Source organism: Zoogloea sp. 1C4 (assembly GCF_009469605.1).
Taxonomy (GTDB): Bacteria; Pseudomonadota; Gammaproteobacteria; order Burkholderiales; family Rhodocyclaceae; genus Zoogloea; species Zoogloea oryzae.
Genome location: NZ_SSXU01000010.1, coordinates 54,980 through 149,369, shown reverse-complemented (window position 1 = coordinate 149,369; position 94,390 = coordinate 54,980). Strand labels below are relative to the sequence as shown.

The window sequence follows — 94,390 nt, the reverse complement described above, 5'->3', positions numbered from 1 at the left end:
AAAGAACCGCTGCGCGCTGCAGCGAAGAGGTGCGCATTATACAGAGCCTTTCAGCTCCGTCAAGCATTTCGCGAAATCTTTTTAAACTTCGCTGCAAACACCTGACTGCGCCAGAACAACCCAACACTTCCGGGCCATTCCCCTCAACACCGCGCTGAACAACTGCGCTGCGAAGAGGGCCGAATTATAAAGAACTATCAGAACACGTCAAGAGGTTTGGGGAAATTAATTCAAAACAGACCTCAGTAGTCATCCCCACCACCGCTCATCCTCATCCCCGCAAAGTTCTCGAAACGGGTGAACTCTCCGATGAAAGTCATGGGGATGGTGCCGGTAGAGCCGTTCCGGTGCTTGGAGATGATCAGCTCAGCCATGCCCTTATCCGGGGAGTCGGGGTTATAGATCTCGTCCCGGTAGATGAACATGATGATGTCCGCGTCCTGCTCGATGGCGCCGGACTCCCGCAGATCCGATGCGACCGGGCGTTTGTTGGGGCGCTGCTCCAGGCTTCGGTTGAGCTGCGAGAGCGCAATGATCGGCACATGCAGCTCCTTTGCCAGCGACTTCACCGACCGCGAGATCTCCGACAGCTCGGCTGAGCGGTTGTCGCTCTCCTTCAGCGAAGTCATCAGCTGAAGGTAGTCGATCACGATCAGGCCCAAGCGGCCGCACTGGCGATGCAGACGCCGGCAGCGTGCGCGCAAGTCGGTCGGGTTGAGGCCCGGCGTTTCGTCGATGAAGATCGGCGCCTCATGGAGCTTGCCCAGCGCGTAAGTAAGCCGCTGCCACTCCTCGTCGTTGAGCTTGCCCGAACGGATCTTGTGCTGATCAATGCGCCCCACGGACGACAGGAAACGGGTCGCCAGCTGAGTCCCCGGCATTTCCATCGAGAACACCGCCACCGGCAGACCACCCTCGATCGCCACATGCTCGGCGATGTTCAGCGCCAGCGAGGTCTTGCCCATACCGGGGCGCGCAGCCAGCACGATCATGTCCGAGGGCTGCAGGCCGGACGTCTTGTCGTCGAGATCCGCCAGGCCGGTGGCGACACCGGTAATACCCGCCGGAGAATCGCGGTCGTAGAGCTCCTGGATGCGATCCACCACCTGACCAAGAATCGGCTGGATCGGCACGAAGCCGCTGACCGTGCGCGCGCCCGCCTCGGCAATCTCGAACACCTTGGCCTCCGCCTCATCGAGGAGCGTCTTGGCGTCCTTGCCGGAAGGCGTCAGCGCACTGGCGGCAATATCGTCCCCCACCGACACCAGCTTCCGCAGGATCGCGCGCTCACGGATGATTTCGCCGTAGCGCCGGACGTTGGCCGCCGACGGCGTGCTGTTGGCAATCTCACCCAGATACGACAGGCCACCGACGTGCTCGGCCTCGCCATTCTTCTCGAGCGCCTCGAAGACAGTGACCACATCGGCCGGCTTGCCCAGTTCGATCAGGCGGGCGATCTGGCGAAAGATCCGCCGGTGATCGTCCCGGTAGAAATCCGCCTCATTGACGACGTCGCCCACCCGGTCCCACACGGTGTTGTCGATCAGCAGACCGCCCAGCAGGGACTGCTCCGCCTCCAGCGAATGGGGAGGCAGGCGCAGATTCGACATCACGGGATCATCGGAATGATTTTGAGATTTGCGCATAGACCATCAGTAGAACGAAACACCCGGAACAATCCGGACAAAAAACAAAAAGGGCTGCACTAGGCAGCCCTTTTTGATCGAAGCGAGTACTCGCCAACCGATCAGTTCTCGCCGACCACCGTGACGGTGATGGTAGCAGTCACGTCGGTATGCAGGGCGACGACGAGTTGCGACTCGCCGACAACCTTCAGCGGGCCTTCCGGCATGCGGACGGCAGACTTCTCGACGGCAAAGCCTTGAGCCTTGAGGGCGTCGGCGATGTCGGCGTTGGTGACGGAGCCGAACAGGCGACCATCGACACCGGCCTTGCGGCTGACGGTGATGGCCAGACCTTCGAGCTTCTCACCCTGAGCCTGAGCGGCAGCCAGCTGCTCGGCGGCGATGCGCTCGAGCTCGGCACGACGGGCTTCGAACTCAGCCAGGTTGGCGGCGTTGGCACGCTTGGCCTTGCCTTGGGGGATCAGGAAGTTACGGGCATAGCCGTCCTTGACCTTGACCACATCGCCCAGACCACCCAGGTTGACAACCTTGTCCAAAAGAATGATTTGCATGCTGTCTCTCCGGGATTACTGGTGCAGGTCGGTGTAAGGCAGGAGCGCGAGGAAGCGGGCACGCTTGATCGCGGTGGACAGCTGACGCTGGTAGCCAGACTTGGTACCGGTGATGCGAGCCGGCATGATCTTGGCGTTTTCGGTGATGAAGTCCTTCAGGATGTCCACATCCTTGTAGTCGATCTCTTCGATCTTCTCTGCGCTGAAACGGCAGAACTTGCGACGCTTGAAGAGGCTGCGACCGCCACGGTCGTCCTTACGCTTCATTGCTGGCTTGAATGCCATGATTCGTTCCTTCCAAAAATTCGATCGTATCGATGTGCAATACAGGCATCCTGCTCCGCAGACTTTTTGCTGCGAGGAAACCGGTGAGCCGGGCGGTACTGCCGAGACGGGCGACGGCTAGCATTTTTGCCTTGTCACCCACGGCCACCACCTGCAACTCGAGCTCCACATTCCGGGGGAGCCCGGCTTCCGCCTGCCGCGACCGGTGCTCGATGCGTCCTGCCAGCACCGGCACACCGCCGGGGGAGTAACGCATCTGACCAATCTCGGCCAGGACGCCTTCTATCTCAAAACTGTTGCGGCCCTGCTCCTGCAACTCAGGCGGCGGGCTGCTGCTCGGCGGCCGGCTTGGCCTCGTCGGCGGAGGTCAGGGAGCGGGACTTCTCTTCCTTCATCATCGGCGACGGAGTGGTGACAGCCTTCTTGGTGCGGATAGACAGGTGACGCAGGACGGCATCGTTGAACTTGAAGCCGTGCTCCAGTTCGGCGATGGTCGGCTGATCGCACTCGATGTTCATCAGCACGTAGTGGGCCTTGTGGATCTTCTGGATCGGGTAGGCCAGCTGACGACGGCCCCAGTCTTCCAGGCGATGGATCTGGCCGCCCTGGGAGGTGACGAGGCTGCGGTAGCGCTCGATCATGGCGGGCACCTGCTCGCTCTGATCGGGGTGAACGATGAAAACGACTTCGTAATGTCGCATGAGATCTCCTTCTGGATTAAAGCCCTCCGTCATGCGAACGGTAGGACAAGGTAAAACATGGCCAGATCGGCTGCCACGAACGTGGCAAAGCGCGCGCCTTACAAGCAAGGCACACGCTAACCATCCGGGGGAATTCTTGGCGGAGAGGGCGGGATTCGAACCCGCGTCAGGGTATTACCCTGAACACGCTTTCCAGGCGTGCGACTTAAACCACTCATCCACCTCTCCAAGTGGAGGCGGCACTATACATGAAGAATTCAGGATGTCAAAGCCTGTTTTCGTTTTTTCGCTGGATCGGGCAGCCGGACGTCGTCGACAAGGGCCTGAACCTCGGCACTCGGCGGGGGCGTGAGCAGGCTGACGACAGCAATCACCACGAAGCCTGCGGGCACGCCGAAGACGCCGCAGGAGATCGGATGGATGTCCAGCCAGGCCTCGGCCATGCTGCCGCCGAAGAAGGGATGGGTGCGCACGATGTAGTAGAGCGTCATCCCAAGGCCGGCGATCATGCCGGTCACCGCGCCCCACTTGTTGGCGCGCTTCCAGAAGATGCCCAGCACCAGCGCAGGAAAGAAGGCCGACGCAGCGATCGAGAAGGCCAGCCCGACCATGAAGAGGATGCTGTCCGGACGCAGCGACGCCACCCAGGCGGCCACCACCGCCACCACGAGCAGCTGGGACTTGGTGATCACCAGCCGGCGCTGGGTGGAGGCTTCCGGGTTGATGATCTTGTAGTAGAGATCATGGGACAGGGCGTGGGAGATCGTCAGCAGCAGGCCATCCGCGGTCGACAGTGCCGCTGCCAGGCCACCCGCGGCCACCAGCCCGGAAACCACGTAGGGCAATCCGGCCAGTTCCGGCACCAGCAGCAGGATCGCGTCGCTGTTGATGGTGAGTTCGGCCAGCTGGAGGATGCCGTCGCCGTTGATGTCCTCGATCTTGACGAGGCCGACCTTGCCCCACGAGGCCACCCAGTGGGGCAAGGTGGCAATGTTGGAGCCCACCAGACTGCTATAGACCTCCCACTTGGCGAAGACCGCATAAGCCGGCGCCGTGACATACAGCAGAAAGATGAAGAACAGCGACCAGAACACCGAACGTCGCGCTTCCCGCACCGTCGGCGTCGTGTAGTAGCGCATCAGGATGTGGGGCAGTGCGGCGGTGCCGACCATCAACACGAAGGTGAGCGCCAGGAAGTTGCGCCGGGCGCTATCCCGGGCAGCCTGATCGGCCCCCGGGTGAGCTTCGGCGTGGGGCGGCGGCGGCACGGTGCGGGAGAGACTGTCCTGACGGGCCCGCTCCCACTTCACGCGGGCTTCATCGGCGGTACGGGGCAGGTCACGCAGTTGCCGTTCAGCGACAGAGATGTCCCGGGCTGCCGCGCCCTGGGTGCGCAGCTCGTTGACCCGCTGGACCTGAGCCATCCGCTCCGCGGCAAGGGAGTCGGGCAGGTCGGCGATCTTGCGGGCGTACTCCTCGGCGCGATGCCGGTACTGCACGCGGACAGCGTTCTCCCGCGGCTCGGAGAACAGCTCCAGCTCCTTCACACCCAGATCCTGCAGCACCTTGCCGTAGGTCAGCTGGGGCAGCGGAACGCCGGTCACCTTGTACGACAGGATGCCCACCGGCACCAGATAGGCGACGATGAGGATCAGGTACTGGGCGACCTGCGTCCAGGTCACCGCCCGCATGCCACCCAGAAACGAACACACCAGGATGCCCGCGAGGCCCACGAACACGCCGATCTCGAACTCGATGCCGATGAAGCGGCTGGTGATGAGCCCCACGCCGTAGATCTGCGCCACCACGTAAACGAAGCTCGCCAGCACGCCAGCAAACACGCCGACCACCCGGGCGAAGTGCCCCTCGTATCGCGCGCCGAGGAAATCCGGGATCGTGAACTGCCCGAACTTGCGCAGGAAGGGCGCCAGCAGCAGCGCCACCAGCACATATCCGCCCGTCCAGCCGGTGACGAAGGCGAGCCCCTCGAAGCCGGCGTAGTACAGCGTGCCCGCCAGCCCGATGAAGGACGCGGCGCTCATCCAGTCGGCGGCGGTGGCCATGCCGTTGAACAGCGCCGGCACCCGCCGCCCCGCCACGTAGTACTCGGAGACGTCGGAAGTCCGGCTCATCACGCCGATGGCGGCGTAGATGGCGATCGTGGCGAACAGGAAGATCTGGCCGATCCAGCGGGGCGCGAGGCCAAGCTGCTCGGCGATGGCAAGCATCGCCACCAGGCTGAAGAAACCCGCTGCGTAGAAAAGGTAATAGCGCCAGACGCGCCGGGACAGGCTGGCCAGAGAGCTCATCGTTGCGCGGCCTCAGTCATCGGGATCAAGGCCGTGGCGCCGCTCGAGGCGCGTCATGCAGAAATCGTAGAGCCAGACGATCAACAGGAACACGATCAGCGCACCCTGCGCCGCCATGTAAAAGCCGAAAGGCCAGCCGAAGAAGACCATCGAATTGAGCTCGTCCGCGAACCATCCGGGCAGGAAGCTCACCGCGGCCCAGACGAGCAGCAGCCCCACGGTCAGCCGCAGGGTCGTCTTCCAGTATCGCTCGGCGGCGGCGCGCGTTTCCGCGCTGTTGTCGTTGTCCCGGCTCACAAGCCTCTTTCTCCCGCTCCTGGCCGTACGGCCACGGCGCGAGTATAGCCCCCGTCCGCGGCACTACAACTGATACCGGACCTGGAGCTTCTGCTGCAGGCGCCGCGCCTGGCGAAAAGACTCCTTCAGGAACGCCCGCTCGAGCTCGTTCAGGGACGCCGGGGCGATCTGGTTGGCTCCACCGCCAGGCTCCCGCGGGCTGGCGAGGCGAAGCTGCTGGATGAAGCCAAAGGCATCGACCAGCGCCCTCACCTCCCGCCGCGGCCAGTTCAGCGCCTCACCGGCCGCCTGCAGGCGCGCCGTGGTGGCGGTTTCGGCAACGCCGAGCGCCAGCGCGTAGATCCGCGCCGCGTCGACGAACACCCGGCTGCCGTCGCGCTTCAGGTCGATGAGCCCAGTTTCCCGATCCACCGAGAAATCCCGGAGCACCCCGAGCGGCGGCCCGCCGCGCAGGGCGTTTGCCGCCATGAAGCGCAGGAACAGCGGGGTATCGCCGGCGATGCCGAGCAGCCAGCGCTGCAGCGCCGCCGCCAGCTGCCAGTCGCCCGCGAGGGGACGGAAATCGAAGAAGATCGTGGCGTTGAGGAGATCGTCGGCCGTACCGCTGTGCATCCAGCCGGCAAAGCACGCCCGCCACTCGCCCAGCGACAGGCACCAGCGGGGATTGCCGGCCATCACCTCGCCCTTGCAGAGTGGAAAGCCGCAGGCGTCGAGGATCTCATTGACCCGCCGGGCGAAGGGCAGGAAGCCTGCCCGCAGCGCCTCCGGATCGTCATCTGCGCCGCAGGCAAAGATCAGCCCATTGTCCTGATCGGTGGCAAGCGTCTGCTCCAGACGGCCTTCCGAGCCGAAGGCGAGCCAGCACCAGGGCACCAACGGCACTTCAATCTCGGCTTCGGCCAGGTCGACGGCCGCCTGCACCACGAGATCGTTGAGCATGGCGATCCACTCGCCCAGCGCACCGCTGCCCTCGCCGAGCTCGACCATTGCCTCGGCGGCCTTCCGCACCCGGGCCGCGGCCTGGGCGAGGCTGTCCACGCCGCGCGCAGACTGGATCGCCTCGACAAGATCATCAGAGCCGGCAAACCGGCTGGCGTAGAGATCGCTCCGGGAGAGCACGCCGACGAGCTGGCCCGCCCCGTCGGTAACCACCAGATGGCGCAGGCCGTGCCGCGCAAGCAGCAGCCGGGCCAGATGGGGGCTGGCGTCGCCGGGCAGGGCGACCACGCCGCCGGTCATGACGCCGGCCACCGGTGCGCCGAGATCGCCACCAGGCAGCACGACCCGGTCGATGACGTCGCGGAGGGTCAGCATTCCGAGTGGGCGCCGGGCCGGATCGACGATGACCACCGTGCCGACCCGCGCCGCATCCATCCGTTGCAGCGCTTCCCGGATACTCGCCTCGGGGAGCGCATGCACCGGCGGGCGACGCAGCAGCGCCGTCAGGCCACCACCGCGCTGGGCTGAGGACATGAGCGGCGGCCGCTCAGTACTTCACGCGGGCGTAGTAGGTCTTCTCGGAGGCCTTGCGCGCATCCCCAAGGGTCCGAATGCCCATCTCCGCCAGCAGCGGAATCATCCGCAGGAAGACCTCGCCGGTGACGATCGCATCGCCGATCGCCGTGTGGCGCCCCATCACGCTCACGCCCATGCGCTCGCTGATCGCCTCGAGACGGTGGGACTCCTGCGAGGGATGCAGCACCGCCGACAGCAGCAGGGTGTCGAGCACGGGCTGAGTGAAACGGATGCCGGTGCTCTCCTCCTTGAGCTGCAGGAAGCGCATGTCGAAGGCCGCGTTGTGGGCCACCAGCACGGTATCTTCGGCAAAGGCATGGAAGGCCGGCAGCACCTTGGCCATGGACGGCTGGCCGACCAGCATCTCCGGCGTGATGCCGTGGATCTTGGTGGAGGCCTCCGGCAGCTCGCGGAGCGGGTCCACCAGCTGGTCGAAGGATTCGGACTTGAGCAGCTTGCCGTTCACGATGCGGGTTGCACCGATCTGGATGATCTCGTCGCCTTCGGACGGGTTGAGGCCGGTGGTCTCGGTGTCGAACACCGTGAAGGCGAGCTCGGAGAGCGGGCGGTCGTCCAGGGCGTGGCTGGCCTCGGTCTGCTTGAAGAGGTCGAAATCGTAGTACTCGGGCCGGCTGTCGCCCTTGAGGTAGGTGGTTGCCTCGACTTCGTTCTGGGGCGCGGCCGAGGGCAGCAGCAGGCGAAAGAAGGCGCGGTGCTGGGTCTTCTCGCGCTGCAGCCAGATCTCGCCGTCGTGGCGGGCCACCACGTCGCGCACCGTGAGGGGGGAGCTTTCGCCGGCGAAGGTCATGGGCTCGAGTTCCCAAGCCATCACGGTCTCGGTGCTCATCGCCTGCCCGGACCAGATCAGGTCCAGATGCGCCAGCCGCCCGGCGGAGGTGAGCCGGAAGCGCACTTCGCGCACCTCGAACTCATCGGACAGCCGGCTGACGAGATAGCTGATGGCCTGCAGCAGCGAGAAACTATCCACCTTCACCCACACGTCCGGATCGATGCCTTCCAGCTTGGTGGGCAGGCCGAGCTTCTTCTCGACCCGGCGCTGGGCTGCGGCCACCAGATCGGCGCCCAGCATCTCGTCCAGGGGCCAGCGGGTCTTGAGGGAGTCGGCGAAGGCGTTGGCGGTCTCGTCGAGGCGGCGGCTCATGCCCTCCACCTCGTCACGGACCACCTTCAGGAAGCGCTCCTTCAGATCGGCGTCGAGATCGGGGTACTCGAGCATCTCGGCCGCGGCCCGCAGGTTGGCCAGGGACGAGCGGCTGCCCTCGGTGAGGGTGTGGAGCATCTGGTCACGCTTGGTCTCGGCCTCGAAATTGCGCGTGATGTTGTCGAGCATCAGCACGAAGCCCGTGACGCTCGGCTCGGCGTCGGGCTCGCCCCCCGTGGCCAGCACCGGCGCCATCTGCACCCGCAGCAGCTGCCCGGCGCGGGTGGTGGTGACGAAGTTGGCCATTGGCTGGGCGCTCTGGCGGCGGATGCGCTCCTGGATGCTCTCGAGGGCATGGACGATCAGGCTGCGCTCGAAGACGAGGTAGATCGAGCGCCCGAGGCCGATGATCTCGCCACCACCAGCGGCGGTTGGCGCATCCGACAGCGCCTTGAACTGCAGCCGCGCCCGGTTGTTGTAAAGCAGGATGCGGCCGTCGAGATTGCACACCACCACGCTCTGGTTGAGCTCGGACATCAGCGCGGCGAGGCGGTTGCGCTCTTCCTCGACCGACAGCCGGGCCTCGCGGATGCGCGCCTCCACGTCTTCCTGCAGGCTGCGCCGCTGATCGGCGAGGTTGTTCACCGCCTCGGCAATGCGCTGCAGTTCGGGCGAGCCTGCCGGCTTGACCCGGCGGGATGGATCGGTGCCGACGATCAGCCCGACTTCGTCCGCCAGCAGCGCCGGCTCGGCGATGGCCGACTGGGCGAAGGACTTCATCAGCACCGCCGCCGCCCCGGCGCCCACCATCGAGATCATGATGAGCAGCCCCAGCCGCGGGTTGAGAACGGGCTCGATCACCGCCTTTTCTTCAGGCGTCAGATCGCGCCACACGGCAAAGCCCGCCGCCGCCAGCACACCGGCGACGAGAGCGCAGGCCGCGGCAATCGCCAGCGCCTGCCGGGCTTTCGGGCTCATGCCGGGATATCCAGGAGGGATTTGACCTTGGCGACCAGCTCGCGGGTCGAGAAGGGCTTGGTCATGTAGGCATCGGCGCCCATCGCGAGACCCTTGGTGACTTCGGTCTCGCGCCCCTTGGCGGTGAGCATCAGGATGCGGGTGTCTTGCAGCCCGGCGTCGGCACGGATCTCCTGGCACACCTCGTAGCCGTTCTTGCGCGGCATCATCACGTCGAGGAGCACCAGATCGGGCGACTCGCTGCGCACCTTGTCGAGGGCTTCCTGACCGTCGTTGGCGATGCACACGGCAAAGCCCTCGCGCTTCATCAGGAACTCCAGGGAAATGACGATGTTCTGCTCATCGTCGGCGATCAGTATTTTTTTGGTCATTTTGTCTTCCTCCCCTCCGCCGTCTGAAACAGGGACGCACATCCCGCCCCCATCCGCGGCGCATGAAATTGTAGTTTATCCTGCTTGAGCGTTCGCTTCTGTTGATTTGCCGCAAGGCATCAGAAACGAGAATGTCGCGCCCTCCCCCGCCCGGCTCTCGACCCACAGCCGGCCGCCATAGTGTTCGACGATCTGGCGGCTGATCGGCAGGCCGAGGCCCGTCCCCTGAGGCTTGTCGGTCATGGTGTTGCCGCCCTGCCGAAACTTCTCGAAAACAACCAGCTGCTCCTCGGCGGTGAGGCCAGGCCCGTTGTCCCGCACGTCCACACGCAGGCCGTCGGCAACCTGGCTGAGCGTCACCCACACCGCACCGGTGTCCCGCGCGACGAACTTCACCGCATTTGAGAGCAGGTTGAGCACCACCTGCACCAGCCGATCCCGGTCGGCCAGCAGCGTCGGCACCTGGGCCGGCAGGGCCAGCTCCAGCGCCACGCCCTTGTCCTTGAAGAGCTGGCTGGTGGACGCCGCAGCCTGCTCGACCACCTGGATCAGGTCCACCTCGCCGGTCTGCCACTCCGCATGGCCCGAGTCGATCTTGGCCATGTCGAGCACCTGATTGACGAGCCGCGTCAGCCGCTCGGTCTCGCTGACGATGATACCCAGAAAGCGTTTCCGCTCTTCGAGGTCGATCTTGGGATCCTCAAGCAGCATCTCGGAGAACGCGCGGATCGAGGTGAGCGGCGTGCGCAGTTCGTGGGTGACCGACGACATGAAGTCGTCCTTCAGGCGGTCGAGCTCCTTCAGGCGATCATTGGCACTGCGCAGTTCGCGGGTGGCCGCTTCGAGTTCCAGGGATTTCTGCTCGACCTGCTTCGAGTAGGCCCGCACCTGGGATGCTTCGTCGAGAATGTTCATCACCTCATCGAGCCCAAGCGGCTCCTCCTTCACCACCGAAGCCACCATCACCCGCGCCGACGCCGCACCGATGGCGCCGGCCAGCGTGGTCTCTGCAAAATGCACCAGCCCGGCATCCGCCTGGAGGGCCTCGACCCCGGCCACGCCGCGCATCCGCGCGTAATCCGCAAAGGCGTGACGGGCCCGGTCGCGTCCAATGAACCGGCCGATCAGCGGAAGCAGATCGCCCACCCGGGCGCTACCGCGCCAGAAATCGCCGCCGCCGGGCCGACTCTGCCGGAAGACATCCACGAACAGCATCGCCTGGCCGGCCTCGACAGCATTCGGCCGCCGCCACAGGGACACGCACAGGTAGGCGCAGATGTTCACTGACAGGCTCCAGAACAGGCTGTGGGCGATCGGGTCGAGGCCGACAACCCCGAACAGCTCCTGGGGCCGCAGCACCTCCAGCCCGAACAGCCCATCCTGCAGGAAAGCCTCCGGCAGCCAGCCCGACTTTGCAAAGGACGGCAGCAGCAGCGTGTAAAGCCACACCCCGAAACCACCGGCGAGCCCCGCAAGTGCCCCGGGCCGGGTGCCGCCACGCCAGTAGATCCCGCCGATCATCGCCGGGGCAAACTGGGCCACCGCGGCAAAACTGATGAGGCCGATGCTCACCAGCGCGTGGGCCTCGCCGGCCACGCGGAAGTACAGGTAGCCCAGCAGCAGGATCAGGATGATCGCCCCGCGGCGGATGCCCAGCAGCACGCCCGAGAGGTCCTCCCGCCCCAGCAGCGAGCGCCCCCGGAAGCGCAACAGGACGGGCATCACCAGATCGTTGCAGACCATCGTCGACAGGGCGATCGTCTCGACGATGACCATCCCCGTTGCCGCCGACAGCCCGCCAATGAACACCAGCAGCGCCAGCCAGCCCTGCCCCTGCGCCATCGGGAGGGTAAGCACGAAGGTGTCGGCATCCACATCCTGGCCGGCAAAGGTCATCAGCCCCCCCAGGGCGATGGGCAGCACGAAGATATTGATCAGCAGGAGATACAACGGAAACTGCCAGATCGCCCGGCGCAGGTGGTTCTCATTGACGTTCTCGACCACCGCCACCTGAAACTGGCGGGGCAGGAACATCACCGCCAGCATCGACAGCAGCGTCATCGAGAACCAGCTGCCGTAGCCATTGCCGCCGGCGCCCATTTCCATCAACCGGCGCAGGTCGTCCCGCTCGGCCGCCTGGGAGAAGATGTCGGCAAATCCGTCGTACAGCCCGAAGGTAACGTAGATGCCGACCGCCAGCACGATCAGCAGCTTGACCAGCGACTCGAACGCCACGGCCGCCACCATCCCCTCGTGGCGCTCGGTAGCGTCCAGGTGGCGGGTGCCGAACAGGATGGTGAAGGCCGCCATGATGAGCGCCACGTACAGCGCCGTGTCGGTCAGCCAAGAACCCGCGCCCACCTTGGCCGGCATCACGATGGCCGGGTAGTTCGAGAGGATCGTGAAACTGTTGGAGACTGCCTTGAGCTGCAGCGCGATGTAGGGCAGCACGCCGAGCACCGCGATCACGGTGACCAGCCCGCCCAGCAGGTGGCTCTTGCCGTAGCGCGAGGCGATGAAGTCGGCGATCGAGGTGATGCGATGGGTCTTGGCGATGCGGACCATCTTCAACATCACGAACCACCACAGGGCCACCGCCAGGGTCGGCCCGAGGAAGATCGGCACGAAGCCCAGCCCCGACGACGCGGCGCGCCCCACGCTGCCGTAGTAGGTCCAGGTCGTGCAGTAAACCGCCAGCGAGAGGGCGTAGATCGTCGGGTTGGCGATGAGGGAACGCCCTGCATCCGCCCGCTTGTCGCCCAGGTAGGCGACGCCGAACAGCAGCAGCAGATACAGGAAGGAGACGGCGACGATGGTGGTTCCGGTCATCACGCCTGCGCTCCTAGCGCTCGATGACCAGGGCCATCATCACGATGAGGGCCGCCCACACGCCGAAAACATAGAGGTACAGGACGGGAATGCCGAACCACATCCGGTCCGAATCGAACGCAGACAGGATCGGATAGTTCACCAACAGCCCGCCGAGCAGAAACAAAGCCACGAGACGCTGGCCGGTTAGTGTCGCCTTGATCATGTCATCCTCCCGTCGCGCAATGTCACCCTGCGCTTATAACCCGTACAGGCAGACTTGGCGAGAGTTGCGACGCACCTGCGCGCCCGCCGCCGTCACGCGGACGACGGACGAGAAAAAGGCGCGGAGTCCGCGCCTGTTTCTCCCCCTCACACTCCCGGCCATACCGCGCCGGGCTCCTCCCTTGTTTATTCTGTTGTGCGGCACGCGCTGTTGTTTTTGACGGCACTTCGGGGGAAGCACCGGGGCGCTGGCCGCCCCCGGCCACAGGGCCGGGGCGGGTGATGCAGTTGATTACTTGAGCTGTTCCAGGATCGCCGGGTTTTCCAGCGTCGAGGTGTCCTGGGTGATCTCCTCGCCCTTGGCCAGCTGACGGAGCAGACGGCGCATGATCTTGCCGGAGCGGGTCTTCGGCAGGTTCTCACCGAAGCGGATGTCCTTCGGCTTGGCGATGGGGCCGATTTCCTGGCCAACCCAGTTCTGCAGTTCCTTGATGACCTTGACGGCTTCGTCGCCGGTCGGGCGGGCGCCCTTCAGCACCACGAAGGCCACGATCGCTTCGCCGGTCAGATCGTCCGGACGGCCAACCACGGCAGCCTCGGCAACCTTCTCGTGAGCCACCAGGGCGGATTCGATTTCCATCGTGCCCATGCGGTGACCGGAGACGTTCAGCACGTCATCGATACGGCCGGTGATGGTGAAGTAGCCGGTGTCCTTGTCGCGGATCGCGCCGTCGCCAGCCAGGTACAGCTTGCCCTGGAAGTCAGCCGGGTAGTAGGACTTCACGAAACGGTCGGGATCGCCCCAGATGGTGCGGATCATCGACGGCCACGGACGCTGGACGACCAGGATGCCGCCCTGGCCCCACGGCACTTCGGTACCGGTCTCGTCGACCACCGCAGCCTGGATGCCCGGGAAGGGCAGGGTGCAGGAGCCGGGGACCAGCGGGGTCGCGCCGGGCAGCGGGGTGATCATGTGACCACCGGTTTCGGTCTGCCAGAAGGTATCGACGATCGGGCAGCGGCTGCCGCCGACGTTCTCGTAGTACCACTCCCAGGCGGCGGGGTTGATCGGCTCGCCGACGGAACCCAGGATGCGCAGGGAAGACAGGTCGTAGTTCTTCGGATGCACGGCCGGGGTGTTGTCCGCAGCCTTGATCAGGGAGCGGATGGCGGTCGGGGCGGTGTAGAAGATGTTGACCTTGTGATCCTGGATCATCTTCCAGAAACGGCCGGCGTCCGGGTAGGTCGGCACGCCTTCGAAGACGATCTCGGTGGCGCCGCAGGCGAGCGGGCCGTAGGTGATGTAGGTGTGGCCCGTGACCCAGCCGATGTCGGCCGTGCACCAGAAGACGTCGTCCGGCTTGATGTCGAACGTGTACTTCATGGTGAGGATGGCGTGCAGCAGGTAGCCGCCGGTGGAGTGCTGGACGCCCTTCGGCTTGCCGGTGGAGCCGGAGGTGTAGAGCAGGAACAGCGGATGTTCGGCTTCAACCCATTCCGGTTCGCAGACGTCGGACTGGGTGGCGAGCAGGTCGTCAGCCCAGATGTCGCGGCCGGCGACCATGGCGGTTTCGCCACCGGTGCGCTTGACGACCAGGACGCTCTTGATGGACGGGCAGCCGCTGGCCAGCGCTTCGTCGGCGATGGACTTGAGCGGCAGGGCCTTGCCACCGCGGTTCTGGCCGTCGGAGGTGATCAGGGCCACGGCGCCGGCGTCATTGATCCGGTCGGCCAGAGACTGGGCGGAGAAGCCGCCGAACACGATGGAGTGGGTGGCGCCGATACGGGCGCAGGCCTGCATGGCCACGACACCTTCGATGGACATCGGCAGGTAGATGACGACGCGGTCGCCCTTCTTCACGCCGAGGCTCTTGAGCGCGTTGGCAAACTTGCTGACGCGGCCGAGCAGATCCTTGTAGGTAACCTTGGAGACGTCGCCCTTGTCGCCTTCGAAGATCAGCGCGACCTTGTCGCCCAGACCGTTGTTGACCTGACGGTCAAGGCAGTTGTAGGAGACGTTCAGCTTGCCGTCGGCAAACCACTTGAAGAACGGGGCGTTGCTCTCGTCGAGCACCTGGGTAAACGGGGTTTGCCAGTCGATCAGTTCCTTGGCGCGCTTGCCCCAGAAGCCTTCGTAATCCTGCGCAGCTTCCGCGCAAAGAGCCCGGTACGCTTCCATGCCCGACACGGCAGCGTTCTTCACCACCTCTTCAGACGGATAGTAGAGCTTCTGGGTGGTTTCGTTCGTCATTTTTCACCTCTCCTCGTGTTTATATGAGTGTGCAACGTTGGATGCTCTGAAACCTTGCTGGCGGGGGACAAAGGCCGTACGACTGGGTATCACCGCTGTTGTTTTTCTGTACGGTGTTTCGGTCCTTGATCCGGCCGAGATTAGAGTCGTTCAATCTTACACATGACTTACACCCGTGTAAGGCTTTTTCCTGCAAAAAACTGCCGGGACAGCCGCCAGCCCCCAATCCACGACACCGTACCAGGACACTTGCAGACACAAGCCTCCCACAGGAAAATAAATTCGGCATAAAATCAGGAGCTGTAAAAAAAGACATACACGTAAGACGATGAATTTATTCACCTGGCTTTCAGGCGCACTGGCGCTGGCCACAGCGGGATGCGCATCCATGCCATCCAACCCGCCGTCGTCGGGCCACATCGGCGCGCAGGGGATTCCGGCGGAGAGTGCAAAAAGCATACCCCCCGTCGTCGCCGACCTCATCCCCCTGCCCCGCCCCACGCCCGCTCCGGTGGCAGAAACCTACTCGGTTGTCGTCACCAACCTGCGCATCCAGGATCTGCTTTTCGCGCTGGCCCGCGACGCCCGAATCAACATCGACATCCACCCCGGCCTCAGCGGCACAGTCACCCTCAACGCCATCAACCAGACCCTGCCCCAGATTCTCGCGCGCATCGCCCGGCAGGTAGACATGCGCTACGAGTTCGATGGCTCCAATCTGGCGGTGATGCCCGACAGCCCCTTCCTGCGCACCTACCGCATCGACTACGTCAACCTGAGCCGCAGCGTGTCGGGCACTGTTTCCACCAACACCCAGATCGCCACCAGCGGCACCGGCAACCTGCACGCAGCCGGCACCGGCCTACCCGCCGGCACGCCGATCACCGGCGGCAACGTCTCCGCCACCCGCATCGAGAACGCCTCCCGCAACCAGTTCTGGGAATCCATCGAAAAGAACCTCCGCGATCTGCTGCGCGAGACCGACAAGCTCCTCCCCGAGGGCTCCAGCGAAACCGTCGTCGAGAACGTCGAAACCACCACGACCACCGGCACCGGCATCAGCACTGGCGCCGCGCCCGCCGGATCTGCCGGGCGCAACCGCAACGCCCGCCCGGTCCAGGGCCAGCCCGCCGGCTTCGCCGCCAGCCCCAATCCGGCCGCCATGCAGAACGCCACCACCACGGTGGTGCACAAATCCACCTTCCGCGAGGCCGCCTCGATCATCGCCAACCGCGAGACCGGCGTCGTCACCGTGCGCGCCACCGGCCGCCAGCACGAAAAGGTGCGCGAGTTCATCGACCAGGTGATGTCCGCGGCCCGTCGCCAGGTGCTCATCGAGGCCACCATCCTCGAAGTCGGCCTGTCCGACACCTACCGCCAGGGCATCGAATGGAGCCGCATCCTCGCCAACGGCACCCGCTTCGGCCTCACCGGCCCCACCCTGGGCACCAGCACCGGCAACGCCATCCTGCCCTTCAGCGCCAGCTACCAGAGCGCCAACGGCATCGACTCGACGATCCGCCTCCTCGAAGGCTTCGGCACCGTCAAGGTGCTGTCCAGCCCCAAGCTGTCGGTGCTCAACAACCAGACAGCGGTCATCAAGGTGGTCGAGGAATTCGTCTACTTCGCCGTCCGGGCCGACACCACCCAGACCACCAACGCTGGCGCGCTCACCACCGTCACCACCACGCCCCAGGCGGTGTCCGTCGGCCTCGTGATGACCGTCACACCCCAGGTCAGCGACGCCGACGAGGTCATCCTCAACGTCCGCCCCACGATCTCCAGCATCGCCGACTTCCGCCGCGACCCGAACCCCAACATCCCCGCCAACATCGCCAACCTCGTTCCCCAGATCCGCACCCGCGAGATCGAATCCGTACTGCGCCTGGGCGACGGCGAAACCGCCATCCTCGGCGGGCTGATGGAAGACCGCATCGACTACAAGACCGGCCGGGTGCCGCTCGCCGGAGCGATCCCGCTCTTCGGCGAACTCTTCACCAACCGCGACAACGCCATCCAGAAGACCGAGCTGGTGATCTTCCTGCGCCCGGTGGTGGTGCGCGAACCCAACCTCGTCGCCGCCACGCCGCACCTACGCGGCCAGCTGCCCGGCCCCGGCTTCTTCACCGACACGCCCCGTCCGGGCAGCCGGAACTTCCCACCTCTGCAGCCCGATGCACCGTCAGCTCGGGGCATCACGCCATGAGCCTGCTGCTCAACGCCCTGCGCAAAGCTGACGAAAGCCGCCGTCCGACCGATCCCGCCCCCACGCGGCCGATGGGCGGCGCCCTCGAACTCGAACCCTTGCCCCTGCCCGCCAGCCCCGGCGAGCCCGCCCGGCCAGCCATCGCTCCGCCTCCAACGCCCCCGGCGGGCACGCCGGCACGGCCACCGCTCCCCGACTGGCGGCTTGCGACCCTGTTCGCCTGCCTTGGCGCCCTCGTCACCGGCCTCTGGCTGGCCCTGACACCCGCCACCCTGCCGATCAGCCCCGCCCATGCAGCGCCATCGCCGCGCTTCGTGATGGACGACGCCACCGTCGAGGAAGAGCCCGTCCCGGCCCCGGCTCAGGCAGCCAACATCTCAAAACCATCCTCGGCCCCGACACCTTCAATACCCGCCGCCGCGGTACAGCAACGGCCGCAGCCCCCACGCCCGACACCGCTCGCGCCCCCCGCCGACAGCCCTCGCTTCCGCCCCAGCCCGGCGGCGCCTGCCAGCCCGTCTGCCGTCACCCTCGCCCACGACGCCTACACGGCGGGCAATCTCGCCCACGCCGACGCCCTGTACCGACAGGCCCTCGCCGCCGACCCGAACAATGCCGACGCCCTCAACGGACTCGGCGCGATCGCGCTCATCCAGCGCCGCCCGGCCGAAGCCGACACCCTGTTCCGGCGCGCCCTGCTGGCCCGCCCGCTCGACCCAACCGCCCTTTCCGGCCTCGCCCGCATTCAGTCCAGCAGTCAGACATCCGCCGAAAGCCCGCTCCGAGATGCCATCGCAGCCCTCGCCGACACCCCCGACAGCCTTGCCCCGCGGCTCGCCCTGGCCGACCTCCTGGCCCGCCAGCAGCGCTGGGCGGAGGCCCAGCAAGCCTACTTCGACGCCCACCGTCTCGCCCCGCTAGATGCCGACATCGCCTACAACCTCGCGATCAGCCTCGATCATCTGGGCCAGCACCGCCTGGCGGCGAGCCACTACCGCAAGGCGCTGAGCCTCGCCGCCCGGCTGCCTGATGCCGCCACCCGCTTCTCGCGGGCCCGCTGCGCCGAGCGTCTCGCCACCCTCCAGCCGTTCGACTCCACCCCATGAACGCCCCCGCCCCCATCGGACAGACCCTCCTCCAGCTCGGCCTCATCAGCTCCGACCAGCTCCACATCGCCCTGCGTGAACAGCACCGCAGCGGCGACGCCCTCGGCCGCCAGCTGGTGCGCCTCGGCTTCCTCTCCGAAGCCACCCTGCGCGACGCCCTCGCCCAGACACTCTCCCGCGAGAGCATCGACCTCACCCACGTGCTGCCGGATCCGGCCGCCCTGGCCCTCGTGCCCCAGCCCGTCGCCAAGCGCCTCAAGCTCATCCCGCTCAGCTACGACGCCGCCCGCCATACACTGGTGATCGCCTCCGCCGAGATCGACAACCTCATCGCCCTCGACCAGTTGCGCAGCCTGCTCCCGGCCGGCTGCACCATCGACACCCTGCTCGCCGGCGACTCCGAGATCGCCCGCGCCATCGACCAGCTATATGGCCACGAACTCTCCATCGACGGCATCCTCCACGAGATCGAGACCGGCGAGCCCGAGCGGCTGGGCACGGCCAGCGCCGGCAACGAATACGCCCAGCCCGTCGTGCGCCTCATCGACGCCCTGCTGGCCGACGCCGTCCGGCGCGACGCCTCCGACCTCCACTTCGAGCCCGAAGCCGGCTTCCTGCGCATCCGCTACCGGATCGACGGCATGCTGCGCCAGATCCGCGCCCTGCACCGGGCCTGCTGGCCGGCCATGGCCGTGCGCCTCAAGGTGATGGCCGGCCTCAACATCGCCGAAACCCGCGCCCCACAGGATGGGCGGATATCCCTTCACGTGAGCGGCCGCCCGGTGGATTTCCGCGTTTCCACCCTGCCCACGCTCCACGGCGAGAACATCGTCCTGCGCATCCTCGACCGCCAGAAGGGCCTCGTCCGCCTGGATCAGCTCGGCCTCCCCGACGCCCAGCTCGACCTGCTCAAGCTGATGATCGCCCGCCCCGAAGGCCTGATCCTCGTCACCGGCCCCACCGGCAGCGGCAAGACGACCACCCTCTACTCCATCCTCGGCCACCTCAACGCCGAGGGCGTCAACATCATGACGCTGGAAGATCCGGTCGAATACCCGATGTCCCAGATCCGCCAGACCGCCGTCTCCGAGGCCACCCGCCTCGATTTCGCCAACGGTGTGCGGGCCATGCTGCGCCAGGATCCGGACGTGATCCTGGTGGGCGAGATCCGCGACGAGGACACCGCCCGCATGGCCTTCCAGGCCGCCATGACCGGCCACCAGGTCTTCTCCACGCTCCACACCAGCTCGGCCATCGGCGCCATCCCGCGGCTCCTCGACATCGGCATCCAGCCCGACATCCTCGCCGGCAACATCATCGGCGTCGTCGCCCAGCGCCTCGTCCGCCGCCTTTGCCCCGCCTGCCGCGACCCGCACCCGGCCGACGACATTGAGATGCGCCTGCTCGCCCTCGGCGGCAGCACCGGGCGGCCAGTCATCCACCGCCCCAAGGGCTGCCCGCGCTGCGATTTCCAGGGCTATCTCGGGCGCCTCGCCATCATGGAAGTCCTGCGCCTCGACGGCGATCTCGACGAGCTCGTCGCCCGCCGCGCCACCACCCGTGAAATCCGCCAGGCCGCCCTGCACAAGGGCTTCCGCACGCTCGCCGACGACGGCTGCCGGCGCGTCCTGGAAGGCGAAACCTCCCTCGAAGAACTCTCCCGCGTGGTGGACCTCACCGACCGACTGTCCCCATGACGCCCTTCGCCTACCGGGCCGTCGATCCCCACGGGCAGATCGTCCGGGGCCGGCTCGACGCCGACAATCTGGCCGATCTCGAACTCCGCCTCGCCCGGCAGGATCTCGAACTCATCCACGGCAAGCCCGCGGCACGGCTGCCCGGGCGCCCCCACGCTCCCCGGCGGGAGCTCATCAACTTCTGCTTTCACCTCGAACAGTTCCTGCGCGCCGGCGTCCCCATCCTCGAAAGCCTCGCCGACCTCCACGACGCCACCGATCACCCGCGCTTCCGCGCCACCATTGCCGCCGTGCGCAGCGCCATCGAAGGTGGCGACACCCTGTCCCAGGCCCTGGAGCGCCACCCGCAGACCTTCGACGCCGTCTTCTGCAAGCTGGTGCGCGCCGGCGAACGGGCCGGCGAGCTGCCCACCGTCCTGCAGGCCATCTCCGCCAACCTCAAACGCGACGACGAACTCGCCAGCTACACCCGGCGCATCGCGATCTACCCAGCCATCGTCGCCGTCGTCATCCTCGCCGCCATCGCCGTCGCGCTGATCCACGTGGTGCCCGAGCTCGCCCGCCTCTTCCAGAGCACCGGCCAGCCCCTCCCGCTGCAGACCCGGCTGCTCATCGGCCTGTCGGATTTCGTCCGCCGCTTTGGCGGCCCGCTCCTTGTCCTGGGCACGGCGGGCATCCTCGCCTACCGCCACGGGCTCGCCACCCGGTCGCACCTGCGCCAGCGCCACGACGCACGCCTGCTGCACATCCCGCTCCTCGGCGACGTCCGCCGCAAGCTCATCCTCGCCCGCTTCACCGGCCTGTTCGCGCTGATGTACCGCTCCGGCATCCCCATCGTCGAAGCCCTCCAGGTGGCCGGCGAGGCGGTCGGCAATCTGGCCGTCCAGCAAGGCATCGCCCAGGCCGCCGGCAACATCGAACGCGGCCTCAGCCTGTCCGACGCCTTCCGCGATGTGGCCATGTTCCCCGCCCTCGTCACCCGCATGCTCCGGGTCGGCGAGACCACCGGCGCCCTGGACAACGCCCTCGCCAACGTCAGCTATTTCTATGAGCGCGACGTCCGCGAAGCCATCGCCCGGCTCCAGGCCGGCCTCGAACCCGCCCTCACCCTCATCCTCGGCGCCCTCCTGCTCGCCGTGATGAGCGCCGTCATGCTGCCGATCTACGACATCGTCACCCAGCTGAAGCTCTGACCCATGGCCGACCGTCGCACCCTCCACGTCTCCGCCGCCGGACTCGCCAGCCACGCCCCCGGCGCATCCGCCGCCGACAGCCACTTCACGCCCGACGCCGATGGTCTCGCCCGCTTCGCCGCCTATCTGGCCGCGCACGCCCGAACCCGCTTCACGCTCCTCATCGATCTTCCCGACGAGATCTTCTCGACCGAAACCATCCCGCCCCTGCGCGGCAGCGACCGCCGTCGCCTGCTGGCCCGCCGCCAGGAACGCCTCGGCGCCGGCGTGCCGCACGTCACCCGGCTCTCCCTCGGCACACGCAATGCGTCGAAACCGGAAGAGACCGTCCTGCTCGCCGCGCTCACGCGCCCCGAAAGCCTCCGCCCTTGGTTCGACGCCCTGACCCGCGCCGGATCAATTGTCAGCGGCGTTCACTCGATACCGTTCGTCGGCATGGCCCTGCTCGCGCACCTGCCGCCAGCCAGATCCGCCCCCGACGCACCGCAACTGCTCGCCAGCCTCGGCCCAGCCGGGCTGCGGGTCTCGTGCTACGCCGACGGCAAGCTCCGGTTCAGCCGCCTCACCCCCGCCGGCGCCGATCCGTGGGCAAGCTGTCACCCCGAGATCCAGCGCACCCGCCAGTACTTGCACGCCCAGCGCATCCTCGGCCATGACATGCCCCCGCAGATCCGGGTGCTCGCCCACCCCGACCATCACACCGCCATCCGCAACAGCGCGCCCGACGGCATCGACTGCGTCGATCTCGTGGCGCTCGCCCACAACTGCGGCGCCCCGCCGCCCATCGGATCAGACAGCCTGCCGCTGCTCATCCATCTGCTGGCCCGCGCCCCTCGCCTGCCGGCCATCCATGTCCCGGCGCTGGGGCGCGCGCGACGCATCGCGCGCATCGGTCAGACCGCCATCCTCGGCACCGCCCTCGTCGTCGGCGCCAGCCTCGCGCTGGGCGCCGCCAACTACATGGCAAGCCAGGAAAGCGACGCCCAGAGCACCCAGCTCCGCGCCCGCATCACCGACGCCCAGCTCCGCCTCGACCAGGCCCGTGCCGCCATCCCGCCAACGCCGCACCCGCCCGCCGCAATCCACGCCACCCACGCCCGGGCCGTCCGGCTTCACGCCGCCGCCGACATCGACACCCGGCTGAACGCCGTGTCCCGCGCCTTCGACCACCATCCGCAGATCGATCTGGATCGCCTGGAATGGACGCTCAACCCGACCGATCCCGACCCGGCCCTCACGATTCGGCTGCACATCAACCTGCCCATCCAGGGCGCCAACACCCTGGCCGAGACCTTCGCAGCCACCCTGCAGACAACCACCCAGGCCACCACAACCATCGAACCCACCGGCATCCCGGCAGCAGACGCCCAGCAGCGCCAGCCCGTCGTAGTGCGGATCGACTTCCCCCCCAGCGCGCCATGACAGCCCACCGACCGACGCCAATCCCCGCCGCCCTGCGCAAGCCCCTGCTCGCCTGCCTCGTCGCACTGGCCGTCTCGATGGGGCTGGCCGCTGCCACCAATCAGCTCCGCCGCAACGCCGACGCCACACTTAACGACCTCACCCTCCGGCTGAACGGCATCCACCGCCAGCACGAAGAAACCCTCAAGGAAGCGGCCGACGCCCGCCTCGCCCTCCGGCAACAGGCCGAACTCGATCGGCTGGGCTTGAAGTCATCGGTGCCGCGTCTACAGTTGATGGGCGGGATCGACGCAGCCCTGGCCGAAACAGGCCTTTCCGATCTTCACTACACCCTGTCCCCGCTCCAGCCCCTCGACGACACCCCGCTGCTTGTCCTCTCGACGGTCCGGCTGGACGGCAGTGTTCCTCACGAGGCTCGCCTCCTGGCATTGCTCAAGCGACTGGAGGCCACCAATAACGGCCTGTTTCTTCCGCTCCGCTGCGCGCTCGCTCGCACCACGACGGATGCCCATACCATAGTCAAAGCCGACTGCGAAGCGACTTGGCTAGGGCTGCAACCACCCGCTTGAGACATATTTCACACTACCCAATTTGCGCACTTTTCCAGAAAAATCAACAACTCAACGTCATCGCCCACCCGATCGCCAGAAAATGTGTCGACAATTTTTACACCTGTTTCAGCGAGACTCTGACGAAGTTCCCCAACTGAAAAAAACCTACACAAAATCATAACTTTAAAAAATCGCAAAAAACTGGCACACCGATTGCTTATGAAAAGAAAGGGCTACAGTGGCCCCGATTACTCAGGAGATTAAATAAGTGAAAACCTTCAAGCAGACCCTCACCGCCCTGGCCACCGTTGCCGCCCTGTCCGCTGCTGGCAGCGCCAACGCCGGCCTGACCAACTGGTACATGGATGCCAACGGCGCCGTCGGCGGCACCGCTGACGCCACCCTGGTTGCCGAATACCTTGACCTGGCGGGCAAGGCCTACGTCAAGAACACCATCAGCGGCACCACCTTCACCTTCAACGAAGCCGGCAACTTTAACACTACCGCCGCCGACGGCGGTTCCACCATCCTGACCACCGCTCTGCGCAGCGAGTTCGTTGGCGTTGGTGGCGGCTCTACCACCACTGGCGTACTGGGTTTCACCTCCGGTTCGCTGAATGTTTACAGTGGCGCAACTAACATTGCTTCATTTAAACTGATCACCGGTGAGGGGGCGGTGATTCCGGGTGGCGTTCTTCCTAATGGTTTCTTCAGCTTGGTTTTCCAGGCCACCAGCATGGCCTCTGGCTACTTCTTCGATGGCGCCATGAACGATCTGTCGCTGAAGGTTGGTGATGGTCTGACCTTCGGTTTCGCCACCACCAATGCCAGCGTCACCGACACCTGGTCCGCCGCCGAAAACGCGACCCTGACCGGCATCTACAACACCGCCTTCAACCCGGACATCGCCGGCATCTCCATGAACGGCTCCACCGACCTGGTGATCCGTAACGGCGGCCAGTTCGGCCTGGAAGTTCCGGAGCCCACCTCCATGGCTCTGGCTGGCCTCGGCCTGACCGGCCTGGCCGCTCTGCGCCGTCGCAAGTCGGCCTAAGACTCGCCCAGGTTGATCACCTTCGGGTGATCGACTGAAAGCAGTCTTGCGGCACTCAAGCCCGTCACTCCCAGAGTGGCGGGCTTTTCTTTTGCATCTTTTCCCCTTGTTCCGGCACACCCGGCGCAGCAGCCCGCCAACTGTCACCTGGAATAATCAAACACTTGCCCCTGCTGGCTTTCCAAGCGACCATACGTTTCTTCCCGCAAGCATTTCCGAGCAACTCCCCGCGTGCGCCTCATGTCGATCGATCTCTATTTCCGCGACGTCACCCAGGCCTTCCGAAACATCGTCCGCCAGCGGCGTCGGGCGCTGTTCGCCCTCGTCACCATCGTCGGCGGGGTGATGGCCTTTCTGCTGGCGGGCGGTTTCATCCAGTGGATCCTGAAAGACATGCGCGAGGCGACGATCCGCTCCCAGCTGGGGCATGTGCAGATCGTCCGCCCGGGGTTCTTCGACAAGGGGCTCGCCGACCCCTACGCCTACCTGCTGTCGGGCGCCGACGCCGTCTATAACGAGCTCGCCAAGACCCCCGGCGTCCGCGTGATCACGCCGCGGCTGGTATTCACCGGGCTGGCCAGCCACGACGATTCCACCATCTCCTTCTCCGGCGAAGGCGTCGATCCGGACAAGGAAGGCGACCTCAGCCGGGCGCTGCAGATCATCTCCGGCGAGGCGCTCTCTTCAACCGAGCCCAACGGCATCATTCTCGGCGAAGGCCTCGCCGCCAACATGGGCGTGAAGGTGGGCGACACGGTAGTGCTCCTCGCCACCACCTCCAAGGGCACCCTCAACGCCGTCGAGTGCCGGGTTCGCGGGATCTTCGCCACCATCACCAAGGCCTACGACGACACCTTCCTGCGGGTGCCGCTGCCGGTCGCGCAAACCTTGTCCCGCGCCAAGGGGCCAACGAGCTGGGTCGTCCTGCTCGACAAGACCGACGACACCGACGCCTTCGTCGCCCAGGCCCGCGCCCAGACATCCGCCAAGGATTTCGAATTCATTCCCTGGCACGAGCTGGCCGATTTCTACAAGAAGACCGTCGTGCTCTTCACCCGCCAGGTGGGCGTGGTCAAGATCCTGATCGCGCTGATCATCGTGCTGTCGATCTCAAACACCCTGTCGATGGCAGTCATCGAGCGCACCGGCGAGATCGGCACGATCATGGCGCTGGGCATCCGGCGCTCAGGCGTGCTGCGCATGTTCATCATCGAAGGCGTGATGCTCGGCCTCATCGGCGGGCTGCTCGGGGTGCTGCTGGGCGTCATCGTGGCGGGCGGGATCTCGGCCGTCGGCATTCCGATGCCGCCGCCGCCCGGCATGGCCCGCGGTTACATCGGGCAGATCCTGATCACCCCCGGGCTGGTCGCCGAAGGCCTCGCCCTCGCCCTGCTGACCACCCTGGTCGCCAGCATCCTGCCGGCCTGGAAGGCTTCCCGCATGAACATCGTCGACGCCCTGCGTCACCAGCGCTGAGAAAATCCCATGCTCCTGAAGCTCGCCCTCCGGAACACGCTCCGCCAGAAAGTCCGCAGCGGCATGACCCTCGCCGCGATCATCTTCGGCGTCACCGGCCTCATCCTCGCCGGCGGCTTCGTGCAGGACATCTTCATCCAGCTCGGCGAGGCCATCATCCACTCCCAGACCGGCCACCTGCAGGTCTTCAAAAAGGATTTCCTCGAAAAGGGCACCCGCTCGCCCGAGCGCTTCCTGATCGACCAGCCCGAAAAACTCGCCGCCGGTATCGCGAAGCACCCCGAGGTGGACGCGGTGATGAGCCGCCTGTATTTCTCGGGCCTGCTCAACAACGGCAAGCGGGATCTGGCGATCATCGGTGAGGGCGTCGAACCCGACAAGGAAGCCAAGCTCGGCAGCTTCATCACCATCGCCGCGGGCCGCCAGCTGGCCAAGGCCGATCGGGACGGCATCCTCCTCGGCCAGGGCGTGGCCAAGACCCTTGGCCTCGTGCCCGGCGACCGGGTGACGCTGGTGCTCAACGCCGCCGAGGGCGCAATGAACACCATGGATTTCGAAGTGGTCGGCGTGTTCCAGAGCTTCTCGAAGGATTTCGACGCCCGCGCGGTACGCATCCCCCTCGACGCCGCCCAGGAGCTCCTCCAGACCAAAGGCGCCAACCTGCTGGTAGTCGCGCTCCACAAGACGGAAGACACCGACGCCGTCCACGCCAGGCTGGTGAGCGAGCTCGGCAGCCAGCTCGACGTGCGCACCTGGAATTCCCTGTCCGACTTCTACGACAAGGCCGTGCAACTCTACGACCGCCAGTTTGGCGTGCTGCAGTTCATCATCCTGCTGATGGTGCTGCTGTCGGTGGCCAACAGCGTCAACATGAGCGTCTTCGAGCGCCAGGGCGAGTTCGGCACCATGCAGGCGCTGGGCAACCAGTCCCGCGACATCGTCAAGATGGTGATCCTCGAGAGCGCCTTCCTCGGTCTCACCGGCGCGGTGCTCGGCGTGCTGCTGGGCATCACCGCGGCGCTGACGATCTCCGCCATCGGCATTCCGATGCCGCCGCCGCCCAACGCCAACCTGGGCTACACCGCCTACATCCGGATCGTGCCGCTCACCCTCGTCACCTCGGCGCTGGTGGGTTTCGTGGCCACCGTGCTGGCGTCCATCGTGCCGGCCTACAAGGTGACGCGGATGCAGGTGGTCGACGCGCTGCGCCAGAACATCTGAACACCGGGCCTGGCCATGAAAAACGGGGCGTGATCTTTCGATCCGCCCCGTTTTTCATTGGCAGCCCAAGCTAGGCCGCCGTGCCGACTTACGACCGATAGTCGGCGTTGATCTTCACGTAGTCGTAGGAGAAATCGCAGCTCCACAGGGTGGCCGCCGCGTCACCGCGGGCAAGATCCACGCGCACGGTGATCTCCGCCGCTGCCATCACCCGGGCGCCAGCTTCCTCGCGATAGCTCTCGGCGCGGCCACCCTTCTCGGCCACCAGCACTTCCTCGCCGTTGCTGCCGAGCCACACGCGCAGCTGCGACACATCCAGATCGTCGATGCCGGCGTAGCCGATGGCGGCCAGGATGCGGCCCAAGTTGGGGTCGGAGGCGAAGAACGCGGTCTTCACCAGCGGCGAGTGGCCGATGGCGTAGCCAACCTTGCGGCATTCCTCGCGGGTCTTGCCGCCTTCGATCTGCAGGGTGATGAACTTGGTCGCGCCCTCGCCGTCGCGCACGATGGCCTGGGCCAGCAGAATCGACACGTCCAGCACGGCCTGGCGGAAGGCGGCGTAATCGGCCGACGCCGTATCGGCGATGGTCGCGTTGCCGGCCTGACCGGTAGCGATGAGGATGTAGCTGTCGTTGGTGGAGGTGTCGCCATCGACGGTGATGCTGTTGAAGCTCAGATCGGCCACTTCCTTCAGCAGCGCGTCGAGCACCGGCTGGGCCACGTCGGCGTCGGTGGCGAGGAAGCCGAGCATGGTCGCCATGTTCGGCTTGATCATCCCGGCGCCCTTGGAGATGCCGGTAAGGGTGATGGTCTTGCCGCCAATCTGCACCTGGCGCGACACGGCCTTGGGAATGGTGTCGGTGGTCATGATGCCGTGGGCGGCGTCGAACCAGCCGTCGGCCTTGAGGGCGGCCTTGGCGGCCGGCAGGCCGGCGACGATGCGCTCCACCGGCAGCGGTTCGAGGATCACCCCGGTGGAGAACGGCAGCACCTGGCTGGCGGCGATGCCCAGCTGGCCGGCGACGGCCTCACAGGTGGCGCGGGCAGCAGCCAGACCGGGCTCGCCGGTGCCGGCGTTGGCGACACCGGTGTTGATCACCAGCGCGCGGATCTCGCCGGCCGGCAGATGGGCCTTGCACATCTGCACCGGCGCCGCGCAGAAGCGGTTCTGGGTGAACACCCCGGCCACGCGGGCGCCCGGCGCCAGTTCGATCAGCGTGAGATCCTTGCGATTGACCTTGCGCACCCCCGCCTCGGTGACGCCAAGGCGGACACCGGGCACGGGAAACAGGGCAGCGGCTTCAGGGGGGGAAAGCAGGACGGGCATGAAAGACTCCAGGAACAGGCGCCAATTGGCAAAAGAACGCCATGATAATCCGGGAGTCGTTACCGGGACACCAGCACGTCAGCTCGGCACACCGTCGGCGGCACTCAAGGCCACCGCCAGGCTGGCCTGCAGAGCGAAATGCTGGACGGCCCGCCAGCTCTCCTCATCCAGCGGACGGCCATTGCGGTCGGCATAGAGCACGCCGATTCGCCGTGTCGCCGATCCAAAAGGCACCACGAAGCCGGACTCGCTGGCCGTGACCGCCTGCAGCCGCTCAGTGCCGCCGCGCTCGACGCGGGCCGGATTGACCCAGCACGCCTTGCCGCTGTCGATGGCATCGTCGACCACGTCGTCCGGATCGCCATCCATCGGGAAGATGAAACGCGCGCACAGGGCTTCGCCACCACTACCCAGCCCCATCTTGCCCTGAAGATGCAGGCGGTCTGGCGTGAGCAGCGCCACGACAACCCGTTCGCAGCCGACGCCACGCAGCACGCCTTCAGCGACCAACTGCAGGATGTCGGCGATGGCGGCCCGCTCCAGGCTCATGGCCGCCAGATCCTGCAGGATGCGCAGCTGCAGGCTGGCGTCCGGCGCGGCTGGCGGTGCCGGTGGCTCGGGTTCAGGCAGGGGTACTTCGGCCCGCGGGATCGCGCGACCGGCTTCGGGGGCGCCGAAGAAGGCGGCCACCCGCGCCGCCTCGCCGGCGTTGGCGATGATCTCGGCGCTCACCACCGAAACCGGCAGCCCGAGATAATCCGCCGCCTCGCGGATGGCCCGCCGCGCGGCGACCGAATCCCAGCCATCCTCGGCCGCACGGGCCAGACGGTCGCCGATCGCCACGGCCCGTTCGGGGCCGCGGCTCCGGGCGTCACCCTCGATGGCCGCAGCCGCAAGGGAACCGAGCTTCCATTCACGCACCAACCCGGCCGAGAGATGTCGCAGCGAGAAGCCCAGCACCACCTGCTGGGCCTCTTCCTCGCGCACGCCGCCCTGGCTCATGCAGCGCTCCAGCGCCTGGGCCTGATCGCCGCCAAAACACCAGAAGGCCATCTCGCCCACCCGGGACAGCAGCGCGGCGATGAACACTTCCTCGCCCTGCTGCTCGCCCTTGCGCTGGATCGCCCAGCGGGCCTGGACCGCCGCGTGAAAGCTGCGCGCCATCTCGAGATTGACCCGGCTGCGCACGCTCCCGCGCAGCAGCGCGTCGATCAACGCAACCGACAGGGCCAGCTGGGCCACGGGGTCGAAGCCGAGCACAACGATCGCCCGCGAGACGGTGTTGATGCCCTGGTTGGAGTGATTGAAATAGGCACTGTTGGCAAGCCGCAGCACCTTGGTGGTCATCGGCGCGTCCTTCAGGATGACCTGCGCCAGCGCCGACGCGGATGCCCGGTCGTCAACGATGATCCGCCGCAGCGCATCCACCGTGCGGGCAAACACCGGCATGTCGCGCCCCCGGATGCGGGCGATCCATTCGGTCAGATCAGAAGGGCCAGGGTTCGTGAAAGCCATGTCGCCGATAACGGCAGGCGACGTTGCAGCTTGAGGCGCCGTCAACGCACAAGGCCCGCTCGAAAGCGGGCCTTGTCAACGAACGACTACCCCGTTGAAAAGGGGCGAGAAACCGTAGCGAGCGGCCCGAGGCTGCGGGGAGGCGCGCAGCTGTACTGGAGTACAGCGAGCACCGCAGTCGCAGGATCGGGTCGCGCAGTAGGTTTATCGCTCCTTTTCAGGAGAGCTTGCCGTGGCAGTGCTTGTACTTCTTGCCGGAGCCGCAGGGGCACGGATCGTTGCGGCCGACCTTCGGTGCCAGATTGGTTTCCGGCTGATTGACGTCGCGATCCGGGTTGGCGGTGGCCAGGGCTTCGTCGTAGTCGGCGTGGTGATACTGGACGTTTTCCAGCGCCGGCGTCATTTCGGCTTCCTCGATCTGCGCTTCGGAGCGGATCTGGACGGTCATCAGCAGCTTGGTGACTTCGGTGCGCACCACCTGCAGGAGGTTCTCGAAGAGCTCGAAGGCTTCGCGCTTGTATTCCTGCTTGGGGTTCTTCTGGGCGTAGCCGCGCAGGTGGATGCCCTGGCGCAGGTGATCCAGCGCCGACAAGTGCTCGCGCCAATGGGTGTCGAGGCTCTGCAGCATCACGTTGCGCTCGAAGCCATGCCAGGCGGTGGGGTCCACCAGGGCGACCTTGTCGGCGTAGGCCTGGGCGGCGGCGTCCAGCAGGCGCGACAGGATGTCGTCGTCGCTGATGGACGGATCGGCCTTGATCCATTCGCCCACCGGCAACTTGAGCTGGTAGTCGGATTCGAGGGCCAGCTCGAGGCCCGGGATGTCCCACTGCTCTTCGACGGAATCCACCGGCACGTAGATGCGGAACACATCGTGGAGCACGCCTTCGCGCATGGCGGTGATGGTTTCGGTGATGTCGGTGGTTTCGAGCAGCTCGTTGCGCTGCTGGTAGATCACCTTGCGCTGGTCGTTGGAGACATCGTCGTATTCGAGCAGCTGCTTGCGGATGTCGAAGTTGCGCTGCTCGACCTTGCGCTGGGCGGTTTCGAGGGAGCGGGTCACCATGCCGGCTTCGATGGCCTCGCCTTCGGGCATCTTGAGGCGGACCATGATGGCGTTGAGACGCTCGCCGGCGAAGATCTTCATCAGCGGATCTTCGAGGGAGAGGTAGAAACGGCTCTCGCCCGGGTCGCCCTGACGGCCGGAACGGCCACGCAGCTGGTTGTCGATACGGCGGGATTCGTGGCGCTCGGTGCCGATGATCTTGAGGCCGCCGGCCTGCAGCACCTGCTCGTGGCGGACCTTCCACTCCTCGCGCAGCTTGGTGATCCGGGCGTCCTTCTCGGCGTCTGACAGGCTTTCGTCCTCGCGGATCAGGGAGACAGGCTTCTCGACGTTGCCGCCCAGCACGATATCGGTACCGCGACCGGCCATGTTGGTGGCAATGGTGATGACGCCCGGACGGCCGGCTTCGGCGACGATCTCGGCCTCACGGGCGTGCTGCTTGGCATTGAGCACGTTGTGGGGCAGCTTGGCGGCCGTCAGCATGTCGGACAGCAGCTCGGAGTTCTCGATGGACGTGGTGCCCACCAGCACCGGCTGGCCGCGCTGCACGCAATCCTTGATGTCGGCGGTGATGGCGTCGTGCTTTTCCTTCATCGTGCGGTACACCTTGTCGTTCTGGTCCTTGCGGATCATCGGACGGGTGGTGGGCACGACGACGGTTTCGAGGCCGTAGATCTGGTGGAATTCGTAGGCTTCGGTGTCGGCGGTACCGGTCATGCCGGCGAGCTTGCCGTACATGCGGAAGTAGTTCTGGAAGGTGATCGAGGCGAGGGTCTGGTTCTCGGCCTGGATCTTCACGCCTTCCTTGGCCTCGACAGCCTGGTGCAGGCCTTCGGACCAGCGACGGCCGGCCATCAGGCGGCCGGTGAACTCATCGACGATCACCACTTCGCCGTTCTGCACCACGTAGTGCTGATCCTTGTGATACAGCGCGTGGGCCCGCAGGGCGGCGTAGAGGTGGTGGATCAGCAGGATATTGCCCGGGTCGTACAGGCTGGCCCCTTCGGGCAGCAGGCCCAGGTTGCCGAGGATCTCTTCGGCGTGCTCGTGGCCTTGTTCGGTGAGCAGCACCGAGTGGGCCTTGAGGTCGACGGTGTAGTCGCCCGGCGTGGTGATGTTCTCGCCCTCGCCTTCCTGACGGGTCAGCAGCGTCGGCACGGCGTTCATGCGGACGTAGAGTTCGGTGTGATCCTCGGCCTGGCCGGAGATGATCAGCGGCGTGCGGGCCTCGTCGATGAGGATGGAGTCCACTTCATCGACGATGGCGTAGTTGAGGCCGCGCTGAACCCGCTCGGCCACGTCGTACACCATGTTGTCGCGCAGGTAGTCGAAGCCGAACTCGTTGTTGGTGCCGTAGGTGATGTCCGCTTCGTAGGCCGCCTTTTTCTGGTCGTGGGGCATCTGCGACAGGTTGCAACCCACCGTGAGGCCCAGGAAGCGGTAGATGCGCCCCATCCAGTCCGAGTCGCGGCTGGCGAGGTAATCATTGACGGTGATGACATGCACGCCCTTGCCGGACAGCGCATTGAGATACACCGGCAGCGTGGCGGTGAGGGTCTTGCCTTCGCCGGTGCGCATTTCGGCGATCTTGCCGGCGTGCAGCACCATGCCGCCCACCATCTGCATGTCGAAGTGGCGCATGCCGTGCACCCGCTTGCCGGCCTCGCGGACCACCGCAAAGGCTTCGGGAAGCAGGTCGTCGAGGCTTTCGCCCTTGGCGACGCGCTGACGGAACTCATCCGTCTTGCCGCGCAGTTCCTCGTCGGTCAGGGCCTGGATCTTCGGCTCGAGGGCGTTGATGGTGCGCACCGTCTGGCTGTACTGGCGGATCAGGCGGTCGTTGCGGCTGCCGAAAATTTTCTTGAGAAGGCCTGCGATCATTTGATTTGGAAGGGAAAACGCGGCAAAGGGCGGATTCTATCATGTCGTCCGGACACGACCGTGACACAGGACAAGACGCCGCTCACTCTTGTCCGCGGAAAGGGTTCCCCCTAGGATGGGGGCGCTTCTCAGAATTCCAAGCCCCGATGGCCAAGACCAACCCGATCGACACCTATCTCGGCAGCGGCGACAGCCTTGCCCGCCTGCAGGCCCACGCGGCCCGACTGTTGCGCCTGCAGCGCCAGCTGGCCGACCTTCTCCCCGACTACATGGCCGCCGCCTGCAAGGTCGCCAACCTGAAGGGCGAGGATCTGGTGATCCACGTGGAAAGCGCCGGTCTGGCCGTCAAGCTGCGCCAGGCAGTGCCGAGCCTGCTGGCCGACTTCGCACGCTCGGGCGTGATCCTTCGGGACATCAAGGTGAAGGTGTCGGTGCCGGAATATCGCCCCCCCGCCCCGCCGCCGCCGGATCGTCACGTGAGCGAATCGACCCGCAGCGGGCTCGGCGATCTTGCCGCGACGCTGCCCGCGGATTCTCCGCTGGCTAAGGCGCTCAGGCGCTTCGTGAAGAGCGCCGGCTAAACGAGCGGCACCAGAACCCGCTCGAGGATCAGCAGCGCAAAGAACACCAGCGCCATGATGATCGCCCAGCGGAAGAGCTTCCACGCCAGCGCCAGATAGCGCGGTTCGCGAGTGAAGAAATAGGCGAAGACCGAGGCTCCGATGCCGATCCCGACCAGCACGGCGAGAACGCGCAGGAGCAGCACGGCCTGGCCTCAGCCGAGGGCCAGATCGAAGAGCTGGGCGACCGCCGGCGGGGTGGTCGCGTCTTCTTCGAAGGTGACGATGTCCCAGGCGGTCTTGTCTTCCAGCAGCACCCGTAGGATCTGGTTGTTGAGGGCGTGCCCGGCCTTGTAGGCGCTGTAGGACGCCAGCAGCGGATGGCCGGCGAGGTAGAGGTCGCCTATGGCGTCGAGCACCTTGTGCTTCACGAACTCGTCGGCATAGCGCAGGCCGTCGGCGTTGAGCACCCGGTATTCATCCATCACGATGGCATTGTCCAGACTGCCGCCCAGACCAAGGCCGTTGGCGCGCATGAACTCCACGTCCTGCATGAAGCCGAAAGTGCGCGCCCGCGAGACTTCGCGCACATAGGAGTGATCGGCGAAATCGACGGTGACCGAGGTGCCGGTGTTGTCGATGGCCGGATGATTGAAGACGATGGAGAAGCTCAGCTTGAAGCCGTCGTGGGGCTCAAGGCGAACCCACTTGTCGCCCTCGACGTACTCGACGGCTTTTTTGACGCGCAGGAAACGCTTGGGCGCCTTTTGCTCCTCGATGCCGGCGGACTGGATCAGGAACACGAAGGGGCCGGCGCTGCCGTCGAGAATCGGAATCTCCGCCGCGTCCACGTCGATGTGGGCGTTGTCGACGCCGAGCCCGGCAAGGGCCGACATGAGGTGCTCGACGGTATTGACCTTGGCGCCCTCGCGCTGCAGGCCGGAGCACATACGGGTGTCGCAGACGGCGTAGGGATCGGCCGGCAGATCGACCACCGGATCGAGATCGACGCGATGAAAGACGATGCCGGTATCGGGCGCCGCGGGGCGCAGGGTGAGCGTGACCTTGTTGCCGCTGTGCAGGCCGACGCCGGTGGCGGTGACGACTGTTTTAAGGGTGCGCTGCTTCAACATGGCCGGGATCCTGATTCAAGTAATTGAATTTTAACATAAGTCCCTGCTGCACCGCAGCAAGGCGTATCCCGTGTTGCCTGCAAACGACAAACGCGCAGCGAACGGAGGCGACGTCCGGCTGCGCGTTTGTTCGAGCCACCGAAGCGGCCCCTGGGCGATCAGTCCGCCTGCTTGCGCAGGAAGGCCGGAATGTCCAGGGTCGACATGCCGTTGGCGCTCATGGCTTCAACGGTGGTGCGGGAGGTGCGACGGATCACCGCCGGCAGCTCCAGATTGCCGTAATCCACTTCCATACCGATGTTGTCGGTACCGGTACGGATCACTTCCATCTTGCGCGGCATGGCGGCTGCACGGACAGCGCCCAGGCCGGTGGCGACCACGGTCACGCGGATGCGGTCTTCCATGCTCTCGTCGAAGACGGTGCCGTACTTGACGAAGGCTTCCTTGGCGGCGAAGGCCTGGACGGTGCGCACGGCATCGCGGACTTCGGCCATCTTCAGCGAACGGCTGGCAGTGATGTTCACCAGCACGCAGCGGGCGCCGGAGAGTTCGGTGCCTTCGAGCAGCGGAGACACGGCGGCCTGTTCGGCGGCGATCCGGGCGCGGTCGAGACCGGAAGCCTGGGCGGAGCCCATCATCGCGCGGCCCATCTCGGCCATCGCGGTGCGCACGTCCTGGAAGTCGACGTTGACGAGGCCCGGCACGTTGATGATTTCGGCGATGCCACCAACGGCGCTGGTCAGCACGTTGTCGGCAGAGCGGAAGCAGTCTTCGAAGCCGGCGTCGTCGCCATAGACTTCGAGCAGCTTGTCGTTGAGCACGACGATCAGGGAGTCCACCTGCTTGGAGAGCTCTTCGACGCCGCTCTCGGCAACGCGGATGCGGTTCTCGAAGTCGAAAGGCTTGGTGACCACAGCGACGGTCAGGATGCCCATTTCCTTGGCGATCTCGGCCACCACGGGGGCAGCGCCGGTGCCCGTGCCACCGCCCATGCCGGCGGTGATGAAGCACATGTGGGCGCCGTCGAGGGCGGCCGCGATGGCGTCACGGGATTCCTGGGCGGCTGCGCGGCCGGCTTCCGGCTTGGAGCCGGCGCCGAGGCCGGTCTTGCCGAGCTGCACCTTGGTGGGCGACAGGCAGCGGGACAGCGCCTGCGCATCGGTGTTGGCGGTGATGAAGTCGACGCCTTGCACGCCCTCGCGGATCATGTGATCCACGGCGTTGCCGCCGGCGCCGCCGACGCCGATCACCTTGATATTGGTGCCGCCGGATGCCTTTTCAACAATTTCAAACATTTAACTCGCCTCCAAGAGAAACCGCACTTGATATTGCCGACGTGCAACCAATCCGTATTTAGTATTAACCGTAAATTTTACAACTAAATAAGGGGGCGCTGCACATCAAAGTTCATTCAGATTCAGCCCACCGAAGGGGCTGTCTCCACCATCAGAAATTACGCTCGAACCACGAACGCATCCTCGAAAAAACCTGGCCCACATTGCGCGTCTGGCGGGCCTGGATGCCGCGCCGCTTCTGGGCTGCACCTTCCATCACGAGGCCCATCGCGTTGGCGTAGCGGGGCTCGCAGACCACATCGGCGAGGGGGCCCTCGTACTTCGGATAACCGATGCGCACCGGCATGTGGAAGACGTCCTCACCCAGCTCGACCATCCCCTGCATCACGGCGGCGCCGCCGGACAGCACGATGCCGGACGACAGCAGCTCTTCGTAACCGCTGCGGCGCAGTTCGGCCTGAACCAGTTCGTACAGCTCGCACACCCGCGGCTCGATCACATCGGCCAGCGCCTGACGGGAGAGCTTGCGCGGCGGACGGTCGCCCACGCCGGGCACTTCGATCATCTCGGAGGCGTCGGCCAGGGTGTGCATGGCCACGCCGTGGCGGATCTTGATTTCTTCGGCGTCGGCGGTCGGGGTACGCAGGGCGACGGCGATGTCGTTGGTCACCTGATCGCCGGCGATGGGGATCACCGCGGTGTGACGGATCGCGCCCTGGGTGAACACGGCGAGGTCGGTGGTGCCACCGCCCACATCCACCAGGCACACGCCCAGTTCCTTCTCGTCCTCGGAGAGGGTGGCGTAGCTGGAGGCCAGCGGCTGGAGGACCAGATCGAGCACCTCGAGGCCACAGCGACGCACGCACTTGACGATGTTCTGGGCGGCCGACACGGCGCCGGTGACGATGTGCACCTTAACCTCGAGGCGTACGCCGCTCATGCCGATGGGCTCGCGCACGCCGTCCTGGCCGTCGATCACGAATTCCTGGGTGAGGATGTGCAGGATCTGCTGGTCGGCCGGCAGCGGCATGGCGCGGGCGGTCTCGATGACTCGCTCCACATCCAGCGGCGAGACTTCCTTGTCCTTGATCGCCACCATGCCGTTGGAGTTGAAGCTGCGGATGTGGCTGCCGGCGATGCCGGTGTACACGTCGCGGATCTTGCACTCGGCCATCAGCTCGACTTCCTGGATGACCTTGGAGATCGCGTCCACGGTGGCCTCGATGTTGACCACGACGCCCTTCTTCAGGCCCGACGACGGCTGCGAGCCCAGCCCGATCACCTCCATGCGGCCGTCCGACTTCAACTCGGCCACCACGCAGGTGATCTTCGAGGTGCCGATGTCGAGGCCGACGATCAGTTCCTTGTATTCTTTGCTCATCACTTCCCTTTTTTGCTGTCTTGCTTGCCCGTCGGCTCGGCGGAGGCGATCGGCCGGAGGGCAAAACCACTGGGGTAGCGGAGATCCACCACCGCAACATTCATGTTCAGTCGGCTCTTGGCCTGGGGGTAATAACCCACGAAGCGCGCCAGACGTTCGTCGATGGGCGCCTTGGCCTGGTCGTGACCGAGTTCGATGGTGAGGCCGTCTTCCATCTTCAGCTGCCAGGCCTCACGGGCGGATAGCGAGACGCCCACCAGCTGCTTGCCGATGGGGCCGAGCTTGCTCGAGAACTCGTCGAACTTGGCGAGGAGCACGCCCGACGAACCTTCCGGCCCGCTGAAGACCGGCATCCTGGCGTTGCTGGCGGCGGTGAAGACCTCGCCGTAGCGATTGACGAGGCGCATGTCGCCGGTCTCGCCGACACGCCAGTAGGCCGAGGCCACGTGTTCTTCCAGGCGCACCTCGATGCCGCCGGGCCACTTGCGGCGCACGTCGGCGCGACGCACCCACGGCAGCTTCTCGAAGGCGCCACGCACGTCGTCCAGATCGACGGTGAAGAAGTTGCCGCGCAGGGACGACCGGGCTGCGTATTCGAGCTGGGCGGTGGTCACCTGGGCCAGCGGCGTGGTGACGACGACTTCCTTCAGCGGGTAGATCGGCAGGCGCGACACCGACGCCACGGCGGCGTAGCCGAGCCCGGCCGCGCCCACCACCAGCAGGACGTCCGAAATCAGGTTGAGGAGCTGGGGACGATCCCACAGCCCGTTGCCACCGCCTTCCCGCTGCGGGCGCGCAGCCGCGCGCGCACGCTTGCCGGCCGTCGGCTTGGCGCCGGGCTCGGGCGGGACGTTGGAGGTGGTGCGCTCGTCAGCCAAGGCGGGCTCCGGAAAGGATCTCGAGGCACAGGGCCTCGAACGACAAGCCAGCCACCCGTGCCGACATGGGCACCAGCGAGTGGTTGGTCATGCCCGGCGCGGTGTTGATCTCGAGCAAAGTGAAGCTGCCGTCGTCCCGCAGGATCAGATCCGCGCGGCCCCAGCCGCGGCAGCCCAGCACCTTGGCGCAGCGCACGATGGCCGCCTGGATCTCTTTTTCCTGGGCTTCCGGCAGGCCGCTCGGGCAGAAATACTGGGTGTCGTCGGTAAAGTACTTGTTCTGGTAATCGTAGTTGCCACCCGGCGCGACGATGCGCACCAGCGGAAGAGCCCGGTCGCCCAGGAAGGGCGCGGTGAGCTCCTGGCCAGTGACGAACTCTTCGGCCAGCACCAGCGAATCGAACTTGGCGGCCAGCTCCCAGGCGGCCTTCAGCTGGCCGGCCTCGGTGACCTTGGTGGCGCCCATGCTGGAGCCTTCATGCACGGGCTTGACGAAAATCGGCAGGCCCAGATCGGCGACGACGGCGTCCCAGTCGGTGTTGGCGTCGAGGATCGCGAAACGCGGCGTGGGCAGGCCGGACGACAGCCACACCAGCTTGGTACGCCATTTGTCCATGCCGATGGCCGAGGCCATCACGCCGCTGCCGGTGTAGGGAATGCCCATCAGCTCGAGGGCGCCCTGGACGGTGCCGTCCTCACCACCGCGGCCATGCAGCGCGATGAAGGCGCGGTCATAGCCTTGTTCCTTGAGGATGTGCAGATCGGTCTCGGCCGGATCGAAGGCGTGGGCATCGACGCCCGCCGCCTGCAGCGCGGCCAGCACGGCGCCGCCCGACATCAGGGAAATCTCCCGCTCGGCGGACGTCCCGCCCAGCAACACCGCGACCTTGCCAAATCGATTCTTCACATCCGTCACCACATCCGCATTCATTGATTCAAATCTCGCCACTGACCAGCTTGCCCGGCACCGCACCGATGCTGCCGGCTCCCATCGTGATCACCACGTCGCCATCCTTTGCCGCGGCCAGGATCGCCGCCGGCATCTCCTCGATGTGCTCGACGAAGACCGGCTCGATCTTGCCTGCCACACGCAGCGCCCGGGCCAGCGAACGGCCGTCGGCGGCCACGATCGGTGCTTCGCCGGCGGCATAGACCTCGCCCAGCAGCAGCGCATCGACGGTGGACAGCACCTTCACGAAGTCCTCGAAGCAATCCCGCGTGCGGGTGAAGCGGTGCGGCTGAAAGGCCAGCACCAGGCGCTTGTCGGGGAAGGCGCCACGGGCGGCGGCGATGGTCGCCGCCATCTCGACCGGGTGATGACCGTAGTCGTCGATGATGGTGGCGGTGCCGCCAGCGGGCAGCGCCACCTCGCCGTAGCGCTGGAAGCGGCGCCCGACGCCCTTGAATTCGGCCAGCGCCTTGACGATGGCTTCGTCGGAGACGCCCACCTCGGTGGCCACGGCGATCGCCGCGAGGGCGTTCAGCACGTTGTGGCGGCCGGGCAGGTTGAGCACGACGGACAGGCGGCTGGTGGTGCCATTGACGCGCACCACGTCGAAAACCATCCGGCCTTCTTCGGCGTGGATGTTCTCGGCGCGCACGTTGGCGGATTCGGAGAAGCCGTAGCGGACGATCTGCTTGGACACCAGCGGCATGATCGAGCGCACGTGCTTGTCGTCGTCGCACAGCACGGCCACGCCATAGAAAGGCAGGTGCTGCAGGAAATCGACGAAGGACTGCTTGAGCCGGGCGAAATCGTGCCCGTAGGTTTCCATGTGGTCGGCGTCGATGTTGGTGACAACCGAGATCACCGGCGTGAGGAGCAGGAAGGAGGCGTCGGATTCGTCCGCCTCGGCCACCAGGAAATCACCCTTGCCCAGGCGCGCGTTGGCACCGGCGGCGTTGAGCTTGCCGCCGATCACGAAGGTGGGGTCGAGCCCGCCTTCGGCCAGGATGCTGGCGACCAGCGAGGTGGTGGTGGTCTTGCCGTGGGTGCCGGCGATGGCGATGCCCTGCTTGAGGCGCATCAGCTCGGCCAGCATCTGGGCGCGGGGCACCACCGGGATCTGGCGCGCGCGGGCGGCGATCACTTCCGGGTTGTCGCCCTTGACGGCGGTGGAGGTCACGACCGCATCGGCGTCGTCCACGTTTTCGGCAGCGTGGCCCTGGATCACCCGGGCGCCGAGCGCCTTCAGGCGACGGGTGGCGGCGTTGTCGCCCAGATCCGACCCGCTGACCTTGTAGCCCAGGTTGACCAGCACCTCGGCGATCCCGCTCATGCCGGCGCCACCGATGCCGACGAAGTGGATGCTCTTGACTTTGTGTTTCACGTCGATTCCTTTAAGCAGCGAGCCCGGCGCAGACATCCGCTACGCGGGCCGTGGCATCCGGCTTGGCGCATTCACGGGCCTTGACCGCCATGGCCAGCAGGCGCTCGCGATTCATTTTCTGCAGCAGCGCGGCGAGGCGCTGCGGCGTGAGTTCGGTTTGCGGCATCAGCACCGCCGCGCCGGCTTCGGCGAGGAAACGGGCGTTGCCGGTCTGGTGGTCGTCCACTGCGTGGGGATAGGGCACCAGCACGCTGGCCACGCCGGCAGCGGCGAGTTCGGCCACCGTGAGCGCGCCAGCCCGGCAGATCACCAGATCGGCGTCGGCGTAGCGGTCGGCCATATCGTCGATGAAGGGCAGCAGTTCGCCGTCCACATGGGCGGCCTGATAGCCCGCGCGCAGGGCGTCGATCTGTTTGGTGCCAGCCTGGTGGGTGACCTGCGGCCGCTCGGCCGGGTCGAGCAGCGCCAGCGCCTGGGGCACGGTTTCGTTGAGGGCCGTGGCGCCGAGGCTGCCGCCCACCACCAGCACCCGCAGCGGGCCGCTGCGTCCGGCGAAGCGCTCGGCCGGCGGCGCCACCGCGGTGATGTCGGCGCGCACCGGGTTGCCCAGCCACTCGCCTTTTTTGAGCACATCGGGGAAGCCGGTGACGACCCGATCGGCCACGCCGGCGAGCACCTTGTTGGCGAGGCCGGCGACGGAATTCTGTTCGTGCACCACGACCGGCCGACCCAGCAGGGACGCCATCATCCCGCCCGGAAAGGTGACGTAGCCGCCCATCCCGAGCACAACATCGGGCTTCACGCGGCGGATCTGGCCGAAGGCCTGGGCAAAGCCCCGCAGCAGGTTGAGCGGCAGCAGCAGCTTGCGCAGCAGGCCCTTGCCGCGCAGGGCGGCAAAGCGCACCCAGGCGACTTCATAGCCGCTGGCCGGCACGATGCGGGCTTCCATCCCTTCCGGATTGCCCATCCACACCACCTTCCAGCCGCGATCGCGCAGGGCGTCCGCTACGGCCAGACCAGGGTAGATGTGGCCGCCAGTGCCGCCGGCCATGACCATCAGCGTGGGCATCAGGCGCTGCCTCCGCGCATGATTTGCCTGTTCTCCCAATCGATCCGCAGCAGGATGGCCAGCGCGACGCAGTTGGCCAGGATGCCGGAACCGCCAAAGCTCATCAGCGGCAGGGTCAGGCCCTTGGTGGGCAGCAGGCCCATGTTCACGCCCATGTTGATGAAGGACTGCACGCCCAGCCAGATGCCGATGCCCTGGGCGACCAGCGCGGCGTAGGTGCGCTCCAGCGTGACGGCCTGCTTGCCGATGGCGAAGGCACGCTGGATCAGGATCGCGAACATCACCACCACCGCCACGACGCCGGCAAAGCCGAGCTCCTCGGCGATCACCGCCAGCAGGAAGTCGGTATGGGCTTCGGGCAGGTAGAACAGCTTTTCGATGCTGCCACCCAGGCCCACCCCGAACCACTCGCCCCGCCCGAAGGCGATGAGCGCGTGGGACAGCTGGTAGCCCTTGCCGTAGGCGTCCTGCCACGGGTCCATGAAGCCCAGGATGCGTTGGCGACGGTATTCGGAGAAGGTGATCAGGAGCACGAAGCCGATCGCCGCGACGATCGCCAGCAGCACGAACAGGCGCACGTTGATGCCGCCCAGGAACAGCACACCGAAAGCGATGGCGGTGATCACCACGAAGGCGCCGAAGTCGGGCTCCTTGAGGAGCAGGAAGCCGACGAAGAGGATCACCCCGGCCATCGGCATGAAGCCCTGCTTGAAGCTGCCCATCAGCGGCAGCTTGCGGGTGGTGTAGTCGGCGGCGTATAGGGCGGCGAACAGCTTCATCAGCTCGGACGGCTGGAGATTCACCACCCCCAGCGGCAGCCAGCGGCGGGCGCCGTTCACGTCACGGCCCACGTGGGGGATCAGCACGATGAGCAGCAGCACCACGCCGGCGATGAACAGCCAGGGCGCCATCTCCTGCCACGCACGCATGGGAATCTGGAAGGCCACCACCCCCGCGATCACGCCGATGGCCAGGAAGACCGCGTGCCGCACCAGAAAGTAGGCCGGCTGGTGGCCGAACATGCGGCTGCCTTCGGCGGTGGCGATCGATGCGGAGAAGACCATCACCAGCCCCAGCAGGAGCAGCGCGGCCGCCGACCAGATCAGCCACGGATCGAGCTCGCGGGGCTGGCCGAGGGGCTGCATCAGACGGCCGACGGCGCGGCTCGTCACCGGCGCGGCGCTGTCTTCCGCGTGGCGGGCGAGAAAACCGGAGATGGCGGCGGCGAGCTTCATACGGGGCGGACGTCAGGCAGGCGCTTGACCGCGTCGATGAAGACCTGGGCGCGGTGGGCGTAATTGCGGAACATATCGAGGCTGGCGCAGGCCGGAGAGAGGAGCACAACGTCGCCAGCCTGGGCGCGGGCATTGGCTTCGAGCACGGCGGCGTCCATGTCGGCGGAGTGGATCAGGGACACGCCACAGCCATCCACCGCGGCCTGGATGGCGGCGGCGTCGCGGCCGATCAGCACCACGGCGCGGGCGTAGCGGGCGAAGGCATCCTTGAGGGGTGAGAAGTCCTGGCCCTTGCCGTCACCGCCGGCGATCAGCACCACCTTGCGGCGCAGGCCTTCGAGGGCGGCCACGGTGGCGCCCACGTTGGTGCCCTTGGAGTCGTCGTAGTAGATGACGCCGTCGGCGCGCTCGGCCACCGGTTCGACCCGGTGCGGCAGGCCGCGGAAGGCCTTGAGGGCGGCGATCAGCGATGCGCGGGGCAGGCCCGCGGCTTCGCACAGGGCCAGCGCAGCCAGCGCGTTGGCGACGTTGTGGCTGCCGGCGAGTTGCATGTCGGCGCGGCGCAGGAGCTTTTCAGGGCCGCGCACGAGCCATTCGCCGTCGTCTGCATGAACGGTGCCGAAATCGTCGGCGCCGGCCGGCGCATCGATGCCGAAAGTAAACACCCGGCGGCCCGGCAGCGCCATGGCCTTGACGCGGGCGTCCTCGCGGTTGAGCACCTGCACGCCCGCGCCGTGAAAAACGGCGGCCTTGGCGGCGGCGTATTCATCGAGCCCGGCGTAGCGGTCGAGGTGGTCGTCGGTGACATTGAGCACCGTGGCCGACGCGGCAGCCAGCGGCGGCAGGGTTTCGAGCTGGAAGCTGGAGAGTTCGAGCACCCACATCTGCGGCAGCGCCTGGCCGGCGTCGAGCCGGGCGAGCAGCACGTCCAGCGCAGCCGGGCTGATGTTGCCGGCGACCACGCCATCGACACCCGCCGCCTTGACCATCTCGCCGGCCAGGGTGGTGGTGGTGGTCTTGCCGTTGGTGCCGGTGATGGCGATGACGCGGGTCTGATCCCACGCGCCAAGGCTCTGCAGGGCTTCGACGAACAGGGTCATCTCGCCGATGACCGGGATGCCGCGCTTGTGGGCGGCGTCGATGAGCGGCTGACGCGGATCGAGCCCCGGGCTGATGGCCACACGGCTCACCCCATCCAGCAACGCCTCGGAGAAGGCGCCGGTCACGATCTCGGCCGCCGGCGCATCGGCGCTTAGGCGATCCACGCCCGGCGGCGTCTCGCGGGAATCAGCTACACGCAGCGCCACGCCCTGGCGGGCCAGCCAGCGGGCCATGGCCAGGCCGGATTCGCCGAGGCCGAGGACGAGGGTGAGATCAGCGTTTGCCATCGTCGCTCACCGCAGCTTGAGGGTGGACAGGCCGAACAGCACGAGCATGATCGTGATGATCCAGAAGCGGACCACGACCTGCGTTTCCTTCCAGCCGCCGAGCTCGTAGTGGTGGTGCAGCGGCGCCATCCGGAAGATGCGCTTGCCGCCGGTGTACTTGAAGTACAGCACCTGGACCATCACCGACATGGCCTCGGCCACGAACAGGCCGCCCATGATGAAGAGCACGATTTCCTGACGCACGACCACCGCGATGGTGCCCATCGCCGCGCCCAGCGCCAGCGCGCCCACGTCGCCCATGAAGACTTCCGCCGGGTAGGCGTTGAACCACAGGAAGCCCAGACCCGCGCCCGCGATCGCGCCGCAGATCACCGCCAGCTCGCCGGCCCCCGGGATATAGGGAACGCCGAGGTACTTCGAGAAACCCATGTGGCCGGCCACGTAGGCGAAGATCGCCAGCGCTGCGCTGACCATCACCGTCGGCATGATCGCCAGGCCGTCGAGACCGTCGGTGAGGTTGACCGAGTGGCTGGTTCCGTTGATCACGAAGTAGGTCAGCACGATGAAGCCGAACACGCCCAGCGGGTAGGACACCGCCTTGAAGAAGGGCACGATCAGTTCGAGCTGGGCCGGCAGCGTGGCGGTGAGACCAAGGAAACTGGCTGCCGCCAGGGCGATGGCGGAGGTCCAGAAGTACTTCCAGCGGCTCGCCAGCCCCTTCGGATCGCGATAGACCACCTTGCGCCAGTCATCGACCCAGCCGACAGCACCGAATCCGAGGGTGACGAACAGCACGACCCACACGTATTTGTTGCGCAGATCGCCCCACAGAAGCGTGGTGAGAACGATGCAGATCAGGATCAACGCGCCCCCCATGGTGGGCGTGCCGGCCTTGGTGAGGTGGGACTTGGGGCCGTCGTCGCGGACCGCCTGCCCGATCTTCTTGGCGGCCAGCCAGCGGATCACCGGCGGGCCGAAGACCAGCGACAGCACCAGTGCGGTGCCGGCAGCCAGCACCGTGCGCAGCGTGATGTAGCCGAACACATTGAAAAAACGCGCATCCTTGCCGAGCCACAGGGCCAGTTCAAGCAGCATGGTGTTCCCCCGAGTTCATTGCGGAAGAAACTGCAGCCAAGCCGGTACAACACAAACTCATTTCAAACCTTTTCCGCGATGGCGTCCACGACCCGTTCCATCTTCATGAAACGCGAGCCCTTGACGAGCACCACCGTGTCTTCGTTCAGTTCCGCCTTCACCGCTGCGACGAGATCGTCGAGCTTGCTGAAATGGCGGCCACCCTCTCCGAAGTTGCGCGCCGCAACCTCGCTCATCTCACCCAGCCCGAACAGGAAATCGACGCCTTCGCTCTTCGCGTAGCCGCCGATCTCGTCGTGGTACTGGAAACTCTGTTCACCAATCTCGCCCATGTCGCCGATCACCAGGATCTTGCGGCCGGGGGTGGCGGCCAGCACCGCGATGCCAGCGCGCATCGAATCGGGGTTGGCGTTGTAGCTGTCGTCGATCACCACCGCGCCGCCGAGGCCCTTGCGCAGGTGCAGCCGACCCGGCGTGCCGGTGTAGCCGCCCAGGCCTTCGGCCACCGCCGCCAGCGAGACACCCGCAGCCAGACAGGCAGCCGCTGCCGCCAAAGCGTTGCGGACGTTGTGCTTGCCGGGCACGTTGAGGCGGAACTTCGCTTCGCCCTGGGGCGAGGCCAGCACGATGTCGCTGGCAAAGCCGTGACCAGTGCAGCGGGCCGTCACGTCGGCATCGGCCGAGAGGCCGAAGGTGAGCGTGCGGCGCCCGGCGTTGAGGGCCTTCCAGTAGCCGGCGAAGGCGTCGTCGGCATTGACCACCGCCACGCCGTCGGACGACAGACCTTCGTAGATCGCGCCCTTCTCGCGGGCCACTTCGTTCACGCTGCCCATGCCCTGCAGGTGGGCGCGCTGGGCGTTATTCACCAGCGCCACGGTGGGCCGGGCCAGGTGCGTGAGATAGCCGATCTCGCCGGGGTGGTTCATGCCCATCTCGATCACCGCCGCGCGGTGGTTGCCGGACAGACGCAGCAGCATCAGCGGCAGGCCGATGTCGTTGTTCAGGTTGCCCTTGGTGGCGAGGACTGCGAGCTCCGGATCGAAGCCGTCGATGCGGGCCTGGGCGCGCAGGATGGCGGCGCACATTTCCTTCACCGAGGTCTTGCCATTGCTGCCGGTCACGCCGATCAGCGGCAGGCTGAAGCCGGCACGCCAGCTGGCGGCGAGACGGCCGAGGCCGAGGCGGGTGTCGTCCACCACCAGCAGCGGCAGCGGAACCGGATTGGCCGCCGCCCACGCCCGGTCGACCATCGCCGCCACGGCGCCCTGGGCGGCCACGGCGGAGAGGAATTCGTGGCCGTCGAAGCGGTCGCCGCGCAGGGCGATGAACAGCTGACCGGGCTGGATGGCCCGCGAATCGGTGCTGACCGACATGAACGCAACGTTGCCGCCAACGGCGGTGCCGTCCGTGGCCAGCGCGGCTTCCTGGAGATCCATCATGAGAGTTCTCCCTGGGCGTCGTTCCAGGCTTCGAGGGCGTCGCGGGTCTGATCCACGTCCGAAAACGGGTGACGCACGCCGTTGATCTCCTGATAGGGTTCGTGGCCCTTGCCGGCGATGACGATCACGTCGTCGGGCGCGGCGGCGAGGATCGCGCCGCGGATCGCGTCAGCGCGGTCGGCGATGATCTCGACGTCGGCACGGGCGCCAGCGGCGACTTCACGCAGGATTGCCAGCGGGTCTTCGCCGCGGGGGTTGTCGCTGGTGAGCACGACCTTGTCGGCCAGGCGGCTGGCCACTTCGCCCATCAGCGGGCGCTTGCCGGGATCGCGGTCGCCACCGCAGCCGAACACGCAGGTCAGGCTGCCGCCACGGGCCTCGACGGTGGCGCGGATGGCGGTGAGCACCTGCTCGAGCGCGTCGGGCGAATGGGCGTAATCAACCACCACCAGCGGATCGCCGATGCCGCCGAGGGTCTGCATCCGGCCCACCGGCGGGGTGAGGTCTTCGGCCACCGTAGCGGCTTCCTCGAGGCTGAAGCCCGAGGCCATCAGGGTGCCGATCACCGCCAGCAGGTTGGAGACGTTGAACTGCCCCACCAGATTGGGGCTCAGGTCGGCCGACTCGTTTCCGCTGCGGGCCGTGAAGCGCACGCCGGCCGCAGTGGTGGTGAGACGGTCGGCGAGGACCAGCCGATTGACCGGGGCGGCGTCGGCATTGCTGGCGATCAGGGTGTAGCCGACCACCTGGATGCCGCTGCCGGCCAGGCGCCGGGCCTGTTCCATGCCGAAGCGGTCGTCAAGGTTGAGCACCGCGGCCTTGAGCCCCGGCATGTCGAACAGGCGGGCCTTGGCTGCGCCGTAGTTCTCCATGTTACCGTGGTAGTCGAGGTGGTCGCGGGTGAGGTTGGTGTGCACCGCCACGTCGAAGTGCAGCCCGTTGAGGCGCCCTTGGTCAAGCCCGATGGACGAGACTTCCATCGCCACCACATCGGCCTTTGCGGCGCGGAATTCGGCGAGGGTCTGGTGCAGGGTCAGGCTGTCCGGCGTGGTGTTGACGCTGGCCTTCAGCGCGCCCGGAAAACCGATGCCGAGGGTGCCGATCACACCACACTTGCGCCCCAGCGCGGCAAAAGCGCGGGACAGCCACTGGGTGACCGACGTCTTGCCGTTGGTGCCGGTCACACCGACAAGCCACAGGGCTTCGGACGGACGGCCGCAGACTTCGTTGGCCAGATGTCCGGCCAGCGAAGCGAGACCATCGACAGCGATATTGGGAACCTGCAGGGCATCGTCCCACACGTGGCCGTCGCGCTCCCACAGCACTGCGGCAGCGCCCGCATGGACGGCATCGACGATGAAGCGGCGACCATCGACCCGATGCCCCGGACAGGCCAGGAAGACATCGCCGGCGCACACCTTGCGGGAATCGAGGCACAGCTGGGTGACTTCCACCCCGGCGGCAGCCAGGTGGGCGAGCAGGTCCTGGGCCTGCTGGCGGGCACTCACGCTCACATGGCCTCCCGGACGGGGGTGACGCCCTGACGGGCAACCTGCAGCGGCTTGAGCGGCGCATCCGGCACTACGCCGAGGGTGCGCAGTGCGCCGCCCGTCACCTGGGCGAACACCGGCGCGGCCACGTCGCCGCCGTAGTGCTTGCCGTTGGTGGGCTCGTCGATCATCACGGCGACGATCAGGCGCGGATCGGAAATCGGGGCTATGCCCACGAAGGAGGCCACGTAACGGTTGGCGTAACGGCCGCCGACGAGCTTCATCGCGGTGCCGGTCTTGCCGCCGACGCGGTAGCCCGGCACGTTGGCCTGCCGGGCGGTCCCACCAGGCTGAACGACCATCTCGAGCATCTGGCGCACCTCGCGGGCGGTCTGCGGGGCGAACACGCGGGAGCCATGCACCGGCGGCGTATCCAGACGCGACAGGGACAAGGGCACGATGTCACCGTCGCGGGCAAACACCTGATAGGCGTTGGCGATCTGCATCAGGCTGACCGACATGCCGTGGCCGTAGGACATGGTGGCCTGCTCGATCGGGCGCCAGCTTTTGGCGGGACGCAAGCGGCCGCCGACTTCACCAGGAAAGCCCAGCTTGAGCGGCGAGCCGAAGCCGAGATCGTCGAACATCTTCCACATGGTTTCCGGCGGGAAGCTCAGGGCCATCTTGGCCGCGCCGATGTTGGACGATTTCTGGATCACCTGGGCAACGGTGAGGGCCCCGTGGGGGTGAGCGTCGGAGATCGTCGCGGAACCGATGGTCATCCGGCCCGGCGCGCAGTTGATGATGGTGTTGGCGGTGACCTTGCCCTTTTCAAGCGCCAGCGCGGCGGTGAAGGGCTTCATCGTCGAGCCCGGCTCAAAGGTGTCAGTCAGGGCGCGGTTGCGCAGCTGGTCGCCGGTGAGCTTGACGCGGTTGTTCGGGTTGTAGGTGGGCGCGTTGGCCAGGGCGAGGATCTCGCCGGTCTTGGCGTCGATCACCACCACGCCACCGGCCTTGGCCTTGTGGTCGGTCATCGCCTGCTTGAGGGCGGCGTGGGCGAGGTACTGGATCTTGTTGTCGATGGACAGGGCGACCTCCCTGCCGTCCTGGGGCATGCGGATCGACTGGACGTCCTCGACCACGTTGCCGCGGCGGTCCTTGACGACCCGGCGGGAGCCCGGCTTGCCGGCCAGCGAAGGCTCGAAGGCGAGCTCGATGCCCTCCTGCCCCTTGTCGTCCACGCCGGTGAAGCCCAGCACGTGGGCCATCACCTCGCCACCCGGGTAGAAGCGGCGGTATTCGCGCTGGTCGTGGACGCCCGGCAGCTTGAGGGCGGCGATGCGATCGGCAAGCTCGGGCGAGACCTGCCGCTTGAGATAGACGAAGTCCTTCTCGACACCCAGCTTCTGGTTCAGATCCTGCACCGGCATCTCGAGCAGAGCAGCCAGCTGACGGGTCTGGGACGGATTCAGGCGGGCGTCTTCGGGGATCGCCCAGATCGACTTGACCGGCGACGACACGGCGAGCACGTCGCCCTGGCGGTCGGTGATCTTGCCGCGGGTGGCGGGCACCTCAAGCACGCGGGCGTAGCGGGATTCACCCTTGGCCTGCAGGAACTGCTCGTTCACGCCCTGAAGGTAAGCCGCGCGGCCCACCAGCGCCACCGAGCCGCCCAGCAGGCACAGCAGAACGAAACGCGGCCGCCACGCCGGAAGCTCCGAGCGCAGCAGCGGATTGTGATTGAAGGTGACGCCCTTCTTGGCCTTTTTCATGGCCGCTCCTCGATGGCGATGATCTGCCCGGGCAGAGGCGGGCGCATCGCGAGTTTTTCGCGAGCGAGTTTTTCGATACGGGCGTGAGCCGCCCAGGTGCTTTGTTCCAGCTGCAGCTGGCCCCACTCGACCTCCAGCTGCTGGGAGCGCTGCTGCTCACGCTCGACGGCGGCATAGAGCTTGCGTGCCTGGTGCTGGGATGCCACCACGCCGAGGCTGCTCGCCACCACCAGCATCACGAGGAATCCGGTCAGACGCGCCATGTCAGTCCGCCTGCCTTTCGGCGATGCGCATCACGGCGCTGCGGGAACGCGGGTTGACGGCTATCTCCTCGTCGGACGGGCGCACCTGCTTGCCGACCAGCCCGAGCTTGGGCTTGGGCATGTCGGCGGCACGCACCGGCAGCCGCGCCGGAAGCTGTGGTGGCCGCGACTCGTCGCGCATGAAGCGCTTGACGATGCGGTCCTCAAGGGAGTGAAAGCTGATCACCACCAGACGGCCTCCGGCCGCCAGTGCTGCCACAACCTGCGGCAGGACTAGCGACAGCTCCTCAAGCTCTTGATTGACGAAAATCCGAAGAGCCTGGAAGGTGCGCGTCGCAGGGTGCTGGCCCGGCTCGCGCTTCCAGACCGTCGCTTCCACGATCGCGGCAAGCTGTCCAGTGGTTGCGACATGCCCCCCTGCCCGAGCAGCAACAATCGCCTTTGCAATCTCATAAGCAAACCGTTCTTCACCGTATTCCCTCAGTACCCGGGTTATGTCGGCGACCGGCGCTTCTGCCAGCCACTCCGCCGCGGTCATCCCGCGGGTCGTATCCATTCGCATGTCGAGCGGCGCATCAAAGCGAAAACTCATGCCCCGCCCGGCTTCATCCAGTTGAGGAGACGACACCCCCAGATCCAGCAGGACGCCGTCCACCTTCTCCACACCCCGCTCGGCCAGCGCCTCGGCAAAATCCGAGAACGGCGCATGGACGAGTTCAAAACGCCCGTCACCGATCGCCTCGCCCGCGGCAATCGCCTGCGGATCGCGATCAAAGGCGATGAGCCGGCCCTCCGGCCCCAACTGGGCCAGGATCGCCCGGCTATGCCCGCCGCGACCAAAAGTGCCGTCCACGTAAACGCCGTCCGGCTTGATCGCCAGCGCTTCCACCGCCTCTTTCAGCAGCACCGTGATGTGCGGTGCGGTACTCACAGCGGCAGGTTTTCCCAACCGGCGGGCATGAGATCCGTGCCCAGGGCGAAGATCGCCTCCTGCTGTTTCTGCCAGCCCGCATCCGACCACAACTCGAAGTGATCGCCCTGCCCCACCAGATGCACCTGCTTTTCCAGCTGCGCAAAGCCGCGCAGCTCGGGCGCGATCAGCACGCGGCCAGCCGAATCCATCTGTTCATCGCGGGCGAAACCCACGAGCAGACGCTTGAGCAGGGCGGAACGCTGATCGAGGCTCGAGCCGGCAAGCACCTTGTCGCGGATCGGCCCCCAGGCGGGAGCGGGATAGATCAGGAGGCAGCGGTGGGGATGCGCGGTGAGGATCAACTCGTTTCCGGCCAGCTCGGCGAGCGCGTCCCGATGCCGCGCCGGAATCGCCAGGCGACCCTTCGCATCGAGACTGAGCGCCGCTGCGCCTTGAAACATTGAAGACCCCACTTTCCAACCCTGACGAACCGGAAAAACTCACTTTTTCCCACTTTCGTCCACTTCGTCCCACTTTAGAGCAAAAAAAATACCCGGTCAAGTTGGGTCCAGAGCAAATCTCTTTTCGCCACAAGCACTTAGGAATTGGACAAGGCCGCGTAGGAAATCCGCTTACAAATCAACGTCAGTAGCGGAGATTGCAAAAGTTGAGGATGAATTCACAGGTCGCGCAGCCGGCCAAAAGGCAGCCGAAAGGCTTTCAGGCGCCAGAGCGCAAAAGAGTGTTTCGCACCAAGGCCTGGCGCGAAAAAAGTCTCAGTCGTGGAGAAAAGTGGAGGAAACGAAAAAAACGTGTGGCGAAGTGGGGAAGTCCGCCGATAAGCCGGGTTCTGTCGAGCGGACCGGTCCGAAAACCAGCCCGCCGGGCAATCATTCCTCTGGTCGACGCGTTACCGCGCCGCTCAAGCAGCCTACCCGGGGACTCAGCGAGCAGCCTCAACGTCCCCCTATTTGGCCTTGCCCCGGATGGGGTTTACCGTGCCGTCCGTGTCACCACGTCCGCGGTGGGCTCTTACCCCACCGTTTCACCCTTGCCTGATCCGCCCGGAGGCGGCCATCGGCGGTCTGCTCTCTGTTGCACTTTCCGTCGCTTTGGCCCGAAGGCGTATGGCGCCCGGCCGTTAGCCGGCATCCTGCTCTGCGGGGCCCGGACTTTCCTCGATGCGCGAACGCACCGCGACTGCCTGGCGAACTTCCCGGCGCGGAGTATAGCCGCTTCAGCAGGCAAAAGCCCGTCGCGTCACTCCGGGTCGCGCAGCTCGGCGGCACGGGAGACCACCTCGTCGATCACGCAGTCGAGGCGCGAATAGAACGAAGGGCCGCTGGAATCTCCCCAGGCAGTAAGGGAATCGCCCACCGAGATGCCAACATCGAGCTCGCCGCAGCCGTCCGCACTGGCAAGCCCGGGCAGGCGGCCGGCGACCCGCCGGCCAAGACGCCCGCCCCCCTTGAAGACCACCACCACGTCGCTGGTCTTGGGATCGACCCCCAGGCTGCGGACGCCCATCGCACGAAGCGCAGGGCCGTGCTGAACCTCGACCTTCGCGGCCATGACGGGGTCGCTGCGACGCCGATCGACCGGCTGATCCACCTGCATGTAGAGCACAATGCCCACTGCAAGAAGGATCAACGCCCCGAGGGCGATGACGAGTTTACGGACGTCCATAAAATACCAAAAACATCAAAAACGATATTGTCTCGCACTTTGCATCTCAATTCATCCGAGCAAGGAAAGGCTGCGTGACGAAAACTGCCCTGTAAGCAATTCTTGCTGCAGCCAGGTTCCGTCGCATCCCGTTACGAGTTGCGCAGACAGGTACTTACACGGCACCGAAGGCGGTGCTGCAATGATGCATGTAAACAACAGGAGTTCCGTGCGATGAAAAGTCCGTTTTGCCGATCGACGCCGCTCGCCCGACGGGCACTGCTCGCGGCGCTCCTCACGGCGGGTACGGCCGTCGCCATTCCGGCTCACGCCGACCGTGGCGGGCGCTTCCGTGGCGGCCCGGGCTGGGGTCCGGCACCACGAGTATGGGTCAGCCCGCACCATCACGGCGGCTTCAACGGGTGGTGGATCGTCGGCGCCCCGTGGGTGTTCTACCCTCCCTATTACAGCCCACCGCCCGTCGTTGTCCAGCAGGAAGCCCCCATCGTGCTGCCGGATCTGCCTCCAGCGCCGCAGAGCTGGTACTTCTGCGAGAGCGCCCGCGCCTACTACCCCTACACCCAGACCTGCCCCGAAGGCTGGCGCAGCGTCCCGGCCACGCCGGCCGGCGAAAGCCAGGCGGCGCCACCCGCAGACGTCCAGAACTGGTACTACTGCGAGAGCGCCAAAGGCTATTACCCCTACGTCCAGCGCTGCCCCGAAAAGTGGCGCCCGGTCGCCGCCCAGCCCCGGACACCGCCCCAGGGCACCACGCCGCCGGCCCCCGCAACCGGCCCGGAAGGAGCTTCCAAGCCATGAGCACACCCGAACGCCCGTCCCGTCTGCCCCGCAGCGCCCGGCTGCTGTTGATTCCTCTCGCCCTGCTCGCCGGCTGTGCCAGCCTGCCCAGCGGCCCGCGGGTGGCGGTGATGCCCGCTCCCGGCAAGCCCCTTGATCTTTTCTCGATGGAAGACCGCCAGTGCCGCAATTACGCCGATCAGGCTATCGGCATCGCGCCACGGGATTCCGCCGCCCAGAACATGGTCGGCAGCGCCATCGTCGGCACGGCCATCGGTGCCGCGGTGGGCGGCCTTGCCGGCGGCAACCACGGCGCGGCCACCGGAGCGGCGGTCGGCATGGTGGCCGGCTCCGCCAGCGGCACCAGCCAGGCCGCCTATGCCGGCGCCGACGCCCAGCGCCGCTACGACATCGCCTACCAGCAATGCATGTACGCCAAGGGCAACCAGCTGCCGGGATACGGCTATCGCGCCCCCGCGCCCGCCGCAGCCGGCGGCGTGCCGCACTACTACCCGCCCCCGCCGCCGGCCCCGGCCCTTCCGCCCCGGTAATCCGCTCCAGCCCGGCGGCATCCCGTCGCGGGTGACTTCCCCTGCGCCGTCCGGCACAATCCGGGGCGCAGGAGATCAGCCATGAAATTCGATGTACTCATCGTAGGCGCCGGACTTGCCGGCGCCGCCCTCGCCGCCGCACTTCGCGGCAGCACCCTGAAGGTCGGCATCGTCGAAACCCGCCCCCCGGCCCGCCCGGAGGGCTGGGATGCGCGCATCTACGCGATCAGCCCGACCAACGTGGATTTCCTCTCCGAGATCGGCATCTGGCAGCACCTCGACCCGGCCCGCATGGCGCCGGTGTACGACATGGAGATCCACGGCGACGCCGGTGGCCGGCTCGATTTCTCGGCCTACGACAGCGGCCTGCGCGAGCTCGCCTGGATCCTCGAATCCAGCCTGATGCAGCTCGAGCTGTGGGAAACCGTCAAGCGCCAGCACAACGTCACCCTGATCTGCCCGGCCTCGCCGGCGGCGCTGGCCATTGACGACAGCGCCGCGCGCCTCACCCTCACCGACGGTCGGCGGATCGAGGCGAAGCTGGTGGTGGCCGCCGACGGCCGCGACTCGTGGGTGCGCCAGGCTGCCGGCATCGGCGCCCGCAACACTCCTTACGACGAGAAAGGCGTGGTCGCCAACTTCCGCTGCGAGAAGCCCCACCGCAACGCCGCCTTTCAGTGGTTCCGCCCGGACGGCGTGCTGGCCTATCTCCCGCTGCCCGACCAGCAGATGTCGATGGTGTGGTCGGCCCCGGATGCTCTCGCCGACGAACTCGTCGCCCTGCCCCCCGAAGCCCTGTGCGCCCGGGTGGCCGAGGCCGGCGGTTACCGGCTCGGCAAGCTCGAACTCATCACCCCCGCCGCGGCCTTTCCGCTGCGCCTGATGCGCGTCGAGACCGCGGTGCGCCCGCGCCTCGCGCTCATCGGCGACGCCGCCCACGCGATCCATCCGCTGTCGGGCCACGGCATCAACCTGGGCTACCAGGACGCCCGCGTGCTGGCCGAGCAGATCAAGGATCTACCCGCCTGGCGCGATCCGGGCGAGTTGCCGGTGCTGCGCGCCTACGCCCGCGCCCGCGCCGAGGAAACCGCCCTGCTGCAATACACCACCCACGGCCTCAACCGCCTGTTCAAGCCGGCCGACCCGATCCTGTCGGGCCTGCGCAACATTGGTCTGAACCTCACCAACAGCGTGCCTGTCTTACGTAACGCGCTGGTCCGCTACGCCATTGCCGGCCGCTTCTGAACCCCACTACACGCCGCCCCTGGAGATTCCCGGATGAAATTCCCCTTCGTACGCTCGCTGCTCGCGACCCTCTTCCTCGCAGCCGGCGTCGCCCATGCAGCCACCGACGAAGCCTCGGTCAAGAAGAACCTCGAAACCTTCGTGGGCGGCCCGGCCGTCGACAGCGTCAAGAAGACCCCCTACGGCGGGCTCTACGAAGTGGTGCTCAAGTCTGGCGAACTGATCTACACCGATGCCACCGTGAGCTTCATCATCGACGGCAGCCTGATCGACGCCAAGACCCGCAAGAACGTCACCCAGGCGCGGATGGCCCAGCTCCTCAAGATCGACTTCGCCACCCTGCCCCTCGATCAGGCCATCAAGCAGGTGCGCGGCAACGGCAAGCGCGTCATCGCCAGCTTTGAAGACCCGAACTGCGGCTACTGCAAGCGCCTCGCCAAGGACATGCAGGGCCTCAAGGACGCCACCATCTACACCTTTCTGTACCCCATCCTGAGCCCGGACTCCACCGAGAAGTCGAAGAACATCTGGTGCGCCAGGGACCGGGCCACCGCCTGGAACGACTGGATGACCGCCGGCAAGGTGCCCGCCGCCGCCGCTGCCAGCTGCGACACCAGCGCCATCGACAAGAACGTGGCCCTCGGCCAGAAGATGAAGGTCTCGGGCACACCCACCATCTTCACCGCCGACGGCAACCGCCTGCCCGGCGCCGTGCCCCTGGCGCAGCTAGACCAGGCCATGAACCAGGCCGCCGGCAAGTAAGCTCGGACGCCCCACGCAACAAGGGCTGCCCACGGGCAGCCCTTTTGTTTGTGCCGACCCGGCCGGATCAGGCCGCCGCCCGGGGCCGGCGGGGCCTCGGCACCGGCAGGCAATGGGCCGCCGGCCGGCCCAGCAGATGGCCCTGCAGCCAATCCACACCAGCCTCCCGCGCCACGTCGAGCTGCAGCGGGTTCTCGATGCACTGGCACACCACGCTCATGCCGAGGCGCCGGACCTCGGCGGAGAGCTCGGTCATCACCCGCTTGGCGAGGCTCAGGTGGCCGGCGTGGCCGATCAGGCTGCGGTCGAGCTTCACCACGTCGGGGGCCAGTTGCTCCAGCCTTTCCAGATCGGACGTATGCCGACCGAAGTTGTCGATGGCCACCCGATAGCCCCGCTCCCGGTATTCGGCGATCGCCGTGGCCAGCGGCGCGACGGGCTCGAAGCCGTCGTCGGAGAGCTCCAGCATCACCCGGTCGGAGGTCAGCCCGCAGCGGGCCAGCACCGTCTCGAAAACATGACCGTGGTGGTCGCGCACCGCGCGGATCAGCTGCGGATGCACATTGAGGGCCAGGAAGCCCCCGTGCTGCTCCCGCTCCAGCAAAAAGTTGAGGGCATGCAGGGTGCGCGCCATGCGATCCAGGTGCACCAGCTCGGCATCGTCCCGGGCTTCCAGGAACACCGTCTGGGCCGGCGTGGCAGAAGCGCCCAGCACGTGCAGATGCGCCTCGTGCCCGGCCGGCTGGCTGCCAGCACGCTCGACGATGGGCTGGAAGCGCGTCCCGAAGACCCGCCCGCCAAAGTGCATGCGCACCTGCCCGTCGACGAACCGGAAGCCCTCGTCCTCGCCACCGCGGACGAGCCGGTTGCGCTTGTTGAAGTAATGGACGAGTTCGGTAAGGGGCACGATGGTCTCCAGGATGCAGATTGGATGGCGACTGGGGTAAGGCGCCAGCTTCGCACGGTAGCGCGGGGCTCCGTGCGGGCAAACCATGAATTTACGAAAAACTTATTACAAATCTACGATCTACGCTCAGCCCCGCGCAAAAGAAACGCCCGCCGTGGGCTCGCTGGCGCCCGCCGACCAAAGCCTGGGTGCTGCGCGCGCAAGCCAGAGATCAAATCGCGCAAGTCTCGCTTGCGATCTTCAAAGAAAAGCTTGCGGCCTCCCAAGTCGGACTTGCAGTTTTTCAAAGTCAGACTTCGGATGGCCCAAGTCTGACTTACACGCGCCCAGGTAAAACTTGCAAAGCCCCAAGTCCGATTTGGAACCGTTCAAGTGTTTGCCAAGCGATTTCAAGTCGGCGCCTGACGCGCCGACCCTGGGCTTCGACCTCAGCGCGGCACCTGATCGCGCGGATAGAGCACCCACATCTCGCCCTTCTGACGCATCCGCCCGGCCTGGGCGCCGGCTTCGGCGCCGAAGCCCCAGTAGAAGTCGCCGCGCACGCCGCCCTTGATGGCGCTGCCGGTGTCCTGGGCCAGCATCAGGCGGCGCAGGGGCTGGCTGCTATTGGGCTGGGTGGTGGAGAGGAACACCGGCGCCCCCAGCGGAATGCTGCGCGGGTCCACCGCCAGGCTGCGCCCGTCGGTGAGGGGCTGGCCCAGGGCGCCCACCGGGCCGCCATTGGTGTTCGGCACTTCCCGGAAGAACACATAGCTCGGGTTGGCGTTGAGCATCTCCTGCAGGCGGCCGGGGTTGGCTCGCGCCCAGTTCTTGATGCCGTCCATCGAGGCTTGATCGATGCGCAGTTCGCCCTTGTCGGCCAGCCAGCGGCCGATGGACTGGTAGGGATGGCCGTTGGTGTCGGCGTAGGCGATGCGCACGATGCTGCCGTCGGGCAGCTTCACCCGGCCGGAGCCCTGCACCTGCAGGAAGAACAGATCCACCGCGTCGTCCGCGTAGAGAATGGCCTTGGCCGCGAACTTGTCGGCCATCCGCGCCACCTCGGCGCGGGAGTAATACGGCACCACCTTCTTGCCCACCAGCCGGCCGCGCAGGCGCTGCCCCTTGAGATCCGGCAGCACCTCGCTCAGGTCGATGGACAGCAGATCGTCCGGCACACCCAGCACCGGCCAATTGTAGGCCCCGCCCTTGTGGCGGCTGCCGTTGATGAGGGGCTCGTAATAGCCGGTGATGAGGCCTTCCTTGGTGCCGTCCGGGTTGCTCACCCGCCACGGGGTGAAGCGCGACTCGAAGAAATTGCGCACCGCCGACGCGCCCGGGCGCTCGCCCAGCCCGCGGGCCGCCTCGCAACTGGCGGCCCACACCGCCTGCCGGCCGATGGCCCGGCACGACGCCAGGAAGGCCGGCCAGGCCTCGTCGATGGCGTCACCGCTCCAGCCCGGCAGATCGGCCCACGCCGCCGGCTGCAGCGGACGCGCCAGGGGCTGGGGCGCCGGTGCACCGCCGGTAGCGGCCGGCGGCGTGACCGCGGGTGCCGGGGTCGGGTGCGCCGGCTGGACGACCGGCGCGGACGGGCCGCTCACCGGGCGCGGCGCGCCGGCGCAGGCCGCCAGCAGCAGCGCGGCGCAGGTGACGGAAAGACGGGACAGGGCAGGAGAAGCAGAGACGGAGCGGAAGGGGTGGAACATGGATGGGGTACACTCGCGGCTGGCAATCATTACCCGCCCGAGTATAACCACCGGCCCGCCTGGCCGGGCCTGCAAAGGATGCGCCATGTGGCTCGTCGGCCTCGAACTCGGCCTTGTCGCCGTGCTGCTTCTCATCGTCGCCCTCGCCCTGCGCAGCCCGAAGAAGGACGACACGGAAGACCGCCCCGATGACTGACCTCAACCAGTTCCTCTCCCGCGCCGAGCGCCTGCTCGAACGCCTCGAACGCTTCCTCCCGGCCGACGCCGCGCCGCCCGACTGGAACGCCTCCACCGCCTTCCGCTGGCGCAACCGCAACAACGCCAAGGCCCTGCTGCCGGTGCCGCGCCCCCACCAGATCCGCCTCGACGACCTGCAGGACATCGAGGAGAAGAAGGAGCGCATCGTCGCCAACACCCGCCAGTTCCTGGCCGGCAAGCGCGCCAACAACGTGCTCCTCACCGGCGCCCGGGGCACCGGCAAATCGTCGCTGGTGAAGGCCCTGCTCAACGAATTCGCCGGCGCCGGGCTGCGCCTCATCGAGGTGGACAAGGACGACCTGATCGACCTGCCCGATATCGTCGAGCTGGTGCAGGACCGCCCGGAGCGATTCATCCTGTTCACCGACGACCTCTCCTTCGAGGACGGCGAGCCCGCCTACAAGGCCCTGAAGAGCGTGCTCGACGGCTCCCTGGCCGCGGTGCCCGACAACGTGCTGATCTACGCCACCTCCAACCGCCGCCACCTGATGCCCGAATACTTTTCGGAGAACGCCGCCACCAAGCACGTGGACGGCGAAGTGCATCCGGCCGAGGCGGTGGAAGAGAAGATATCCCTCTCCGAGCGCTTCGGGCTGTGGATCTCCTTCTACCCCTTCAGCCAGGACGAATACCTGGCGGTGGTGAATCACTGGCTGGGCGAGTTTGGCGTGCCGACGGATGCGATCCCCGCTGCCCGCGGCGACGCGCTGCAATGGGCGCTGCTGCGCGGCTCCCGCAGCGGTCGCGTGGCCTGGCAGTTCGCCCGCGACTACGCCGGGCGCTTTGAATCATGAGCCAGGCACCTCGCAAGATCGTCCATGTGGCCGCGGCGATCATCACCCGCCCGGACGGCAGCTTCCTCCTCGGCCAGCGCGCGCCGGACACCTTCTACCCGGGCTACTGGGAATTCCCCGGCGGCAAGGTCGAGCCAGGCGAGACGCCCCGCGACGCGCTGATCCGCGAACTCGACGAAGAGCTGGGCATGAAGGTGGAGGTGGCCTTGCCGTGGATCACCCGCGAGCACGTGTATGAGCACGCCCACGTGAGCCTGCACTTCTTCGAGGTGCCGGCATGGCGTGGCAACATCCACGACAAGGTGCACTCGGCGCTCGCCTGGCAGCACGCCGACGCGATGGACGTGGGCCCGATGCTCCCCGCCAACGGCCCGATCCTCAAAGCCCTGCGCCTGCCCCGCACGATGGGCATCACCCACGCCGCGGAAGCGGGCGTCAATGCCCAGCTGGCGCAGCTCGACGAGGCCCTGGCCGGCGGCCTGAAGCTGGTGCAGCTCCGCGAGGCGGCGCTGCCGACCGCGGAGCGCGAAGCCTTCGCCCACGCGGTAGTGGGCCGCTGCCACGGGGCGGGCGCCCTCGTCGTCGTCAATGATGATGCTGAGCTCGCCCGCTCCATCGGCGCCGACGGCCTGCACCTGCCGGCCCGGCGGCTCGCGGAGATCGATGCAAGACCGGATTTCGAATGGGTCGGCGCGTCCTGCCACAACCGAGCCGAGCTGGAAAAGGCTGCCGCCCTGGGCCTGGATTACGCGCTCCTCGGCGCGGTCAAGCCCACCCAGAGCCATCCCGGGCAAGCCGGGCTGGGCTGGGACGCATTCGGCAAGCTGGTGGAGCGGTTGCCCCTGCCGGTGCTCGCCCTGGGCGGGCTCACGCCGAACGACCTGTCCGACGCCAAGGCGGCTGGCGCCCACGGCATCGCCGGCATCCGGGCGATCTGGGGGTAAACGAAAAACCGGCCGCTCAGTGCGGCCGGTTGAGGGGATCAGTGTCGTTGTCGAGGGGCGTCTCACCCGCCACCCGATACTGATCGGTCGCCCAGGCACCCAAGTCGATCAACCGGCAACGGTCGGAACAGAACGGCCTCCATTTGTTCTCCGGCACCCACTCGACGGCGGTGCCGCAGGTCGGACACTTGACCACGCGGGGCTTGCTGGGCGTCGTCATCAGAGATTGCAGAAAGTCAGCTCGAAGGGCACATCCACGTCCACCTGACCCGGTCGGGTCACGGTTTCGGCGTGCATCAGGCGGATGTTGAGGGCGTACTTGTTGGCGCTGGTTTCCGGCACGCACATGGCACCGCCGTGCAGACGGATACGGATCATCTGCACCGTGCGCCCACCCATGGTCTGCTGGAAGGCGCCGCGGTGGGCCACCTGGGATTCGGGCCGGCCGCTGGCGCGCAGGAGGCGCAGCACGATGGCGAGGCCGTCGCGGATCGGCAGCAGGGGCTGGACCCATGACATCAGATCGCGCCGGCGCAGTTCGACCTCGCGGTTGAGCCAGTGATGGTAGGACGGCAGATCGAATTCACAGGCGCCGCCGGGAATCGCCGCGCGGCTGCGGATGTTCATCAGCCATTCGTTCTCGCGCAGATACTGGCCGGTCTTGCCGGCCATGGCGAGGAGCGAGGCCGACGCCTGCTCGATCTCGTAGAGGGCACCGGAGAGGGCTTCCTCGGAAATCTGGGGATTGTTGCGGAAGGACAGGAGGATCTGGCGCTGCCGTTCGAGTTCCTGCACCAGGTCGACCTTGAGATCGGCACGGCTCGCGACTTCGAGGATCTCGAACAGGGTGACGAGCGCCACGTGGTGTTCGAGCGAGCCTTCGGCGCGCACAAAGTGCATGACCTTCTCGAAAAGGTCTTCCAGCCTCAACAGCGTGCGGATCCTCTCGTTGAGCGGATATTCGTAAGTGATCACGCGCGCGCCTGGATAAGGTATGGAAAATTGACGGTCAGACCGGCGCGAATCATATCACAGGCCCTGCGCCCGCGCCGCGCGGGCCAGGTAGTCGGCGTGCAGACGTGCCACCTGGGAGCGCAGGGCATCGAGGCTGCCGGCGTTGTCCACCACGTCATCGGCAGCGGCCAGCCGGGCTGCGCGGGACGCCTGGGCCGCCATGATCGCCCGCACCTGATGTTCGTCGAGCCCGCTACGGCTCATCACCCGCGCCACCTGAACGTCCTCGGGGCAATCGACGACGCACAGGCGTGCCACGCGTTCGCGGTAAGTGCCGGATTCGATCAGCAGCGGTACCGCCAGAATCACGTAGGGCGCGGTGGCGGCGCGGCACTGGCGCTCGCTCTCGTCGCGGATCATCGGGTGCAGGATGGCCTCGAGGCGTTTGCGGGCGTCGGGGTCTTCGAAGGCCAGCGCGCGCATCGCCGGGCGGTTGAGGGCGCCGTTGTCGGCCACCACGCCGGCGCCGAAGGCGGCCTCGATGGCCGGCATCGCCGCGCCTTGGGGGGCGGTGAGCTGGTGGGCGATGAGATCGGTATCGACGATGGCTGCGCCGAAATCACGAAAGAGATCCGCCGCAGCGCTCTTGCCGCTGCCGATTCCGCCGGTCAGGCCCACCACAAAAGGCCGCAATGTCATGGAGCACATTCGAGACGATTGGCACCCCGGAGCCGCTCGGAAAGATCGCTCGCCAGGGTGGCCAGGCTGTCGGACGGGCCGCGCACCTCGACCCGCAGCACATTGGCGCCGCGGCTGGCGATCTGCGCGCTGCGCACGCCCTTTTCACGCAGCAGGTTGAGATGACGGCCGGCGGCCTGTTCGTTCTTGAAGAGGCCGAGGGAAATCGCAAACTGGTTGGGGCCGGCATCCTGGACGATGAACAGATCCTCCACGCCCAGCCGGCGAAGCTCGGCCGCCTTGCGGTCGGCGCCTTCCTTGTTGCCCTGGCTGGGGATATGCACCCACCAGGACGTGGTGCCGACACCGCGACTCTCAGAAAGCTTGAAGCCGGAGCCCGTTTTGGCGACCCGCGCCGACAGCTCGGCGGCCTGATCCGCGGTGAGGCCGCTGAACGCCACGCAGGCCGGCGGCGCGGCATCGGCCGCCTGGGTGGGTGGGGCCGGAACGGGCTCGGGGGCCGGCGCCGATTCGGCGGGTGCCGCGACGACAGGCGCAGGAGGCGGAGCCGGAGCCGGCTGCGACGACTCCACGACGAGGCGAAGCCGCTCCGGATTGAGCTGGTTGCTCAGTCGCTCGGGCTCGCCGCCGGACGAGCCAGCACCGAGCCCGCCTTTCCAGACGGCCAGCGCCAGCAGGTTGGCGAGAACGAGGATGAGGACTGCTACACGTAAAGTGACCATGGCCGCAAGACTAACCCATCACGGTCAACGGGAAAAGGCACCGAATGCCCTGCAGGCGTGGAGAGGCGCGCCGTTACAATTCTTGACGCATATGCGCCAACCCTTCGAGCACCAGGTTTTCGACCAGGCGCAGCGGGCATTCGAGATGGGGCGCGAGGCTGCCCGCCGCCCCACCGTTGAGCAGGCACAGCGCACCTTCTTCCGCCGCCACCAGCCGGAACATCCGCTCGATGGCACCCACCTGGGCGTGCAGGCAGCCGGTGACGATGGCGTCGGCGGTGCGCCGCGGAGTGGTTTCGAAGCGCCCGTCGGCAAAAGGTAGCTGGGCGGTGTCGCGGGCGAGGGACATGCGCATCAGGTCGAGCCCCGGCAGGATCACCCCACCCTGAAACACGCCGGCGCCGTCGAGCAGATCGGCGGTGGTGGCGGTGCCGGACGTGACCACCAGCGCCGCCCTGCCGTGGAGCGCCCGGGCGCCGACGAGGGCCGCCCAGCGGTCCGCCCCCAGCCGGGCGGGGTCGAGATAGGCGTTGCACACGCCGAAGCCTTCGGCCTGCGGGCGGATCCATTCGGCCTCCAGCCCGCGCTCGGCCAGCATCGCGCCAAGCCGGCCGCCAACAGTGGCGCCGGCCACGTTGGCGCCGAGCATGCGCCGCACCGGCCCAAGCCCCGCCAGCACGTCGGCAAAGCCATCCAGTGCCGACAGCAGCACCGCGCCCTGACCGAGCCAGCGATCGCCGTCGCGCAGCCCCCATTTGAGGCGGGTGTTGCCCACATCGAGAAGCAGATCCATCACGCCAGCCTCAGGGAGACCTCGCCGGACAGCACCCGGCGACGCCCCTCCGGCGTATCGAGGAGCAGCGCGCCGTCGTCATCGACCCCAGCACAGGTGCCGGCGACTTCCTGCGCCTCGCCGAGGATGCGCACCGGCAGGTCGGCAAAGGCGTTGCGCTGCTGCCACGCGGCGCGCAGGGCCGGAAAGCCGGCCGCGGCGTAGAGATCGAGGAAGTGATGGAGCTGACCGAGCAGCAGCCCGAGCAGGCGATTCGGACCCGGCGGCGAAGCCAGACAGGCCGCCAGATCGGTGACGCCGGTGGCGGATTCCACCTGGGCATCGGCAGGCAGGCGCAGGTTGAGGCCGATGCCGATCACCGCCGCCGGCGGACGGCCGCGGGACGACGACAGCTCGACAAGGATGCCGGCGAGCTTCTTGCCGTGAATGAGCACGTCGTTGGGCCACTTGAGCTGCACGCCCTCGACGCCCAGCTCTTCGAGCGTGCGCGCCACCGCCAGGCCGACCACCAACGACAGCCCGGCCGGCATGTGGGGCGCCGGCATGAAATGCCAGCGCAGCGAGAAGGTCAGCCCGGCGCCCGGCCACGACAGCCAGCTGCGGCCACGTCGGCCGCGCCCCGCGGTCTGACGATCCGCGGCCAGCACGGCGATCCGCCCGTCGTCGTCGGCCGGCGTTTCCATCAGCCGGCTGTTGGTGGAATCGCACTCCGGCACCACCACCAGCGAAAACTGCCCCGCGAGTTCGCCCAGCACGGCCGCCACCGCCCCCGCGTCGAGGGCCTCGAAATCGGAATGGCTCAAGAAGGATTACCTGATCGTTGAAACGAATCGGTAATTATGGCGGACAGGGGCGGAAATTGGGGAGCCTGAGGCTTCAAGCCGCCCCAGAGAACCTTCGGACCGAAAGGGGTGGAGAAACCGTAGCGAGCGGCCCGAGGTCGCGACGAGGAGCGGAAACGTACAAGCGTACGTTGAGCACCGGAATCGCGAGATCGGGCCGCGCAGTAGGTTTATCGCCCCTTTCAGGCGTGGTCGGGTTCTTCGAGGCCGAGCTCCTGGATCTTGCGGGTGATGGTGTTGCGCCCGATGCCCAGCAGTTGCGCGGCCTCGATCCGGCGCCCGCCGGTGGCCGACAGGGCGCGGCGGATGAGGATGCGTTCGAAATCGCGGGAGAGCATGTCGAACACCTCGCCCGGGTGCTGGGCGATGGCCCGATCGGCCTCGGCCATCAGGGCGTCGCCCCAGTTGGCAGGCTGTTCACGGGTGGGCTGGTCCTTGAGTTCGGGCGGCAGGTCGGCCACTTCGACCGTCTGGCCCGGGGCCATCACGGTGAGCCAGTGGCAGAGGTTCTCGAGTTGGCGCACGTTGCCGGGGAAATCCAGGCTCTGCAGGTACTTCAGGGTTCCGTCGGAGAGGCGCTTGGCCTCGACGCCAAGTTCCTGGGCCGACAGGGAGATGAAGTGCTTGGCGAGCGACGGGATGTCCTCGCGACGCTCGCGCAGCGGCGGCAGGCGCAGGCGGATCACGTTGAGGCGGTGGAACAAGTCCTCGCGGAACAGCCCCTGGCGCACCCGGTCTTCCATGTTCTGGTGGGTGGCGGCGATGACGCGGACGTTGGCCTTGATCGGCTGATGGCCGCCGACGCGATAGAAGTTGCCGTCGGAGAGCACGCGCAGCAGGCGGGTCTGCAGCTCGGCGGGCATGTCGCCGATTTCGTCGAGGAACAGCGTGCCGCCCTCGGCCTGCTCGAAGCGGCCGCGGCGCATGGTCTGGGCGCCGGTGAAGGCGCCGCGTTCATGGCCGAAGAGTTCCGATTCGAGCAGATCGCGGGGGATCGCTGCGGTGTTGATGGCGATGAAGGGCGCGTCCTTGCGCGGGCTGTGGCGATGCAGCGCGCGGGCCACGAGCTCCTTGCCGGTACCGGATTCGCCGTTGATCAGCACCGTGGCGTGGGACTGGGCGAGCCGGCCGATGGCGCGGAAGACTTCCTGCATCGCCGGCGCCTGACCGAGGATCTCGGGCATGGACGACAGCTCTTCGACCGCACCGGCCTGGTGGGCGCTCTCGTCGATGGCGCGACGCACCAGCTCGACCGCCTGATCCACGTCGAAGGGTTTGGGCAGGTATTCGAAGGCGCCGCCCTGGAAGGCCGCGACGGCGCTTTCGAGATCCGAGTAGGCGGTCATGATGATGACCGGCATCTGGGGAAAGCGCGCCTTCACCTTCGAGAGCAGCGCCAGCCCGGATTCGCCAGGCATGCGGATGTCCGACACCAGCACCTGGGGCGGCTGGGTGGCGCTATCGAGCGCGGCCAGCACTTCGGCCGCCGTACCGAAACTCTTGTACGGAATCTCCTCCCGGGCCAGGGCTTTCTCGAGCACCCAGCGGATCGAGCGGTCGTCATCAACAATCCAGACAGAATTCATGTCATTCACACGCACAAAAGTGAAACGGGCAAAGGTTTCGATCGCGGACAGGGCCGGAATGGATCGGGCCTGGCGCACCACATTGGTGCATCACACAAGCATCCATCAGCCCTCCCCGTCCCGGGCGATCGGCAGATAAACCGTGAAGCAGGTGCGACCCGGGCGCGACTCCACGTCGATGGCGCCCTGGTGCTGCTCGATGAAGCTCTGGGCCAGCGACAGGCCGAGGCCGCTGCCGTTCTCGCGACCCGAGACCAACGGGTAGAAGATCTTGTCGCGGATCTTGTCGGGGATGCCGGGGCCGTTGTCGATGACCTGCAGTTGCAGCGCCAGCTTGAAGCGGCGCTTGGCCATCGTGACCTGGCGGGCGGCGCGGGTGCGCAGCACGATCTCGCCCACGCCATGGAGCGCCTGGGCGGCGTTACGCACGATGTTGAGGATCGCCTGGATGAGCTGCTCGCGGTCGCCGGTGATGTAGGGCAGGCTGGTGTCGTAGTCGCGCCGCACCTCGATCGACGGGAACTCGGCCAGGGTGAGCCGGCGCACCCGCTCCAGCACGTCGTGCAGGTTGAGCTGGGTGGGCTGCATCATCCGGTGGGAGGTGAGCAGGCGGTTCATCAGCTCCTGCAGGCGGTCGGCCTCGGCGATGATGACCTGGGTGTATTCGCGCAGCTGCGGGTCGTCGAGCTCGCGCTCGAGGAGCTGGGCCGAGCCACGGATGCCGCCCAGCGGGTTCTTGATCTCGTGGGCGAGGTTGCGGATCAGCTCGCGGTTGGCCTGCTGCTGGTGGGCGAGCTGCTCTTCCCGCGCCACCTTGAGGTGCGCGTCCATCGGGCGGAACTCGAGCAGCAGGCGGGCCTCGGCACATTCCACAGGCGTGACGGTGCAATCGAGGTGCAGCGGCTCCAGCCCCGGGCGGGCGACGGTGAGGTTGTGGCCGGTGTAGCTCCAGTTGTCCCGGAGCACGTTGTTGAGTGCACTGCCAAGGCCGGCAGGCTCGCCGAGCAGGCGGTGCAGGGCGTAACCGATGATCTTGCGGCTGCTCACCGCAAAGAGGTTTTCGGCACCGGGATTGAGGTACCGGACGACCAACTGGTCATCCACCAGCACGACTGCGGATGAGAGCAGTTCGAGGCCGGCGAAGGCGGAAGGCGAGGAGTCGGGCTGGTCGTTTTGCATAAGACTACCTATGCAAGAAGCAGACCACATCGAAGGCACCCACCCGAAGTGCCTCCGTCAACCGCGTCAGCGCAGGTTGCTGATCTCGCGCCGGAGGGCCTCGATGTTGCGCTCGTGAAGCTGCACCTTGTCTTTGTAGGGCTGCACGCGGTCGAGCACTTTCTGATAGTTGCGCTCGTTGCCATAGCGGACAGATTCCTGCTCCTCGAGTTCCTTGCGGGCCGCCTCGAGGCTCTTCTGCTCGGTGGCGAGTTCCTCTTCGAGGATGCGCCGGCGGTCGGTGTCACGCGCTTTCTGGGTGCCCGAATCCACTCTCGGAAAACCGGCGCCCCCGGACGACGCACCACTTTGGGGCGATTGCACTGTCGCAGGGCGCGACGCCGGTGCGCTGCCGGGTACCGATGAAACAGCCTGATCCCGAGCCAGGGTATTGCACCCTTTTCCGGACGGCTTGTTGTTGGTGTACGTGACGTGACCAGCCTCGTCGACGCACTTGTAGATGTCCGCCACAGCCAGTGGCGAGCACAGCAGGGAAACCAGCAACAGTGGAATTCGTAAATTCATGGTCGGCATGCCTGGACGCGGGTCACGACAAGTGTAGTGGCGGTGCATGATGAACTCAAAGGGCGTCCTCCACAAACACAAAGGGACGGGCCAAAGCCCGTCCCCAGGTAACGCAGCGGCCGGCCAGCAAGCTGACCGGCCTCCAACCTCGAAAGGTTAGATGGCGTAGTACATCTCGAACTCGACCGGGTGCACTTCGACGCGCAGACGGTTCACTTCTTCCTGCTTCAGAGCGATGAAGGAATCGATGAAGTCGTTGCTGAAGACACCGCCGCGGGTCAGGAACTCGCGGTCCTTGTCCAGGGCTTCCAGAGCCTGTTCAAGGCTGGAGCAGACGGTCGGGATGAGCGCGTCTTCTTCCGGCGGCAGGTCGTACAGGTTCTTGTCGGCGGGGTCGCCCGGGTGGATCTTGTTCTGGATGCCGTCGAGGCCGGCCATCATCAGCGCGGCGAAGCACAGGTAGGGGTTCGCGCCCGGATCCGGGAAACGGGTCTCGATGCGGCGGGCCTTTTCGCTGTTCACGAACGGGATCCGGATGGAAGCGGAACGGTTCTTGGCAGAGTAGGCCAGCTTGACCGGGGCTTCGTAGTGCGGAACCAGACGCTTGTAGGAGTTGGTCAGCGGGTTGGTGATCGCGTTCAGGGCGCGGGCGTGCTTGATGATGCCGCCGATGTAGTACAGGGCGGTTTCGGACAGGCCGGCGTAGCCGTTGCCAGCGAACAGGTTCTTGCCGTCCTTCCAGATGGACTGGTGAACGTGCATGCCGGAACCGTTGTCGCCAACGATGGGCTTCGGCATGAAGGTCGCGGTCTTGCCGTACTGGTGGGCGACGTTCTGGACGATGTACTTGGTGATCTGGGTCTGGTCGGCACGACGCACCAGGGTGTCGAACTTGGTGCCGATTTCGTTCTGACCGGCAGTCGCCACTTCGTGGTGGTGCACTTCAACCGGCACGCCGCAGGCTTCGAGAGCCAGACACATGGCGGCACGCATGTCGTTGAAGGAGTCGACCGGGGGAACCGGGAAGTAGCCACCCTTCACGGCGGGGCGGTAGCCGGTGTTGCCACCTTCGAACTTCTGGTCGGACGCCCAGGCGGCTTCTTCGGAGAAGATCTTGTGGTAGGCGCCGGACATGCCGACCTTCCACTCGACGGAGTCGAAGATGAAGAATTCGGGTTCCGGGCCAAAGTAGGCGGTGTCGCCGATGCCGGAGGACTTCAGGTAGGCCTCGGCGCGGTTGGCGATGGAGCGCGGATCGCGGTCGTAGCCCTTGCCGTCGGCGGGGTCGATCACGTCACAGCTCAGAACCAGGGTGGTTTCGTCGAAGAACGGGTCGATGTAGGCGGTCTTGGGATCCGGCATCAGCAGCATGTCGGAGGCCTGGATACCCTTCCAGCCGGCAATCGAGGAACCGTCGAAGGCGTGGCCGCTTTCGAACTTGTCTTCGTCAAAGGCGCTGACCGGGACGCCAACGTGCTGTTCCTTACCCTTGGTGTCGGTAAAACGGAAGTCGACAAACTTGACTTCGTTTTCCTGGACGATCTTCATGACGTCTTGCGGGGTCATATAACTCACTCCTAACGGGTTGAAGCTGCTTCGCAGTGGAAAAAGGTTTTCAGTGAAACGACAATTCAGTCAGCGAACCCAGCAAGCAGAAAACATGCCAGCACGCAAACGAAAACAGTTCATTGTGCCACAAGGTTCTGCGGCGGCGGCTCGCAAAATGCATTGCACCAAAGCGGTGCCATGCACCGGCACACGCACCGCTATGGTGCAAACCGACCCAGCAGTTCGATGCGCCGCCAGTGGGGCGACGTAGCCACCCGCTGGGCAACATGCCGGCGAAGGGCGTCGAGCCGCGCCCGGTCGGCGCACCAGTCAAAGGGCAGGAACACCTCGGCCTCGACCCGGTTGCCCAGGTAGTGCAGCACGGCGGGCGCCGCCTGGGGCACCTCGGCGCCGAGGATCTCGGCCAATTCGGCCACCAGCGCCGGCCGCCCGGGCAGGCCGCGCCCGCCGGTGTCGGCCATGTCTTCCTCGCTATCCACGTGCACCAGCACGTCGAGCACGTCCGGAAAGCCCGACCGCACCCGGGCGCGGGCCAGCTCGGCGATCCGGTGGCCTTCCGACACGCTGATCCGCGGATCGACCCGCACGTGGGCGTCGACCAGCACCCGATGCGCCATGCGACGGGTGCGCAGCTCGTGCACGTCGATCACGCCGCCGGTGGCGCTGAGCGTCTTGTGCATCTTTGCGACTTCGTCCGGGTCTACCCCGGTGTCGATGAGTTCGCGCAGCGCCTCGTAGGCGAGCAGCGCGCCCATGCGCAGAATCATGAAGCCCACCAACGCCGCCGCAAGGGGTTCGAGAAAGCGATAACCGGCGAGGCTGCCGCCGATGCCCACCGCCACCACCAGCGACGAGGCGGCGTCGGCCCGGGCGTGCCAGGCGTTCGCCACCAGCATCGGCGAGCGCAGGCGCTGGGCCACGGCGAGCATGTAGCGGAACAGACCCTCCTTGCCGGCGAGGGTGATCAGCGCCATCCACAGGGCAGCCGGATGGAGTTCCGGCAGCGCATCGAGGCTCTGCAGGCGGACCGCGGCGGTGAGCAGGAAGCCCGCGCCGACGCCCGCCAGCACCAGCCCGAGCACCATTGACGCGGCGGTCTCGTAGCGACCGTGGCCGTAGGGGTGACGCTCGTCGGCGGGATTGGCGCCGTGCCGGCTGGCGTACATCACCATGAAATCGCCGAGCAGATCGGACAGCGTGTGCATGCCGTCGGCGACAAGGCTCTGGGCGTGGGAGAACAGGCCCACCGCGATCTGGCAGACGGTGAGCACGACATTGATCGCCACGCTCACCCAGGTGGCACGCTGCGCCTCGCGGGAACGGCTGGCGTCGTCGCCAGAGGAGCCGGCAAGGCCGGCGGAGGGAGCATCGTGAGACATGACTTGCAGGCCGGGGGGCCGGCGGTATACTCGCAGTCCGCCATTCTAGCCGGACAGCCGTCATGGGAAAATTAAGCGAAACCCTCTCCCTCGCCCAGGAACGCGCGCGGAGCATGAATCTCGCGTACGCCGGCGCCCTCACCCCCCAGGAGGCCTGGGACGTGCTGCAGCTGGCGCCCGGCGCCCGTCTGGTCGATGTGCGCACCCGTGCCGAATGGGACTGGGTCGGCCGCGTACCGGGCTCGGTCGAGATCGAATGGATGCTCTACCCGGGCAATGAACCGAACCCGCACTTCCTGGCCCAGCTCCAGCGCCAGGTCGATCGCGAGGCGCTGGTGATGTTCCTGTGCCGCAGCGGCGCCCGCTCCAACGCGGCCGCCAATCTCGCGGTCGCGTCGGGCTTCACCAACGCCTACAACATCCTCGAAGGCTTCGAGGGCGACAAGGATGCCAGCGGACACCGCAACAAGGTCGGTGGCTGGCGCCATGCCAACCTGCCCTGGACCCAGGGCTGAACGACAGGATTCCCAGATGCAAGCCGTCCCCATCAGTTTCGACCGCTTCAACACCCTGGCCGACGCCGACGCCCACGAGCGCATCCGCGCCGCCCGCGCCCGCCTCGGCGACAAGGCCGTGCTGCTGTGCCACCACTACCAGCGCGCGGATGTTTACCAGTACGCCGACCTCACCGGCGATTCGCTCAAGCTGTCGCGCCTCGCCGCCGAGACCGACGCCGAGTTCATCGTGTTCTGCGGCGTGCATTTCATGGCCGAGGTGGCGGACATCATGTCCAAGCCCCATCAGCAGGCCATCCTGCCCGACCTCGCCGCCGGCTGTTCGATGGCCGACATGGCCAACCTCGCCAAGGTCGAGCGCTGCTGGCGCGAGCTGACCGAAGTGCTCGAAACGCCCGACGCGCAGATCACGCCGGTCACCTACATCAACTCCGCGGCCGACCTCAAAGCCTTCTGCGGCGAGCACGGCGGCATCGTGTGCACCTCCACCAACGCCCCGGTGATCCTCGACTGGGCCTTCAAGCAGCGCGAGAAGGTGTTGTTCTTCCCGGATCAGCACCTGGGCCGCTGGACGGGCTTCAACAAGGGCATCCCCCTCGACGAGATGGTGGTGTGGGATCCGGACCAGGAATATGGCGGCCTCACCGTCGAGCAGATCAAGAAGGCCAGGATCCTGCTCTGGAAGGGTCACTGCTCGGTGCACCAGATGTTCCAGCCGGCGCACATCATCAAGTTCCGCAACCAGTACCCGGAAGGCAAGGTCATCTCCCACCCGGAGAGCGCGCTGGAAGTGTGCCGGCAGTCGGACTTCGTCGGCTCCACCGAGTACATCATCAAGGTCGTCAAGGAATCCGCCCCCGGCACCCGCTGGCTGGTGGGCACCGAGCTCAACCTCGTCAATCGTCTCGCCGAAGAGGTGAAGCACGAGGGCAAGATCGTCCAGTTCATGGCGCCCACCGTGTGCATGTGCTCGACCATGCAGCGCATCGACCCGCAGCACCTGGCCTGGACCCTCGAGAACCTCGCCGACGGCAACGTGGTCAACCGGATCACCGTGCCCGAACACGAAGCGGCGCTGGCCAAGGTCGCCCTGGAGCGGATGCTCGCCGTCTCCTGACGCGTGCCCTGCCCCGCCCTCAAGACGGCGCCTGCGGGCGCCGTTTTCACGGGTACGCCGGGCGTGCCAAAGCCGCCCCGAACGCGCAGAATGAAGAAAAACGGGAGATTCGATGAGCACCCTGCGCATCTGCACCTACAACATCCACAAGGGCTTTTCCCAGTTCAACCGGCGCCTCTCGATCCACGACCTGCGTGAGCGGCTGCGCCTGCTGGGCGCCGACGTGGTCTTCCTGCAGGAAGTCCAGGGCATGCACCTGCGCCACGCCCAGCAGCACGCCAACTGGCCCGGCCTGCCGCAGCACGAATTCCTCGCCCGCGACATGTGGCATCAAACAGCCTACGGCGGCAACGCGATCTACGACCACGGCCACCACGGCAACGCCATCCTGAGCCGCCACCCGATCCTCTCCCAGGCCAACCAGGATGTCTCCGACCACCGTTTCGAGAGCCGCGGCCTGCTCCACTGCGAGATCCAGGTGGACGGCGTGGCAAGCCCAGTGCACTGCGTGTGCGTGCATCTGGGCCTCACCGCCGGCAGCCGGCGGCGCCAGATGGCAGCGCTGGTCAGGCGCCTCGACGAACTCGCCCCGAACGGTGCGCCTGTCATCATCGCCGGCGATTTCAACGACTGGCGCAACCACGCCGACGACTGCCTCACCGACCAGCTCGGCGTCACCGAAGCCTTCGCGTCGATCCGCGGCCGGCCGGCCCGCAGCTTTCCGAGCACGCTGCCGGTGCTGCGCCTCGACCGCATCTACGTGCGCGGCTTTGCGGTGGACAAGGTCGAAGTGCACTACGGCCAGCCCTGGAGCCGCATCTCGGATCACGCGGCGTTGACCGCCCAGCTGCGGCCGCAATGAACGTCGACTGGCTACCCGGCAACGCCCTCACGCTGCTGGAGAACGGCGCCGAGTTCTTCCCCGCCCTGGAAGCCGCCATCGACGGCGCCGGGCACGAGATCTTCCTCGAGACCTACATCTTCGCCGACGACGAGACCGGCCACCGGGTCGCCGCCGCCCTGCGCCGGGCCGCCGCCCGGGGCGTGGCCGTGCGCCTGCTGGTGGATGGCTTTGGCGGGCGCGAGTTCGTCGCCACGCTGATGGACGAGCTGGTCGCCGCCGGGGTGAACGTGCTGATCTACCGCCGGGAGATGGCCGCCTTTTCGCTCCAGCGCCATCGCCTGCGCCGGCTGCACCGCAAGCTGGCGGTCATCGACGGGCGGATCGCCTTCGTGGGCGGCATCAACATCATCAGCGACTACAACCACGACGACCCGAGCCTCATCACCCCGCGCCAGGATTTCTCGGTACGCATCGAGGGGCCGCTCCTTGGGCCCATCCACCGCACCGTCACCCGCGTATGGGAGATTGTCGCGTGGGCGTCCTTCCGCCGCCGCGCGCGCATCGCCGACAGCCCACCGGTCTGCCCGCTGCCTTGCGGCAGGGTCGAAGCCGGCTTCCTGATCCGCGACAACATCCGCCACCGTCACGACATCGAGGACGCCTATCTGGTGGCGATCGCCGCCGCCCGGCGGGAGATCATCCTCGCCAACGCCTACTTCCTGCCCGGCCGGCGCTTCCGTCAGGCCTTGCTCGCCGCCGCCCGGCGCGGCGTCAACGTCACCCTCATCACCCAGGGCTGGACGGACCACCCGCTCCAGCAGCGGGCCACCCGCGCGCTGTACGGGCAGTTCCTCGCCGGCGGCGTGCGCATCTTCGAATACCACCTGAGCCACCTCCACGCCAAGGTGGCGGTGGTGGACGAACGCTGGGCCACGGTCGGCTCGTCCAACATCGATCCCTTCAGCCTGCTGCTGGCCCGGGAAGCCAACGTGGTGGTACGCGACGACGCCTTTGCGGGCGATCTCCACCATCGGCTCCGACGGGTGATGAAGGACGGCAGCCGCGAGATCTCCGCCGTCGACTGGCAGCGCGGCCCGCGTCTGCAGCGGCTCATCAACTGGGTGGCCTACGGCCTGGTGCGGCTGATGATCGGCCTCGCCGGCTACGGCGGACGGCACTGAACGGCGGGGAATAGGAAATGGGGAGTGGGAAGTGGGAGAATCCTGCCCATTCCCCATTACCGACCTCCCACGCCCGACCATGTATCCCGCACCAAGCTTCGAATCCAAGATCTGCCCGCCCGACCAGCTCGCCGCCCGCGTCGCGACCCTGCCGCGCCCGCTAGTGTTCACCAACGGCTGCTTCGACATCCTGCACCGGGGCCACGTCACCTACCTGGGCCAGGCCCGGGCGCTGGGCGCTGCGATGGTGGTGGCCCTGAACAGCGACGCCTCGGTGCGTCGCCAGGGCAAGGGCGATGACCGCCCGATCAACACCCTCGAAGACCGCCTGGCGGTGATGGCCTCCCTGGGCTGCGTCGATCTGGTCACCTGGTTCGACGAGGACACGCCCATCGCCCGCATCCTCGAATGTCAGCCCGACGTGCTGGTCAAGGGCGGCGACTGGCCGGTCGATCGCATCGTCGGCGCGCCCGAAACCCTCGCCCGGGGCGGCAGCGTGCATTCCATCCCCTTCGAGCACCAGCGCTCCACCACATCGCTGCTCGAAAAGATCCGCCGGCTTTGATCGCCGCCGCAACCCGTGCTTTGCTTATTCCAATTTCAGCTATTGATCCGGATCAAGTAACACTAGAATTAATTAGTGATTGAACGCCATACCGGGAAGGAAAACCACAATGCGCATCGCCAACAACGTCGCCGAGCTGGTCGGCAACACCCCGCTGGTCAAGCTGAACCGTCTGGCCCCCGCCAGCGGCGCCACCGTCGCCCTCAAGCTGGAGTTCTTCAACCCGGCCCACAGCGTGAAGGACCGCATCGCCGTGGCGATGCTCGACGCCGCCGAAGCCGCCGGCAAGATCAAGCCCGACACCATCGTGCTCGAACCCACCTCCGGCAACACCGGCATCGGCCTGGCGATGGTCTGTGCCGCCCGCGGCTACAAGTGCGCCTTCGTGATGCCCGAAACCATGAGCCGCGAGCGCAAGCTGCTGCTCAAGGCCTACGGGGCCGACCTGATCCTCACCCCGGGCCCTGAAGGCATGCCCGGCGCGATCAAGAAGGCCGAGGAGCTCGCCGCCGCTGACAGCCGCTACTTCATCCCGCAGCAGTTCGACAACCCCGCCAACCCGGCCATCCACCGGGCCACCACCGCCGAGGAAATCTGGGCCGACACCGATGGTCAGGTGGACATCTTCGTGGCTGGCGTGGGCACGGGCGGCACCGTCACCGGTGTCGGCGAAACCCTCAAGGCGAAGAAGCCGGGCGTCAAGGTCGTGGCCGTCGAGCCCGCCGCCAGCCCGGTGCTGTCGGGCGGCGCGCGCGGCCCGCACCCGATCCAGGGCATCGGCGCCGGCTTCGTGCCGGGCATCCTCAACACCACGGTCTACGACGAAGTGGTGCAGGTGCCCAACGACGCGGCCCTCGACACCGCCCGCCGCCTCGCCAAGGATGAAGGCCTGCTGGTCGGCATCTCCTCGGGCGCCGCCGTGTGGGCCGCGCTGCAGGTGGCCGAGCGCCCCGAGAACGCCGGCAAGCTGATCGTGGTCATCATCCCGTCCTTCGGCGAGCGCTATCTCTCCACCGTGCTGTTCCAGCACCTGGAAGGCTGAGCGCCGCTCGCATCCACCCGCGGGGGCCGACGTTCGCGTCCGCCCCCGCGGGCCGTTTACACTGGCCTCCTTTCATCCTCCGGCAGAACCCCGCGTGAGCCCCTTCGACTTCTCCACCGGCCCCGACCGCGCCGGCTCCGACAGCATCAAATGGCGCCGCTACGCCGGCCGCGACGTGATCCCCATGTGGGTCGCCGACATGGATTTCGCCGCCCCGCCGCCGGCCCTGGACGCCCTGCGCGCCCGCCTCGACCATGGCGTATTCGGCTACGCCGACCCGTGGCCGTCGGTGCTTGAGGCGGTGATCGAAGGCATCGCCCGCGACCACGGCTGGCGCATCGAGCCAGACTGGCTGGTGTGGCTGCCGGGTGTCGTCACCGGCTTCAACATTGCCGCGCGGGCCGTCGGCCAGCCCGGCGACGGCATCTTCACCGCCACGCCGGTGTATCCGCCCTTCCTCCACGCTCCGGCTCATTCGGATCGTCGCCTCGTCACCACGCCGCTGGTACAGAACGGCACGCGCTGGGAATGGGACTGGCCCGCCACCGAAGCCGCCGTGGCCGACGGCGTGCGCCTCTTCATGCTGTGCAACCCGCACAACCCGGTCGGCCGGGTGTTCAACCGGGACGAACTGGGCCGCATCGCCCAGCTTGCCGAACGCCACGACCTGGTCATCTGCTCCGACGAGATCCACTGCGGCCTGGTGCTCGATCCGGCCACGCCCCACATTCCCATCGCCGCGCTGGACGAATCCGTGGCCCGGCGCACCATCACCCTGATGGCGCCCTCCAAGACCTGGAACATCCCGGCCCTCTACTGCGCCTTCGCGATCATCCCGGACGCCGCGCTCCGCGCCCGCTACAAGCGCGCGATGGCCGGCATCGTGCCCCACGTGAATGTGCTCGGCCTCACCGCCACCGAGGCCGCCTACCGGGATTGCGGCCCCTGGCGCGAAGCCCTCATCGACACCCTGCGGGTCAACGCCGCGCGGGTGGTCGAGGTGATCGAAGCCCTCCCCGGCCTCGCCACCACGCCCATCGAGGCCACCTACCTGGCGTGGATCGACTGCCGGGATTTCCTCCAGGCGCGCGGCATCGCCAACGCCGCAGCCCACTTCGAAGCCCACGGCATCGGCCTCTCGGACGGCAAGGATTTCGGCCTGCCGGGCTTCGTGCGCCTCAACTTCGGCTGCCCGCCGAATCGGCTTGAAGAAGGCCTCGCCCGCATCGCCCGCGCGGTGGCCTGACGCCCCGTGAGCGCTCATCCACGCCCGGGCCTGCCCCGGGATTTCAAGCTCTATCTGCTGATCAGCGTCATCGGCGCCATTGTCCATTTCGGGCAGGGCGTGGCGGTGGGCTGGTCGGTGTATGAGCAGACCGGCTCGCCGATGGCCCTGGGCCTCGTCGGCGTCGCCCAGTTCCTGCCGATCCTGATCTTCTTCCTGCCCGCCGGGCACGTGGCCGACCGCTTCGAGCGGCGCAGGGTGATCGTCGCCAGCCTCGTCCTCACTGCCAGCGCCACCCTGCTGCTGGCGCTGGCTGCGGGGCTGCACCTGAGTGTCGGCTGGACCTACGCCGCGCTCGTCGTCTCCGGCTGCGCCCAAATCCTCAACCGCCCCGCGCGGGATGCGCTGATGCCCGCGCTGGTCCCTCCGGGCCAGCTCGCGCCCGCCATCGCGCTGGCGTCGTCGCTGCATCAGGTGGCCTCGATGGCCGCCCCGGCGGTGGCCGGCATGGTGCTCGCGGCCTTCCATTCGGCCCTGCCGATCCACGCCGCCAACTGCGCGCTCACCCTCATCGCCCTCGGCGCCACGCTTGCCATCCGGCAGCGCTCCCGGGGCCAGCCCGCCACGGTTGGCGCCGGCCGGCTGGCCGAGGTGCTGGCCGGCTTCACCCACGTCTGGCGCACCCGCCTGCTGCTGGCGGTGATGAGCGTCGATCTGGTGGCCGTGCTATTTGGCGGCGCGGTGGCCCTGCTGCCGATCTACGCCAAGGACATCCTGCAGGTCGGCCCCGCCGGGCTGGGCATCCTCAGCACCGCGCCCGCCGTGGGCGCCGCCACCGCCGGGCTGCTGATCGCCCGCTTCGGCGTGGCGCTGGACGCCCGGCTGTTCCTCGGCGCAGTGGGCGGCTTCGGGCTGATGACCGTCGTCTTCGGGCTCTCCACGTCCTTCCCCCTGTCGCTGGTGGCGCTGGCGCTGCTGGGCGGGCTCGACAGCATCAGCGTGGTGATCCGCCAGACGGTGATCCAGCAGGCCACGCCGGATGCCCTGCGCGGCCGGGTCGGCGCGGTGAATCGCGTCTTCATCAGCTCGTCCAACGAGCTGGGCGCCCTCGAATCCGGCCTCCTCGCGGCCCTCGCCGGGCCGGTGGCGGCAGTGGTCGGCGGCGGCCTCGTCACCCTGCTGGTGGCCGCGGCGAGCCCCCGCGTCTTCCCCCAGCTCAAATTGCTGCGCCGCAGCGTAAACACCTGATCTAACAGCATTTTCTGATCTAGCTCAAACCAGCGTGGCTTTCCGGGCGCATACTCGTGACGTGACTCCCGCAGGAGACGTCCGTGCCCACCACTCCCCTCGCCGCGCCGGTCGACCTTGACGGCGTACTGCAGCGACACCAGCACAACCCGACCCGCCTGCTGCAGATCCTCATCGACGCCCAGGATCTGGCCGGCTGGCTGCCGGCCCCGACCCTCACCCACATCGCCGCCGCCCTCGGCATCCCCCGCGCCCGGGTCGAAGGTGTCGCCGGCTTCTACAGCTTCCTGTACACCCGGCCCGTCGGTCGCTACCGGGTGCTGTTCTCCGACAACATCACCGACCGCATGCTCGGCAACGACGGGCTGATGGACGCCCTGTGCCGCAAGCTGTGGGTCGAGCCCGGCAAGCTGTCGGAAGACGGCCTGGTGAGCGTGGCCACCACCTCCTGCACCGGCCTGTGCGACCAGGGGCCGGCGATCCTCGTCAATGGCCTCGCCATCGGGCAGCTGAGCCACCGGCGCATCAACGAGATCGCCGAACTGATCCGCCAGCAGCGCCCGCTTGATCTGTGGCCGGCGGAGTACTTCCGGGTGGACGACAACATCCGCCGCAAGGACGCCCTGCTGGATCTCCAGATGCCGCCGGGCGACGCCCTCCGCGCCGCCATCGCCCGCGGCCGCGACGGCTGGCTCGACGAGGTGCGCGCCTCGCGCCTGCGCGGTCGGGGTGGCGCCGGGTTTGCGACCGCGGTGAAGTGGGAGAGCGCCCGCAACGCGCCGGGCGCCGACAAGGTCATCGTGTGCAACGCCGACGAAGGCGAACCCGGCACCTTCAAGGATCGCGTGCTCCTCAACAGCTATGCCGACTTGGTCTTCGAGGGCATGACCCTCGCCGCTTGGGCCATCGGCGCAAGCGAAGGCTTCCTGTACCTGCGCGGCGAGTACCGCTACCTGCGCCCGCAGCTCGAAGCCGCGCTGGCCCGCCGGCGCGAGGCCGGGCTCCTCGGCACCGCCATCCTCGGCACGCCGGGCTTCGACTTCGACATCCAGATCCACCTGGGCGCCGGCGCCTACGTGTGCGGCGAGGAATCTGCGCTCATCGAATCCCTCGAGGGCAAGCGCGGCACCCCGCGCATCCGCCCGCCCTTCCCGGTGGTCAAGGGTTACCTCGGCCGGCCGACGGCGGTGAACAACGTCGAGACCCACGCCAAGACCTGCCTCATCGCCCTTTACGGCGGCGAAGCCTTCGCCGACACCGGCACCGCCCAATCCACCGGCACCAAGCTGCTGTCCATCTCAGGCGACTGCGCCGCGCCGGGCATCTACGAATACCCCTTCGGCGTGCCCATCACCCGCATCCTCGAAGATTGCGGCGCCAGCGACACCCAGGCCGTGCAGGTGGGCGGCGCGGCGGGCATCTGCCTCGCCAACTACGAGTTCCACCGCCACATCGCCTACGAAGACGTGCCCACCGCCGGCGCCTTCATGGTCTTCGACGGCACCCGCGACCTGTTCGACGTGGCCCGCGCCTTCGTCCATTTCTTCGCCCACGAGAGCTGCGGCTTCTGCACCCCGTGCCGGGTCGGCACCTCGCTGCTCAAGGGCTTCATGGACAAGCTGGCCGACGGCCACGGCGCCCGGGCCGATCTCAACGACATCGAGTGGCTCGACCGCCTGCTCAAGAACGCCAGCCACTGCGGCCTCGGCAGCGCGGCGCCGAATCCGGTGATCGACACCCTGCAGAAGTTCCGCCCGGCCTACGAGCGGCGGCTGGTGTCGCTGGATTTCGAGCCGGCCTTCGATCTCGACGCCGCACTGGCCGAAGCCCGCCAGCTCACCGCCCGGGACGACCCCGGCGCCCACCTGAAGACCCATGAGGAGGATGCGCAATGAAACAGTTTCTCCTCGACGGCCAGCCCATCCCGTTTGAAGACGGCCAGACCATCCTCGAAGCCGCCCGCGCCGCCGGCCACTACATCCCCAGCCTGTGCTGGCACAAGGATTTGCCGCCCCACGGCAGCTGCAAGCTGTGCGTGGTGAAGAGCGCCGGCCGGCACGTCTCGGCCTGCGCCACGCCCGCCAAGGACGGCGCCGAGGTGGAGAGCAACACCCCCGAGATGAACGGCGAGCGCCGCGGCATCCTGCAGATGCTGTTCGTCGAGGGCAACCACTTCTGCCCGTCCTGCGAGATGAGCGGCAACTGCGAGCTGCAGGCGCTGGGCTACGAGTACGAGATGCTCACCCCGCGCTTCCGGCACTTCTTCCCGGACCGCCCGGTGGACGCCTCGCACCCGGACGTGCTGCTGGACTTCAACCGCTGCATCTTCTGCGAGCTGTGCGTGCGCGCCAGCCGCGACATCGACGGCAAGTCGGTGTTCGCCCTCACCGGCCGCGGCATCGACAAGCATCTGGTGGTCAATGCCGAATCCGGCCGCCTGGCCGACACCGACTTCACCAAGGACGACCGCGCCGCGAACATCTGCCCGGTGGGCGTGATCCTGCCCAAGCGCACGGGCTTTGCGGTGCCCATCGGCGAACGCAGCTTCGACGGCACGCAGATCAGCACCGAGACGCTGAAGGAGGAGTCATGACCACGCCCGTCCCCCGCAAGCTACGTGTCGCCACCACCTCGCTCGCCGGCTGCTTCGGCTGCCACATGTCCTTCCTCGACATCGACGAGCACCTGTTCGAGCTGGTGGAGCTCATCGAATTCGACCGCTCGCCCCTCACCGACATCAAGGACGTGGGCCCCTGCGACATCGGCCTGATCGAAGGCGGCGTGTGCAATTCCGAGAACGTGCACGTGCTGCGCGAGTTTCGCCGCAACTGCAAGACGCTGATCGCCCTGGGCGCCTGTGCCGTCACCGGCGGCCTGCCGGCCCAGCGCAACCACCTGTCGCTGTCCGAATGCCTGCGCGAGGTCTATCAGTTCCGCCCCGGCGTCGAGAACGGCCAGATCCCCAACGACCCGGAACTGCCGCTGCCCCTCGATAAGGTGCGGCCGATCCACGAGGTGGTGCGCGTCGATTACTTCATCCCCGGCTGCCCGCCCTCGGGCCCGGCGATCTGGAAATTCCTCACCGACCTGATCGCTGGCCGCACCCCGCGGCTGACGGGCGGGTTGCTGCATTACGATTGAGGGGCGGCGAGGAGACATGAGCAAGAAGTGAGGAGGCCGCGCCCGAACGCTTTGCGCTGACGATCGCCAGCGCACAAGGCTCAAAGAAGTCCTCCTCACGCCTCACGCCTTACTCCTCACTGCTCCAAAGGAGCCCCCATGAGCTTCGAACTGGAAACCGCCGCCAACCGCGAAAACCTCCGCCGGGTTGCCATTGATCCCGTCTCGCGGGTCGAAGGGCACGGCAAGGTCACCCTGCTCCTCGACGACGCCGGCCACGTGAAGGAAGCGCGGCTGCACATCGTGGAGTTCCGCGGCTTCGAGAAATTCATCCAGGGCCGGCCGTACTGGGAAGTCCCGGTGATGGTGCAACGCCTGTGCGGCATCTGCCCGGTGAGCCACCACCTGGCCGCCGCCAAGGCGCTCGACCCGGTGGTGGGCGCAACGGCGATCACCGCCAGCGCCGAGAAGATCCGCCGCCTGATGCACTACGGCCAGATCCTGCAATCCCACGCCCTGCACTTCTTCCACCTGTCGTCGCCAGACCTGCTGTTCGGGTTCGAATCGCCGGTGCAGCAGCGCAACATCGTCGGCGTGGCGGCCGCGTATCCCGAGGTGGCACGCCAGGGCGTGCTGCTGCGCAAGTTCGGTCAGGAGGTGATCCGCATCACCGCCGGCAAGCGGGTGCACGGCACCGGCGCGATCCCCGGCGGAGTGAACAAGCTGGTGAGCCGTGAAGACCGCGACCTGCTGCGCGCCGACGCCGACCAGATGATCGCCTGGAGCCGCGACGCAGTGCATCTCGCCCGCAAGCTCCACGAGACCAACGGCGCGCTGTACGACGAGTTCGGGCTGTTCCGCAGCCACATGCTGAGCCTCGTGCGGGCCGATGGCGCCCTCGACCTCTACGACGGCGTGCTGCGCCTGCGCGACGCCCGCGGCCTTATCGTGCGCGACGGCGTGCCCTGCGCTGACTACGACGTGCATCTGCGCGAAGAGGTGAAGAGCTGGAGCTACATGAAGTTCCCGTACGTCGAGGCCCTCGGCCCCGCCAAGGGCTGGTACAAGGTTGGCCCGCTGGCGCGGGTGCAGAACTGCGACTTCATCCCCAGCCCGCTGGCCGAAGCCGAGCGCCAGGCCTTCGTCGACCACGGCGAGGGCGAGCCCATCCACGCCCCCCTGGCCTACCACTGGGCGCGGATGATCGAGATGCTCCACGCCGCCGAGGTGATCCGCGATCTGCTCGACGACCCGGACATCCTCGCCGGCGAGCGTATGGCCGAAGGCGCCCGCGGCCGCGAAGGCGTCGGCATCATCGAGGCGCCCCGCGGCACGCTGATCCACCACTACCGGGTGGACGACGACGATCTGGTGAGCTATTGCAACCTCATCGTCTCCACCACCCACAACAACCAGGCGATGAACGAAGCGGTGCGTCAGGTGGCCCGCCGCTATCTCGACGGCCGCCAGCTCACCGAAGGGTTGCTGAACCACATCGAAGTCGCCATCCGCGCCTTCGATCCATGCCTGTCGTGCGCCACCCACGCGCTCGGCAAGATGCCCCTGGCGGTCGAGCTGGTGGGTGCGGACGGCGCGCTGGTGGATCGCGCCTCGAGCGGCAGCTGAGGCTGGAGATGAACGTGGTGGTGTTCGGGGTCGGCAACCCGTCGCGGGGTGACGACGCCCTCGGCCCGCGGTTGATGGCGGAACTCGAAGCCGCGGCCCGGCCCGGCGTGCGGCTGGTGGAGGACTTTCAGCTGCAGGTAGAGCACGCCCTTGATCTCGACGGCGCCGCGCTGGCGCTCTTCATCGACGCGGGCACCGGCACAGCGGCGCCCTTCACCTTTGCGGAGATCCAGCCCCGCGCCAGCCGCGCGGTGAGCAGCCACGCCCTCGACCCTGCCGCCGTGCTGCAGGTCTTCCGGGACGTGCGGCAGACGCCGCCACCACCGGCCTTCGTGCTGTGCGTGAGAGGGGAATCCTTCGAACTCGGCGCGCCCCTCAGCGAGGCGGCCGAACACAATCTGAAGGCAGCCCGGCAATGGCTCGCCAACTGCCTTGCCAACCCGACGCCAGCGCACTGGCGCCAGCTGGCCGGGGATCTGGCGCTTACGCCCTGACCGCCTGACGGCGACGGCCGTACTCGTCCAGCAGCAGCGCCATGGCGTGATCGGCGCCGTCCGCCAGCCGCGCCGGGTTACGCATCTGCACCACCAGCGCCACCTGCCCGCGGCCTTCGACCACGCGCCCGCCACGCACCAGCATCAGGTGGTCACAGGACAGCTCGTGCCACACCGGCGCCAGCGCATCGATCTCCACCTCCAGCATGCAGCTGCGGGTCGCCAGCCAGGCGCTCATCTCCGCCGCGAAGGCCTCGCACGAGATCACCCGCTCGGACTCGCCACAGCGGCCAAAGCCACCCGCCCACGCGAGCTCCTCGTGGATGCTGTGGCCATCCGCCGCAATGAGGCCGATGGCGACCCGATCGGCGCCCAGCGCCCGGTGCAGCTGACGCAGCGCCCGCAGGCTGGCAAAACGGAAATCCTCCAGATGCCGCACCAACGCGGCACCGGTGATCGCAGCCTCCGTAACCGGATCGCTCGCGCCCCATTTTCCGCCCTCATCCGGAACGGAACACAGGCTGTCTGGCATGGACCAACGGATCTGTTCACTGCGCAACATTCTCTCACCTGCTTTTGAGGCACATCGGATGAAGAGCCGATCCGGACAGAAACCGCCTGCCGCGCACCCGGCTCACAAAACTTCATTTTTATAAAAACCAATGCAGTTTTTATAAATTCACACGCAATCGTTATATGTCGATAAATTTCACATTGATCACGATATGCGCCTGGAGAACTTATCCACGGCGACGTGCGATTTAACGAAATTTTATAAATCAGATGAATATTTTGACGTGCGCTATTACGCACCTGACGCTAACGGATCGGGAAAATGTCACGGACTGAGTCGACATTTTCAGCGAGCGGCATCCGCGGAGCGCCGGAGAAGGGGTGGAGGGCAATGACAGACGGGCCATGACAAGCGCCCAAAAGAAAACGGCCGGCAAAAGCCGGCCGTCTGGAAGACAGGACGATCAGGCCGCTCGACCGCGGCGCTGCATGGCCATTATCTTGGCCTGGACATAGCCCTTCAGCTCGCGGAAAGGCACCGGCTTGCTGTAGAAGATGACGTCCGGAGGCAGGCCACCGTTCTCGAGGATCTCGTCCTCGGTGAGGCCGCTGACCACCACGATGTCGAGCTCCTGGAGCTGGGGGTCGGCGCGCAGGCGGCGGATCATCTCAAAACCGTCGATGCCGGGCATGCGCAAGTCGGTGATGAGCAGATCGGGCGGCACGCGGCCAATCTCCAGCAGACCATCGATACCGCTGGACACCAGGCGGATCTGCAGCGGCAGGCCCCATGACGACAGGGTGTGCTCGTAGAGCTTCTGCAGGATGCGGTCATCCTCGGCCACCAGCACCTGAAGGCTGTTGGCCGCCGGGCGTGGCTGGCTCTGAGGGCTGCCGGCCATCGAACGGGCGCGGAACTCCTCGATCGAGCTGACACGGATGCGCCGATGCCCGCCAGCCGTCTTCCAACCCTCCAGCTGGCCGTTTTCGACCATCTGCTGGACGGTACCCAAAGACAATCCAAGACGCTGGGCGGCTTCGGAAGTACTGCAATATTCCTTTTCAGGCGTTTCGGGCGTGACGGCCATGAGTCAATCGGGAGAAAAGAACAAACGATTCAAGGGATGGTAACGGTTTTGTCATTCGGGGCTCGCTACCGGATCCGACCCCAGGGGAACGATTCTGGCAGACTGCTGACGAGACCCGAAGAGTGTAATCAAACACCCTTCTTTATCAAAATCAGTAATTACACTAAATCACCACCCCGGATTGAACAACAATAGCAAACAAAATCTCTTTTACAAGCCAGATTGTTCACCGGACAAAACAATAAAACCTAATGCCTCCCGCTACAGGCGGAACTGGCCGGCGGCGGTTGATCTATAACTAAAGTGTAGCAGCTTGGCCCGGCGACACGGCAAGAACCGCATGACCGCTAGGCGCCGGCAGGGCGTGAACACAGACGCCAAAAAACAGAACAGCGTGGCAGGTGATGCCACGCTGTCGGGAAAACCGGCCCGGCAGGCGCCGGATCAGAACGGAATGTCGTCGTCGAAATCGCCGAATCCACCACCGCCAGCCGGCTTCTTCGGGGCCGGGGGTGCGCTCGGCGCGGGCGCCCCGCCACCGTAACCACCACCACCGCCGCCACCGCCATAACCACCCGCATCGCGGCTGCCACCACCACCGCCGCCGTAGCTGCCTTCATTGCGGGCCGGTGCGTCGCCGCCGCCCATGCCCTGACGGCTGCCGAGCATCTTCATCTCGTCGGCGCGGATCTCGGTGGTGTAACGATCCTGGCCGTCCTTGTCCTGCCACTTGCGGGTGCGCAGCGAGCCTTCCACGTACACCTGGCTCCCCTTGCGCAGGTACTGGCCGGCGATCTCGGCGAGCTTGCCGAAGAACACCACGCGATGCCATTCGGTGGCCTCGCGCTTCTCGCCGGTGGCCTTGTCGCGCCAGTTGTCGGTGGTGGCCAGCGTGATGTTGCAGATCGCGTCGCCACTCGGGGCGTAGCGGGTTTCGGGATCCTTGCCCAGGTTGCCGATAAGAATCACCTTGTTGACCGAAGCCATATGTCTCTCCTGAAAAATTCGGTTGGGGCGGTCAGGCCGCGGCGGCCACGCGACGGGCCGGGGGCGGCGCCATGCCGCTGGCGAGGATCAGCCACGCCACGGCCAGCCCGCAGCCCAGCAGCGACACCGCGCCGGGGCCCACGTGCTGGGCCAGCCAGCCGCCCAGGGCGCCGCCGACGAACAGCCCGACGGACTGCAGCGTGTTGTACACACCCAGCGCCGTACCCTTGGCGTGGGCCGGGGCGATCTTGGAAATCCACGACGGCTGGGTGGCCTCCAGCACGTTGAACGCCACGAAGAACAGCGTCAGCAGGATCGCCAGCGGCCACATCCCGGCGCTGCCTTCCACGTAAAGCCCGATCTGGACCACCAGCAGCAGGCCGATCGCGGCGTTGAAAACCTGTTTCATCTTGCCGCGCTTCTCGGCCACGATGATCGCCGGCACCATCACCACGAAAGACAGCAGCACCGCCGGCAGGTAGACCTTCCAGTGCTCGGCGATGGGCAGCCCGGCGGCCACCAGCCCGGCCGGCACCAGCACCCACATGGCGGTCTGCATCAGGTGCAGGGCGAACACGCCGAAGTTGAGGCGCATCAGCTGGCCATTGGCGAGCACTTCGCTGAAGCGCCCCACGGCCCGCGGCACCGGCGGCGCGGCGGGCACAATGAAGATGATGGTGAAGATCGCCGCCACGGCCAGCGCGGCGGTGAGCCAGAACAGCCCGCTCATGCCGATCACCGCGTAGAGGAGCGGCGCGGCCACCATCGACACCGCAAACACCAGCCCGATCGACGAGCCGATCATCGCCATCACCTTGGTGCGGTGCTGGTCGCGGGTGAGGTCGGCCGCCAGCGCGGTGACCGCCGCCGAGATCGCGCCGGCGCCCTGCAGCACGCGACCGACGACCACCGTCTGCACGTCCTGGGCCATGGCGGCGACCACGCTGCCGATCACGAACAGCAGCAGGCCGACGACGATCACCGGCTTGCGGCCGAAGCGGTCGGAGGCGGCGCCGAAGGGAATCTGCAGGAAGGCCTGGGTGAGGCCGTAGGCGCCGATGGCCATGCCGACCAGTGCGGTGTTGTCGCCACCGGGCATGCCGTGGGCGTGGACCGCGAACACCGGCAGGATCAGGAACAGGCCGAGCATGCGCAGCGCGAAGATCGCGGCCAGCGAAAGGCCGGCGCGGCGTTCGGCCGGGCTCATCTTGTCGTTGTCGGAGGAAGCCATGAAACGTGCTGCGTGGGGAGGGGCAAGAGGCGTATATTAACAGGTTGCCCAAACCCCGAACGCCCCATGGACGCCATCCGAATCCGCGGTGCCCGCACCCACAACCTCAAGAACATCGCCCTCGACATTCCGCGCAACCGGCTCACGGTGATCACCGGCCTGTCCGGGTCGGGCAAGAGCTCCCTGGCCTTCGACACCCTCTACGCCGAGGGCCAGCGCCGCTACGTGGAATCCCTGTCGGCCTACGCGCGGCAGTTCCTGCAGCTGATGGAAAAGCCCGACGTGGATCTGATCGAAGGCCTGTCGCCGGCGATCTCCATCGAGCAGAAGGCCACCAGCCACAACCCGCGCTCCACCGTCGGCACCGTCACCGAGATCCACGACTACCTGCGCCTGCTCTACGCCCGCGCCGGCACGCCCCACTGCCCGGATCACCCCGAGCACGCGCTGGAGGCCCAGAGCGTCTCCCAGATGGTCGACGCCGTGCTGGCCCTGCCCGAAGAAACCAAGCTGATGATCGTCGCGCCGGTGATCTCCGGCCGCAAGGGCGAGCAGGCCGACCTGTTCTCCGAGCTGCGCGCCCAGGGCTTCGTGCGGGTGCGCGTGGATGGCGTGGTGCACGAGATCGACGCCATGCCGGCCCTCGACAAGAACCGCCGCCACAACGTGGAAGTGGTCGTCGACCGCCTCAAGGTGCGCCAGGACCTGCGCGGGCGCATCGCCGAATCCTTCGAGACCGCCCTCACCCACGCCGAAGGCCGCGCCATCGCCGTCGAGATGGACACCGGCACCGAGCACCTTTTTTCCGCCAAGTTCGCCTGCCCGGTGTGCAGCTTTGCGCTGGCCGAGCTCGAACCGCGGCTGTTCTCCTTCAACAACCCGATGGGCGCCTGCCCCCGCTGCGACGGCCTCGGGCAGGTGGAGTTCTTCGATCCGGATCGCGTCGTGATCCACCCCGACCTGTCGCTGGCCTCCGGCGCCATCCGCGGCTGGGACCGCCGCAACCAGTTCTACTTCCAGCTCCTCGCCAGCCTCGCCGACCACTACAGCTTCGACATCGACACGCCCTTCGAGGGGCTGCCGGCGCAGATCCGCCACGTGGTGCTGCACGGCTCCGGCCGCGACAAGATCGCCTTCCGCTATCTCGCCGACGGCGGCAAGGCGGTGCTCAAGGAGCACGCCTTTGAAGGCATCATCCCCAACCTCGAACGCCGCTACCGCGAGACCGACTCCCTCGCCGTGCGCGAGGAGCTCGCCAAGTACCGGGCCAACTGCCCGTGCCCCAGCTGCCACGGCACCCGCCTGCGCACCGAGGCGCGCTACGTGCTGATCGGCGAACGCAACCTGTCGGAGGTCAGCCGCCTGCCGCTGGCCCACTGCAAGGCCTTCTTCGACGGCCTCAACATGACCGGCCAGCGTGCCCAGGTGGCCGAGAAGATCGTCAGCGAGATATCCAGCCGGCTGCAGTTCCTCATCAACGTGGGGCTGGACTACCTGTCCCTCGACCGCTCCGCCGACACCCTCTCGGGCGGCGAAGCCCAGCGCATCCGCCTCGCCAGCCAGATCGGCTCCGGCCTCACCGGCGTGATGTACGTGCTCGACGAGCCCTCCATCGGCCTGCACCAGCGCGACAACGACCGCCTCCTCGAAACCCTGCGCCGCCTGCGCGACATGGGCAACACGGTGATCGTCGTCGAGCACGACGAGGACGCCATCCGGATGGCCGACTACGTGGTGGACATGGGCCCCGGCGCCGGCGTGCACGGCGGCCAGGTGATCGCCGAAGGCAAGCCCGAAGACGTGGCCGCCCACCCGGATTCCCTCACCGGCGCCTACCTTTCCGGCACCCGCTCCATCGCCGTGCCGGCCAGCCGCCACCCGGCCGACCCGGAGCGCGTGCTGCGCATCGAAGGCGCCACCGGCAACAACCTCAAGTCGGTCGGCGTCGAGATTCCGGTAGGGCTGTTCACCTGCGTCACCGGCGTGTCGGGCTCGGGCAAGAGCACCCTCATCAACGACACCCTCTACGCCCACGTGGCCCGCCACCTCAACGGCAGCAACGTCGAGGCCGCCCCCTGCGCGGGCATCGAAGGGCTCGACCACTTCGACAAGATCATCAACGTCGACCAGAGCCCCATCGGCCGCACGCCCCGCTCCAACCCGGCCACCTACACCGGCCTGCTCACCCCGATCCGCGACCTGTTCTCCGGCGTGCCCGAGGCCAAGGCCCGCGGCTACGGCCCGGGGCGCTTCAGCTTCAACGTCAAGGGCGGGCGCTGCGAGGCCTGCCAGGGCGACGGCATGATCAAGGTCGAGATGCACTTCCTGCCCGACATGTACGTCCCCTGCGACATCTGCCACGGCAAGCGCTACAACCGCGAAACCCTGGAGATCCGCTACAAGGGCAAGACCATCTACGAAGTGCTCGAGATGACCGTCGAGCAGGCGCTGGACTTCTTCAACGCCGTGCCGGTGGTCGCCCGCAAGCTCGACACCCTGATGCAGGTCGGCCTCGGCTACATCCGCCTCGGCCAGAGCGCCACCACGCTCTCCGGCGGCGAGGCCCAGCGGGTCAAGCTGGCGCTGGAGCTCTCCAAGCGCGACACCGGCCGCACCCTGTACATCCTCGACGAGCCCACCACCGGCCTGCACTTCGCCGACATCGAGATGCTGCTCACCGTCCTCCACCGCCTGCGCGACCACGGCAACACCGTGGTGGTCATCGAGCACAACCTCGACGTCATCAAGACGGCCGACTGGCTCATCGACATGGGCCCCGAAGGCGGCAACGGCGGCGGCACGGTGGTCGGCACCGGCACGCCCGAAACCCTCGCCGCCAACCCCGCGAGCCACACCGGCCGCTACCTCGCCAAGCTCCTGGCGAAGCCCTGAAAGTCCGTCATGTCCGACATCTGGTCCGCCCTCCGCCCGCAGCTCGAAACCTTCACCGGCAGCGTGCCGCTGGCCGCCCTCGCCGAGGCCGACGCCCACCGGGACGAACTCGCCCCGCAGCTGGTGGCCGAGCTCCAGCGCATCGCCGCCGATCCCGCCGCCGCCGAAGCCGACGGCTACGTGCTGCACCTCTACGCGATGCTGCTCCTCGCCCGCTGGCGCGACAGCCGCGCCTACGCCCCGCTGGCCGAACTCGGCCACCTGGACGAAGCCGCCATCGACGCCGTGTTCGGCCAGCTTGGTCACGCCAGCTACGGCCGCGCGCTGGCCTCCACCTGCGACGGCGACATCGCCCCGCTCACCACCCTCGCCGACGACGCCGACGCCAGCGCCTGGGCCCGCTCGGCGGCGCTGGAAGCGCTCACCCTCGCCGCCGTCGAACACCGCGCCCCCGCCGCGCCGGTGGCCGATTTCCTCGCCGATTTCGGCGCCCGCCAGGCCGAAGCTCTGCGCGGAAACCAGGACACCAGCGCCGACATCCAGCTCCTCGACCTGGTCGTCACCCACCTGGCCGACCTGGGCGCCACCGACTACCTGCCGGCCATCCACGAATGGTTCGCCGCCGGGCTGGTGGACGAAACCTTCGCCGACCCCGCCGACATCGAGGCCGACATCAACCGCCCCGCCGCCGAACGCATCGCCGCCCTGCGCCGCGTCGGGCACGGGCTGATCGACGACGTGGCCCACGAGATCGCCGACTGGCCCGAGATCTTCCACCTGCCGCCCGTCGCTCTGCGTCCGATTCCGCTGGGCGCCATCCGCGAACCGGTGCGCCGCGAGGAAGCCAAGGTCGGCCGCAACGACCCCTGCCCCTGCGGCAGCGGCCGCAAGTACAAGAAATGCCACGGCGCCACCTGATCCCCACCCCGGGCTGCTGTCATCGGGCCGACCACACCGGTCGGCTATGATTGCGCCCTCGTCCGCCCCCGGAAGCTCGCCATGACCGACACTGCCCCCTCCGACACCCCCGCCGGCTTCGACCTCGACGACTTTGAAGTCCGCGTCCTCGCCGTGCTCATCGAAAAGGCCTTCGTCACCCCCGACACCTACCCCCTGTCGGTCAATGCGCTGGTCACCGGGTGCAACCAGCTCACCGGCCGCGAACCGGTGATGAGCCTCTCCGAATCCGCCGTGCTCGCGGCCCTCGACCGCCTCACCGAGCGCGGCCTCGTCAGCCAGCGCCACCAGGCCGGCGCCCGCGTTCCCAAGTGGGAACATCAGATCCGCCTGCGCCACTCCCTCACCCCGCCGATGCAGGCCGTGCTGGCCATCCTGATGCTGCGCGGCCCCCAGACCGTCGGCGAGATCCGCGCCCGCTGCGAACGCATGCACGCCTTCGGCAGCCCGACCGAGGTCGAGGAGATCCTCGAACGCCTCGACGACAAGCAGCTCGCCATGCAGCTGCCCAAGGCCCCGGGCACCAAGGAAGCCCGCTACGCCCACCTGCTGTCGGGCGAAGCGGCGATCCCCCAGCACGCCTTCGACGCCGAGGCCGGCGGCGCGGCGCCCCGGGGCGGCCGAGTGGGCGAACTCGAAGAAGAAGTCCGCCGCCTGCGCCAGCAGCTCGAATGGCTCACCAACGAATTCGAAGCCTTCCGCAAGCAGTTCCAGTGATTGCCGGCCCGGTGGCGGGAACCCCGCCGCCGCCGCGCGCTCTCACCGCCTGATCCAACCCGCAGCCAGTCCAGCCCATGTTCGTCCATCCCCAGTTCGATCCCATCGCCATTGCCATCGGCCCCCTCGCCGTCCGCTGGTACGGCCTGATGTACCTGCTCGCCTTCATCCTCTTCGTGGTCCTCGGGCGCATCCACGCCCAGCGCCGGCCCGAGCTGGGCTGGACGCCCCAGCAGATCGACGACCTGCTGTTCTACGGCGTGCTGGGGGTGATCCTCGGCGGGCGGCTGGGCTACGTGCTGTTCTACAAGCCGGCCTACTATCTGGCCAACCCGGCCGAGATTCTCGCCGTCTGGCAGGGCGGCATGGCTTTCCACGGGGGCTTCCTGGGCGTGCTGGTGGCCATGTGGCTGTTCGGGCGGCGCACCGAGCGCTCGTGGCTGGCCGTCACCGACTTCATCGCCCCGCTGGTGCCCCTGGGCCTGGCCGCCGGGCGGATGGGCAACTTCATCAACGGCGAGCTCGTCGGCCGCGTCACCGACGTGCCCTGGGCGATGATCTTCCCGCAGGTGGACGGCCTGCCCCGCCACCCGTCCCAGCTCTACCAGTTCGCCCTCGAAGGGCTCGCCCTGTTCGTCATCCTCTGGTGGTTCTCGGCCAAGCCGCGGCCCCGCGGCATGGTGTCGGCGGCCTTCCTGATCGGCTACGGCGCCTTCCGCATCATTGCCGAATTCGGGCGCGAGCCGGACGACTTCCTCGGCCTGCTCACCTTCGGCATGTCCATGGGCCAGTGGCTGTCGCTCCCGATGATCCTCGCCGGCATCGGCATGGCGGTGTGGGCCAGCCGGCGCAAGGCCGACTGAGCTCACTCAGCCCGCCACCCAGCGCAACCCCCACAACGCCGCCATTCCCGCCACAAAGGGCAGCCACGGGTTGCGCGAGGCGCGCGCTGCCAGCACCGCAGCGATCGCCGCACCCAGCTTGGGGTTGAACACCTCCACGGCCCCCGCCACCAGCACCACGTCGGGCACCACGATGGCCGCCAGCGCCGCCGCCGGCGCATAGCGCAGGGCCCGCTGCACCACGTCGGGCAGACTGGCCCGCTCGCCCAGCACGATGAAGCTGGCCCGGGGCAAGGTCGTTGCCAGCCCGATCAGCACGAAGATCAGCCACAGGCCCGCGTCGTCGCTCATCGCCGCGCCTCCCGGCCCTGCCAGTGTTCCGCTGCAAAGCCCGCCGCGATGCCGCCCACGATGGCCACCATCACCCCCAGCTTCAGGGGCATGCCCCGCAGCACCACCGCCAGCACGCCGCCGGTGGCCGCCGAGACCAGCATCGGGCGCATCCGGGCCATCGGCACCAGAAGCACCAGCAATGCAATGCTGGCCATGAATTCCAGCGACCAGTTGCGCGGGATCGACCCCGCCGCCAGCACACCCACCAGGGTGGACGACTGCCACACCAGCGCACACCACAGGGACGGCGCCAGATAGGCACCCAGCCGCCAGGCCGGATCGGGCTCCGTCCGCAGGCGCTCCAGCATGGTGGCGAACACCCCGTCGGTGAGCAGATAACCGCACAGCCAGCGCAGGCCCGGGCGACCACCCGCCAGCGGCCGCGCCAGCGCCGCGCTGAAGATCAGGAAGCGCAGATTCACCACCAGCGCGGTGGCCACGATCAGCCACAGGGGCGCCCCCGCCACGATCAGCGGCAGGGTGCCCAACTGCGCGGTGGCGCCAAAGACGATCAGGCTCATGCCCATCGCCTGCGCGGTGGAAAAACCGGCGCCGACCATCGCCAGCCCGGTGACCAGCGCCCACGGAACCAACCCCACCGAAACCGGCAGACAGGCCCGGAAACCCACCCGCGCCCCGGCGCGAAAACTCGGAGACATGCCCTCTCCTGGTGCATGGAAAGCGCCGAACTTAGCACGCCGGCCATCGTCGCACTCGGCCTGTGACAAAGGAGGGACGCACGGCCCCAATCGCGCCTAGAATTCGGAGAAAGCGCACCGCAATAACAAGAACTCACCCCCCGGAGAGCGATCCGTGAGAATCGAGAGCCTGCTGCGCCATTT

At 67.0% G+C, this 94,390-nt stretch carries 86 protein-coding genes, 1 tRNA gene, 1 other RNA gene and 3 pseudogenes (1 of these 91 only partly in view); 35 read left to right on the top strand and 56 right to left on the bottom strand.

Features of this window, described 5'->3' with window-relative positions:
- Window positions 1–242: 242 nt before the first annotated feature.
- From dnaB to acs, 14 genes are all read right to left on the bottom strand, one after another.
- The gene (gene dnaB, locus GH681_RS13840; RefSeq protein ID WP_228111910.1) at window positions 243–1,610 is read right to left on the bottom strand and encodes a replicative DNA helicase; all 1,368 of its coding nucleotides are present in this window, start codon (window positions 1,608–1,610) and stop codon (window positions 243–245) included.
- Window positions 1,611–1,747: 137 nt separating this feature from the next.
- Complete coding sequence (rplI, locus tag GH681_RS13835; RefSeq protein WP_153162031.1) at window positions 1,748–2,197, bottom strand: 50S ribosomal protein L9; 450 nt, start codon at window positions 2,195–2,197, stop codon at window positions 1,748–1,750.
- Window positions 2,198–2,212: 15 nt separating this feature from the next.
- Complete coding sequence (rpsR, locus tag GH681_RS13830) at window positions 2,213–2,482, bottom strand: 30S ribosomal protein S18 (protein WP_153162030.1); 270 nt, start codon at window positions 2,480–2,482, stop codon at window positions 2,213–2,215.
- The gene (gene priB / locus GH681_RS13825; RefSeq protein ID WP_228111909.1) at window positions 2,454–2,798 is read right to left on the bottom strand and encodes a primosomal replication protein N; all 345 of its coding nucleotides are present in this window, start codon (window positions 2,796–2,798) and stop codon (window positions 2,454–2,456) included. The genes rpsR and priB overlap by 29 nt, the downstream gene beginning before the upstream one ends.
- Window position 2,799: 1 nt before the next feature.
- Window positions 2,800–3,183 (bottom strand): 30S ribosomal protein S6, encoded by a 384-nt coding sequence (gene rpsF, locus GH681_RS13820; protein ID WP_153162028.1) that lies wholly within the window; start codon window positions 3,181–3,183, stop codon window positions 2,800–2,802.
- Between the two features lie 137 nt (window positions 3,184–3,320).
- Window positions 3,321–3,411 (bottom strand) — tRNA-Ser (locus GH681_RS13815).
- A 29-nt stretch (window positions 3,412–3,440) separates the two neighbouring features.
- On the bottom strand, window positions 3,441–5,492 hold the full coding sequence (locus tag GH681_RS13810) for a sodium:solute symporter family protein (RefSeq protein WP_153162027.1): 2,052 nt from the start codon (window positions 5,490–5,492) through the stop codon (window positions 3,441–3,443).
- 12 nt (window positions 5,493–5,504) lie between these two features.
- Window positions 5,505–5,789, bottom strand: coding sequence for a DUF4212 domain-containing protein (locus tag GH681_RS13805; protein WP_153162026.1), 285 nt, complete (start codon window positions 5,787–5,789; stop codon window positions 5,505–5,507).
- 63 nt (window positions 5,790–5,852) lie between these two features.
- Window positions 5,853–7,262 carry a DUF294 nucleotidyltransferase-like domain-containing protein gene (locus GH681_RS13800; protein WP_153162025.1) on the bottom strand — a complete coding sequence of 470 codons (1,410 nt, stop codon included), beginning with the start codon at window positions 7,260–7,262 and terminating at the stop codon, window positions 5,853–5,855.
- A gap of 13 nt (window positions 7,263–7,275) precedes the next feature.
- The gene (locus GH681_RS13795) at window positions 7,276–9,444 is read right to left on the bottom strand and encodes an exonuclease domain-containing protein (RefSeq protein WP_153162024.1); all 2,169 of its coding nucleotides are present in this window, start codon (window positions 9,442–9,444) and stop codon (window positions 7,276–7,278) included.
- The gene (locus GH681_RS13790; RefSeq protein WP_153162023.1) at window positions 9,441–9,815 is read right to left on the bottom strand and encodes a response regulator transcription factor; all 375 of its coding nucleotides are present in this window, start codon (window positions 9,813–9,815) and stop codon (window positions 9,441–9,443) included. The genes GH681_RS13795 and GH681_RS13790 overlap by 4 nt, the downstream gene beginning before the upstream one ends.
- A 75-nt stretch (window positions 9,816–9,890) precedes the next feature.
- On the bottom strand, window positions 9,891–12,647 hold the full coding sequence (locus GH681_RS13785; RefSeq protein WP_194271239.1) for a sensor histidine kinase: 2,757 nt from the start codon (window positions 12,645–12,647) through the stop codon (window positions 9,891–9,893).
- Between the two features lie 10 nt (window positions 12,648–12,657).
- Window positions 12,658–12,849: a hypothetical protein gene (locus GH681_RS13780; protein WP_153162021.1), complete on the bottom strand. Its 192-nt coding sequence runs from the start codon at window positions 12,847–12,849 to the stop codon at window positions 12,658–12,660.
- Between the two features lie 291 nt (window positions 12,850–13,140).
- Window positions 13,141–15,099: an acetate--CoA ligase gene (gene acs, locus GH681_RS13775; protein ID WP_153162020.1), complete on the bottom strand. Its 1,959-nt coding sequence runs from the start codon at window positions 15,097–15,099 to the stop codon at window positions 13,141–13,143.
- Window positions 15,100–15,487: 388 nt separating this feature from the next.
- On the opposite strand from acs, the gene mshL reads away from it, so the two are divergent.
- From mshL to GH681_RS13730, 9 genes are all read left to right on the top strand, one after another.
- Entirely contained in the window at window positions 15,488–17,305 is a 1,818-nt protein-coding gene (gene mshL, locus GH681_RS23720; protein ID WP_228111908.1) for a pilus (MSHA type) biogenesis protein MshL, read from the top strand.
- Window positions 17,302–18,411 (top strand): tetratricopeptide repeat protein, encoded by a 1,110-nt coding sequence (locus GH681_RS13765; protein ID WP_153162019.1) that lies wholly within the window; start codon window positions 17,302–17,304, stop codon window positions 18,409–18,411. Before mshL ends, GH681_RS13765 begins: the two co-directional genes overlap by 4 nt.
- On the top strand, window positions 18,408–20,108 hold the full coding sequence (locus GH681_RS13760; RefSeq protein ID WP_153162018.1) for a GspE/PulE family protein: 1,701 nt from the start codon (window positions 18,408–18,410) through the stop codon (window positions 20,106–20,108). Before GH681_RS13765 ends, GH681_RS13760 begins: the two co-directional genes overlap by 4 nt.
- Window positions 20,105–21,301, top strand: a complete 1,197-nt coding sequence (locus GH681_RS13755; protein ID WP_153162017.1) for a type II secretion system F family protein — start codon at window positions 20,105–20,107, stop codon at window positions 21,299–21,301. The genes GH681_RS13760 and GH681_RS13755 overlap by 4 nt, the downstream gene beginning before the upstream one ends.
- Before the next feature lie 3 nt (window positions 21,302–21,304).
- Window positions 21,305–22,723: a hypothetical protein gene (locus GH681_RS13750; protein WP_153162016.1), complete on the top strand. Its 1,419-nt coding sequence runs from the start codon at window positions 21,305–21,307 to the stop codon at window positions 22,721–22,723.
- Window positions 22,720–23,292: a hypothetical protein gene (locus tag GH681_RS13745; protein ID WP_153162015.1), complete on the top strand. Its 573-nt coding sequence runs from the start codon at window positions 22,720–22,722 to the stop codon at window positions 23,290–23,292. The genes GH681_RS13750 and GH681_RS13745 overlap by 4 nt, the downstream gene beginning before the upstream one ends.
- A 250-nt stretch (window positions 23,293–23,542) precedes the next feature.
- Window positions 23,543–24,328: a PEP-CTERM sorting domain-containing protein gene (locus tag GH681_RS13740; RefSeq protein ID WP_153162014.1), complete on the top strand. Its 786-nt coding sequence runs from the start codon at window positions 23,543–23,545 to the stop codon at window positions 24,326–24,328.
- A 240-nt stretch (window positions 24,329–24,568) separates the two neighbouring features.
- Entirely contained in the window at window positions 24,569–25,804 is a 1,236-nt protein-coding gene (locus tag GH681_RS13735) for an FtsX-like permease family protein (protein WP_153162013.1), read from the top strand.
- A 9-nt stretch (window positions 25,805–25,813) separates the two neighbouring features.
- Window positions 25,814–27,025, top strand: a complete 1,212-nt coding sequence (locus tag GH681_RS13730; RefSeq protein WP_153162012.1) for an ABC transporter permease — start codon at window positions 25,814–25,816, stop codon at window positions 27,023–27,025.
- A gap of 88 nt (window positions 27,026–27,113) precedes the next feature.
- On the opposite strand, the gene argJ is transcribed toward GH681_RS13730, so the two are convergent.
- From argJ to secA, 3 genes are all read right to left on the bottom strand, one after another.
- A complete protein-coding gene (argJ, locus tag GH681_RS13725; RefSeq protein ID WP_153162011.1) occupies window positions 27,114–28,352 on the bottom strand; it encodes a bifunctional glutamate N-acetyltransferase/amino-acid acetyltransferase ArgJ in 1,239 nt (412 codons plus the stop codon).
- A gap of 78 nt (window positions 28,353–28,430) precedes the next feature.
- The gene (locus tag GH681_RS13720; protein ID WP_153162010.1) at window positions 28,431–29,867 is read right to left on the bottom strand and encodes an HDOD domain-containing protein; all 1,437 of its coding nucleotides are present in this window, start codon (window positions 29,865–29,867) and stop codon (window positions 28,431–28,433) included.
- A 217-nt stretch (window positions 29,868–30,084) separates the two neighbouring features.
- Window positions 30,085–32,811 carry a preprotein translocase subunit SecA gene (gene secA / locus GH681_RS13715; RefSeq protein ID WP_153162009.1) on the bottom strand — a complete coding sequence of 909 codons (2,727 nt, stop codon included), beginning with the start codon at window positions 32,809–32,811 and terminating at the stop codon, window positions 30,085–30,087.
- A 146-nt stretch (window positions 32,812–32,957) separates the two neighbouring features.
- Here secA and GH681_RS13710 point away from each other — a divergent pair, with 146 nt between their 5' ends.
- Window positions 32,958–33,392 (top strand): DciA family protein, encoded by a 435-nt coding sequence (locus GH681_RS13710; protein WP_153162008.1) that lies wholly within the window; start codon window positions 32,958–32,960, stop codon window positions 33,390–33,392.
- On the opposite strand, the gene GH681_RS13705 is transcribed toward GH681_RS13710, so the two are convergent.
- The 19 genes from GH681_RS13705 to GH681_RS13615 form a co-directional block, all read right to left on the bottom strand.
- Window positions 33,389–33,577 carry a hypothetical protein gene (locus GH681_RS13705; RefSeq protein WP_153162007.1) on the bottom strand — a complete coding sequence of 63 codons (189 nt, stop codon included), beginning with the start codon at window positions 33,575–33,577 and terminating at the stop codon, window positions 33,389–33,391. The two genes, GH681_RS13710 and GH681_RS13705, sit on opposite strands and share 4 nt — an antisense overlap.
- Before the next feature lie 9 nt (window positions 33,578–33,586).
- Window positions 33,587–34,504, bottom strand: coding sequence for a UDP-3-O-acyl-N-acetylglucosamine deacetylase (lpxC, locus tag GH681_RS13700; RefSeq protein WP_153162006.1), 918 nt, complete (start codon window positions 34,502–34,504; stop codon window positions 33,587–33,589).
- A 158-nt stretch (window positions 34,505–34,662) separates the two neighbouring features.
- Complete coding sequence (ftsZ, locus tag GH681_RS13695; RefSeq protein ID WP_153162005.1) at window positions 34,663–35,799, bottom strand: cell division protein FtsZ; 1,137 nt, start codon at window positions 35,797–35,799, stop codon at window positions 34,663–34,665.
- Window positions 35,800–35,950: 151 nt separating this feature from the next.
- Window positions 35,951–37,180, bottom strand: a complete 1,230-nt coding sequence (gene ftsA, locus GH681_RS13690; protein ID WP_153162004.1) for a cell division protein FtsA — start codon at window positions 37,178–37,180, stop codon at window positions 35,951–35,953.
- Window positions 37,180–38,058, bottom strand: coding sequence for a cell division protein FtsQ/DivIB (locus GH681_RS13685; RefSeq protein ID WP_228111907.1), 879 nt, complete (start codon window positions 38,056–38,058; stop codon window positions 37,180–37,182). The genes ftsA and GH681_RS13685 overlap by 1 nt, the downstream gene beginning before the upstream one ends.
- On the bottom strand, window positions 38,051–38,965 hold the full coding sequence (locus GH681_RS13680) for a D-alanine--D-alanine ligase (RefSeq protein WP_153162003.1): 915 nt from the start codon (window positions 38,963–38,965) through the stop codon (window positions 38,051–38,053). The genes GH681_RS13685 and GH681_RS13680 overlap by 8 nt, the downstream gene beginning before the upstream one ends.
- Before the next feature lie 28 nt (window positions 38,966–38,993).
- The gene (murC, locus tag GH681_RS13675; RefSeq protein ID WP_153162002.1) at window positions 38,994–40,388 is read right to left on the bottom strand and encodes a UDP-N-acetylmuramate--L-alanine ligase; all 1,395 of its coding nucleotides are present in this window, start codon (window positions 40,386–40,388) and stop codon (window positions 38,994–38,996) included.
- Between the two features lie 10 nt (window positions 40,389–40,398).
- A complete protein-coding gene (gene murG, locus GH681_RS13670; RefSeq protein ID WP_153162001.1) occupies window positions 40,399–41,457 on the bottom strand; it encodes an undecaprenyldiphospho-muramoylpentapeptide beta-N-acetylglucosaminyltransferase in 1,059 nt (352 codons plus the stop codon).
- Entirely contained in the window at window positions 41,457–42,692 is a 1,236-nt protein-coding gene (gene ftsW / locus GH681_RS13665; protein ID WP_153162000.1) for a putative lipid II flippase FtsW, read from the bottom strand. Before ftsW ends, murG begins: the two co-directional genes overlap by 1 nt.
- Window positions 42,689–44,080, bottom strand: a complete 1,392-nt coding sequence (murD, locus tag GH681_RS13660; RefSeq protein ID WP_153161999.1) for a UDP-N-acetylmuramoyl-L-alanine--D-glutamate ligase — start codon at window positions 44,078–44,080, stop codon at window positions 42,689–42,691. Before murD ends, ftsW begins: the two co-directional genes overlap by 4 nt.
- Before the next feature lie 6 nt (window positions 44,081–44,086).
- Window positions 44,087–45,175 carry a phospho-N-acetylmuramoyl-pentapeptide-transferase gene (gene mraY / locus GH681_RS13655; RefSeq protein ID WP_153161998.1) on the bottom strand — a complete coding sequence of 363 codons (1,089 nt, stop codon included), beginning with the start codon at window positions 45,173–45,175 and terminating at the stop codon, window positions 44,087–44,089.
- Window positions 45,176–45,237: 62 nt separating this feature from the next.
- Window positions 45,238–46,614, bottom strand: a complete 1,377-nt coding sequence (murF, locus tag GH681_RS13650) for a UDP-N-acetylmuramoyl-tripeptide--D-alanyl-D-alanine ligase (RefSeq protein WP_153161997.1) — start codon at window positions 46,612–46,614, stop codon at window positions 45,238–45,240.
- On the bottom strand, window positions 46,611–48,128 hold the full coding sequence (locus tag GH681_RS13645; protein WP_228111906.1) for a UDP-N-acetylmuramoyl-L-alanyl-D-glutamate--2,6-diaminopimelate ligase: 1,518 nt from the start codon (window positions 48,126–48,128) through the stop codon (window positions 46,611–46,613). Before GH681_RS13645 ends, murF begins: the two co-directional genes overlap by 4 nt.
- Complete coding sequence (locus GH681_RS13640; protein ID WP_153161996.1) at window positions 48,125–49,876, bottom strand: penicillin-binding protein 2; 1,752 nt, start codon at window positions 49,874–49,876, stop codon at window positions 48,125–48,127. Before GH681_RS13640 ends, GH681_RS13645 begins: the two co-directional genes overlap by 4 nt.
- Complete coding sequence (gene ftsL / locus GH681_RS13635) at window positions 49,873–50,139, bottom strand: cell division protein FtsL (RefSeq protein WP_153161995.1); 267 nt, start codon at window positions 50,137–50,139, stop codon at window positions 49,873–49,875. The genes GH681_RS13640 and ftsL overlap by 4 nt, the downstream gene beginning before the upstream one ends.
- Before the next feature lies 1 nt (window position 50,140).
- Entirely contained in the window at window positions 50,141–51,070 is a 930-nt protein-coding gene (gene rsmH / locus GH681_RS13630) for a 16S rRNA (cytosine(1402)-N(4))-methyltransferase RsmH (protein WP_153161994.1), read from the bottom strand.
- Entirely contained in the window at window positions 51,067–51,513 is a 447-nt protein-coding gene (gene mraZ, locus GH681_RS13625; RefSeq protein WP_153161993.1) for a division/cell wall cluster transcriptional repressor MraZ, read from the bottom strand. Before mraZ ends, rsmH begins: the two co-directional genes overlap by 4 nt.
- A 362-nt stretch (window positions 51,514–51,875) precedes the next feature.
- An RNA gene (gene rnpB / locus GH681_RS13620) (RNase P RNA component class A) lies at window positions 51,876–52,268 on the bottom strand.
- 44 nt (window positions 52,269–52,312) lie between these two features.
- A complete protein-coding gene (locus GH681_RS13615) occupies window positions 52,313–52,738 on the bottom strand; it encodes a hypothetical protein (protein WP_153161992.1) in 426 nt (141 codons plus the stop codon).
- Between the two features lie 213 nt (window positions 52,739–52,951).
- Here GH681_RS13615 and GH681_RS23365 point away from each other — a divergent pair, with 213 nt between their 5' ends.
- The 4 genes from GH681_RS23365 to GH681_RS13595 all read left to right on the top strand — a co-directional run bounded on the left by GH681_RS23365 (window position 52,952) and on the right by GH681_RS13595 (window position 56,073).
- Complete coding sequence (locus GH681_RS23365) at window positions 52,952–53,536, top strand: hypothetical protein (protein ID WP_194271237.1); 585 nt, start codon at window positions 52,952–52,954, stop codon at window positions 53,534–53,536.
- Window positions 53,533–54,066: a YMGG-like glycine zipper-containing protein gene (locus GH681_RS13605; protein WP_153161991.1), complete on the top strand. Its 534-nt coding sequence runs from the start codon at window positions 53,533–53,535 to the stop codon at window positions 54,064–54,066. The genes GH681_RS23365 and GH681_RS13605 overlap by 4 nt, the downstream gene beginning before the upstream one ends.
- A gap of 81 nt (window positions 54,067–54,147) precedes the next feature.
- Entirely contained in the window at window positions 54,148–55,311 is a 1,164-nt protein-coding gene (locus tag GH681_RS13600; protein ID WP_153161990.1) for a UbiH/UbiF family hydroxylase, read from the top strand.
- A gap of 33 nt (window positions 55,312–55,344) precedes the next feature.
- Window positions 55,345–56,073: a DsbC family protein gene (locus GH681_RS13595; protein ID WP_153161989.1), complete on the top strand. Its 729-nt coding sequence runs from the start codon at window positions 55,345–55,347 to the stop codon at window positions 56,071–56,073.
- A gap of 67 nt (window positions 56,074–56,140) precedes the next feature.
- Here GH681_RS13595 and GH681_RS13590 read toward each other — a convergent pair whose 3' ends face one another.
- Together GH681_RS13590 and GH681_RS13585 are read right to left on the bottom strand one after the other, a co-directional pair.
- Complete coding sequence (locus tag GH681_RS13590) at window positions 56,141–56,980, bottom strand: EAL domain-containing protein (RefSeq protein WP_153161988.1); 840 nt, start codon at window positions 56,978–56,980, stop codon at window positions 56,141–56,143.
- A 428-nt stretch (window positions 56,981–57,408) separates the two neighbouring features.
- Complete coding sequence (locus GH681_RS13585; protein WP_228111905.1) at window positions 57,409–58,668, bottom strand: murein transglycosylase A; 1,260 nt, start codon at window positions 58,666–58,668, stop codon at window positions 57,409–57,411.
- Between the two features lie 188 nt (window positions 58,669–58,856).
- On the opposite strand from GH681_RS13585, the gene GH681_RS13580 reads away from it, so the two are divergent.
- Complete coding sequence (locus tag GH681_RS13580; RefSeq protein ID WP_153161986.1) at window positions 58,857–59,720, top strand: ATP-binding protein; 864 nt, start codon at window positions 58,857–58,859, stop codon at window positions 59,718–59,720.
- Window positions 59,717–60,664, top strand: coding sequence for a Nudix family hydrolase (locus GH681_RS13575; protein WP_153161985.1), 948 nt, complete (start codon window positions 59,717–59,719; stop codon window positions 60,662–60,664). The genes GH681_RS13580 and GH681_RS13575 overlap by 4 nt, the downstream gene beginning before the upstream one ends.
- Window positions 60,665–60,680: 16 nt before the next feature.
- Here GH681_RS13575 and GH681_RS13570 read toward each other — a convergent pair whose 3' ends face one another.
- The 12 genes and pseudogenes from GH681_RS13570 to GH681_RS13520 form a co-directional block, all read right to left on the bottom strand.
- Window positions 60,681–60,884: a DNA gyrase inhibitor YacG gene (locus tag GH681_RS13570; protein WP_153161984.1), complete on the bottom strand. Its 204-nt coding sequence runs from the start codon at window positions 60,882–60,884 to the stop codon at window positions 60,681–60,683.
- Window positions 60,884–61,639 (bottom strand): cell division protein ZapD, encoded by a 756-nt coding sequence (zapD, locus tag GH681_RS13565; protein WP_153161983.1) that lies wholly within the window; start codon window positions 61,637–61,639, stop codon window positions 60,884–60,886. The genes GH681_RS13570 and zapD overlap by 1 nt, the downstream gene beginning before the upstream one ends.
- A 54-nt stretch (window positions 61,640–61,693) precedes the next feature.
- Window positions 61,694–62,317: a dephospho-CoA kinase gene (gene coaE, locus GH681_RS13560; RefSeq protein WP_153161982.1), complete on the bottom strand. Its 624-nt coding sequence runs from the start codon at window positions 62,315–62,317 to the stop codon at window positions 61,694–61,696.
- Window positions 62,314–63,039, bottom strand: a complete 726-nt coding sequence (locus GH681_RS13555; protein ID WP_153161981.1) for an SPOR domain-containing protein — start codon at window positions 63,037–63,039, stop codon at window positions 62,314–62,316. The genes coaE and GH681_RS13555 overlap by 4 nt, the downstream gene beginning before the upstream one ends.
- 73 nt (window positions 63,040–63,112) lie before the next feature.
- Window positions 63,113–63,832: a type III pantothenate kinase gene (locus GH681_RS13550; protein ID WP_153161980.1), complete on the bottom strand. Its 720-nt coding sequence runs from the start codon at window positions 63,830–63,832 to the stop codon at window positions 63,113–63,115.
- Entirely contained in the window at window positions 63,832–64,635 is an 804-nt protein-coding gene (locus GH681_RS13545) for a biotin--[acetyl-CoA-carboxylase] ligase (RefSeq protein WP_153161979.1), read from the bottom strand. The genes GH681_RS13550 and GH681_RS13545 overlap by 1 nt, the downstream gene beginning before the upstream one ends.
- A gap of 221 nt (window positions 64,636–64,856) precedes the next feature.
- A complete protein-coding gene (gene ntrC / locus GH681_RS13540) occupies window positions 64,857–66,260 on the bottom strand; it encodes a nitrogen regulation protein NR(I) (RefSeq protein WP_153161978.1) in 1,404 nt (467 codons plus the stop codon).
- A gap of 105 nt (window positions 66,261–66,365) precedes the next feature.
- Window positions 66,366–67,439: a nitrogen regulation protein NR(II) gene (gene glnL / locus GH681_RS13535; RefSeq protein WP_153161977.1), complete on the bottom strand. Its 1,074-nt coding sequence runs from the start codon at window positions 67,437–67,439 to the stop codon at window positions 66,366–66,368.
- 66 nt (window positions 67,440–67,505) lie between these two features.
- Window positions 67,506–67,751: a hypothetical protein gene (locus tag GH681_RS23715; protein ID WP_228111912.1), complete on the bottom strand. Its 246-nt coding sequence runs from the start codon at window positions 67,749–67,751 to the stop codon at window positions 67,506–67,508.
- Window positions 67,752–67,817: 66 nt separating this feature from the next.
- Window positions 67,818–68,003: pseudogene (locus GH681_RS23710) on the bottom strand (DUF4124 domain-containing protein); the annotation flags it as partial.
- Window positions 68,004–68,159: 156 nt separating this feature from the next.
- On the bottom strand, window positions 68,160–69,569 hold the full coding sequence (glnA, locus tag GH681_RS13525; protein ID WP_153161975.1) for a type I glutamate--ammonia ligase: 1,410 nt from the start codon (window positions 69,567–69,569) through the stop codon (window positions 68,160–68,162).
- A 200-nt stretch (window positions 69,570–69,769) separates the two neighbouring features.
- Complete coding sequence (locus GH681_RS13520) at window positions 69,770–70,951, bottom strand: cation diffusion facilitator family transporter (protein ID WP_153161974.1); 1,182 nt, start codon at window positions 70,949–70,951, stop codon at window positions 69,770–69,772.
- A gap of 62 nt (window positions 70,952–71,013) precedes the next feature.
- Between GH681_RS13520 and GH681_RS13515 the strand changes: the two genes are divergently transcribed.
- From GH681_RS13515 to GH681_RS13455, 13 genes are all read left to right on the top strand, one after another.
- The gene (locus GH681_RS13515) at window positions 71,014–71,466 is read left to right on the top strand and encodes a rhodanese-like domain-containing protein (RefSeq protein ID WP_153161973.1); all 453 of its coding nucleotides are present in this window, start codon (window positions 71,014–71,016) and stop codon (window positions 71,464–71,466) included.
- Between the two features lie 16 nt (window positions 71,467–71,482).
- The gene (gene nadA, locus GH681_RS13510; protein ID WP_153161972.1) at window positions 71,483–72,583 is read left to right on the top strand and encodes a quinolinate synthase NadA; all 1,101 of its coding nucleotides are present in this window, start codon (window positions 71,483–71,485) and stop codon (window positions 72,581–72,583) included.
- A 112-nt stretch (window positions 72,584–72,695) separates the two neighbouring features.
- Complete coding sequence (locus GH681_RS13505; RefSeq protein WP_153161971.1) at window positions 72,696–73,445, top strand: endonuclease/exonuclease/phosphatase family protein; 750 nt, start codon at window positions 72,696–72,698, stop codon at window positions 73,443–73,445.
- Window positions 73,442–74,608 (top strand): cardiolipin synthase ClsB, encoded by a 1,167-nt coding sequence (gene clsB, locus GH681_RS13500; RefSeq protein WP_153161970.1) that lies wholly within the window; start codon window positions 73,442–73,444, stop codon window positions 74,606–74,608. Before GH681_RS13505 ends, clsB begins: the two co-directional genes overlap by 4 nt.
- A gap of 79 nt (window positions 74,609–74,687) precedes the next feature.
- Window positions 74,688–75,173: a D-glycero-beta-D-manno-heptose 1-phosphate adenylyltransferase gene (gene rfaE2 / locus GH681_RS13495; RefSeq protein WP_153161969.1), complete on the top strand. Its 486-nt coding sequence runs from the start codon at window positions 74,688–74,690 to the stop codon at window positions 75,171–75,173.
- 109 nt (window positions 75,174–75,282) lie between these two features.
- A complete protein-coding gene (gene cysK / locus GH681_RS13490; protein WP_153161968.1) occupies window positions 75,283–76,215 on the top strand; it encodes a cysteine synthase A in 933 nt (310 codons plus the stop codon).
- Between the two features lie 94 nt (window positions 76,216–76,309).
- The gene (locus tag GH681_RS13485) at window positions 76,310–77,461 is read left to right on the top strand and encodes a MalY/PatB family protein (RefSeq protein ID WP_153161967.1); all 1,152 of its coding nucleotides are present in this window, start codon (window positions 76,310–76,312) and stop codon (window positions 77,459–77,461) included.
- Between the two features lie 6 nt (window positions 77,462–77,467).
- Window positions 77,468–78,688: an MFS transporter gene (locus GH681_RS13480; RefSeq protein WP_153161966.1), complete on the top strand. Its 1,221-nt coding sequence runs from the start codon at window positions 77,468–77,470 to the stop codon at window positions 78,686–78,688.
- Window positions 78,689–78,771: 83 nt separating this feature from the next.
- Window positions 78,772–80,583, top strand: a complete 1,812-nt coding sequence (locus tag GH681_RS13475; RefSeq protein WP_153161965.1) for an NAD(P)H-dependent oxidoreductase subunit E — start codon at window positions 78,772–78,774, stop codon at window positions 80,581–80,583.
- Window positions 80,580–81,281 (top strand): 2Fe-2S iron-sulfur cluster-binding protein, encoded by a 702-nt coding sequence (locus GH681_RS13470; protein ID WP_153161964.1) that lies wholly within the window; start codon window positions 80,580–80,582, stop codon window positions 81,279–81,281. The genes GH681_RS13475 and GH681_RS13470 overlap by 4 nt, the downstream gene beginning before the upstream one ends.
- Window positions 81,278–81,829: an NADP oxidoreductase gene (locus GH681_RS13465; protein ID WP_153161963.1), complete on the top strand. Its 552-nt coding sequence runs from the start codon at window positions 81,278–81,280 to the stop codon at window positions 81,827–81,829. The genes GH681_RS13470 and GH681_RS13465 overlap by 4 nt, the downstream gene beginning before the upstream one ends.
- A gap of 138 nt (window positions 81,830–81,967) precedes the next feature.
- On the top strand, window positions 81,968–83,434 hold the full coding sequence (locus GH681_RS13460; protein ID WP_153161962.1) for a Ni/Fe hydrogenase subunit alpha: 1,467 nt from the start codon (window positions 81,968–81,970) through the stop codon (window positions 83,432–83,434).
- A gap of 8 nt (window positions 83,435–83,442) precedes the next feature.
- A complete protein-coding gene (locus GH681_RS13455; RefSeq protein WP_194271236.1) occupies window positions 83,443–83,928 on the top strand; it encodes a hydrogenase maturation protease in 486 nt (161 codons plus the stop codon).
- Here GH681_RS13455 and GH681_RS13450 read toward each other — a convergent pair.
- The 4 genes from GH681_RS13450 to GH681_RS13435 all read right to left on the bottom strand — a co-directional run bounded on the left by GH681_RS13450 (window position 83,918) and on the right by GH681_RS13435 (window position 87,723).
- Window positions 83,918–84,490, bottom strand: a complete 573-nt coding sequence (locus tag GH681_RS13450) for a hypothetical protein (RefSeq protein ID WP_153161961.1) — start codon at window positions 84,488–84,490, stop codon at window positions 83,918–83,920. The genes GH681_RS13455 and GH681_RS13450 overlap by 11 nt on opposite strands.
- A 415-nt stretch (window positions 84,491–84,905) precedes the next feature.
- A complete protein-coding gene (locus tag GH681_RS13445; RefSeq protein ID WP_153161960.1) occupies window positions 84,906–85,529 on the bottom strand; it encodes a response regulator in 624 nt (207 codons plus the stop codon).
- A gap of 444 nt (window positions 85,530–85,973) precedes the next feature.
- Window positions 85,974–86,516: a single-stranded DNA-binding protein gene (gene ssb / locus GH681_RS13440; RefSeq protein WP_153161959.1), complete on the bottom strand. Its 543-nt coding sequence runs from the start codon at window positions 86,514–86,516 to the stop codon at window positions 85,974–85,976.
- Window positions 86,517–86,547: 31 nt separating this feature from the next.
- Window positions 86,548–87,723 (bottom strand): MFS transporter, encoded by a 1,176-nt coding sequence (locus GH681_RS13435; RefSeq protein WP_153162040.1) that lies wholly within the window; start codon window positions 87,721–87,723, stop codon window positions 86,548–86,550.
- Between the two features lie 90 nt (window positions 87,724–87,813).
- On the opposite strand from GH681_RS13435, the gene uvrA reads away from it, so the two are divergent.
- The 5 genes and pseudogenes from uvrA to lgt all read left to right on the top strand — a co-directional run bounded on the left by uvrA (window position 87,814) and on the right by lgt (window position 93,176).
- Window positions 87,814–90,639 carry an excinuclease ABC subunit UvrA gene (gene uvrA, locus GH681_RS13430; RefSeq protein ID WP_153161958.1) on the top strand — a complete coding sequence of 942 codons (2,826 nt, stop codon included), beginning with the start codon at window positions 87,814–87,816 and terminating at the stop codon, window positions 90,637–90,639.
- Window positions 90,640–90,648: 9 nt separating this feature from the next.
- Window positions 90,649–91,398 (top strand): annotated as a pseudogene (locus GH681_RS13425) (DUF1186 domain-containing protein); the annotation flags it as partial.
- A gap of 60 nt (window positions 91,399–91,458) precedes the next feature.
- Window positions 91,459–91,557 (top strand): annotated as a pseudogene (locus tag GH681_RS24135) (SEC-C metal-binding domain-containing protein); the annotation flags it as partial.
- 81 nt (window positions 91,558–91,638) lie between these two features.
- Window positions 91,639–92,313 carry a YceH family protein gene (locus tag GH681_RS13420; protein WP_153161957.1) on the top strand — a complete coding sequence of 225 codons (675 nt, stop codon included), beginning with the start codon at window positions 91,639–91,641 and terminating at the stop codon, window positions 92,311–92,313.
- Between the two features lie 77 nt (window positions 92,314–92,390).
- Window positions 92,391–93,176, top strand: coding sequence for a prolipoprotein diacylglyceryl transferase (gene lgt, locus GH681_RS13415; RefSeq protein ID WP_153161956.1), 786 nt, complete (start codon window positions 92,391–92,393; stop codon window positions 93,174–93,176).
- A 6-nt stretch (window positions 93,177–93,182) separates the two neighbouring features.
- Here lgt and GH681_RS13410 read toward each other — a convergent pair whose 3' ends face one another.
- Window positions 93,183–93,506, bottom strand: coding sequence for an AzlD domain-containing protein (locus tag GH681_RS13410; RefSeq protein ID WP_153161955.1), 324 nt, complete (start codon window positions 93,504–93,506; stop codon window positions 93,183–93,185).
- Window positions 93,503–94,207 (bottom strand): AzlC family ABC transporter permease, encoded by a 705-nt coding sequence (locus GH681_RS13405; RefSeq protein ID WP_153161954.1) that lies wholly within the window; start codon window positions 94,205–94,207, stop codon window positions 93,503–93,505. Before GH681_RS13405 ends, GH681_RS13410 begins: the two co-directional genes overlap by 4 nt.
- Window positions 94,208–94,361: 154 nt before the next feature.
- Between GH681_RS13405 and GH681_RS13400 the strand changes: the two genes are divergently transcribed.
- Window positions 94,362–94,390: the 5' portion of an ABC transporter substrate-binding protein gene (locus GH681_RS13400; protein ID WP_228111904.1), read on the top strand. Its footprint extends 793 nt past the window's final position; only the first 29 of its 822 coding nucleotides appear in the window; it begins with the start codon at window positions 94,362–94,364; its stop codon lies off the right edge, out of view.

Coding starts and splice junctions, on each gene's coding strand:
- dnaB (WP_228111910.1), bottom strand. CDS start 1,610: ATGTCGAATCTGCGCCTGCCTCCCCATTCGCTGGAGGCGGAGCAGTCC.
- rplI (WP_153162031.1), bottom strand. CDS start 2,197: ATGCAAATCATTCTTTTGGACAAGGTTGTCAACCTGGGTGGTCTGGGC.
- rpsR (WP_153162030.1), bottom strand. CDS start 2,482: ATGGCATTCAAGCCAGCAATGAAGCGTAAGGACGACCGTGGCGGTCGC.
- rpsF (WP_153162028.1), bottom strand. CDS start 3,183: ATGCGACATTACGAAGTCGTTTTCATCGTTCACCCCGATCAGAGCGAG.
- GH681_RS13810 (WP_153162027.1), bottom strand. CDS start 5,492: ATGAGCTCTCTGGCCAGCCTGTCCCGGCGCGTCTGGCGCTATTACCTT.
- GH681_RS13800 (WP_153162025.1), bottom strand. CDS start 7,262: ATGTCCTCAGCCCAGCGCGGTGGTGGCCTGACGGCGCTGCTGCGTCGC.
- GH681_RS13795 (WP_153162024.1), bottom strand. CDS start 9,444: ATGAGCCCGAAAGCCCGGCAGGCGCTGGCGATTGCCGCGGCCTGCGCT.
- GH681_RS13790 (WP_153162023.1), bottom strand. CDS start 9,815: ATGACCAAAAAAATACTGATCGCCGACGATGAGCAGAACATCGTCATT.
- GH681_RS13780 (WP_153162021.1), bottom strand. CDS start 12,849: ATGATCAAGGCGACACTAACCGGCCAGCGTCTCGTGGCTTTGTTTCTG.
- acs (WP_153162020.1), bottom strand. CDS start 15,099: ATGACGAACGAAACCACCCAGAAGCTCTACTATCCGTCTGAAGAGGTG.
- mshL (WP_228111908.1), top strand. CDS start 15,488: ATGCCATCCAACCCGCCGTCGTCGGGCCACATCGGCGCGCAGGGGATT.
- GH681_RS13765 (WP_153162019.1), top strand. CDS start 17,302: ATGAGCCTGCTGCTCAACGCCCTGCGCAAAGCTGACGAAAGCCGCCGT.
- GH681_RS13760 (WP_153162018.1), top strand. CDS start 18,408: ATGAACGCCCCCGCCCCCATCGGACAGACCCTCCTCCAGCTCGGCCTC.
- GH681_RS13755 (WP_153162017.1), top strand. CDS start 20,105: ATGACGCCCTTCGCCTACCGGGCCGTCGATCCCCACGGGCAGATCGTC.
- GH681_RS13750 (WP_153162016.1), top strand. CDS start 21,305: ATGGCCGACCGTCGCACCCTCCACGTCTCCGCCGCCGGACTCGCCAGC.
- GH681_RS13745 (WP_153162015.1), top strand. CDS start 22,720: ATGACAGCCCACCGACCGACGCCAATCCCCGCCGCCCTGCGCAAGCCC.
- GH681_RS13735 (WP_153162013.1), top strand. CDS start 24,569: ATGTCGATCGATCTCTATTTCCGCGACGTCACCCAGGCCTTCCGAAAC.
- GH681_RS13730 (WP_153162012.1), top strand. CDS start 25,814: ATGCTCCTGAAGCTCGCCCTCCGGAACACGCTCCGCCAGAAAGTCCGC.
- argJ (WP_153162011.1), bottom strand. CDS start 28,352: ATGCCCGTCCTGCTTTCCCCCCCTGAAGCCGCTGCCCTGTTTCCCGTG.
- GH681_RS13720 (WP_153162010.1), bottom strand. CDS start 29,867: ATGGCTTTCACGAACCCTGGCCCTTCTGATCTGACCGAATGGATCGCC.
- secA (WP_153162009.1), bottom strand. CDS start 32,811: ATGATCGCAGGCCTTCTCAAGAAAATTTTCGGCAGCCGCAACGACCGC.
- GH681_RS13710 (WP_153162008.1), top strand. CDS start 32,958: ATGGCCAAGACCAACCCGATCGACACCTATCTCGGCAGCGGCGACAGC.
- lpxC (WP_153162006.1), bottom strand. CDS start 34,504: ATGTTGAAGCAGCGCACCCTTAAAACAGTCGTCACCGCCACCGGCGTC.
- ftsZ (WP_153162005.1), bottom strand. CDS start 35,799: ATGTTTGAAATTGTTGAAAAGGCATCCGGCGGCACCAATATCAAGGTG.
- ftsA (WP_153162004.1), bottom strand. CDS start 37,180: ATGAGCAAAGAATACAAGGAACTGATCGTCGGCCTCGACATCGGCACC.
- murG (WP_153162001.1), bottom strand. CDS start 41,457: ATGCCCACGCTGATGGTCATGGCCGGCGGCACTGGCGGCCACATCTAC.
- ftsW (WP_153162000.1), bottom strand. CDS start 42,692: ATGAAGCTCGCCGCCGCCATCTCCGGTTTTCTCGCCCGCCACGCGGAA.
- murD (WP_153161999.1), bottom strand. CDS start 44,080: ATGGCAAACGCTGATCTCACCCTCGTCCTCGGCCTCGGCGAATCCGGC.
- mraY (WP_153161998.1), bottom strand. CDS start 45,175: ATGCTGCTTGAACTGGCCCTGTGGCTCGGCAAGGATGCGCGTTTTTTC.
- murF (WP_153161997.1), bottom strand. CDS start 46,614: ATGATGGATCTCCAGGAAGCCGCGCTGGCCACGGACGGCACCGCCGTT.
- GH681_RS13640 (WP_153161996.1), bottom strand. CDS start 49,876: ATGAAAAAGGCCAAGAAGGGCGTCACCTTCAATCACAATCCGCTGCTG.
- ftsL (WP_153161995.1), bottom strand. CDS start 50,139: ATGGCGCGTCTGACCGGATTCCTCGTGATGCTGGTGGTGGCGAGCAGC.
- mraZ (WP_153161993.1), bottom strand. CDS start 51,513: ATGTTTCAAGGCGCAGCGGCGCTCAGTCTCGATGCGAAGGGTCGCCTG.
- GH681_RS13615 (WP_153161992.1), bottom strand. CDS start 52,738: ATGGACGTCCGTAAACTCGTCATCGCCCTCGGGGCGTTGATCCTTCTT.
- GH681_RS23365 (WP_194271237.1), top strand. CDS start 52,952: ATGAAAAGTCCGTTTTGCCGATCGACGCCGCTCGCCCGACGGGCACTG.
- GH681_RS13605 (WP_153161991.1), top strand. CDS start 53,533: ATGAGCACACCCGAACGCCCGTCCCGTCTGCCCCGCAGCGCCCGGCTG.
- GH681_RS13600 (WP_153161990.1), top strand. CDS start 54,148: ATGAAATTCGATGTACTCATCGTAGGCGCCGGACTTGCCGGCGCCGCC.
- GH681_RS13595 (WP_153161989.1), top strand. CDS start 55,345: ATGAAATTCCCCTTCGTACGCTCGCTGCTCGCGACCCTCTTCCTCGCA.
- GH681_RS13585 (WP_228111905.1), bottom strand. CDS start 58,668: ATGTTCCACCCCTTCCGCTCCGTCTCTGCTTCTCCTGCCCTGTCCCGT.
- GH681_RS13580 (WP_153161986.1), top strand. CDS start 58,857: ATGACTGACCTCAACCAGTTCCTCTCCCGCGCCGAGCGCCTGCTCGAA.
- GH681_RS13575 (WP_153161985.1), top strand. CDS start 59,717: ATGAGCCAGGCACCTCGCAAGATCGTCCATGTGGCCGCGGCGATCATC.
- GH681_RS13570 (WP_153161984.1), bottom strand. CDS start 60,884: ATGACGACGCCCAGCAAGCCCCGCGTGGTCAAGTGTCCGACCTGCGGC.
- coaE (WP_153161982.1), bottom strand. CDS start 62,317: ATGACATTGCGGCCTTTTGTGGTGGGCCTGACCGGCGGAATCGGCAGC.
- GH681_RS13555 (WP_153161981.1), bottom strand. CDS start 63,039: ATGGTCACTTTACGTGTAGCAGTCCTCATCCTCGTTCTCGCCAACCTG.
- GH681_RS13550 (WP_153161980.1), bottom strand. CDS start 63,832: ATGGATCTGCTTCTCGATGTGGGCAACACCCGCCTCAAATGGGGGCTG.
- ntrC (WP_153161978.1), bottom strand. CDS start 66,260: ATGAATTCTGTCTGGATTGTTGATGACGACCGCTCGATCCGCTGGGTG.
- glnL (WP_153161977.1), bottom strand. CDS start 67,439: ATGCAAAACGACCAGCCCGACTCCTCGCCTTCCGCCTTCGCCGGCCTC.
- glnA (WP_153161975.1), bottom strand. CDS start 69,569: ATGACCCCGCAAGACGTCATGAAGATCGTCCAGGAAAACGAAGTCAAG.
- GH681_RS13520 (WP_153161974.1), bottom strand. CDS start 70,951: ATGTCTCACGATGCTCCCTCCGCCGGCCTTGCCGGCTCCTCTGGCGAC.
- GH681_RS13515 (WP_153161973.1), top strand. CDS start 71,014: ATGGGAAAATTAAGCGAAACCCTCTCCCTCGCCCAGGAACGCGCGCGG.
- nadA (WP_153161972.1), top strand. CDS start 71,483: ATGCAAGCCGTCCCCATCAGTTTCGACCGCTTCAACACCCTGGCCGAC.
- GH681_RS13505 (WP_153161971.1), top strand. CDS start 72,696: ATGAGCACCCTGCGCATCTGCACCTACAACATCCACAAGGGCTTTTCC.
- clsB (WP_153161970.1), top strand. CDS start 73,442: ATGAACGTCGACTGGCTACCCGGCAACGCCCTCACGCTGCTGGAGAAC.
- rfaE2 (WP_153161969.1), top strand. CDS start 74,688: ATGTATCCCGCACCAAGCTTCGAATCCAAGATCTGCCCGCCCGACCAG.
- cysK (WP_153161968.1), top strand. CDS start 75,283: ATGCGCATCGCCAACAACGTCGCCGAGCTGGTCGGCAACACCCCGCTG.
- GH681_RS13470 (WP_153161964.1), top strand. CDS start 80,580: ATGAAACAGTTTCTCCTCGACGGCCAGCCCATCCCGTTTGAAGACGGC.
- GH681_RS13465 (WP_153161963.1), top strand. CDS start 81,278: ATGACCACGCCCGTCCCCCGCAAGCTACGTGTCGCCACCACCTCGCTC.
- GH681_RS13460 (WP_153161962.1), top strand. CDS start 81,968: ATGAGCTTCGAACTGGAAACCGCCGCCAACCGCGAAAACCTCCGCCGG.
- GH681_RS13455 (WP_194271236.1), top strand. CDS start 83,443: ATGAACGTGGTGGTGTTCGGGGTCGGCAACCCGTCGCGGGGTGACGAC.
- GH681_RS13450 (WP_153161961.1), bottom strand. CDS start 84,490: ATGTTGCGCAGTGAACAGATCCGTTGGTCCATGCCAGACAGCCTGTGT.
- GH681_RS13445 (WP_153161960.1), bottom strand. CDS start 85,529: ATGGCCGTCACGCCCGAAACGCCTGAAAAGGAATATTGCAGTACTTCC.
- ssb (WP_153161959.1), bottom strand. CDS start 86,516: ATGGCTTCGGTCAACAAGGTGATTCTTATCGGCAACCTGGGCAAGGAT.
- GH681_RS13435 (WP_153162040.1), bottom strand. CDS start 87,723: ATGAGCCCGGCCGAACGCCGCGCCGGCCTTTCGCTGGCCGCGATCTTC.
- uvrA (WP_153161958.1), top strand. CDS start 87,814: ATGGACGCCATCCGAATCCGCGGTGCCCGCACCCACAACCTCAAGAAC.
- GH681_RS13420 (WP_153161957.1), top strand. CDS start 91,639: ATGACCGACACTGCCCCCTCCGACACCCCCGCCGGCTTCGACCTCGAC.
- lgt (WP_153161956.1), top strand. CDS start 92,391: ATGTTCGTCCATCCCCAGTTCGATCCCATCGCCATTGCCATCGGCCCC.
- GH681_RS13410 (WP_153161955.1), bottom strand. CDS start 93,506: ATGAGCGACGACGCGGGCCTGTGGCTGATCTTCGTGCTGATCGGGCTG.
- GH681_RS13405 (WP_153161954.1), bottom strand. CDS start 94,207: ATGTCTCCGAGTTTTCGCGCCGGGGCGCGGGTGGGTTTCCGGGCCTGT.